Annotated in this window: 127 protein-coding genes, 1 tRNA gene and 1 riboswitch (2 of these 129 only partly in view); of the genes, 78 read left to right on the top strand and 50 right to left on the bottom strand. The window is 61.0% G+C overall.

Going from position 1 to position 108,231, the window contains the following annotated elements; genetic code table 11:
- From HALTADL_RS16620 to secY, 26 genes are all read left to right on the top strand, one after another.
- Positions 1-9, top strand: partial view of a PGF-CTERM sorting domain-containing protein gene (locus tag HALTADL_RS16620; protein ID WP_162551746.1) — the 3' end only. Its footprint begins 1,161 nt before the window's first position; the window shows 9 of its 1,170 coding nt (coding positions 1,162-1,170); the start codon falls outside the window, past its left edge; its stop codon occupies positions 7-9.
- 319 nt (positions 10-328) lie between these two features.
- The gene (locus HALTADL_RS16615) at positions 329-1,180 is read left to right on the top strand and encodes a putative RNA uridine N3 methyltransferase (protein ID WP_089673483.1); all 852 of its coding nucleotides are present in this window, start codon (positions 329-331) and stop codon (positions 1,178-1,180) included.
- A gap of 4 nt (positions 1,181-1,184) precedes the next feature.
- Positions 1,185-2,201, top strand: a complete 1,017-nt coding sequence (locus tag HALTADL_RS16610; RefSeq protein ID WP_089673484.1) for a 50S ribosomal protein L3 — start codon at positions 1,185-1,187, stop codon at positions 2,199-2,201.
- A gap of 2 nt (positions 2,202-2,203) precedes the next feature.
- A complete protein-coding gene (gene rpl4p / locus HALTADL_RS16605; RefSeq protein WP_089673485.1) occupies positions 2,204-2,950 on the top strand; it encodes a 50S ribosomal protein L4 in 747 nt (248 codons plus the stop codon).
- Positions 2,947-3,201, top strand: coding sequence for a 50S ribosomal protein L23 (locus HALTADL_RS16600; RefSeq protein ID WP_089673486.1), 255 nt, complete (start codon positions 2,947-2,949; stop codon positions 3,199-3,201). Before rpl4p ends, HALTADL_RS16600 begins: the two co-directional genes overlap by 4 nt.
- A 1-nt stretch (position 3,202) precedes the next feature.
- Entirely contained in the window at positions 3,203-3,934 is a 732-nt protein-coding gene (locus tag HALTADL_RS16595; protein ID WP_089673487.1) for a 50S ribosomal protein L2, read from the top strand.
- A complete protein-coding gene (locus tag HALTADL_RS16590; protein ID WP_089673488.1) occupies positions 3,934-4,359 on the top strand; it encodes a 30S ribosomal protein S19 in 426 nt (141 codons plus the stop codon). Before HALTADL_RS16595 ends, HALTADL_RS16590 begins: the two co-directional genes overlap by 1 nt.
- 4 nt (positions 4,360-4,363) lie before the next feature.
- Entirely contained in the window at positions 4,364-4,831 is a 468-nt protein-coding gene (locus tag HALTADL_RS16585; RefSeq protein ID WP_089673489.1) for a 50S ribosomal protein L22, read from the top strand.
- Positions 4,831-5,772, top strand: a complete 942-nt coding sequence (locus HALTADL_RS16580; RefSeq protein WP_089673490.1) for a 30S ribosomal protein S3 — start codon at positions 4,831-4,833, stop codon at positions 5,770-5,772. Before HALTADL_RS16585 ends, HALTADL_RS16580 begins: the two co-directional genes overlap by 1 nt.
- A complete protein-coding gene (gene rpmC, locus HALTADL_RS16575; protein ID WP_089673491.1) occupies positions 5,773-6,009 on the top strand; it encodes a 50S ribosomal protein L29 in 237 nt (78 codons plus the stop codon).
- A 6-nt stretch (positions 6,010-6,015) separates the two neighbouring features.
- On the top strand, positions 6,016-6,513 hold the full coding sequence (locus HALTADL_RS16570; RefSeq protein ID WP_089673492.1) for a ribonuclease P protein component 1: 498 nt from the start codon (positions 6,016-6,018) through the stop codon (positions 6,511-6,513).
- A complete protein-coding gene (locus HALTADL_RS16565; RefSeq protein WP_089673493.1) occupies positions 6,504-6,848 on the top strand; it encodes a 30S ribosomal protein S17 in 345 nt (114 codons plus the stop codon). Before HALTADL_RS16570 ends, HALTADL_RS16565 begins: the two co-directional genes overlap by 10 nt.
- On the top strand, positions 6,848-7,246 hold the full coding sequence (locus HALTADL_RS16560) for a 50S ribosomal protein L14 (RefSeq protein ID WP_089673494.1): 399 nt from the start codon (positions 6,848-6,850) through the stop codon (positions 7,244-7,246). Before HALTADL_RS16565 ends, HALTADL_RS16560 begins: the two co-directional genes overlap by 1 nt.
- A 1-nt stretch (position 7,247) precedes the next feature.
- On the top strand, positions 7,248-7,610 hold the full coding sequence (gene rplX, locus HALTADL_RS16555; RefSeq protein WP_089673495.1) for a 50S ribosomal protein L24: 363 nt from the start codon (positions 7,248-7,250) through the stop codon (positions 7,608-7,610).
- The gene (locus HALTADL_RS16550; RefSeq protein WP_089673496.1) at positions 7,607-8,305 is read left to right on the top strand and encodes a 30S ribosomal protein S4e; all 699 of its coding nucleotides are present in this window, start codon (positions 7,607-7,609) and stop codon (positions 8,303-8,305) included. Before rplX ends, HALTADL_RS16550 begins: the two co-directional genes overlap by 4 nt.
- Positions 8,302-8,832: a 50S ribosomal protein L5 gene (locus tag HALTADL_RS16545; RefSeq protein WP_089673497.1), complete on the top strand. Its 531-nt coding sequence runs from the start codon at positions 8,302-8,304 to the stop codon at positions 8,830-8,832. The genes HALTADL_RS16550 and HALTADL_RS16545 overlap by 4 nt, the downstream gene beginning before the upstream one ends.
- Complete coding sequence (locus HALTADL_RS16540) at positions 8,825-9,001, top strand: 30S ribosomal protein S14 (protein ID WP_089673498.1); 177 nt, start codon at positions 8,825-8,827, stop codon at positions 8,999-9,001. The genes HALTADL_RS16545 and HALTADL_RS16540 overlap by 8 nt, the downstream gene beginning before the upstream one ends.
- Positions 9,002-9,003: 2 nt before the next feature.
- The gene (locus HALTADL_RS16535) at positions 9,004-9,396 is read left to right on the top strand and encodes a 30S ribosomal protein S8 (RefSeq protein WP_089673499.1); all 393 of its coding nucleotides are present in this window, start codon (positions 9,004-9,006) and stop codon (positions 9,394-9,396) included.
- Between the two features lie 2 nt (positions 9,397-9,398).
- Positions 9,399-9,935 (top strand): 50S ribosomal protein L6, encoded by a 537-nt coding sequence (locus tag HALTADL_RS16530; protein WP_089673500.1) that lies wholly within the window; start codon positions 9,399-9,401, stop codon positions 9,933-9,935.
- 1 nt (position 9,936) lies between these two features.
- A complete protein-coding gene (locus tag HALTADL_RS16525) occupies positions 9,937-10,647 on the top strand; it encodes a 50S ribosomal protein L32e (protein ID WP_089673501.1) in 711 nt (236 codons plus the stop codon).
- The gene (locus HALTADL_RS16520) at positions 10,640-11,098 is read left to right on the top strand and encodes a 50S ribosomal protein L19e (RefSeq protein WP_089673502.1); all 459 of its coding nucleotides are present in this window, start codon (positions 10,640-10,642) and stop codon (positions 11,096-11,098) included. The genes HALTADL_RS16525 and HALTADL_RS16520 overlap by 8 nt, the downstream gene beginning before the upstream one ends.
- Entirely contained in the window at positions 11,098-11,652 is a 555-nt protein-coding gene (locus HALTADL_RS16515; RefSeq protein ID WP_089673503.1) for a 50S ribosomal protein L18, read from the top strand. The genes HALTADL_RS16520 and HALTADL_RS16515 overlap by 1 nt, the downstream gene beginning before the upstream one ends.
- On the top strand, positions 11,649-12,293 hold the full coding sequence (locus HALTADL_RS16510; RefSeq protein WP_089673504.1) for a 30S ribosomal protein S5: 645 nt from the start codon (positions 11,649-11,651) through the stop codon (positions 12,291-12,293). Before HALTADL_RS16515 ends, HALTADL_RS16510 begins: the two co-directional genes overlap by 4 nt.
- Positions 12,293-12,757: a 50S ribosomal protein L30 gene (rpmD, locus tag HALTADL_RS16505; RefSeq protein WP_089673505.1), complete on the top strand. Its 465-nt coding sequence runs from the start codon at positions 12,293-12,295 to the stop codon at positions 12,755-12,757. Before HALTADL_RS16510 ends, rpmD begins: the two co-directional genes overlap by 1 nt.
- On the top strand, positions 12,757-13,248 hold the full coding sequence (locus HALTADL_RS16500) for an uL15m family ribosomal protein (RefSeq protein ID WP_089673506.1): 492 nt from the start codon (positions 12,757-12,759) through the stop codon (positions 13,246-13,248). Before rpmD ends, HALTADL_RS16500 begins: the two co-directional genes overlap by 1 nt.
- A gap of 1 nt (position 13,249) precedes the next feature.
- Positions 13,250-14,725, top strand: a complete 1,476-nt coding sequence (gene secY / locus HALTADL_RS16495; protein ID WP_089673507.1) for a preprotein translocase subunit SecY — start codon at positions 13,250-13,252, stop codon at positions 14,723-14,725.
- Positions 14,726-14,768: 43 nt separating this feature from the next.
- Here secY and HALTADL_RS16490 read toward each other — a convergent pair whose 3' ends face one another.
- Positions 14,769-15,962, bottom strand: a complete 1,194-nt coding sequence (locus tag HALTADL_RS16490; protein WP_089673508.1) for a carboxylate--amine ligase — start codon at positions 15,960-15,962, stop codon at positions 14,769-14,771.
- A gap of 209 nt (positions 15,963-16,171) precedes the next feature.
- Here HALTADL_RS16490 and pdxS point away from each other — a divergent pair, with 209 nt between their 5' ends.
- The gene (gene pdxS / locus HALTADL_RS16485; protein WP_089673509.1) at positions 16,172-17,080 is read left to right on the top strand and encodes a pyridoxal 5'-phosphate synthase lyase subunit PdxS; all 909 of its coding nucleotides are present in this window, start codon (positions 16,172-16,174) and stop codon (positions 17,078-17,080) included.
- A gap of 9 nt (positions 17,081-17,089) precedes the next feature.
- Here pdxS and HALTADL_RS16480 read toward each other — a convergent pair whose 3' ends face one another.
- From HALTADL_RS16480 to HALTADL_RS16460, 5 genes are all read right to left on the bottom strand, one after another.
- Positions 17,090-18,769, bottom strand: coding sequence for a hypothetical protein (locus HALTADL_RS16480; RefSeq protein WP_177171950.1), 1,680 nt, complete (start codon positions 18,767-18,769; stop codon positions 17,090-17,092).
- A gap of 64 nt (positions 18,770-18,833) precedes the next feature.
- On the bottom strand, positions 18,834-19,709 hold the full coding sequence (locus tag HALTADL_RS16475; protein WP_089673510.1) for a homoserine kinase: 876 nt from the start codon (positions 19,707-19,709) through the stop codon (positions 18,834-18,836).
- A 63-nt stretch (positions 19,710-19,772) separates the two neighbouring features.
- Entirely contained in the window at positions 19,773-20,024 is a 252-nt protein-coding gene (locus tag HALTADL_RS16470) for a hypothetical protein (protein ID WP_089673511.1), read from the bottom strand.
- Positions 20,025-20,091: 67 nt separating this feature from the next.
- Positions 20,092-20,313, bottom strand: coding sequence for a hypothetical protein (locus tag HALTADL_RS16465; protein WP_089673512.1), 222 nt, complete (start codon positions 20,311-20,313; stop codon positions 20,092-20,094).
- 48 nt (positions 20,314-20,361) lie between these two features.
- Positions 20,362-20,850 (bottom strand): cation:proton antiporter regulatory subunit, encoded by a 489-nt coding sequence (locus HALTADL_RS16460; protein ID WP_089673513.1) that lies wholly within the window; start codon positions 20,848-20,850, stop codon positions 20,362-20,364.
- 250 nt (positions 20,851-21,100) lie between these two features.
- Here HALTADL_RS16460 and HALTADL_RS16455 point away from each other — a divergent pair, with 250 nt between their 5' ends.
- The 3 genes from HALTADL_RS16455 to HALTADL_RS16445 are packed head-to-tail and all read left to right on the top strand — an operon-like array spanning position 21,101 to position 24,531.
- Positions 21,101-22,039, top strand: coding sequence for a transposase (locus HALTADL_RS16455; protein WP_015911568.1), 939 nt, complete (start codon positions 21,101-21,103; stop codon positions 22,037-22,039).
- A 10-nt stretch (positions 22,040-22,049) separates the two neighbouring features.
- Positions 22,050-23,270, top strand: a complete 1,221-nt coding sequence (locus tag HALTADL_RS16450) for a cation:proton antiporter (protein ID WP_245708508.1) — start codon at positions 22,050-22,052, stop codon at positions 23,268-23,270.
- A 4-nt stretch (positions 23,271-23,274) separates the two neighbouring features.
- Positions 23,275-24,531, top strand: coding sequence for a TIGR00341 family protein (locus tag HALTADL_RS16445; RefSeq protein WP_089673603.1), 1,257 nt, complete (start codon positions 23,275-23,277; stop codon positions 24,529-24,531).
- Between the two features lie 97 nt (positions 24,532-24,628).
- On the opposite strand, the gene HALTADL_RS16440 is transcribed toward HALTADL_RS16445, so the two are convergent.
- A complete protein-coding gene (locus HALTADL_RS16440) occupies positions 24,629-25,591 on the bottom strand; it encodes a sugar phosphate nucleotidyltransferase (protein ID WP_089673604.1) in 963 nt (320 codons plus the stop codon).
- A gap of 232 nt (positions 25,592-25,823) precedes the next feature.
- Here HALTADL_RS16440 and glmM point away from each other — a divergent pair, with 232 nt between their 5' ends.
- Positions 25,824-27,158: a phosphoglucosamine mutase gene (glmM, locus tag HALTADL_RS16435; RefSeq protein ID WP_089673605.1), complete on the top strand. Its 1,335-nt coding sequence runs from the start codon at positions 25,824-25,826 to the stop codon at positions 27,156-27,158.
- A gap of 74 nt (positions 27,159-27,232) precedes the next feature.
- Here the strand turns inward: glmM and HALTADL_RS16430 are convergent, their stop codons facing one another.
- Complete coding sequence (locus HALTADL_RS16430; protein WP_109561568.1) at positions 27,233-27,526, bottom strand: hypothetical protein; 294 nt, start codon at positions 27,524-27,526, stop codon at positions 27,233-27,235.
- A gap of 221 nt (positions 27,527-27,747) precedes the next feature.
- On the opposite strand from HALTADL_RS16430, the gene HALTADL_RS16425 reads away from it, so the two are divergent.
- Entirely contained in the window at positions 27,748-28,041 is a 294-nt protein-coding gene (locus HALTADL_RS16425; RefSeq protein ID WP_089673606.1) for a winged helix-turn-helix domain-containing protein, read from the top strand.
- Here the strand turns inward: HALTADL_RS16425 and glmU are convergent.
- On the bottom strand, positions 28,031-29,242 hold the full coding sequence (gene glmU / locus HALTADL_RS16420) for a bifunctional sugar-1-phosphate nucleotidylyltransferase/acetyltransferase (protein WP_089673607.1): 1,212 nt from the start codon (positions 29,240-29,242) through the stop codon (positions 28,031-28,033). The two genes, HALTADL_RS16425 and glmU, sit on opposite strands and share 11 nt — an antisense overlap.
- A 323-nt stretch (positions 29,243-29,565) precedes the next feature.
- Between glmU and HALTADL_RS16415 the strand changes: the two genes are divergently transcribed.
- Entirely contained in the window at positions 29,566-29,991 is a 426-nt protein-coding gene (locus tag HALTADL_RS16415) for a VOC family protein (protein WP_089673608.1), read from the top strand.
- A 5-nt stretch (positions 29,992-29,996) separates the two neighbouring features.
- Here the strand turns inward: HALTADL_RS16415 and HALTADL_RS16410 are convergent, their stop codons facing one another.
- Both HALTADL_RS16410 and HALTADL_RS16405 read right to left on the bottom strand, forming a co-directional pair.
- Positions 29,997-30,869: an MBL fold metallo-hydrolase gene (locus HALTADL_RS16410; RefSeq protein WP_089673627.1), complete on the bottom strand. Its 873-nt coding sequence runs from the start codon at positions 30,867-30,869 to the stop codon at positions 29,997-29,999.
- A gap of 17 nt (positions 30,870-30,886) precedes the next feature.
- Positions 30,887-32,347 carry an ATP-binding protein gene (locus tag HALTADL_RS16405; RefSeq protein ID WP_089673609.1) on the bottom strand — a complete coding sequence of 487 codons (1,461 nt, stop codon included), beginning with the start codon at positions 32,345-32,347 and terminating at the stop codon, positions 30,887-30,889.
- A 421-nt stretch (positions 32,348-32,768) separates the two neighbouring features.
- Here HALTADL_RS16405 and nasA point away from each other — a divergent pair, with 421 nt between their 5' ends.
- From nasA to HALTADL_RS16385, 4 genes are all read left to right on the top strand, one after another.
- The gene (nasA, locus tag HALTADL_RS16400) at positions 32,769-34,880 is read left to right on the top strand and encodes an assimilatory nitrate reductase NasA (RefSeq protein ID WP_265472935.1); all 2,112 of its coding nucleotides are present in this window, start codon (positions 32,769-32,771) and stop codon (positions 34,878-34,880) included.
- Positions 34,881-34,973: 93 nt separating this feature from the next.
- A complete protein-coding gene (mobA, locus tag HALTADL_RS16395) occupies positions 34,974-35,612 on the top strand; it encodes a molybdenum cofactor guanylyltransferase (protein ID WP_089673611.1) in 639 nt (212 codons plus the stop codon).
- A gap of 73 nt (positions 35,613-35,685) precedes the next feature.
- Positions 35,686-36,135 carry a DUF2240 family protein gene (locus HALTADL_RS16390; RefSeq protein WP_089673612.1) on the top strand — a complete coding sequence of 150 codons (450 nt, stop codon included), beginning with the start codon at positions 35,686-35,688 and terminating at the stop codon, positions 36,133-36,135.
- A 24-nt stretch (positions 36,136-36,159) separates the two neighbouring features.
- On the top strand, positions 36,160-36,624 hold the full coding sequence (locus HALTADL_RS16385) for a hypothetical protein (protein WP_089673613.1): 465 nt from the start codon (positions 36,160-36,162) through the stop codon (positions 36,622-36,624).
- Here HALTADL_RS16385 and HALTADL_RS16380 read toward each other — a convergent pair.
- The gene (locus HALTADL_RS16380) at positions 36,621-37,283 is read right to left on the bottom strand and encodes an HAD family hydrolase (RefSeq protein WP_089673614.1); all 663 of its coding nucleotides are present in this window, start codon (positions 37,281-37,283) and stop codon (positions 36,621-36,623) included. The two genes, HALTADL_RS16385 and HALTADL_RS16380, sit on opposite strands and share 4 nt — an antisense overlap.
- Positions 37,284-37,390: 107 nt before the next feature.
- Positions 37,391-37,861 carry a hypothetical protein gene (locus HALTADL_RS16375; RefSeq protein ID WP_089673615.1) on the bottom strand — a complete coding sequence of 157 codons (471 nt, stop codon included), beginning with the start codon at positions 37,859-37,861 and terminating at the stop codon, positions 37,391-37,393.
- Positions 37,862-37,978: 117 nt separating this feature from the next.
- Here HALTADL_RS16375 and HALTADL_RS16370 point away from each other — a divergent pair, with 117 nt between their 5' ends.
- A complete protein-coding gene (locus HALTADL_RS16370) occupies positions 37,979-39,253 on the top strand; it encodes a DNA double-strand break repair nuclease NurA (protein WP_089673616.1) in 1,275 nt (424 codons plus the stop codon).
- A gap of 8 nt (positions 39,254-39,261) precedes the next feature.
- On the opposite strand, the gene HALTADL_RS16365 is transcribed toward HALTADL_RS16370, so the two are convergent.
- Positions 39,262-39,996, bottom strand: coding sequence for a DICT sensory domain-containing protein (locus HALTADL_RS16365; RefSeq protein ID WP_089673617.1), 735 nt, complete (start codon positions 39,994-39,996; stop codon positions 39,262-39,264).
- 129 nt (positions 39,997-40,125) lie between these two features.
- Between HALTADL_RS16365 and HALTADL_RS16360 the strand changes: the two genes are divergently transcribed.
- Complete coding sequence (locus HALTADL_RS16360; protein WP_089673618.1) at positions 40,126-40,686, top strand: PAS domain-containing protein; 561 nt, start codon at positions 40,126-40,128, stop codon at positions 40,684-40,686.
- Positions 40,687-40,694: 8 nt separating this feature from the next.
- Here HALTADL_RS16360 and HALTADL_RS16355 read toward each other — a convergent pair whose 3' ends face one another.
- The 3 genes from HALTADL_RS16355 to HALTADL_RS16345 are packed head-to-tail and all read right to left on the bottom strand — an operon-like array spanning position 40,695 to position 42,512.
- The gene (locus HALTADL_RS16355; protein ID WP_089673619.1) at positions 40,695-41,030 is read right to left on the bottom strand and encodes a DUF7113 family protein; all 336 of its coding nucleotides are present in this window, start codon (positions 41,028-41,030) and stop codon (positions 40,695-40,697) included.
- 39 nt (positions 41,031-41,069) lie between these two features.
- Positions 41,070-41,984 (bottom strand): alpha/beta fold hydrolase, encoded by a 915-nt coding sequence (locus tag HALTADL_RS16350; RefSeq protein WP_089673620.1) that lies wholly within the window; start codon positions 41,982-41,984, stop codon positions 41,070-41,072.
- Between the two features lie 48 nt (positions 41,985-42,032).
- Positions 42,033-42,512, bottom strand: coding sequence for a hypothetical protein (locus tag HALTADL_RS16345; protein ID WP_089673621.1), 480 nt, complete (start codon positions 42,510-42,512; stop codon positions 42,033-42,035).
- 113 nt (positions 42,513-42,625) lie between these two features.
- On the opposite strand from HALTADL_RS16345, the gene HALTADL_RS16340 reads away from it, so the two are divergent.
- The 4 genes from HALTADL_RS16340 to HALTADL_RS16325 are packed head-to-tail and all read left to right on the top strand — an operon-like array spanning position 42,626 to position 46,941.
- Positions 42,626-43,198, top strand: a complete 573-nt coding sequence (locus HALTADL_RS16340; protein ID WP_089673622.1) for a cysteine hydrolase family protein — start codon at positions 42,626-42,628, stop codon at positions 43,196-43,198.
- A gap of 42 nt (positions 43,199-43,240) precedes the next feature.
- Positions 43,241-44,137 (top strand): MBL fold metallo-hydrolase, encoded by an 897-nt coding sequence (locus tag HALTADL_RS16335; RefSeq protein WP_089673623.1) that lies wholly within the window; start codon positions 43,241-43,243, stop codon positions 44,135-44,137.
- 38 nt (positions 44,138-44,175) lie between these two features.
- On the top strand, positions 44,176-46,230 hold the full coding sequence (locus HALTADL_RS16330) for an AMP-dependent synthetase/ligase (protein WP_089673624.1): 2,055 nt from the start codon (positions 44,176-44,178) through the stop codon (positions 46,228-46,230).
- A 36-nt stretch (positions 46,231-46,266) separates the two neighbouring features.
- The gene (locus HALTADL_RS16325) at positions 46,267-46,941 is read left to right on the top strand and encodes a cyclase family protein (protein WP_089673625.1); all 675 of its coding nucleotides are present in this window, start codon (positions 46,267-46,269) and stop codon (positions 46,939-46,941) included.
- 248 nt (positions 46,942-47,189) lie between these two features.
- Here HALTADL_RS16325 and HALTADL_RS16320 read toward each other — a convergent pair whose 3' ends face one another.
- From HALTADL_RS16320 to HALTADL_RS16315, 3 genes are all read right to left on the bottom strand, one after another.
- Positions 47,190-48,323, bottom strand: coding sequence for a thiolase family protein (locus tag HALTADL_RS16320; protein WP_089673626.1), 1,134 nt, complete (start codon positions 48,321-48,323; stop codon positions 47,190-47,192).
- Positions 48,324-48,411: 88 nt separating this feature from the next.
- Complete coding sequence (locus HALTADL_RS17495; RefSeq protein WP_162551745.1) at positions 48,412-48,633, bottom strand: hypothetical protein; 222 nt, start codon at positions 48,631-48,633, stop codon at positions 48,412-48,414.
- Positions 48,634-48,999: 366 nt separating this feature from the next.
- On the bottom strand, positions 49,000-50,763 hold the full coding sequence (locus HALTADL_RS16315) for a nitrite/sulfite reductase (RefSeq protein ID WP_089673307.1): 1,764 nt from the start codon (positions 50,761-50,763) through the stop codon (positions 49,000-49,002).
- A 376-nt stretch (positions 50,764-51,139) separates the two neighbouring features.
- Here HALTADL_RS16315 and HALTADL_RS16310 point away from each other — a divergent pair, with 376 nt between their 5' ends.
- The 4 genes from HALTADL_RS16310 (at position 51,140) to HALTADL_RS16295 (ending at position 54,847) form a co-directional block, all read left to right on the top strand.
- Positions 51,140-51,511, top strand: coding sequence for a 30S ribosomal protein S8e (locus HALTADL_RS16310; protein ID WP_089673306.1), 372 nt, complete (start codon positions 51,140-51,142; stop codon positions 51,509-51,511).
- 70 nt (positions 51,512-51,581) lie between these two features.
- On the top strand, positions 51,582-52,346 hold the full coding sequence (locus HALTADL_RS16305) for a Nif3-like dinuclear metal center hexameric protein (protein ID WP_089673305.1): 765 nt from the start codon (positions 51,582-51,584) through the stop codon (positions 52,344-52,346).
- A gap of 81 nt (positions 52,347-52,427) precedes the next feature.
- Positions 52,428-54,110 carry a methyl-accepting chemotaxis protein gene (locus tag HALTADL_RS16300; RefSeq protein WP_089673304.1) on the top strand — a complete coding sequence of 561 codons (1,683 nt, stop codon included), beginning with the start codon at positions 52,428-52,430 and terminating at the stop codon, positions 54,108-54,110.
- On the top strand, positions 54,107-54,847 hold the full coding sequence (locus HALTADL_RS16295) for a bacteriorhodopsin (protein ID WP_089673303.1): 741 nt from the start codon (positions 54,107-54,109) through the stop codon (positions 54,845-54,847). The genes HALTADL_RS16300 and HALTADL_RS16295 overlap by 4 nt, the downstream gene beginning before the upstream one ends.
- 14 nt (positions 54,848-54,861) lie before the next feature.
- On the opposite strand, the gene HALTADL_RS16290 is transcribed toward HALTADL_RS16295, so the two are convergent.
- The 6 genes from HALTADL_RS16290 to ahbB form a co-directional block, all read right to left on the bottom strand.
- The gene (locus HALTADL_RS16290; RefSeq protein WP_089673302.1) at positions 54,862-55,539 is read right to left on the bottom strand and encodes an HAD family hydrolase; all 678 of its coding nucleotides are present in this window, start codon (positions 55,537-55,539) and stop codon (positions 54,862-54,864) included.
- A gap of 75 nt (positions 55,540-55,614) precedes the next feature.
- Complete coding sequence (lwrS, locus tag HALTADL_RS16285; protein WP_089673301.1) at positions 55,615-55,977, bottom strand: LWR-salt protein; 363 nt, start codon at positions 55,975-55,977, stop codon at positions 55,615-55,617.
- Positions 55,978-55,982: 5 nt separating this feature from the next.
- On the bottom strand, positions 55,983-56,252 hold the full coding sequence (locus tag HALTADL_RS16280; protein WP_089673300.1) for a 4a-hydroxytetrahydrobiopterin dehydratase: 270 nt from the start codon (positions 56,250-56,252) through the stop codon (positions 55,983-55,985).
- 67 nt (positions 56,253-56,319) lie between these two features.
- Positions 56,320-57,702, bottom strand: a complete 1,383-nt coding sequence (gene hemA, locus HALTADL_RS16275; protein WP_089673299.1) for a glutamyl-tRNA reductase — start codon at positions 57,700-57,702, stop codon at positions 56,320-56,322.
- On the bottom strand, positions 57,699-58,373 hold the full coding sequence (locus HALTADL_RS16270) for a precorrin-2 dehydrogenase/sirohydrochlorin ferrochelatase family protein (protein ID WP_089673298.1): 675 nt from the start codon (positions 58,371-58,373) through the stop codon (positions 57,699-57,701). Before HALTADL_RS16270 ends, hemA begins: the two co-directional genes overlap by 4 nt.
- A complete protein-coding gene (gene ahbB, locus HALTADL_RS16265; RefSeq protein WP_089673297.1) occupies positions 58,370-59,431 on the bottom strand; it encodes a siroheme decarboxylase subunit beta in 1,062 nt (353 codons plus the stop codon). Before ahbB ends, HALTADL_RS16270 begins: the two co-directional genes overlap by 4 nt.
- 192 nt (positions 59,432-59,623) lie before the next feature.
- A riboswitch (Fluoride riboswitch) is annotated at positions 59,624-59,688 on the top strand.
- A 5-nt stretch (positions 59,689-59,693) separates the two neighbouring features.
- Between ahbB and HALTADL_RS16260 the strand changes: the two genes are divergently transcribed.
- Together HALTADL_RS16260 and crcB are read left to right on the top strand one after the other, a co-directional pair.
- Positions 59,694-60,074 (top strand): fluoride efflux transporter FluC, encoded by a 381-nt coding sequence (locus tag HALTADL_RS16260; protein WP_089673296.1) that lies wholly within the window; start codon positions 59,694-59,696, stop codon positions 60,072-60,074.
- Positions 60,074-60,439 (top strand): fluoride efflux transporter CrcB, encoded by a 366-nt coding sequence (gene crcB, locus HALTADL_RS16255; RefSeq protein WP_089673295.1) that lies wholly within the window; start codon positions 60,074-60,076, stop codon positions 60,437-60,439. The genes HALTADL_RS16260 and crcB overlap by 1 nt, the downstream gene beginning before the upstream one ends.
- A 14-nt stretch (positions 60,440-60,453) precedes the next feature.
- On the opposite strand, the gene HALTADL_RS16250 is transcribed toward crcB, so the two are convergent.
- From HALTADL_RS16250 to HALTADL_RS16240, 3 genes are all read right to left on the bottom strand, one after another.
- Positions 60,454-61,188, bottom strand: a complete 735-nt coding sequence (locus HALTADL_RS16250) for a hypothetical protein (RefSeq protein WP_089673294.1) — start codon at positions 61,186-61,188, stop codon at positions 60,454-60,456.
- Between the two features lie 294 nt (positions 61,189-61,482).
- Positions 61,483-61,555: transfer RNA gene (locus HALTADL_RS16245), tRNA-Arg, on the bottom strand.
- Between the two features lie 53 nt (positions 61,556-61,608).
- A complete protein-coding gene (locus HALTADL_RS16240; protein ID WP_089673309.1) occupies positions 61,609-61,890 on the bottom strand; it encodes a Sec-independent protein translocase subunit TatA/TatB in 282 nt (93 codons plus the stop codon).
- Positions 61,891-62,033: 143 nt separating this feature from the next.
- On the opposite strand from HALTADL_RS16240, the gene HALTADL_RS16235 reads away from it, so the two are divergent.
- Positions 62,034-62,318: a DNA-directed RNA polymerase subunit L gene (locus HALTADL_RS16235; RefSeq protein ID WP_089673293.1), complete on the top strand. Its 285-nt coding sequence runs from the start codon at positions 62,034-62,036 to the stop codon at positions 62,316-62,318.
- A gap of 74 nt (positions 62,319-62,392) precedes the next feature.
- Here HALTADL_RS16235 and HALTADL_RS16230 read toward each other — a convergent pair whose 3' ends face one another.
- Entirely contained in the window at positions 62,393-62,668 is a 276-nt protein-coding gene (locus HALTADL_RS16230) for a DUF7511 domain-containing protein (protein WP_089673292.1), read from the bottom strand.
- Between the two features lie 91 nt (positions 62,669-62,759).
- Positions 62,760-63,572, bottom strand: a complete 813-nt coding sequence (hisF, locus tag HALTADL_RS16225) for an imidazole glycerol phosphate synthase subunit HisF (RefSeq protein WP_089673291.1) — start codon at positions 63,570-63,572, stop codon at positions 62,760-62,762.
- A 162-nt stretch (positions 63,573-63,734) separates the two neighbouring features.
- Here hisF and HALTADL_RS16220 point away from each other — a divergent pair, with 162 nt between their 5' ends.
- The gene (locus HALTADL_RS16220) at positions 63,735-64,277 is read left to right on the top strand and encodes a CDP-2,3-bis-(O-geranylgeranyl)-sn-glycerol synthase (RefSeq protein WP_089673290.1); all 543 of its coding nucleotides are present in this window, start codon (positions 63,735-63,737) and stop codon (positions 64,275-64,277) included.
- A gap of 93 nt (positions 64,278-64,370) precedes the next feature.
- On the opposite strand, the gene HALTADL_RS16215 is transcribed toward HALTADL_RS16220, so the two are convergent.
- Positions 64,371-64,973, bottom strand: a complete 603-nt coding sequence (locus HALTADL_RS16215; RefSeq protein ID WP_089673289.1) for a protein sorting system archaetidylserine decarboxylase — start codon at positions 64,971-64,973, stop codon at positions 64,371-64,373.
- 12 nt (positions 64,974-64,985) lie between these two features.
- Positions 64,986-66,017, bottom strand: coding sequence for an AAA family ATPase (locus tag HALTADL_RS16210; RefSeq protein WP_089673288.1), 1,032 nt, complete (start codon positions 66,015-66,017; stop codon positions 64,986-64,988).
- Positions 66,018-66,118: 101 nt separating this feature from the next.
- Here HALTADL_RS16210 and HALTADL_RS16205 point away from each other — a divergent pair, with 101 nt between their 5' ends.
- Positions 66,119-66,820, top strand: coding sequence for an SDR family NAD(P)-dependent oxidoreductase (locus HALTADL_RS16205; protein ID WP_089673287.1), 702 nt, complete (start codon positions 66,119-66,121; stop codon positions 66,818-66,820).
- 27 nt (positions 66,821-66,847) lie between these two features.
- On the opposite strand, the gene HALTADL_RS16200 is transcribed toward HALTADL_RS16205, so the two are convergent.
- Positions 66,848-67,108 carry a glutathione S-transferase N-terminal domain-containing protein gene (locus HALTADL_RS16200; protein WP_089673286.1) on the bottom strand — a complete coding sequence of 87 codons (261 nt, stop codon included), beginning with the start codon at positions 67,106-67,108 and terminating at the stop codon, positions 66,848-66,850.
- A gap of 78 nt (positions 67,109-67,186) precedes the next feature.
- Between HALTADL_RS16200 and HALTADL_RS16195 the strand changes: the two genes are divergently transcribed.
- Positions 67,187-67,984: a ZIP family metal transporter gene (locus tag HALTADL_RS16195; protein ID WP_089673285.1), complete on the top strand. Its 798-nt coding sequence runs from the start codon at positions 67,187-67,189 to the stop codon at positions 67,982-67,984.
- A gap of 97 nt (positions 67,985-68,081) precedes the next feature.
- On the opposite strand, the gene HALTADL_RS16190 is transcribed toward HALTADL_RS16195, so the two are convergent.
- Positions 68,082-70,187 carry a DUF7282 domain-containing protein gene (locus HALTADL_RS16190; protein ID WP_089673284.1) on the bottom strand — a complete coding sequence of 702 codons (2,106 nt, stop codon included), beginning with the start codon at positions 70,185-70,187 and terminating at the stop codon, positions 68,082-68,084.
- 319 nt (positions 70,188-70,506) lie between these two features.
- Between HALTADL_RS16190 and rnz the strand changes: the two genes are divergently transcribed.
- The 3 genes from rnz to HALTADL_RS16175 all read left to right on the top strand — a co-directional run bounded on the left by rnz (position 70,507) and on the right by HALTADL_RS16175 (position 73,986).
- Positions 70,507-71,436 (top strand): ribonuclease Z, encoded by a 930-nt coding sequence (gene rnz, locus HALTADL_RS16185; RefSeq protein WP_089673283.1) that lies wholly within the window; start codon positions 70,507-70,509, stop codon positions 71,434-71,436.
- Positions 71,437-71,526: 90 nt separating this feature from the next.
- Positions 71,527-71,943, top strand: a complete 417-nt coding sequence (locus tag HALTADL_RS16180; protein WP_089673282.1) for a hypothetical protein — start codon at positions 71,527-71,529, stop codon at positions 71,941-71,943.
- A 69-nt stretch (positions 71,944-72,012) separates the two neighbouring features.
- Positions 72,013-73,986 carry a DUF460 domain-containing protein gene (locus HALTADL_RS16175; RefSeq protein WP_089673281.1) on the top strand — a complete coding sequence of 658 codons (1,974 nt, stop codon included), beginning with the start codon at positions 72,013-72,015 and terminating at the stop codon, positions 73,984-73,986.
- Between the two features lie 88 nt (positions 73,987-74,074).
- Here HALTADL_RS16175 and HALTADL_RS16170 read toward each other — a convergent pair whose 3' ends face one another.
- Positions 74,075-74,821 carry a ferritin-like domain-containing protein gene (locus tag HALTADL_RS16170; RefSeq protein WP_089673280.1) on the bottom strand — a complete coding sequence of 249 codons (747 nt, stop codon included), beginning with the start codon at positions 74,819-74,821 and terminating at the stop codon, positions 74,075-74,077.
- Between the two features lie 184 nt (positions 74,822-75,005).
- On the opposite strand from HALTADL_RS16170, the gene HALTADL_RS16165 reads away from it, so the two are divergent.
- The 6 genes from HALTADL_RS16165 to HALTADL_RS16140 all read left to right on the top strand — a co-directional run bounded on the left by HALTADL_RS16165 (position 75,006) and on the right by HALTADL_RS16140 (position 81,540).
- The gene (locus HALTADL_RS16165) at positions 75,006-75,992 is read left to right on the top strand and encodes a tyrosine--tRNA ligase (RefSeq protein WP_089673279.1); all 987 of its coding nucleotides are present in this window, start codon (positions 75,006-75,008) and stop codon (positions 75,990-75,992) included.
- A gap of 180 nt (positions 75,993-76,172) precedes the next feature.
- Entirely contained in the window at positions 76,173-76,508 is a 336-nt protein-coding gene (locus HALTADL_RS16160; protein WP_089673278.1) for a hypothetical protein, read from the top strand.
- The gene (locus HALTADL_RS16155; protein WP_143054177.1) at positions 76,505-79,519 is read left to right on the top strand and encodes a type IV pilin N-terminal domain-containing protein; all 3,015 of its coding nucleotides are present in this window, start codon (positions 76,505-76,507) and stop codon (positions 79,517-79,519) included. The genes HALTADL_RS16160 and HALTADL_RS16155 overlap by 4 nt, the downstream gene beginning before the upstream one ends.
- A 190-nt stretch (positions 79,520-79,709) precedes the next feature.
- Positions 79,710-79,994, top strand: coding sequence for a translation initiation factor eIF-1A (eif1A, locus tag HALTADL_RS16150; RefSeq protein ID WP_089673276.1), 285 nt, complete (start codon positions 79,710-79,712; stop codon positions 79,992-79,994).
- Between the two features lie 86 nt (positions 79,995-80,080).
- Complete coding sequence (gene rio1 / locus HALTADL_RS16145; RefSeq protein WP_089673275.1) at positions 80,081-80,944, top strand: serine/threonine-protein kinase Rio1; 864 nt, start codon at positions 80,081-80,083, stop codon at positions 80,942-80,944.
- 62 nt (positions 80,945-81,006) lie between these two features.
- Positions 81,007-81,540, top strand: a complete 534-nt coding sequence (locus tag HALTADL_RS16140) for a KH domain-containing protein (RefSeq protein WP_089673274.1) — start codon at positions 81,007-81,009, stop codon at positions 81,538-81,540.
- A gap of 122 nt (positions 81,541-81,662) precedes the next feature.
- On the opposite strand, the gene HALTADL_RS16135 is transcribed toward HALTADL_RS16140, so the two are convergent.
- The 7 genes from HALTADL_RS16135 to HALTADL_RS16105 all read right to left on the bottom strand — a co-directional run bounded on the left by HALTADL_RS16135 (position 81,663) and on the right by HALTADL_RS16105 (position 87,723).
- Positions 81,663-82,451, bottom strand: a complete 789-nt coding sequence (locus HALTADL_RS16135; protein WP_089673273.1) for a class I fructose-bisphosphate aldolase — start codon at positions 82,449-82,451, stop codon at positions 81,663-81,665.
- 212 nt (positions 82,452-82,663) lie between these two features.
- Positions 82,664-83,155: a PTS fructose transporter subunit IIB gene (locus HALTADL_RS16130; RefSeq protein ID WP_089673272.1), complete on the bottom strand. Its 492-nt coding sequence runs from the start codon at positions 83,153-83,155 to the stop codon at positions 82,664-82,666.
- Complete coding sequence (gene ptsP / locus HALTADL_RS16125; protein WP_089673271.1) at positions 83,152-84,852, bottom strand: phosphoenolpyruvate--protein phosphotransferase; 1,701 nt, start codon at positions 84,850-84,852, stop codon at positions 83,152-83,154. The genes HALTADL_RS16130 and ptsP overlap by 4 nt, the downstream gene beginning before the upstream one ends.
- The gene (locus HALTADL_RS16120; protein WP_089673270.1) at positions 84,852-85,115 is read right to left on the bottom strand and encodes an HPr family phosphocarrier protein; all 264 of its coding nucleotides are present in this window, start codon (positions 85,113-85,115) and stop codon (positions 84,852-84,854) included. Before HALTADL_RS16120 ends, ptsP begins: the two co-directional genes overlap by 1 nt.
- A complete protein-coding gene (locus HALTADL_RS16115; protein WP_089673269.1) occupies positions 85,112-85,576 on the bottom strand; it encodes a PTS sugar transporter subunit IIA in 465 nt (154 codons plus the stop codon). The genes HALTADL_RS16120 and HALTADL_RS16115 overlap by 4 nt, the downstream gene beginning before the upstream one ends.
- A 58-nt stretch (positions 85,577-85,634) precedes the next feature.
- Positions 85,635-86,762: a PTS fructose transporter subunit IIC gene (locus HALTADL_RS16110; RefSeq protein WP_218143693.1), complete on the bottom strand. Its 1,128-nt coding sequence runs from the start codon at positions 86,760-86,762 to the stop codon at positions 85,635-85,637.
- Positions 86,763-86,784: 22 nt separating this feature from the next.
- Positions 86,785-87,723 carry a transposase gene (locus tag HALTADL_RS16105; RefSeq protein ID WP_015911568.1) on the bottom strand — a complete coding sequence of 313 codons (939 nt, stop codon included), beginning with the start codon at positions 87,721-87,723 and terminating at the stop codon, positions 86,785-86,787.
- Between the two features lie 481 nt (positions 87,724-88,204).
- On the opposite strand from HALTADL_RS16105, the gene glpR reads away from it, so the two are divergent.
- The gene (glpR, locus tag HALTADL_RS16100; protein ID WP_089671304.1) at positions 88,205-88,972 is read left to right on the top strand and encodes an HTH-type transcriptional regulator GlpR; all 768 of its coding nucleotides are present in this window, start codon (positions 88,205-88,207) and stop codon (positions 88,970-88,972) included.
- Positions 88,969-89,895, top strand: a complete 927-nt coding sequence (gene pfkB, locus HALTADL_RS16095) for a 1-phosphofructokinase (RefSeq protein WP_089671305.1) — start codon at positions 88,969-88,971, stop codon at positions 89,893-89,895. The genes glpR and pfkB overlap by 4 nt, the downstream gene beginning before the upstream one ends.
- 101 nt (positions 89,896-89,996) lie before the next feature.
- Here pfkB and HALTADL_RS16090 read toward each other — a convergent pair whose 3' ends face one another.
- From HALTADL_RS16090 to HALTADL_RS16070, 5 genes are all read right to left on the bottom strand, one after another.
- Positions 89,997-90,881 (bottom strand): class 1 fructose-bisphosphatase, encoded by an 885-nt coding sequence (locus HALTADL_RS16090; RefSeq protein WP_089671306.1) that lies wholly within the window; start codon positions 90,879-90,881, stop codon positions 89,997-89,999.
- A gap of 241 nt (positions 90,882-91,122) precedes the next feature.
- Positions 91,123-91,767, bottom strand: coding sequence for a hypothetical protein (locus tag HALTADL_RS16085; RefSeq protein WP_089671307.1), 645 nt, complete (start codon positions 91,765-91,767; stop codon positions 91,123-91,125).
- On the bottom strand, positions 91,764-92,411 hold the full coding sequence (locus HALTADL_RS16080) for a hypothetical protein (protein ID WP_089671308.1): 648 nt from the start codon (positions 92,409-92,411) through the stop codon (positions 91,764-91,766). Before HALTADL_RS16080 ends, HALTADL_RS16085 begins: the two co-directional genes overlap by 4 nt.
- 82 nt (positions 92,412-92,493) lie before the next feature.
- Entirely contained in the window at positions 92,494-93,096 is a 603-nt protein-coding gene (locus tag HALTADL_RS16075) for a hypothetical protein (RefSeq protein ID WP_089671309.1), read from the bottom strand.
- Positions 93,097-93,201: 105 nt separating this feature from the next.
- Positions 93,202-94,749, bottom strand: a complete 1,548-nt coding sequence (locus HALTADL_RS16070; protein WP_089671310.1) for an HVO_2922 family protein — start codon at positions 94,747-94,749, stop codon at positions 93,202-93,204.
- Between the two features lie 262 nt (positions 94,750-95,011).
- Here HALTADL_RS16070 and thsA point away from each other — a divergent pair, with 262 nt between their 5' ends.
- Complete coding sequence (gene thsA, locus HALTADL_RS16065) at positions 95,012-96,670, top strand: thermosome subunit alpha (protein WP_089671452.1); 1,659 nt, start codon at positions 95,012-95,014, stop codon at positions 96,668-96,670.
- A 256-nt stretch (positions 96,671-96,926) separates the two neighbouring features.
- Entirely contained in the window at positions 96,927-97,877 is a 951-nt protein-coding gene (locus HALTADL_RS16060) for a hypothetical protein (RefSeq protein WP_162551744.1), read from the top strand.
- Here the strand turns inward: HALTADL_RS16060 and HALTADL_RS16055 are convergent.
- On the bottom strand, positions 97,874-98,713 hold the full coding sequence (locus tag HALTADL_RS16055) for a bacteriorhodopsin (protein ID WP_089671312.1): 840 nt from the start codon (positions 98,711-98,713) through the stop codon (positions 97,874-97,876). The two genes, HALTADL_RS16060 and HALTADL_RS16055, sit on opposite strands and share 4 nt — an antisense overlap.
- 152 nt (positions 98,714-98,865) lie before the next feature.
- On the opposite strand from HALTADL_RS16055, the gene HALTADL_RS16050 reads away from it, so the two are divergent.
- The 4 genes from HALTADL_RS16050 (at position 98,866) to HALTADL_RS16035 (ending at position 102,437) form a co-directional block, all read left to right on the top strand.
- A complete protein-coding gene (locus tag HALTADL_RS16050; protein WP_089671313.1) occupies positions 98,866-100,944 on the top strand; it encodes a bacterio-opsin activator domain-containing protein in 2,079 nt (692 codons plus the stop codon).
- A gap of 79 nt (positions 100,945-101,023) precedes the next feature.
- Complete coding sequence (gene rimI, locus HALTADL_RS16045; RefSeq protein ID WP_245708372.1) at positions 101,024-101,497, top strand: ribosomal protein S18-alanine N-acetyltransferase; 474 nt, start codon at positions 101,024-101,026, stop codon at positions 101,495-101,497.
- A 53-nt stretch (positions 101,498-101,550) separates the two neighbouring features.
- Positions 101,551-102,000 carry a DUF5810 domain-containing protein gene (locus HALTADL_RS16040; RefSeq protein WP_089671314.1) on the top strand — a complete coding sequence of 150 codons (450 nt, stop codon included), beginning with the start codon at positions 101,551-101,553 and terminating at the stop codon, positions 101,998-102,000.
- Between the two features lie 23 nt (positions 102,001-102,023).
- The gene (locus HALTADL_RS16035; protein ID WP_089671315.1) at positions 102,024-102,437 is read left to right on the top strand and encodes a DUF5809 family protein; all 414 of its coding nucleotides are present in this window, start codon (positions 102,024-102,026) and stop codon (positions 102,435-102,437) included.
- 11 nt (positions 102,438-102,448) lie between these two features.
- Here the strand turns inward: HALTADL_RS16035 and HALTADL_RS16030 are convergent, their stop codons facing one another.
- A complete protein-coding gene (locus HALTADL_RS16030; protein WP_089671316.1) occupies positions 102,449-102,676 on the bottom strand; it encodes a hypothetical protein in 228 nt (75 codons plus the stop codon).
- A gap of 219 nt (positions 102,677-102,895) precedes the next feature.
- Here HALTADL_RS16030 and HALTADL_RS16025 point away from each other — a divergent pair, with 219 nt between their 5' ends.
- The 8 genes from HALTADL_RS16025 to HALTADL_RS15990 form a co-directional block, all read left to right on the top strand.
- A complete protein-coding gene (locus tag HALTADL_RS16025; RefSeq protein ID WP_089671317.1) occupies positions 102,896-104,125 on the top strand; it encodes a translation initiation factor IF-2 subunit gamma in 1,230 nt (409 codons plus the stop codon).
- Positions 104,126-104,141: 16 nt separating this feature from the next.
- The gene (locus HALTADL_RS16020) at positions 104,142-104,504 is read left to right on the top strand and encodes a DUF188 domain-containing protein (protein ID WP_089671454.1); all 363 of its coding nucleotides are present in this window, start codon (positions 104,142-104,144) and stop codon (positions 104,502-104,504) included.
- Between the two features lies 1 nt (position 104,505).
- Entirely contained in the window at positions 104,506-105,084 is a 579-nt protein-coding gene (locus HALTADL_RS16015; protein WP_089671318.1) for a DNA-directed RNA polymerase, read from the top strand.
- Positions 105,085-105,282 (top strand): transcription elongation factor subunit Spt4, encoded by a 198-nt coding sequence (gene spt4 / locus HALTADL_RS16010; protein WP_089671319.1) that lies wholly within the window; start codon positions 105,085-105,087, stop codon positions 105,280-105,282.
- A 3-nt stretch (positions 105,283-105,285) separates the two neighbouring features.
- The gene (locus HALTADL_RS16005; protein ID WP_089671320.1) at positions 105,286-105,855 is read left to right on the top strand and encodes a GTP-dependent dephospho-CoA kinase family protein; all 570 of its coding nucleotides are present in this window, start codon (positions 105,286-105,288) and stop codon (positions 105,853-105,855) included.
- 101 nt (positions 105,856-105,956) lie between these two features.
- Positions 105,957-106,262, top strand: a complete 306-nt coding sequence (locus tag HALTADL_RS16000; protein WP_089671321.1) for a 30S ribosomal protein S24e — start codon at positions 105,957-105,959, stop codon at positions 106,260-106,262.
- A 9-nt stretch (positions 106,263-106,271) separates the two neighbouring features.
- Positions 106,272-107,963, top strand: a complete 1,692-nt coding sequence (locus tag HALTADL_RS15995; protein ID WP_089671322.1) for a bifunctional N(6)-L-threonylcarbamoyladenine synthase/serine/threonine protein kinase — start codon at positions 106,272-106,274, stop codon at positions 107,961-107,963.
- Positions 107,964-108,041: 78 nt separating this feature from the next.
- Positions 108,042-108,231: the 5' end (the start) of a hypothetical protein gene (locus tag HALTADL_RS15990; protein ID WP_089671323.1), read on the top strand. It continues 221 nt past the right edge of the window; only the first 190 of its 411 coding nucleotides appear in the window; the start codon lies at positions 108,042-108,044; its stop codon lies off the right edge, out of view.

Here is a 108,231-nt window from a genome sequence, read left to right as displayed (position 1 = left end):
AACACATAATCGCCTTCCAGTCGTCGTTAGACGTCTGGCGGTACCGTCTGTATATTTTCTTGTTCACGCGTGCGCGCTTGCTGTGATCCAAGCGTGAGTGGCCGGTAGTCGAGTATCTGTGAGTGGCCGGTAGCGACCGGTTGGTCGACTCGCTGTTCCCAACCACGGTACAGTTTGTCGCGTGGTATGGCACACCAACCAACGGCGTACTTTCCGGATAGACGTGCTCTACGGGTCGTGTGAAGGCGACACAGGGGGCACTCATTCCGCTACCCTTTTAGGTCCCCATTGGGAATCCAAAATACAGTCTAGTGACGAGGCACACCCGATGGACGGACTAACACTACTGGTTCCGTCGTCGATCATCCGAGAAGCCGAGGACAAACGCGAGGCAACTCGCAAGCTCGGCTACGTCGCCCGCGCGGCGACGGTGTTTCGGGCTGATCGACTTCTCATCTTCCCAGATCGGGAGGGCGAACGTCGGTGGGGCGAAGAGTTCGTCCGCGTTGTGCTGCAGTACGCTGCGACGCCGCCATACCTCAAACGCGAGGTGTGGGGGCAACGCGACGAACTGCAGTTCGCGGGCATACTCCCTCCGCTCCGGGTTTCGTCACAGACCGTAGCCGATCCAGCCGGATCGGTTACACATCAAGGAATCGTGACCAAGGTCGGATCTGAAGGCCGCGTTCGGGTCAATTGCGGACTGCAACACCCGATCTCGCTCATGGTGCCGCCGAATATGGCGACACCCGCTGAGGGGGAGCGCGTCACCGTCAGGATCTCTTCGAGAGAACCGGTCCGTGCACGGCTCGTCGACGAGGCCCCACCGGGCTTCGACGTCGAAAGCACGGACCTCTCGGCAGCCCTCGACGACGAATCGGGGCTACGGATCGCCACGTCAGCCTATGGGGAAGAACTGTCCCATGGTCGACTCGGTGATCTCCTTCCGCAGATCGCGGATGGAGCAACCGTCGCCTTCGGCTCGCCCGGCAGAGGGCTTCCGGAAATACTCGGGATTGAACCCGAGGCAGTCTCGGCCGCAGTCGCGGCTGGAGACCATGTCGACTCCGATCCGGGGTTCGACCGCTGGCTCAATACGATTCCGCGACAGGGCAGCGAGACGGTGCGAACGGAGGAAGCAATGTTCGCGTCGCTCAGCTGTCTCACGCTCACGGAGTAACTACATGCCACAACCAAGCAGACCACGCAAAGGCTCGCTGGGCTACGGCCCGCGGACGCGTGCAACCGACGAGGTTCCACGCATTCGCTCGTGGCCAGACGACGACGGAGCAGCGGCTCCACAGGGATTCGCCGGCTACAAAGCTGGCATGACCCACGTTGTCATGGTCAACGACGAGGCAGACTCGCCGCGTGAAGGAATGGAAGAGTCCGTTCCTGTCACCGTCGTCGAGGTTCCGCCAATGCGGGCGGTTGCCGTCCGAGCCTACAAAGACACGCCGTATGGACAGAAGCCGATCACCGAGGTCTGGGCCACCGAGTTCGACGAGAATCTCGACCGCGCTCTGGACCTCCCGGCAGAAGACACCTTCGAGCAGGATTCGGAGGCCCTTCGGGAACTCATCGACGACGGTGAGGTAGACGACCTGCGTCTCATCACTCACACCGTCCCCGGTGACAACAAGAACGTCCCGAAGAAGAAACCCGACATCATGGAGACACGCGTCGGCGGCGGCTCGCTTACGGACCGCGCCGACCACGCACTCGACCTCCTCGAAGACGGCGGCGAACACAGCTTCGACGACGTGTTCCGAGCCGGCGAGTATCTCGATGTCTCGGGTATCACGAAGGGGAAAGGAACACAGGGTCCCGTCAAACGATGGGGCGTCCAGAAACGGAAGGGCAAACACGCCCGTCAGGGATGGCGTCGACGGATCGGCAACCTCGGTCCGTGGAACCCATCCCGGGTCCGTTCGACCGTTCCCCAGCAGGGACAGACCGGCTACCAGCAGCGAACCGAACTCAACAAACGTATCATCTCCATCGGCGAGGGCGACGACGCCTCCGTCGACGGCGGCTTCGTCGATTACGGCGAGGTCGATGGTGACTACGTGCTGATCAAGGGTTCAGTTCCGGGGCCGAACAAACGGCTGCTGCGGTTCCGCCCGGCCATCCGGCCGAACGACCAGCCACGCCTCGATCCCGAGGTTCGGCACGTCTCAACCGCATCTAACCAGGGCTAACTATGCAGGCAACAGTACGCGACCTGAACGGTGACGACGCGGGGACCGTCGACCTCCCAGAGGTCTTCGAGACCCATTACCGCCCGGATCTCATCAAACGGGCAGTCGTCGCCGCCCAGGCAAACCGGAAACAGGCCTACGGTGCAGACAAACTCGCAGGACTCCGAACCCCCGCCGAGTCGATGGGTAGTGGACGCGGTATGTCCCACGACCCACGACAGAACGGCGTTGTTCGTCGTGTCCCACACGCAGTCAGTGGTCGACGTGCACACCCACCGAAGGCCGAAAAGGACCAGGGCAAGACGATCAACCGAAAGGAGCGACAGCTGGCCACTCGGTCGGCCATCGCCGCAACCGCCGACGCCGAACGCGTCGCCGAACGTGGCCACGAGTTCGACGCTGATCTCGAACTCCCACTCGTCGTCTCCGACGAGTTCGAAGACCTCGTGAAGACCCAGGAGGTCCTCGGACTGCTCGAGGAACTCGGCATCGCCGACGACATCGAGCGCGCCGAAGACGGCAAATCGGTACGCGCCGGACGGGGAACGACCCGTGGCCGGAAGTACCAAGAGCCAACCTCGATCCTCTTCGTGACCAGCGACGAGCCATCGAAGGCAGCCCGCAACCTCGCGGGTGTCGACGTGGCAACCGCCGGCGAAGTCAACGTCGAGGATCTCGCGCCCGGCACACACGCCGGACGCCTGACGCTCTTTACCGAGAGCGCACTCGATGAGGTGGCAGACCGATGAGCTCGATTCTTCACCATCCGCTGGTGACCGAGAAGGCGATGAACGAGATGGACTTCGACAACAAGTTGCTCTTCATCACTGACATCGACGCCACCAAACCTGAGATCAAGAAGGAAGTCCAGGACCGCTACGACGTGACTGTCGAGGGTATCAACACCCAGATCACGCCGAAAGCACAAAAGAAGGCGACACTCGCGCTCAGCGACGACGACGACGCGACTGAGGTTGCCTCACGAATCGGAGTGTTCTAAAATGGGACGTAGAATTCAGGGACAACGACGCGGTCGTGGTGGCCCAACGTTCCGGGCCCCCTCCCACCGCTACAAAGCAGAGCTCTCGCACAAGAAGTCCGAAGAACACGACACCATCACCGGCGAGGTCGTCGGCATCGAGCACGACCCAGCCCGGAGTGCTCCGCTCGCGGACGTGGAGTTCGAAGACGACGACCGTCGACTCATCCTCGCACCTGAGGGTATCACGGTCGGCGAGACGATCCAGGTCGGCGTTTCCGCGGAGATCAAACCCGGCAACACGCTGCCGCTGGGCGAGATCCCCGAGGGGATCCCGGTCTGTAACGTCGAAAGCTCACCCGGCGACGGCGGCAAGTTCGCCCGGTCGACGGGTGTCTCCGCACAGCTGATGACCCACGACCGGAAGGTCGCGGTCGTTCAGCTGCCCAGCGGCGAAGTCAAACGGCTTAACCCTGAGTGCCGAGCCACCATCGGCGTTGTTGCCGGTGGCGGTCGAACGGAAAAACCGTTCGTCAAAGCAGGGAACAAACACCACAAAATGAAAGCACGCGGTACGAAGTACCCGCGTGTCCGTGGGGTTGCCATGAACGCCGTCGACCACCCATTCGGTGGTGGCGGTCGACAGCACCCCGGCAAGCCGAAGTCCGTCTCGCGGGACGCACCACCGGGACGCAAGGTCGGTGACATCGCCTCGAAGCGAACCGGACGCGGCGGCAAAGGAGGACGTGACTAATGAGTAGCACAGAATATCGAACTGGCCGAGAGGGCGAGTTCACATACCGCGGTTACGACCTCGACGAGCTCCAGGATATGGACCTCGACGAGGTGGCAGAACTGCTCCCCGCTCGACAGCGGCGAACCATTCTCCGTGGTCTCTCCGAGGAACACCAGAAGCTCCTCGACAAAGCCGACGGTAAAGGCGACGAGGAGACGGCCAACAACCCGATCCGAACCCACCTGCGGGACATGCCGGTCCTGCCGGAGTTCGTCGGACTCACGTTCGCCGTCTACACCGGACAGAGCTTCGAGCGCGTCGAGATCGAACCCGAGATGATCGGGCACTATCTCGGCGAGTTCCAGCTTACCCGTAACTCGGTCGAACACGGACAGGCCGGAATTGGCGCGACCCGTTCATCGAAGTTCGTGCCCCTCAAGTGAAATCATGGGAATCAACTACAGCGTCGAGGCCGACCCCGACACCACCGCGAAAGCGATGCTTCGGGAGCGGCCCATCAGCCTGAAGCACAGCAAGGCCATCTCGAAGGCGATCAAAGGCAAGACCGTCGCCGAGGCCGAGGAGTACCTCGACGGCGTCATCGCTGGCGATCAGTCAGTGCCGTTCAAACAACACAACACGGGCGTCGGTCACCGCTCGGATATCGACGGCTGGGATGCCGGTCGCTACCCGAACAAGGCCTCGAAGGACTTCAAGAAGCTCCTCGAAAACGCTCGAAACAACGCCAACAACCAGGGCTTCGACGGCCCCGAGATGGTGATCAAACACCTCGCTCCCCACAAGGTGGGCGAGCGTGCCGGTCGAAAGCCTCGTGCGTTCGGCCGTGCCAGCGCGTGGAACACCACGCTCTGTGACGTCGAAGTTATCCTCGAAGTACCGGAGGCAGAGCAATAATGGCAGACGAACACCAGTTCATCGAAAACGGCCTGCAGCGCGCCCAGATCGACGAGTTCTTCGGTGACGAGCTCGGCCGCGCAGGCTACGGCGGCATGGATATCGCCAAAACCCCGATGGGGACCCAGATCGTCCTCAAAGCCGAAAAGCCAGGAATGGTTATCGGGAAAGGCGGCAAGAACATTCGGAAGATCACCACCGAACTCACCGAACGGTTCGGGATGGAAGATCCCCAGATCGACGTCCAGGAAGTCGACGAGCCGGACCTCAACGCCCGGATCGTCGCCGACCGACTGGCCAACGCACTCGAGCGTGGCTGGTACTTCCGGAAAGCCGGTCACACCACCATCGACCGCATCATGGACGCCGGCGCACTCGGCGCCGAGATCGTCCTCAGCGGTAAGGTGACCGGTGCCCGATCGCGCGTCGAGAAGTTCAACCGCGGCTACATCAAACACAACGGTGAGCCAGCCCAGACCGTCGTCGACGAGGGTCAGGGCGTCGCCGTGATGAAGCTCGGTACCATCGGCGTCACTGTCAAAATCATCCCACCGGGAGCCGTGCTCCCCGACGACTTCGAGATCCACGACGATGTGGATGTCGACGACGTCGAACAGGCAGACGACGGCGAAAGCGTCGAATCGCTTCTCGCAGAAGAGCCTGAGGACGTGCCGGATGTCACCGAAGACGAGCCTGAGGCCGAGGAGGTCGAGGTTCCTGACGAAGATCCCGCCGAAGTCATCGACGAGGAGATCGTCGAGGAAGTCATTGATGAGGAGACCGCAGACGCGGACGACTCGGACGATGACGCCGACGAAGCCGACGCCGACGAGGCAGCGGCAGACGATGACGAAGAGGATCTCGACGAGGACGTTGCCGAAGAGGCAGCCGACCTCGTCGCCGAGATGGAAGACGAAGACGACAACGAGGAGGACCAATAGATGGCCATTCTTCACGTCGAAGAGATGCGCGATATGACGACCGCCGAGCGAGAGGTCGAACTCGAAGAGCTCGAAACCGAGCTGCTGAACCTCAAGGCCCTACAGGCCGCCGGTGGCGTTCCGGAGAACCCGAGCGAACTCAAAGAGCTTCGCCGGACGATTGCGCGACTCAAGACGGTCCAGAACGAAGAAGGCGACTTCGAGAGCGAGGCCGCTGCCTCGGACGACGACGAATAACGACTCATGCCACGCACACCCGAAACACTCACACGACACGAACTCATCGGCCTCCCGATTCGGGTGGTCGACGCCGCCAGTGCCGACTCCGTCGGTATCTCAGGCCGCGTTGTCAGCGAGACGATGAAGACGCTTGTCGTGTCGACTGATTCGGGTGCAAAACGCGTGCCGAAGTCGCAGTCGACGTTCGAAGTCGCAGTCAGCGAGGAATCGATTGACGACCAAGGTGCAGGCGTGCACACAAATGAAGCCGCCGAGGTCACAGCGGGAGATCATCCCGCAGTGGACCCGTCAGACCGACGGGGCCGCAAGGACTCGGGGTCTTCGTCCAAACTCGGGAAGGAAACTGCGGGGGTCCGCCCTCGTCAGTCTTTGCCGTCGGAATGTTCCGTAAACCAACAGGGTGGATGCCAGGGCGGAGTCTACGTTACGGTGGATGGCAGCCGTCTACTCTCGCGGCCTGCAGAACGAACTGAACGCACAGGAGATTCGAAATGGCGATAGGACTTGACGTTCCTCTTCCTTCGGAACCACAGAACCCGGAGGAGTACGACTATGAGAAGTGTCCGTTTTACGGACAGCTTCCGGTTCGAGGCCAGACCCGCAGTGGGACTGTCGTCTCGACCGATATGGCAAAGACCGTCATCGTCGAGCAAGAGTACGACGTGTTCGTGCCGAAATACGACCGGTATATGAAACGCCGATCCCGTATTCCAGCGCACGTACCCGGTGTACTCGACTCGCTCGAAGTTGGTGACGAAGTAAAGATTGCGGAGACCCGACCGATCTCGAAGACGAAATCCCACGTGGTCGTCGAACTGCTTGGAGGCGATGCCTGATGGAGGCACTCAAAGCAGACGTCACGCAGGGACTCGAGAAGGGCTCGCTCATTACGTGTGCCGACAACACCGGCGCTCGTGAACTGCGAGTCATCAGCGTTGCGGGCTACTCCGGTACGAAGAACCGACACCCGAAAGCAGGGATCGCCGACAAAGTGACCGTCTCGGTCACCAAAGGCACCCCCGAAATGCGTCGACAGGTGCTGGAGGCCGTCGTGGTCCGCCAGCGCAAACCGATTCGTCGACCGGACGGTATTCGCGTGAAGTTCGAGGACAACGCCGCAGTTCTCATCGACGAGAACGGCGAGCCTCGAGGGACCGACATCAAGGGCCCAATCGCACGCGAAGTCGCCGAACGCTTCGGGAGCATTGCATCCACAGCGACGATGATTGTATAGCATGACTACACAACCACACAAACAGCGAAAATCCGCTGCAAACGCGTCGCTCCACGAGCGACACGAGCAGGTCAAGGCGCCGCTTTCGCCCGAACTCCGCGAGGAGTACGACCAGCGCAGCGTCCGCGTCAACGCGGGCGACACCGTCGAAGTGCAGCGTGGCGACCACGCTGGCAGCGAGGGTGAGGTCATCAAGGTCGACCTCAAAGCGGCCGTCATTCACGTCGAAGAGGTTACTGTCGAGAAGTCCGATGGGGAGGAGGTTCCCCGACCGCTCGAAGCCAGTAACGTTCAGGTCATCGAGCTCGATCTCGAGGACCCACGCCGTGAGGCCCGGCTCGAAAGCGAGGAGGATAACGAATGAGCAACCACCAGAAACGACTCTCGGTACCGAACTCGTGGCCGGTCGAACGGAAGACCGAAACCTACACCGTGAAAGCGGGCGCAGGCCCCCACGGTGAAGACGGCGTTCCCCTGCTCGTCCTGCTACGGGACGTGCTGGGCTACGTCGACTCGAAAAAGGAAGCGCGCTACGCGCTGAATCAGGGCTCGATTCTCGTCAACGGGGATGCAATCTCCGACGAGCGACGCCCAATCGGCATGTTCGACATTCTCGCGTTCACCGAACGCGACGAGTTCTACCGCGTGTTCCCCGACGAGGGCGGTCGGCTTGCGCTGACCCCCATCGACGAGGACTCAGCAGGTAGTCGACTCGGGAAGATCGTCAACAAGGAGCAGGTCTCCGGCGGCGACTTCCAGCTCACACTCCACGACGGAACGAACGTCCGAACCGAGGACGTCAGCTACGAGACGAACGATTCGCTCGTTGTCGACAACGAGACCAAGGAGATCGTCGCCCACTTCGACTACGAAGAGGGCGCCCTCGTCACCGCCGTCGACGGCCAGCACGCTGGCCAGATCGGCACGGTCGAGGAGATCCAGGTCACACTCGGCAGCGGTTCGAACACGGTTGTCGTCGAGGCCGACGACGCAAGCTACGAGACGATCGAGAGCTACGTCGTTGTCATTGACGAGAACTTTACGGGTGATGACGAATGAGCGAGGCAGAAGCCGAGTTCCACGATATGCGAGAGCCGCGTATCGAGAAAGTCGTCGTCCACATGGCCGTCGGCGAAGGCGGACGCGAGCTCCAGAACGCCCAAGAGATCCTCGAAGAGATCGCGGGCCAAGAGAGCATCCAGACGCTCGCCAAACGAACGGTCCAGGAGTTCGAAATCCGCGAGGGAGACCCAATCGGTGCGAAAACGACACTCCGCGGCGACGACGCCCACGAGTTCCTCGAAACCGCACTCCCGATTACGGAGCTGTCGACGTCGCAGTTCGACAACGTCGGCAACTTCAGCTTCGGTGTCGCCGAACACACCGAGTTCCCGAGCCAAGAGTACGACCCACAGATCGGAATTTACGGGCTTGACATCACCGTCACGCTCGTCCGACCGGGCTACCGTGTCGCCCAGCGCGACAAGGGTACGCGGTCGATTCCGAGCGGTCATCAGATGACCGTCGACGATGCGGCCAGCTACATCGAGTCGAACTTCGATGTGGAGGTTGAGGCCAATGAGTGAAAGCGAAACAGACCAGACGTCCGGAGACAACGCGGAACGGACGGGACAGCAGCTGTCCTGTCGGCGCTGTGACCGAAAACAGGGGCTTGTCGGCAAGTACGACATCAACCTCTGTCGACAGTGCTTCCGCGAGGTCGCCCGAGACATGGGATTCAAGAAGTATAGCTAACCATGGCAGGCAATGACCCACTGTCCAGCGCTCTCTCCGGCATCGATAATGCCGAGAGCGTTGGCCATCTCGGCATTACGGTACAGCCCGCCTCGAACATCATCGGCTCGATCCTCGAAGTCTTCTACGACCGAGGATACATCGACGGCTTCGAGTTCGTCGACAACGGCAAGGCCGGTCAGTTCGAGGTTGAACTATCAGGCGCAATCAACGAATGTGGCATCGTCAAGCCCCGCTACTCGGTTGGGGCAGACGGCTACGAGAAATGGGAGAAGCGATTCCTCCCGGCCCGTGACTACGGGTCGCTCATCGTCACGACAAGCCACGGCGTCATGAGCCACTACGAGGCCCGCGAACAGGGTATCGGTGGCCAGGTTATCGCCTACGTCTACTAACAATGACACGAACTGAAATCTCACTTCCAGAGGACGTGTCCGCTACGGTAGACCATCTCGAACTGACAGTCGAGGGCCCCGACGGCAGCGTTACGCGCCGTCTGTGGTTCCCCGATGTCACCGTCAGTGTCGAAGACGACGCAGTCGTCATCGCGACCGACGTCGAGGACGCCAAGACCACTGCGACGGTCGGCACGTTCGAAAGCCACGTTCGCAACATGATCCACGGCGTCAGCGAGGGATGGGAGTACAAAATGGAGATCCACTACGCTCACTTCCCGATGCAAGTGACTGTCGAGGGCGACGACGTCGTCATCGAGAACTTCCTCGGGGAGAAGGCAGACCGCCGGACTCCGATCCGTGGCGACACAGATGTACAGGTCGACGGCGAAGAGGTCACGCTTTCGGGCTCCGACAAGGAGGCCGTGGGCCAGACCGCCGCCGATATCGAACAGCTAACCCGAGTCAACGACAAGGATACGCGCGTCTTCCAGGACGGCGTCTACATTGTCGAGAAACCAACTGCAGGAGGTGCCTGAGATGGCAGACGAACCCCAAGAACTAGAGGACATCAGCGGTGTCGGCCCCTCGAAGGCTGACGCGCTCCGTGAGGCGGGCTACGAGTCGATCCAAGACATCAAGGCCGCCAGTCAGAGCGAACTCGCTGACGTCAACGGTATCGGCAATGCGCTCGCAGCGCGTATCAAAGCCGGTGTCGGTGACCTCGAAGTCGCCGACGACACCGAGGCCGAGGTCGAAGACGAGACCCCTGAGGCCGAAGTCGACGACGAGACCGAAGACGTCGAAACGGAGCTTGTTGCCCGCGGTCACGCGGACAAAAAGCCGACCCTCGACGACGAGACAGAGGGCGCACTCACACAGAAGCAGCGAGAGGGCAAACCCGCCTTCAAACGCCAGGACTACCACATGAAGAAACGGACGCCCGAATCGTGGCGTCGACCTCGTGGTGGCCTCTCGAAACAGCGACGTGGCTTCAAAAGTCGTGGGCCGAAAGTCGCCCCCGGATTCATGTCGCCGAAGGCCGCCCGTGGCCTTCACCCGAGCGGCTTCGAGGAAGTCCGTGTGCACAACACCGACGACCTCGACGACGTCGACGGCGACACCGAAGCAGTGCGGATCGCCAGCAAAGTCGGCGGCCGCAAACGCGAACGGATCGAGGAGATCTGTGAAGACGAGGAGATTCGCGTGCTGAACCCAACCTACATTGAAGTGGAGGTAGACGATGAGTGATCTCGGCTCCCAGAAACGACTCGCTGCTGACATCCTCGATGTCGGCGAGCGTCGTGTCTGGCTCGACCCCGAAGAATCCGAAGAGATCGCCGAGGCGATCACCCGAGAGGATATTCGGGATCTCGTCGACCAAGGCATCATCAAAGCGAAAAACTCCGACAACAACTCCCGTGGTCGTGCCCGCGAGCGCAACGAAAAGCGCGCCTACGGCCACCGGAAGGGCCAGGGTACCCGCAAGGGTAAATCCGGCGCCCGCGAGTCGCGCAAAGACAGCTGGGTCTCACGGATTCGAGCCCAGCGGAAGCGACTCAAGGAGCTTCGCGACGACGGAACGCTCGACCGCACGCAGTACCGCGAGCTGTACAACAAAGCCAGCGGTGGCGAGTTCGACAGCGTCGACCGGCTCGAAGCGTACGCTCGAACCAACTACGGCATTGAGGTGAACGCATAATGGCAACTGGACCACGATACAGAGTGCCGATGCGCCGCCGCCGTGAGGTCCGAACAGACTACCACCAAAGGTTGCGCCTGTTGAAATCTGGCAAACCTCGTCTGGTCGCCCGGACGAGCAACAAGCACGTCAGGGCGCAGCTGGTCACCCCCGGACCCGACGGCGATATTACCCACGTTGCCGCCTCCAGCGAGGACCTATCGGAGTACGGCTGGGAAGCCCCAACAGGGAACCTTCCGAGCGCGTATCTGACAGGCTACCTCCTTGGCAGCCGCGCAGTCGAAGCTGGCCTCGAAGAGGCCGTCCTCGACATCGGGCTGAACACGGCAACACCCGGTAATAAGGTGTTCTCGGTACAGGAAGGAGCAATCGACGCGGGGCTCGACATCCCCCACAGTGACAGCGTGCTGGCCGACTGGGAGCGGAATCGCGGCGAGCATATCGCCGACTACGCCGCCCAGCTCGACGAGCCGCTGTACAGTGGAGATTTCGACGCCTCTGAACTACCTGAGCACTTCGACGATGTGCTCGCTGCGATTCAGGAGGACGAATGAGCAACCACAACAACGGCTGGGAACCGCGAACGCGGCTCGGCCGAAAGGTACAGAACGGCGACATCACGACGATGGACCAAGCACTCAACTCCGGGCTCCCGATGAAGGAGGCCGAGCTCGTCGACCAGCTCCTTCCCGGACTGGAAGACGAGGTGCTTGACATCAACATGGTCCAGCGGATGACTGACTCGGGTCGCCGAGTCAAATTCCGCTGTGTCTGTGTGGTCGGCAACCGCGATGGCTATCTCGGCTATGCGCAGGCCCGCGACGAGCAGGTCGGCGGCGCTATCGAGAAAGCCATCGACGTTGCAAAACTCAACATCATCAAAGTCGACCGTGGCTCGGGATCGTGGGAGGACTCCGCCGGTGGCGTCAACTCCCTGGTCCGAACCGCAGAAGGCAAGGCCGGCTCGGTGACCGTCCGCATCATGCCCGCCCCACAGGGGCTTGGGCTTGCGGCAGCCGAGACCGTCCGGAACATCCTCGAACTCGCCGGCGTGCAGGACGCCTGGACGAAGTCCGACGGCAACACCCGAACGACGGTCAATCTCGCAAAGGCGACCTACAACGCACTGGAGAACGCAGCCCAGTCGCGAACGCCACAGCGCGCCAAGGCCGTCCGGAAGGAGGCCAACGAATAATGCAGGCACTCGTTCAGCTCCGCGGTGAGGTCAACATCTCACACGACATCCGTGACACGCTGAAGATGCTGAATCTTCACAGCGTCAACCACGTGACGTTCGTCCCCGAGACAGACACCTACCGCGGCATGATTACGAAGGTCAACGACTACGTTGCCTTCGGTGAACCGAGCGCCGAGGTCGTTGCAACCCTCATCCGTCGACGCGGCGAAGCCGACGAAGGCGACGCCGAGATCGACGACGCGTGGGTTGCCGACAACACCGACTACGACGACGTCGACGCACTCGCCGAAGCGCTCGTCGCCGAAGAGACGACGCTGCGAGAGCAGGGTCTCTCGCCGGTCGTTCGACTCCACCCACCACGCGGTGGCCACGACGGCATCAAACACCCAGTCAAGGAGGGTGGCCAGCTCGGCCACCACGAGACCGAGGAAATCGATAGCCTCTTGGAGGCGATGCGATAATGGGATCCAAGAAACGACGACAGCGCGGCTCCCGCACCCACAGTGGCGGCAGCCACAAAAACCGGCGCGGTGCCGGACACCGTGGTGGCCGTGGCCGTGCTGGCCGCGACAAACACGAGTTCCACAACTACGAACCGCTCGGCAAACACGGCTTTTCGCGCCCCGACTCGATCACGGATACGGTCGAAGAGATCCGCATCCAGAAGATCGACGAGGACGTCGCACTGTACGCCGCTGATGGCGACGCAGAGACCGACGGTGACGCCTACGTCATCGACGCCCGCGACGTTGTCGACACCGGTCACGACGTCGACGTCGTGAAGGTGCTCGGCGGCGGCCAGGTTCGCAACGAACTGGTCGTCACCGCCGATGCGTTCACGGCCGGTGCCGTGGCGGGAATCGAAGAGGCTGGCGGCGACGCCGTTCTCTCCGACCGCGCCGAGGAAGCTGAAGCGGAAGACGTAAACGAAGACAGTTCAGACGAATCATAATATGAGTTGGAAGGATGCCGCCGAACCGGTGTTGACCAGGATGCCCGTAGTCGCTCGTCCGGAGGGGCACGTTCCGTTTAAGCGGAAACTGCTGTGGACCGCCGGCGTGCTTGGCATCTACTTCTTCCTGACCAACATCGCGCTGTTCGGTCTGGATGCTGGTGGCAGTGATATCTTCGGCCAGTTCCGGTCGATCCTCGCGGGCGGTCAGGGATCGGTGCTGCAGGTCGGGATCGGTCCGATCGTCACCGCATCGATTGTCCTACAGCTGCTCGGTGGCGCGAACTTGCTGGGGTTAGATACGGATAACGATCCGCGCGATCAGGTGCTGTACCAAGGACTCCAGAAGCTGCTTGTACTCATCGTGACTGCGGCGACCGCAGCCCCGATGGTGTTCACGGGCAACTTCCTGCCAGCCAGTCAAACGGTTGGGAACGCACTCGGTATCGGCGTCACTGGCGTGCAACTCCTGATCTTCGCACAGGTGTTCGTCGGCGGCATCCTGATCCTGTTCATGGACGAAATCGTGAGCAAGTGGGGTGTCGGCTCCGGTGTCGGGCTGTTCATTATCGCCGGTGTCAGCCAACAGCTCATTGGTGGGCTGTTCAGCTGGTCGGGGCTGGGTGCAACCGGCCTGTTCGCCAGCTGGTATGGAATCCTGTTCGGTGATATCGGACTCGGTCCGACGTTTACCGCCCAGTGGTTCCAGTCGCTACTGTTCGATCCCGGGAACATACTGGCGCTGGTGACGACGCTGCTGATCTTCGGCATCGTCGTCTACGCCGAATCGGTCCGGGTCGAGATCCCACTGAGTCACGCCCGTGTTCGGGGTGCCCGTGGGCGCTTCCCGGTGAAGCTCATCTATGCCAGTGTCCTGCCGATGATCCTCGTCCGTGCGCTGCAGGCGAACGTTCAGTTCGTCGGCCAGATCATCTACAGCCAGATGGGCGACAGTATGCCAGCCCTACTCGGTGTGTACGCCGATAGTCAACCCGTCGACGGGTTCTTCTACTACGTCGCACCGATTCAGGCTCGCGCCGACTGGATGTGGTTCCTCGGGCTGACGCCCGCAGGCATCGATCCGTGGCAGATCGGCCTCCGTGTCGCCATCGACCTGACGTTCATGGTGGTCGGCGGGGCGATCTTCGCCATCTTCTGGGTTGAAACCACCGGCATGGGGCCGGAGGCAACCGCCAAACAGATCCAGAACTCCGGGATGCAGATCCCCGGCTTCCGCCGGAACCCACAGGTCGTCGAAAAGGTCATGGAGCGCTACATCCCACAGGTGACCGTCATCGGTGGTGCGCTCGTCGGCCTGCTCGCCGTGATGGCGAACATGCTCGGCACCATCGGCAACGTCTCCGGAACCGGACTGCTGCTGACGGTCTCCATTACGTACAAACTGTACGAGGAGATCGCCGAAGAGCAGATGATGGAGATGCATCCGATGATGCGGCAGATGTTCGGCGACGAGTAGCTGTTTCCCGCGGTTTTTTATCGGTCTCATCGCTGAGCCGTGGCTATCGCTTGGTTTTGATGATGTGTTTGATCCCGCGTAGCAACGGCACTGGGTCGTCGACAGTGAAGTTGTCGAAGCGGGGCATCTCGTAGCACGACTGGAGTATCGACCGACACTCGCCGAAAAAGGAGGGTTTGTCGACCAACGGAGAGTCCTCCCGAAGGATACTCAACAGATAGCCCAACTCGCCGTACAGCAGGTGGCTGCCGACGCCGACCTCGTAGCTGTGGTTGATCTCGTCGGCTCGGCCCTGCGACAGCAGCCAGTAGTAGTACGGGAAATCGGCTCCGGCCTGCACCGCACAGGGCAGGGACTGCCAGAGCCGCGGGTTGATTTCGGTGAGGACGAACTCGCCGGTGTCGACGGCTTCCATGAACTCGATGCAGGCCAGTCCGTGGTAGTCGAGGCTATCCAGTAGAGTTCGGCCCGCGGTTTCGAGTTCGGGGATCGACACCGTCTCGCGGTAGACGCCACCGCCGCCGGTGTAGGAGTCACCACGGATCTGGCGGTGTTGGAAGGTTGCCAGTGGCTCACCGTGGTCGTAGAGCGCGCCGAAGACGTACTCACTGTCGCTGCGGATGTACTCCTGAGCGATGGGGACGTGGTTCATCTCGCCGATGAGCGCCTCCGTGTCGGGCTGTTCGCCGGGATCGAGATGGGTGACTGTTTTGACCGTCTCGGATTCGGCGCTGGTGTAGCCGCTCTGTGTGGTGTTCGTCAGCAGGTTGTAGCGGGATTTGATGATGCGTTCGGGGCTCCAGTCGTCGACCTCGGTCAACAGTTGGGTCTCGGGGACGGCGACGCCAGCGGCCTCGGCGGCCGCAGCGAGCTGTAGCCGGTCGTGGACGACCCCGAGGAGTTCGGAATCCGGAGAGGGGAGGTCGACATAGCGATTGAACTCGTCGGCATATGTGGCAAACAGATAGGGGTCATGTGCCCGCAGCGGCATGATCGTCTTCACATCGGAACGGGCTGCAATACCGATCAAGGCGTCCTTGTAGGCCAAGAGATCGTCGTATGGAGAGGGGATGAGCAGGTGCTCGTCACAGAACCGCGAGCCAGCCGCGGGCACGTTTTCGTGTTCCGAAGCCACAATGGTGTGGATGTCCCGCCGGGCAAACGACCGGACACACGAGTAACTTCCCGGCTCAAATCCCGTCGGGATCAGCACCGACGGCCCCTGCGGACATTTCATGAACAGAGTATCGTCCCGAACCTGTATTAGTAATGAGTAGTTACGCAACCGGGAGTTCCGTATGAAGATCTCTACTCACCATACGCGTAAAATATGCTGTCCTTTGAGACTGTATATCTGTTGTATACTCATCTGATTGTCCTCCTAGTAGGCAGTGATTAAACGCCGAAAGAACACGGCTTAAGTGTGTTCGTACCCAACCACATCTCATGTCGGACCCAACTGATCTCGGGACGCTACGGCGCGGCACTGAGTTGGTGAAACGCGGTTTTGCACAGATGCAGAAAGGTGGCGTCATCATGGATGTCGTCACTCGAAAACAGGCACGGATTGCCGAGGATTGCGGTGCTGTCGCGGTGATGGCCCTCGAAGCCGTCCCCGCGGACATCCGCAAACGCGGCGGTGTCGCTCGGATGCCCGATCCAAACAACGTCACCGAGATCATCGACGAGGTCTCGATTCCGGTAATGGGTAAATCTCGGATCGGCCACCACACCGAGGCCCAGATCCTCGAAGCGCTGGGCGTAGATATGATCGACGAGTCGGAGGTCTTGACCCCGGCCGACGACGAGTACCATATCGACAAGCGCGACTTTACGTCTCCCTTCGTCTGTGGCGCACGGAACCTCCCCGAAGCCCTCCGACGCATCCACGAGGGCGCGGCGATGATCCGCACAAAGGGCGAAGCCGGAACGGGCGACGTCAACCAGGCTGTCCAACACCAGCGGACAATGATGAACCAGATCCGTACGCTCGAAGGACTCGACTTCCAAGAGCGCGAAAAATGGGCCCGCGAACACGGCGCACCCCGAGAATTAGTTCACGAGACCGCCGAGATGGGTCGACTTCCCGTCGTCAACTTCGCCGCAGGCGGGATCGCTACGCCGGCCGATGCCGCGCTGATGATGCACCACGACTGTGACGGCATCTTCGTCGGTTCGGGGATCTTCGGCGCCGAGGAGCCAGAACAGATGGGCAACGCCATCGTCGAGGCGGTCTCCAACTGGGACGATCCCGAGACGCTCGCCGAAATCGCCACCACCGCCGGTAGTGGGATGAAAGGCCAGTCGACCGAGTCGATTCCGGACGAAGAACGTCTTCAGGATCGCGGCGTCTAAACTGCCTTTTTACGACGTACTGTTGTTTTGATCGGGCTCGCTGTTGCCCTCACCGGCCGGAACGTACTCGATAGTCGGGTTCTGACCCGGTTCCACGGGAATCCGTTCGAGTTCCTCGCCATCGCTGCCCCGAATGACGATGTAGTAGTCGACGCCCTCGGTGTTGGGCGCTGGCTCGGTGTCGACGTCATCGATATTTTCGATATCTTCGCCGACGAGAAACTCACGGACAGCCGCCGTATCCCGGAGTTCGACCGCATCCCCACTTTCGGCGCTGACGAAGACGTTCCGACTCACGTCGGTGTTGTCGGTCGGAACGACCTTACTGTGCCACCACAGCTCGTCGTTTATAAACACAGGTACGGGCTCAACGACTTGGAAGTTGTCGCCCCAGCCGGTCTGGGAGTCGGCCGACCGAACGATTCCCATCGCCCGCTCGGGACCGGTGAGCGTCTGGTCTTCAGCTCCGAAATACCGGATCTCGCCGGTTGAGGCGTCGACGAAGAAGATCTCGTCGAGCCCTCTGGAATCCTCGCCGTAGGGCTCCATCGCGGTCACGTAGCTCATCTGCTCACCCGCGAGGTCGATGACGAACGGCTGGCTGTTGCCGGCTCCGGAGGGCATCTCGGCGACTTCGACCTGTTCGGCGTGTTCACCGACAACTGGGAGCTGGTTGATGATCCCGTTGCGGAAGCCGAGTGAGGCCATCTCTCGCTCCGTGTTGTAGAGGGGGTAGAGTCGCTGTCCGTCGAGAATCTCGCTTGCTTGGGCCTCCTCGGGCGAGAGGTGGGTGATCGTCCCATCCGGTGCGATCAGTGCGCCGCCGTCCCAGACCGGCACCGTGTGCGGAAGCGGGGTCAGTTGCCACTCGTGGCCCGTTTTGGGGTAGTACATGTAGGCCGTTCCGTCGTGGGTGAACTCGACGGCGTCGTCGCGGTACTGCGTCAGGTAGTCGGTTCGTTTGAGGTTCCAGTCGGCGCTTCGGTGGAGATACATCCCCTCACCGATAGCGAACTGCTGGTCGTCGTAGGCGGTTATCTGGCGGTTTTCCATCCGGGTCATATCCGACAGCAGGACGCCGCGCTGGTTGCTCAGGAGTTTGTTCCGGAACCCGTCGGGTTCGATGGCGTACGACCAGGCTAACGTCCCGTCTTCGGCCCGGGCGATATCGCTCGGCCCGAGGCGCTGTGTCCGGTAGGACGTCGACCCACGCGTCTGGATATCAGCGACCGCGCGTGGGACGATCCGTGGGTTGTCAGGGTTGATCGATGGGAGCTCGTCGATCTGCTGGCTCTCGGCCATCGTCCGATCCGCGAGCGTCCGCTCGGTGACCATCCCGGCAGGCACGGAGTAGAGCATGCCGACGACGAACAGGACGGCAAACAGCGTCCCCAACAACCCAAGCTTGGTAACGGCCGAATCGCTCAAAAATAGGCTCAGTGACCCGCCGTCGACCTGTCTACCCTCGGTGGTCAGCGGCGGCGCAAGCCAGAGGCCGACCGCAGCGATGAGGGTCGACCCACCGACGAGCAGCCACGTTGGCTCGTAGATGAGTGGATAGACGACGCCGTGAACCAGTGGTCGTGCGATGTAGACGAGGCCACAGATCGCAGTTAGGAGGGCGATTCGCTTGGCGAGATGGCTCCCGGTCGAAACCGACTCGAACCGGTCGCTAAAATCCCGTTTCATACAGGGAGTTATCCGAATCGTCTGATAGTTGTTTCTAAACTATCAACACGATGTGAACTGTGGCTTAGAACAGTGTCGCGCCCTGACTGACTCGCGTCTGGTAGGCGCGGGCTTCGACCCCCACATCGGCAAACGCATCCAACATTGCGGTCGCTACGTCCCGTCGACGGTCATCGTGGCAGACTGCGAGCATCGAGGGACCGGAGCCACTGACGGTGACGCCAATCGCTCCGGCCTGTTGGGCCGCCGTCGACACTGCGTCGTACCCCGTAATCAATTTCGCGCGGGCCGGCGTGACGAGTGGGTCAGCCATTCCTTGGCCGACGAGTTCGGGGTTCGATTGGCACATCCCGACTGCGAGCGTGGCGGCGTTACCAACGGTTTTGACCAGTTGTTCCATGCTGGCTGTCTCGGGGACGACCTCGCGGGCATCCCGCGTCGACACGGCGATTTCGGGGAGACAGGCCACGAGTGGGATATCGGCGTCGACCGACTCGACGCCCTGTTCGGTGGCGATGGTAAAGCCGCCGAGAATCGAGGGTGCAACGTTGTCGGCGTGGGCCGCCCCGGAGACGACGGCCTCGCCTTCGGCCGCGATTGGGACGAGTTCTTTGCGCGAGAGTCCCCGATCATACAGTTCGTTGAGTGCGACCGCTGCGCCCGCGGCGCTGGCGGCCGACGAGCCGAGTCCGGAGGCGGGCCGAACTCCTTTGTCGATCTCGATGCGTGCCGGGGCGTTGAGGGCGTCGACGACTGCCCCGACGGTGTTTTTCTCAGGATCCGTTGGAATGTACTGGCTACCGACGCCCGTAATCTCGATGGTGGTCCGGTCGGCGCGTTCGACACGGATCACGTCTGCGGGCCGGTCGAGGGCAACCCCGAAGACGTCGAACCCGCTCCCGAGATTGGCGCTCGTCGCCGGCGCGCGAACCGTAATCATGCGGCTGGGTTATCACAGTCGGGACAAAAAGATAGCGAACCGAATCGATGTGTCGCCACCGCGTTAGCTGTCTGCGGTGACATACACGATTGGTCCGATGACGATGAGCGTGAGTCCCAAAAACAGGTAGAAACTCGGCATCAGCGATTTCGGCGTCAGCACGAAGATCACGCCGAAGAGGATCGTGTTGAGACCGATCACCTGCTGGGATTTCAGTGGCAGTGCTCCAACCGTTGTCAGGATGAACCCCAACAACATGATCTGCCCGATGTTGTAGTTCAGCAGTATCGAGTCGACGAGCTGTAGCGGCAGCATTCTTATCGATAGGTGGCGGTGAAACGCGCATTAAACTTCCGTTCTTCCGGTGGCCGTGTCGACTGGGTTACTGTGGGCCAGTGATGTTCAGCGGTCGAATCCAGCCATACCAGAGCACGAATACCATTCCACCGTACCCCATAACAAAGACGATCTGCCCAAGCGTGTTCAGTCCGAGCTGTCCGAGCCCCCAGCGAGCAACGCCGGAGCCGGCGATACCAACGAACAGAATCAGTGCGAGCAGGAGGGTGTCTGAACTCAGAAACTCCCGAAGGTTCGTCTCGGCCATACACCGGTTTGGAGGGCCAGCCGTGTCAATCGCTCGGTTCGTTCGCAGTTAGTCGGCTTTTCCGAGCCGCGATTCGAGCTCCGCCTGTTCGTCGCTTCGGCCAATCGTCACGAGGGTGTCTCCGACTTCGAACTCGAAGGACGGTCTCGGGCTGGGGTAGGCATCGGGACCGCGTTCGACTGCGATCACGGTAACTCCGGTTTTGTTTCGAATGTTGCTCTCTTTGAGTGTGCTGCCGGCCAGCGGCGAGTCCTCGTTGAGGGTGTACCACTCGATGACGGTGTCGCCGCCGATCATCGTCGAACTCATATCCATCTCAGCTGGCTGGAAATGGACGTCTTCGAGGATCGCACCGAACGCCTCGGCTTCGTCCTCGCTGAGTTCGATGATACGGTCTGCGTCCGCATCGGCGTGTTCTTTTTTAAATATCTCGTGTTTACCGGTGTTGTGAATGATGACGACCAGCGACGAGCCGTCATGCACCGGTAGCTCGAACCGCTTGCCGACACCGGGTAAATCCGTCTCGGAGATGTCCATATCTAACAGTATATGGATAGTTGGATAAGTATTCACCCGATTGACGATGCCGCGTCGGTCGGATCGATGCCGAGCCAGTCGACCGGATTCGCATACCCTTATCAAGGCGGACTACACAGTACGGATAACATACTCCTCTATGAGGGTGTCATAGAAAGCGTCACACACGAAGACGCAGGATGTTGGAACTGTGTCTACGAGCGCCAGCATCCTGCAAGAGGAGACTTCTATCGACGAGTTCTTCAATGTAATGGCGACCGAGACGCTCGCGTTGTTCGAGCATCTTGAGTTCGACTTTCTCGAAGAATTCGATGTGTTCGCCCCCGCTCGCCGGGGGCGAACACGAGATCATCACCCACCAGCACTCTTCCGAGCGTTCCTGCACTGCTACTACAAGAACGTCTACGGCATCCGTCCAGTCACGCGAGAACTCCAGAACACGGTCGTCTGGCTCAGCTGTGGCTTCGATCGACCGCCGTCGAGAGACGCGGTCGATCGCTTCCTCACCGACCTCGAACACGTCGTCGACGAGGTCTTCGACCGCCTCGTCGAGCAGGCCGCCTGCCGCGGCCTGCTCGACTTGACCTACTCCATCGATTCCACCGACGTGAGGACGATGCCCGCCGACCAAGACGCGTCGAAAGGCTACGATCCAACCGCCGAAGAGTACTACCACGGCTACGGCTGTACGATCGTCTCGACCGGGCAAAAGATCCCGATTGCCGCGGAGTTCACCGAGAGCAAGCAAGCGCCAGAGGAGACGGCGATGCGCGTCACGTGTGACGCGCTCGCCGTCGAGAAACCGATCTGGATGCTTGGAGACAGCGCCTACGACACGCTCGGCTGGCACGACCACCTGCTGGCCGCAGGGGTCGTGCCAGTCGCTCCGTACAACGCACGAAACACCGACGATCCGAAAGACATCGAGTACAGGGTCGAAGCCCGCATCGACGAACACAGCGAGGACGTTCAGCTGAAGCAATCGACGCTAGACGAGACGTACAACCGCCGGAGTGGAGTCGAACGAACCAACGACGCCGTCAAGGACTGCGGCCTCGGGCACGTTCGCGCCCGAGGCCGCGTCCACGCACGAGCACAAGTGTTCCTCGCGCTGTGCCTTCGTCTCGTTATTGCGATCACCAACGACGAACGCGGAGACAATCCAGGAAGCACCGTCATCACGCTATGAGAACTATTCTATGACACCCTCCTCTATGGCTACCCTCCTGTTGGAAGTCGGCGTGATGTTCGCGGTGGTTGCCCTCTGCGGAGCCCTCGCCAAGCGAATCGGCCTCTCTGTCATTCCATTCTATATTATTGCCGGGATTCTGTTCAGTCGGTTCGTCATCGGTCGACTCGGGCTGCCGCACATTCAAGAAACCGAGTTCATTTCGATTGGTGCCGAAATCGGCATCGTCTTTCTGCTCTTCTTTCTGGGACTTGAGTTCAATCTCGACCGACTGCTCGAAAGCCGCGAGTTGATCGGCAAAGCCGGACTCATCGATCTTGGAATCAACTTTCCGGTTGGGTTCGCCCTCGGTTATCTGTTTTTCGGTGATCTCATTGCCGCAACGCTGATGGCCGGAATCATCTACATCTCGTCGAGTGCGATCATCACCAAATCACTGATCGATCTCGGCTGGATCGCCAACGACGAGGCCAATCCAATGCTCGGCACGCTCGTTTTTGAGGATCTGTTTATCGCCGTCTATCTCGCCGTTATTTCGGCACTCGTTATTGGCGGCGGTGACGTGAGCGAGGCCGTCCAATCGGTCGGCATCGCGGTCGGCTTTATTGTTATCCTTCTGCTACTCGTCCAGTTCGGCAACGCGCTCTTCGAGCGCCTGCTCACCACCGAGTCCCACGAGTACTTCGTCCTCCGGGCAGTCGGCGTCACTGTCCTCGTGGCGGGAGCGGCACTGGCTCTCGGTGTCAGCGAGGCCGTGGCGGCGTTTTTCATCGGGATGGCATTCAGTTCAACGACCCACGTCCACGAACTGGAGACGCTTTTGGAGCCGGTCCGCGATACCTTCGCAGCAGTGTTTTTCTTCTGGATCGGACTCATCACGGACCCGCTGCTGGTCGTCGGCGTCGCCGGGCTACTGGCGGTCGCAATTATCGTGTCGACGCCGACCAAACTCCTCAGTGGCTACTGGGGCGGCCAGGTCTACGGGCTGAGCCACACCCGGTCGGTTCGGGTCGGCACGGGAATGGTCACTCGCGGTGAGTTCTCGCTAATCATCGCAACGGTCGCGGCCGCCGGAACCGGACCCGTGCTCACCGAGACGATCCCGGCGTTCGCCGTCGGCTACGTCCTGCTGATGAGCATTCTTGGAACCGTTTGTATGCAGTACTCCAGCGTCCTCGACAGTATCATCCCCGACCGCACAACCACCACCCGAGCCGACCCAGCCGACTAATCCCATGCGACTGATCCAAACACTTGTCCCTGACGGGAAACACGACACGGTCGTCGACATTCTCGAAGCCGAGGACATCGAATTCGCAATGACCAAAGAGAGCTCCGAATCGGGCTTTAGCGACATCGTCTACATTCCAGCCGAGTCCGACGATGTCGAGGCAATCGTCGACAAACTCCGGGATGTCGGCGTCGAACGGGAAGGGTATATGGTCATTACCGATGTCGAGACCATCGTCTCCGAGCAGTTCGAGGAGAAACAGGACGAAGACGAAGACGGGGGCGAAAACGACCGCATCTCGCGGGACGAACTCCGGACCAAAGCCCGAAACCTCTCTCGAAGCACGACGAACTACCTCGTGTTGACGATCATTAGCGCCATCGTCGCCACTGCGGGCCTGCTCCAAGACAGCGCAGCGGTTGTCGTCGGCTCAATGGTAATTGCCCCGCTGATCGGGCCAGCGATGGCCTCCTGTGTCGGCACCGTGATCAACGACGACAACAACGCTTTGTTCTGGGAGGGAGTTCGCTCGCAAGCGATTGGGCTTGCGGTTGCCGTCCTAAGTGCGACACTGTTTGCGGTCGCCTACCGGTTCCTGTTGGCCCCTAACCTCGAACTCCTGTTGATCCAACAGGTTGCCGAACGCGCCCATCCCGGACTGCTGGCGCTCGCAATTGCGTTGGGGGCTGGAACCGCCGGTGCACTCTCGCTGACCTCCGGAGCCGACGAGGCACTGGTCGGCGTGATGATCGCCGTCGCCCTGATGCCGCCAGCCGCGTCGGTCGGTCTCGGCATCGCCTACAGCGACCATCGCCTCGCTATCGGCGCAGGTGTGTTGGTGTTGGTCAACCTGTTGTCGATTAACATCGCCGGCATCGTGACGATCTGGGTCAAACGCTACAAGCCGACCCAGTGGTACGACGCCCAGCAGGCCCGGCGAGCCACTATCGGTCGACTGGCCATTTTCGGACTCGCGGTCTTGCTTTTGACCTCGTTTTTGGCCGTTAGCTCGCTTGATGCCCGCGACAACGCGGCGTTCGAAAGTCAGGTCAAGGCGATTGCCCAAGACACCACCGACCAACTGTTGGCTGTCGACATCCAGTATCGCGCGGATCTAGTCACCCAGCAGCCGACCGCGGTGACGATCTCCGTCTACGGCGAGAATCCGCCAGCCGCTGCTGCGATACGGGAACGAATTCGTCAACAGACGGGTGTCGACGTCCCAGTCACCGTCATTACTGAACAAGTAGATACTGCCTAACTGGTCTAAACATTCCATCTCGGTCGGTAGGGCCAGATTACCACTGTCTCGCGACCCGTTAGCAAGGAAATAAAAGCGTACTGAGACGGTGTATCGACTACTCGCTGAGCTGGCTGTAGGAGCCAACGAGGCTTTCGGAGAGATCGAGTCCCTCGATGGTCGCCTTCTCGTCGAAGACGGTGTCGGTGAGCACGGCGTCTTCGACGTGGGCGTCGGGGAAGATCAGTGAGTCGGTGACCGTGGAGTCTTTGACAGTTGCACCGGACATGACGTGAGTCGAGCCGTTTAGCTCGCTGTTTTCGACGGTTGCGTCGTCGGCGATCAGCGGTTCGCCACCGAGCTTCCAGTCGACGGCGTCGAGGTAGGCCGCGGCCTCGCCGATGTCGAACCAGACGTCCTCGAAGGTGAAGGCGTGGACAGACTGGCGGTTCTGGAGCCACTGGAGGAACCAGCCAGGCTCGTCGGGGTTCTGGTCGTCGGCGAGATAGGTATCGAACTTCGGCAGGACGTCCGCCGGGAAGGCGTAGCAGGCAATCGAGGCGAGGGTGGTGTTGGGTTCGTCAGGTTTCTCCTGGAAATTGACGACCTCGTCGCCGTCGAGTTCGACCAACCCGTAGGATTTGGCGCGTTCGAGATCGCCGACATCGTAGGCCGCCAGCACTGGCGACTGTTTGTCCTCGAAGAAGTCGACGAAGTCCGCGATATCGAAGCCGACCATGTTGTCACCGGCGATGATGAGCAGGTCGTCTTCGAGCTCCTCGCGGTCGATCAGTTGGGCGAGCGCGCCGACGACGCCGAACTTCTCGTCTTCGTCGCTGGTGTCTTCGACCGACAGCTCGGGCTTCTGGTAGCCCTGCTCCTCTACGTAGTTGTCGAAGTCCGTGGCGAACCGCTCGTTGGTACTGATATAGATATCCTCGATCTCGTCGTCGTCTTCGAGTTGAGCGAGCGTTTTGTCGATTACTGTCGTGTCGCCAACCGGGAGGAGCATCTTCGGTCGGTTCCGCGTGATCGGCCACATCCGGGTGGCATAGCCACCGGCAAGAACAATTGCATCCATACCATGCTAACCTGTCTCTGTTAACTTATAGTCTTTCCTTGCGGTGATTACAAACAGTCGTTACAGACTGTATATTGCCTTGTTACTACTCATAACTGATTGAATAGAATGGCAATATATTCCGCATAGATTCTTTGTTTGAGTACTGTTCTCGGTGTTGATTTCTCCTGTTGATCGTTCAGTTGAGATAATTCTCGGACTACTAATATGGCTGGTCGACGATTGCTCCCGTATGTTCGGAACAAGTGGTGTGCGTGGTCCAGTCGGTGATACGGTGACTGCGGATCTCGCGCTGTCGATTGGACGCGCAGTTGCTACCGACGGTGCCCAGCGAGTCGTGATCGGTCGTGACGCCCGCGACAGCGGCCGGTTTCTGGCCGATGCGGTCGCGGCGGGACTTAGCGAGTGCGGTGCCGACGTGATCGATCTCGGTCGCGTGGCCACCCCAACGCTCGCCCGGAGTATCAGTCGACTCGATGCGGATGCAGGCGTCGTCATCACGGCCTCCCATAACCCGGCTCCCGATAACGGAATCAAACTGTGGACGCCGTCGGGCCAAGCTTTTGATACCGACCGCCGCCAGCGAATCACCGAGATCGTCGACCGGGAGGCCTCCGAGTTCGCCGCGTGGGACGAATCGGGCGGTCGACAGCGCGACGAGACAGCCACAGCCGCTCACAAGAACGCCCTCCTCGAAGCAGTCGACCACGAGTCCGTCGAGAATCTGGAGATTGTCGTCGACGTGGGCAACGGTGTCGGCGGGGTGACGGCAGCGGCACTCAGCGAGGCAGGCGCAGACGTGACGACGCTCAACGCCCAGCCGGATGGTTCGTTCCCCGGACGGCCAAGCGAACCGACTGCGGAGACGCTGACCGCCCTCTGTGCCCAAGTCGGCAACACCGACGCCGACCTCGGCGTGGCCCACGACGGCGACGCCGACCGCATGATGGCTGTCGACGAAACGGGCACATTCGTCCCGAAGGACGTGCTGTTGGCGCTGTTCGCCCAGCGAGCAGTCCAGGCGGCCGGTGGTGGCCGCGTCGCCGTCCCGGTCGACACGAGCCTCTGTGTCGACGATGCGATTACCGCCGCCGGTGGGGAGATCCAGCGAACCAAAGTCGGCGACGTCTTCGTCGCCGAGGCGGCCGCCGATCCCGAAGCTGTCTTCGGTGGCGAACCCTCCGGGGCGTGGATCTGGCCCGACGAAACGCTGTGTCCGGACGGGCCGCTGGCGGCCTGCAAGCTCGCGGCGCTGGTCGGCACACAGGGATCGCTTGCCGAGCAGGTCGGGCACATTGAGAACTACCCGCTGTTCCGAGAGAGCATCGCAGTCGACGACAAACAAGGCGTCATGGACCGCGTGGCCGAGGCTGTGCAGGCGGAGTTCGAACATGTCGACACGACCGATGGCGTCCGGATCGAGACCGACGACGGGTGGGTGCTCATTCGAGCCAGTGGGACCCAACCACTCGTTCGTGTGACCGCCGAAGCCAGAACCGAGTCGGCTGCCGAACGGCTCCGGACCGAGGCAGTCGACCGTGTGACTGCGGCGACGAGATCATCGTAACCCGAAACAACGAGCAGTGTGGCTGGAAGGCAGTTCTATAGAGAGAACGAACCGGCTACTCTGTCCCGTCTTGCTTACAATATTCCGTCCTCGGATTCGTTGCCAGTTTCGTTCTCGGTTTCATTCCCGGTTTCGTTTCCGGTTTCATTCCCGGTTTCGTTACCAGTCTCCATCCCGCCTTCGGTCTCGTTGTCGGTTTCGTTGTCAGTTTCAGTTTCGGTTTCGTTACCGGTCTCCATCCCGCCTCCAGTTTCGTTCTCAGCTTCTGTATCCTCTCCGCCGCCATCTTCTGCACACCCTGCGAGGAATCCAACAGTTGCGATACCACCGACGGCTTTCACGAGCGTTCGACGCTTCTGGTTAGGCATTGTGCGTCGGACCATTCATCGCCGAGCCCCTTGTTCGATTTCCGGATTCTCTCCGGTCTCGTTCCGTACTCGTTCCCTATTTGGTATCCAAAACGCTGCTATCCGTTTCGTATCTCTCCCGGTCGACTGAGGTCACGCCTCGTGTTGGTAGCTATTCGATTCTTGTGACCTGTCAACCCATGGCCATCAGCCTTAGCAACTCCCGTTGAGTGGTATGGATAATGGACGGTGTACTGTGGTACGTTCTGACCGGGACAAGTGGCGGGCAGAACCGACTCCGACTGCTCCGGGCGCTCAGGGATCGCCCCCGGAACGCCAACCGGCTCGCCAGCGACCTCGACCTCGACTACACGACGGTCCGCCACCACCTCTCGGTACTGGCCGAACACGATCTCATCACGAACACGGGCGACACCTACGGTGTTATTTATCAGATCACACCAGCGGTGGTCGACAACTGGGACGTAATCGAACGGATCGAACAGGAGTACACCGACACCCCAATTAGCTCTTAAAATCCTCCCAGCGGTCGCGATCCAGCACTTCGCCTGGTTCGGTCGTCATCCCCGCCCCGAGAACGACACCCGCATTCAGACTGGTGTTGATTCCCGTTTTGGCGTCGTCGCCTACGATCACACCAAGTTTTCGCCGACCGGTCGACACGCGGTCGCCTTTGACAGTAAGTTTGACCGGTTGGCCATCGTGTCGCAAATTCGCCACTTTCGTTCCCGCCCCGAAGTTGACCCGCTGGCCCAGCACGCTGTCGCCGACATACGAAAGATGGCCAACCGTCGCCCCTGCCATGAGAATACTGTTTTTCACTTCGACGCTGTGGCCGACTTTGCTGTCGGGGGCAAGATAGGTCGACCCCCGGATGTAGGCGTTGGGTCCTACCGTTGCCCCGCTGTCGACGTACACCGGTCCATCAATGCTCACGCCGGACCTGATCGTGGCCCCCTCCTCGACGACGACCGGCCCATTGAGGTCGGCGTTCTCGTGGATCTCGCCGTCGAGGCGGGTCGAAAGCGACTCTAAGAGCCATTCATTGGCCGCCAGCAGCTCCCACGGGCGGCCGACATCCAGCCAGCGGTCGAACGGCACGGCGGTCACCGACTCCCGGTTACAGACCGCCTCAAGCACGTCGGTCAGCTCTAACTCGCCGCGTTCGGACGTCTCGACGCTAAGCAGTTCCTCGGCGTCGGCCGGAAACACGTAGGCTCCGGTGTTGATCAGGTTCGACTCGGGGTTGGCTGGTTTCTCGACGACGCCAGTCACCCGACTGTCGTCGCCTTCGGCCAGCTGGAGCACGCCGTAGGCACTCGGGTTGTCGACGCGGTAGGAGCCGACCGCCGGGCCGTTGCTGTAGAGGGTATTCAGCGACGCCTGATCGTAGAGGGCATCGCCGTTGAGTACGACAAAGGGGTCGTTGGTAAGCAGCTCTGCGGCCGCGTTGACGGCGTCAGCAGTGCCGCGCTGTTGTTCTTGGACCGCGTATTCGAGGTCGACGCCACCGTGCTGACTCCCGAAATGGTCCCGGACGCGGTCGGATTCGTAGCCAACCACGACGATCAGTCGGTTAGCTCCGGCCTCGACTGCGCGGTCGAGGGTGTGTTCGAGCAGGGGTTTACCCGCCACCGGCAACATCGGTTTGGGTTGGGCGGCGGTCAGCGGACGCATGCGTGTCCCCTCACCGGCCGCAAGGACGACAGTTTGCATAGTATATGGTGTTGAAGGATCGTGAAATGGATTTGGTTGTGAGATTGTGTCACCGCCCGGTCGACGGGCTCTCCACCCGCTGGGGACGTCTACAGGATGATCCGTCACTGCACAAAGCCCGTCTCGAAGACATACCTGCTCAACGAGCGATTGGATGCTTTGTTAGGCGGCCAGTAGCTACGCGTAATGACTGCCGGTCGCCGCTCCCGGCCCTTGTTTCATCCTCGCAGACAGCCCGCTGGCGGCGCTCGAACGCAGTAGTCGACGGCTACCACCCGACTGAAGGACGAAGCGTTTTGGGTGCCCGCCGGGAGCAACAACGTATGCCCGAACTACAGAGCCACCACGTTGGACTCACCGTCAGCGATCTCGACCGCGCAGTCGACTTCTACCGTGACATCCTCGACTGCTCCGTTATCGCCGAATTCGAGGTCTCGGGCGAGGCGTTCGCAACCGGCGTCGACATCGAAGAGGCAAGCGCGCGGTTCGCCCATCTCGACGGCGGCTCGGTTCGAATCGAGTTGGTCGAATACGAGCCACCTGCCGAAGGGAGATCAGTTCCGCAACTCAACGACACCGGGGCGACACATCTCGGTCTCGAAGTCGAGAATCTGGATGTCTTTTATGAGCAGCTCCCGTCGACCGTCAAGACGCTGAGTTCGCCACAGACAACCGAGACCGGGACGCGAATCCTGTTTCTTCGAGACCCGGAGGACAACCTGATCGAGATTCTCGAACTCGACGCCTGAGGTAGTTACTGGCTACCGGTGGTGTCGGCGTCGAGACGCGTGACACCGGTGCCATCGAGCCGGTACTGCTCGCCGTCGACTGCGAGCGGCTCCTCGAATGCCTCGTCGACCGGATAGTAGTGGGCCGTATGGACCAGCCGCGTTGTCTCCGCATCGAGTTCGGCGGCCAGCGAGAGCGCACCCTCACGTGTCATGTGTTTGGTGCCGAACGTCCGCGGGACGCCGTCGTCATCGTGGTCTTTGCCTCCCAGCGGATGATGCTCACAGAGCGAGGCAGGGACGATCCCATCGGCCAGAAACAGATCGGGATTCCGGAGCCGGTCGCGGGACCGCTCTGGGATGTCGTAGCTCGTATCACCGGACAGCGAGAGTTTTGCATCCGTTTCGGGATCTTCGATCACCAGTCCATAACAGACGAGTGGCGGATGGTCGACCGGAACGAGTGTGAGATCGAGGCCACAGACCTCGACCGACTCGAAGGGTGTGACATCCTCGACGGTCACGGCATCGAGATAGTCGTACTTGTCCCTCACTGTGTCGGCGACCGACTCGCCGGTTGCGGGGTCAGTTTCGTTTGCGGCGTACACCGGAAGCGAGTCGAAAACCCGGTAGGCATTGCCTAACCCGTCGATATGATCGAAATGGATGTGGGTGATGATCGCTACATCCGGGAGGTCGACGTCCTCACGGAGAAACTGGTGGCGGAAATCCGGACTCAGGTCGATCAGTAACGACTCGCCGGTGCGTTCGTTTTCGACGTGTACTGAAAACCGGCTGCGCTCGATGCCACGTTCTGTGGCGGCCCGACAAGTGTCGCAGTCACAGCCGACTGTCGGTGTGCCCGTGGTGTCGCCCGTCCCCAACAGTGTGACCCGGATCGTCATCTCGGGGTGAGCTAATCCTGTGTCTTGGCGTCGACGGTCTGCTCGCCGCCGGAGTGCCCCGTGTTCGACTCGTCGTGGCTGTGGTCGTGATCGTCATGATCATGATCGTGGTCGTGACCACTGCCGCTGCCGGTAAGGTCCGCGCCATCGCCGTCGATCATGTCCATGTTTTTGAGGTTGTCCCGCTCCTCGAAGTCGGCGACTGCATTCATCAGATCTTCCTGTGTGATCTTCATCCGCTCTTCGGTGAGCGCTTCGAGAACGGCCTCCCGAAGCACCATCCGGAGGTCGCTGCCGGTCAGCCCCTCGGTTTTGCCGGCGACTTCGTAGGGATCGAAGTCGGCAATATCCATCTGCTTGGTGACGACTTCGAGGATATCGGCCCGCATTCCACGGTCGGGTTTGGGGAAGTTGACGATCTCGTCGAACCGCCGCCATGCGGCCGCATCCAGCTGGTCGGGGTGGTTGGTTGCGCCGATCAACAGCACCTCGTCGCGGATCAGTGAGATGTCGTCGATGGATTTTAGCAGGGTGTTGACCGCGCGCTTGAGCGCAGCGTGTTCGTCCGACCGCCGGGTTTTGGCGACCGAGTCGAACTCGTCGATAAAGAGAATACACGGCGAGAGCCGTTTGGCGACCTCGAACGTTTTTTCGACGTTTTTGGCCGTCTCGCCGAGATACTGGCTGGTGATCATCGAGAGTTTGACCTCGACGAACGGCAAGCCGAGTTCGTGGGCCAATGCCCGTGAAATCGTGGTTTTACCGGTTCCCGGCGGGCCGACGAACAGCAGTTTCCCAATCTCACGGAGGCCAATCGAGGCCAAATAATCCCGGTGTTCGATTGCCTTGACGATCTTCTGAATCTCGCCTTCTTGATCGGCGGTCAACACGAGGTCGTCCAACTGCATCTCGATCTCTTCGGGAGCCCGCACCTGCACGAGATCCAGCATCTCGGCGTCGTCCTCGGAGTCGAAGTATTGGGAGAGCAGCGCATCGATCCAGACCCGGTCGGCCTGAATCGGGCGGTTGTTCTCCCGGGCTTCCTCGTGGGTCACGTCGACCGAGGGCTCGTCTTCGACGGTCGACACAATAGTTGGGTTCGTCCGGAGCCGCTCGTCGTCGGCTCGCTCCAAATACCAGTCGACTGCCATCTCGGGCTGTGTCTGCGAGATTTCGTTGGAAAACTCCTCGCGTTGGGTAAACAGCAGATCCGAGACTGCCTCCCACGGTCGGTCGACGCCCGTCGCGGTGCGAGTCACCGACTCGGTTGCTCGTAGCGGCCGCTCGATGCGGCCGGGCGGCTGTGGCTCGGTTGATTTATCCCCCGCTTCGCTCTCGTCGGACGAACTGTTCTCGGTCCAAAACACTTGCCTGAACCGAGGTGGCAGATCGTTTTCGTCCAACGACCGGTCGTCGTTGTACAGATGGGTCGTCAGGACGAATTCGACCACGTCCAAGGCCGGGTCACTCATCCCACACAGATTGGAACTACGGTCGCTTAAGACCGTCGAAGCATACATCCCTGCTGTGACCAGTTACCACTCCACAATAGCCGAATTCGGTCCCTTTTCGACAGCCGTCGACCGTTCTCGTGCGCGGAGTGTCACTGACAGTATTGGATACGGAGTTCCGTAACGAGTGAAAAAGAAGTACGTTTAGTCAGTTTTTCTGTCCAAAACACGGTGGATGATGTATATAAGGCCATTATATTCCATAGTATATACGACAGCTGCCCACTAAGGGCACCAAAAATATTGTTAGCTAAACGATTAGCGTTTTACCGATGCAAACACACAGATGAACACGAGCAAAAGTGAAATCCACTATGTTTTCAGTGCCGATGTCACACATGCGGTCAAAACTACATCATGATCTTTCACGGGAGGTAGGTCGGTGAGCGATCCGGTACCGACCACCTGTATGCGGTGTGCGGTCGGCTGCGGGCACGTCACCCATGGCGTCGACCAGGGCTATGGGCTCGACACCGTTCGGGGCGATGCGGCCCATCCAGTCAGTCGCGGGCTCGCCTGTGGCCGGGGAATTAGCGAAACCGCCGATCCGGAGGGTGAGTGGCTGACTCGTCCGTTAGTCAGAAAAGACGGCGAACTCGTCCGGTCGACATGGGAGGATGCGCTCGACCGGGCGACAGATGCCATTGAGGAAGCCCGTGCCGTCGACTCTGACAATGTGGGGATCATGGGTAGCGGCCAACAGACAATCGAAGCCGCCTACGCGCTGGGCAAACTCGCCCGCGGCGGTCTCGGCACCCGCAACTACGACGCCAATACGACCCTCTGTATGGCGAGTGCAGTCACCGCCTACTACGATGCCTTTGGCAGTGACGCCCCGCCGCCGACCTACGACGACATCCCCGAGGCCGAAACCCACCTCGTCTGGGGAGCCAACCCCGCAGTCGCCCACCCCGTGATGTACCGGTGGATCAGGGAGTCTGCCGACGATGAGGACTCCGAACTGCTGGTCGTCGATCCCGTAATGAGTGAAACCGCCGAGAACGCCGATGGTCATATCGACACCGCGCCGGGCGGCGACCTCGCACTGGCCAACGCGATCCTCGCGCGAATGATCGAGACCGACCGCGTCGACGACGAGTTTGTTGAGGCCCACACCGAGGGGTTCGACGGCGTTAGGGACTCCCTACCACCGGCCGAGGAGTCAGCCGAGCGGGCAGGCGTCTCGATGGAGCAGGTCGACAAGCTGGCCGCAGCCTTCGAAAAGGATACCCTCATCTACTGGGGAATGGGGATCAATCAGAGCGTTCGCGGCACCGCGAGCGCGGGCGCGCTAATCGACCTCTGTCTGGCCTCCGGCAACATGGGGCCGGGCTGTGGGCCGTTCTCGCTGACGGGGCAGGCCAACTCGATGGGCACGCGGGTCTGTTCTTCCAAAGGCTCGTGGCCCGGTCACCGGGAGTACACCGATCCCGACGAACGACAGACGACCGCCGATGTGTGGAACGTCCTCGTTTCGCGGCTGCCCGATGACACAGGTCCCGGTCCAGTCGCAATGATCGACGACTGTCCCGACGTGTTGTGGACCGTGGCAACGAACCCAATCGTTGGCATGCCGGATACGAATCCCGTCCGTGAGCAACTGGAGGAGGCGTTCGTTATCGTTCAGGACTCATTTAAAAGCGAGACGATGGAGTACGCCGATGTCGTGTTGCCCGCGGCGACGTGGGGCGAGTCCGAGGGGACGACGATGAACATGGAGCGCACCGTTTCCCGCGTTCGGCGGGCCACGGAGATACCACCCGGCGTCAGGACGGATCTCAACATCATCTGTACGGTCGGCAACCGCGTGGCTCCGGACGTGATCACCGATCAGAATCCCGACCCGAGCGACGTGTTCGACGAATTCGCCGCCCTTACCGAGGGAACCAAGGCCGACTGCTCGGGGATCTCCTACGAGCGTCTGGAGGCCGAACACGCGGTTCGGTGGCCAGCGCCGGCACTCGACGAATCCGGTGGCTACCGCTACTTCGATCCTGACGCCGAGAGCCGCGACGAGGCGTGGTCCTTCAAGACCGAATCGGGTCGCGCGCGCTTCTCGACAGCCCCCGATCCCGGCCTCCCGGAGCCGCCGAGTGAGTCGTACCCACTCACCCTAACCACTGGCCGCGAGAAGGACGGTTACAACACGGGGATTCGCTCCCGAGAGGCGGTTGGCGACGACGTCGACCCAATCGTTGCGCGAATCAATCCGGAGACGCTCCCGTCTGCCACCGTCGACCCCATCAGGATCGAGACACCCCGTGGCTCGACTGTTGCCACCGTCGACCCCGACGAGGCGGTGCCCGAGGGGATGGTCTGGATCCCGATCCACCATCCGGCGGCCAACCGGCTTACGCATCCGGCGGTCGATCCAAAATCCGCGGAGCCGAACTTCAAACAGTGTGCCGCGCGGCTGGTCGCGGTCGACGAGGAGGTCAGTTCGACGAGTGGAACACGGGATGCGGAGACACCGCCGACCGCAGGGGCCGACTAATGAGAGTTATGTCATCCTTACTTGAACGACTGGGGGTGCCGGATACCGCTATACGGGACCGACCAAGCAAGATGGCTCCGCCGTGGCCTACAAATGAGTGAAGACTCACCCACACAACAACCAGCCGCCGACACCGGTCGTGCGGGAATCATCCTCGCAGGCGGTCGGTCGACCCGATTTCCGACCGTCGATAAGGCGTTGGCCCCGCTGAACGGACAATCGCTGCTTCATCATGTGGTTGGCGCTGTCGACCCCGCGGTCGACGAACTGATCGTCAACTGTCGGCGGGATCAACGCGAGGTGTTCGCCGAGGAGTTGTCGGCGTTCAGGGTCCGGTTTGTGGTTGACCAGATCCCCGACCGGGGGCCGCTTGTCGGCCTGCGAACCGCCCTCGCCGAAACCTCGTCGACCTACGCGGCGGTACTCCCCTGTGATATGCCGTCGGTTCCCGCGGCGTTCCTCGATTTCCTCTTTGCGCGGGCCCGAAACCGAACCGGCGCAGTCGCCCGTTTCGAGGGCCGCATCCAGCCGTTTCCGGCGGTGGTCCACGTTCGGGCTGCGGCCGCGGCCTGTCGAGAGGCCGAAGCCGCCGGCTCCGACCGAATCGAGGAGTTCGTCTCGGTACTCGATCCCCACACCGTCCCCGAACGAGTCGTCCGCGCCCACGTCGACCCCGAGGCGTTCCGCAACATCAACACTCACGACGACCTCGCCGCCGTTCGGGACGCGTAATTCGCCCGCGGCGTGAGGCGGTGGCCGACCACACGTCGGAAGCTTTAGTTCGCTGGTAACACCCCAACTCAGTATGAGCCTCCAGATTGCGGTCGCCGTTCCGTTCCGCCAGCAGGGAGCCCGGTCGCTGGGGGAAGGCGAGTTCGTCGTCGCGCTCTCCTTAGATCGGGAGTGGTTCTCGCCGGATCAGGCCAAACGGTTGGTCGACGTCGCTGTCGGTCGCGGACTCCTTTCGAACGAGGACGGCGACCTCACACCGGCGTTCGACGTCGACGCCGTCGAAATTCCGGAGGGATTTACGCCGGATACGGATATTTTGCGGGAACAGTCGACGTTCGAGCAACTGCTGGATCTGATGGTCACTAACGGACTCAGCAAACAGGCGGCGGTGGCCGAAACGAACGAAACCCAGCGACGCCTCGGGATTACCCTAGAGTCGGCGGCGGTCGTGGTGGCGCGGCGAAATGGGGTCGACTGCTCGGGCGTCGCCGAGACGGTGCGGGCGGAACTCGAAGGGACTTAAGTTGGCGGCAGTGTCAGTTTCGGCATGGTTGAGGACCGACTCCGAGATGGAACGCGCATCGCCCAACTGATCGCCTCCGAACTCACGGGCGACCACGGGCGACTCGCACAGGTCGTGGTCGTCGACGCCAATCCGGATGTCGAACCAACTGAAGACGGTGCTGTTGCCTATCGAGTCGCCCGTGTCTCGAACTCCGAGGCCGTTGAGATCGGCGAACAGGGGCAGACGACCGTCGACGAGAGCGTCGACGCCGACCGAACGATGCTGGCGACCGTGTTCGTCCACCCCGAGCGTGCCCGTATCGAGTTCTCCGCTGCGCCCGAGACTGCCGCCGAGGCGGCCAGCGATGCCGGGCTCGCGGTTCGACCGAAGGCCGTCGACCCGCCGCGAACGCTCGTCTTCGTCGAAGATGGTGCGGAGGCCAAACGTGTGATCTCGGTTTTTGAATCAGTTGTTGGCGACGCAGTCGAGAAGTCGACCGAAAGTTAGCAAAGAGTGGTCAGCAGTTCCGGCAGGTCGGTCGTGAGTCGGTCCCGTTCGATGTGGGCATCGGCCCGTGGATCACGGTCCGGCCCGCCGTCGAACAACACCTGAATCGCGTAGAGTCCGGAATCCGTTGCGCCCTCGATATCATCGAGGGGTGTGTCGCCGATGTAGACGGTTTCGCCGGGGGTCGTGCCGAGGCCCTCAAGCAGTGCGTCGAAGGCCACGGCGTCGGGTTTGCCAGCCGTGAGTTCGCCGGTGACAAGCGTCGTATCGAATAGCTCCTCCCAGCCGAGCTGTTCGATCTTCGACCGCTGGGCGAGTACTGGCCCGTTCGTGAGCAGGCCGACGCGGTAGCTCGACCGGAGGTTGGCGATGAACGGTTCGATCTCCGGGATCGGTTCGATGGCGTCGCTGATCGCCTCACGGTAGGCGGCTGCCATCGCCTCGGGCTCGACCGTGCTCCCACGTTCGACGAGTAGTTCAGCGAAGATCGGTGCGCGGCTCTCGGTGGTCAGATGGTTACGGTGGGCCGTGAGATACTCCTCACGGCTGATCTGTGGGCCGTCGACCGCCGCAATCGCCTCTGCGAGGATCGTTGCCCGGTCTTTCGTCGTCACCGCAAGGGTGTAATCGAGGTCGAATGCGACCCCCCGTATCGACATGGACGACCGTTTGGAGTCCAATGGTTTGAGACTGTCTGTTGGAGACGGTACCGTCCGACAACAAACCCAAGAGTAGCGACATCCTCCCTCTCGGTCAGTGCTTACAGCTACGGAAGCGAGCCGTCTTCGGCGTAGCAATTGAATCGCATCGTCGCAGTCGCCACCGACTCCCCGGACTCATTGATAAGTGAGGCCGTGTACGCGCCGTGAACCGGCGGTCGACCGAGCGGAAGCGCGTAGACCTCGCCGTCGTCCGCCCCGTAGATCGAGAACTGGTCGGTATTGAGGCTACTCATCTCCCGGTTGTCGTCGAGCGGGATCGAGCCGACCAACCGGTCGTCGCGGTCCCGAATCTCGACGAATCGGTAGTTGTCGCTCTCGGTTGCCTCCGGTGAGACGGCGATCCCGAGGGCGACCTGCGTGTCACCTCGTATCGGAACCAGCTGTCTGAGGTGTTGGGAACCGCTTCCTCTCCCCCGACTCGAACAGCGGGCGATGAGATCGTCGCTCCCGAGACAGCCCGCAAGGCCCACCGAACCAGCTGCGAGTCCGCCGAGAAACCGCCGTCTAGAGCGCATAGTATCTGATGGCTGACTGTCAACTCATATCTGTTGTGTGGGACGACAGTCGACTATTGGCTGATTTCTATCAGTCCGACCAATCAGTTTTTGACAGTGGCCCACGCGCCCCTACGTGTGACGCTCGATCCGATCCACGTCGAGGCCATCGCCCGACTCGCGGGGTCGGTCGCCGAGACGGCCGACGACAGCGAGCATGGAGCGTTCGCCACCACGGTCTGGGAGCAGTGGCTCGATCCACTCACCGACGGTCGTGGCCAGCAGGTGATCGAACCCATCGGCGACCAACGGCTCCAACACGTCGACATCGACACTGTTGCGCTCTCTGACCGCCCGTTTCCAACCGTTCATGGCATCGACTCGGGGACGATCAACCCGACGGCATTTAAAAATGGGCTCGTGTTGGATCTCGCCCACGCCGCGATGGGTGTCGAACCTTCGGATGTCGATGCCCACCGCACTCGGACCATCGTCGCGACTGCCCACACCAACGACACGACGCAGGTCACCGACGGCCAGTGGGTCGACTACGACGAGGGCCACAGCGAGTACCGACTGATCAGGGCCCCACAGGTCAACAAGTACGCCGAGGCGGTCGTCCACGCGCTGTCGCTGTATTTCGCCGAGGGCCACCACGCGCTTGAACACGCCGACAAAGTAGAGGACCTCCTGATTTTGGATGGGCCACTGTATCCCAAGGAAATCCTGACGTGGCGTGATCGGACCCCCGAACTCGAAGAGTTGACCTACGAAGCCCGGCCCAAACGTGTCTTGGAGCACTATATCCGACTGGTCGAGACGTTCGTCGACCGTGGTGTGCCGATTGCGGGATTCGTCAAAAACCCCTCGGCCCGCGTGATTACAAGCACGATTGCCAACAAGCAGACCGGGTTTGAGGCCCCGTGGCCGGACGACACCGCCTTCTTTACGCGGCTGCTCGAACGCCACCACCGAGACGCGGATGGCTCCGGGCCAACCGAGAGCCGCCGGACCGACGACCTCACCTTCTCCTCGTGGTTCGTCTCCCGTGGCGGTCCCGACGGAACGATGGCCGCCGCGGGTGACGCGCTGGGCGTCGACCGTCGACTCGATCCCGAACTGTACGAAGTCACCTTCTGTATCATCTACGACCCGCGGCACGACATCTGCTACAAACTCGAAGCGCCGTACGCGGTGACCCGAGATGACGAGGTGCGTCGACAGCTTACCACACAAATTTTGTCGGAAGTAGCCGCTGAGCGTGGGCCGCCGCGGGCGGTCGCCAAGGCCGACGAACTCGCCCGGATCAGTACTGCCGAAAAGACATCGCTCCGCCGGAAGTTTGAGGCCCAGTTCGACAGCGAGTCACTGCGAACCTACGATTCGGTTCGGTGGGCCGGTGAGGATCTGTAAGCCCGCAATCAGGGCGAGAGTTTGACGTAGGTCGAATCGAGATAGTCGCCGATTCGGTCGACGATGCCCGGATCATCCGTCCAAAAGCCGTAAAACTGGTTGGGTGACTGTTCGGTTGCCAGTAGCGCTGTTTTGTAGCGATCATCGCCGTTGCCGTCGAAAATGACGAACCATGACTGTTCGATTTCGGCGGCAGCGATGGCATGATGCGTCAGGCCAGCGATGTCGACTGCTGGCCCGTCGGGCACCGCAAAGGTGTGGATATCGATTGCCCGCTCGGCGAGTCGACCGTAGCGCTTGCCCTGATTGTTGAGCTTCGTCGGCAGTTGAAAGCCCGCATACAGTCGCCCGCCGTCGACTCGGAGTGCTCGGTCTTCGATCTCGTGAGAGATCGCGATCATCCGGGATTTGTCGTAGGAGGTAAATGTCGTCTCCTTGAGATGCTGAAGGATCTCGTGGTAGTCGGTGTCGTCGATGCCGACTCCTGTCTCGCGGAGCGCACCCCCTGCCAGTAGCTCTTGGAGCTGTTCGACCGGCACCGCCGACAACACCTCCTCGCCCAGTTTGAGAACGACGACACCCTCCGGCTCGCCCGAATCGGTTCGCTGGCTGGTCACCCTGACGTTCTGTGTGGTAAAATAGTCCCCGAGATCGGAAACGAGCGTGCTCGTGGCTGGCGGATTGAACACGACGAGCGTCTTCTCGTTTCCTTTGACATACTTGATAATCTCTGACAGGGACATGTATGGTAACTCTACTTCACCCAGCTAAATAAAAATTTCTCGGACCTCATAATATCCTTAAATAGTTTGGTGGACCTTAATGAATTCTTACACCTAATATTTATTGCCTCTCAGCGGGATCTAGCACGTATGAAGCGTTTTCTCAACCGACTGCTGGTCACAGAGCCCGAGCCGGAGACGACTGAACGCATCGACGAGGAACGCGTCTCCGATTCGGTTGAGTGGCGGGACATATCCATCGAGACCAACGGGCCGACTGGCTGGGCATCGGATCCCGATCCCGAGGAGCGAGAACCCTCCCAAACCGAGACCCCCTTCGGGACGTTGGATGTCGACTACCTGATGAAGACCGTTCTCGACGGGGTTGCGGTGCCGACGCTGGTAGTCGACTGCTCGGGCGAGATCGTCTCCATCAACAGCGCTGCCTGTGAGCGCTTCGGGACGACCGAAGCCGACGCCATCGGGACCACACCCGCGGCAGTCCACGGCGGTCAGCGACTGCTCGGGCAGGTACTTCTGACGGGCGAGGAGATCACCGACCGCCGAGACACTGTCATCGTCGACGGGACCGGACGGACCATCCGCCGGACGATCAACCTCTTGAAAAATGAACGTGGCGAGATCGTTGGGGCAGTCGAGACGATTCAAGCGTGGCCAACCGCTACCGATACCGAACAGACAGTCTCGTAGTCGACCGCTCAGGCCGGATCGGTTGGGACGACTTCGATCTCGACGGCCGACCGGTCGACGCCGATCCGGGCGAACTGTGTTTTGACGTGGTCTTCGGCAGCCGTCAGTGCCTGCTGTTTGGTTTCGAAGCCGCGAGGCATCGGTGACTCGAAGGCGACACGGATCTCTTCGCCATCGATCTCCAACGGAGAACCGCCGCTTTCGACCTCGTAAAACGAGTCACAGACCCAGACGTAGGGGGCGTCCTCCTCCGGTGCACCCTTATAAGATGGCGACTGTTCGCCACGCTCGAAGACAGTCCCCGTGAGCGCCGTTCCGCCGCCGTGGCCCCGGACGAGTAGCATACGTCGATGTAGGGTTCCGAGACACAAAAGGTAGTACGGTCAGGGACGGTCGGGCTGCCGAACGGGATCCGGCAGGTGGTCGAGCAGCGCCTCGACGACCAGCGCTGGCTCCTCGTGGAGAATCCAGTGGGTCGCCTCGTCGACCAACTGCAGCTGGCCGTCCTCGCAGTAGTCGAGGCTGTCGTGGGCCATCGAGGTCTCCAAGAACTCGTCGTCGGTCCCCCAGAGAATCAGGGTTGGCGTCGACACCGCCTCGCTGCTGGGCTGGGGACGGTAGCGAGCAATCGCCCGATACCAGTTGACCATTGCGGTGTATGCCCCCGGTTCGGCCCACGCCGTTCGGTAGCGATCCAGATCGGTCGACGTGAACGTCCCGGCGCGGCTGGTCGACTCCAGCGAGCGTCTCGGGAGCCACCAATTACCAAGTTCCGAGACCACCTCCGGAACAAGGGGAAGCTGAAACAGGAGGATATACCAGCTTTTCAGTCGCTGCGACCAGCTTTCACGGAGTTTCTGCTCGAAAACGGTCGGATGAGGAACGTTGACTATACAGAGGCGGTCGAGTCGGTCGGGGTACGCCATGCCGAGCCACCAGGCGACCGCGGCTCCCCAGTCGTGGCCCGCGACGCTGGCCGTCTCACGGTCGCAGGCGTCGATGAGACCGACGATGTCGGCGGCCAGTTCGTCGAGATGGTAGCTGTCGACGCCCGCGGGCTTGTCGCTCAGATTGTAGCCGCGCTGGTCGGGGACGACCACCCGGTAGCCGGCGTTCGCCAGCGGGCCGAGCTGTCTGTGCCAGCCGTACCAACACTCGGGAAAGCCGTGCAGCAAGATGACAAGCGGGCCGTCTTCGGGACCCGCCTGCACTGTATGTAGCTGGACTCCATTTGTTTCGAGCCAAACCGACTCGGCGTCGACCGACGAGCACACTGACCCATTAAGCGAGGTAGTCATTGTCGACACGTATTGGGACAAAAGCCTAAGAGCTGTGGCAGGGAGAACTCAGAGCGAAAACAGCGATTCGGCGTCGAGTTTCTGCTTCTCGTAGAACCCGCGGCCTTTGAGCCGGGGGACGGGATGTCTGTGGAGCGTTTCGTTCTCCAGATCGTAGAGCAGCGGAAAGACGCTCGTCCGCCGGTCGGCCACGGTATACTCCTCTGTCGCAAACTGAATAAGCTCCTCGCTGGGTTCCGAGACGGCAAAGACGACATAGCCGAAGAGGTTCTCCATCGTGCTGGGTTCCGACGGCGTCATCTCGGACAACTGTCTCCGGAACGCCTCTGAGGTCTCCGTGAGAATCTCCTCATCGGTCCCCTCGCTATCGATGACAGTCACGAAAACCTCCGTGACGCCGATTGTCGGATCTTCGGTTTGTTTGTGCCACACTGGTTCGAACTCGCCGGTCGACTCGTCGCTGATCGGCTCGTAGTCCGCATCGAGGACCGCTGTCTCAATGCGATTTCGGTATGTCTGAGCGTCCATGTACCGAACACAGACGTATATTGTATATGTTATTCGGTGTTCATCCTGTGGCCACAGTATCACAACACCCTCCGATCCCAAGCACATTTTTCCATGGTGACCTTAGAACCGGCATGGAACACGATCCAGCTACCACCGCAGTTGTCGTTGTCGACATGCAGAAGGGTTTTTGTCACCCCGATGGCTCGCTGTACGCCCCCGGCAGCGAGGCGGCCATTGAGCCCGTCGTCGATCTGGTCGACTGGGCCCACGACGCTAAGATGGACGTGATCTACACGCGGGACGTCCACCCGCCCGACCAGTTCGACGGGGCTCACTACTACGACGAGTTTGACCGCTGGGGCGAACACGTCCTCGAAGGTAGTTGGGAGGCCGAACTCGTCGACGAACTCCCGGCCGACGAGGCCGACCATATCGTCGTCAAACACACCTACGACGCCTTTTATCAAACCGAACTCGAAGGTTGGCTCCGCGCCCACAACATCGACACTCTCCTGCTGTGTGGGACGCTCGCAAACGTCTGTGTGTTCCACACCGCCGGGAGTGCGGGACTCCGTGACTTCAAACCCGTACTCGTCGAGGATGCGCTCGGCTTCATCGAGGAAGACCATCGCGAGTACGCGGTCGACCACTCGGAGTTCCTCTACGGCGAAGCGACCACGCGCGAGGAACTCGGTATCGCGTAGTTCGACCGAACGATTAACCGCCTGCCGTGCGGTCTCCCCTGTATGGCTCCCGGCGATCTCAAACCAGTCGACGACCACCCCGATCTCTACTACCTCGACACCGGCATGTACGACGTCGAGGGCTACGGCTCGGTCTACATTTTCGACACCGACCAGCCCGCCCTCGTCGACACCGGTATCGGAACCAACCGAGAGTACATTTTCGCCGCGCTCGACCAACTCGACATCGATAGCCTCGCATACATCCTCCCGACCCACGCCCACCTCGACCACGCTGGCGGCGCGGGTTTTCTCGCTGAACGATACCCTGAAGCCGAGGTGCTGATCCACGAGCGAGCTGTTCGACACCTCGTCGACCCCGACCGACTTATAAGTGGAACCAAATCAGCAGTCGGCGAGATGTGGACCTACTACACCGAACCGAAGCCAGTCCCCGAAGATCGGATTCGGGGTTTAACAGACGGCGAGACGGTCGACCTCGGTAGCCTCACCCTAACGGCCCACGAGGCCCCTGGCCACGCCCCCCATCAGCACGTGTTTGAGACCGACACGGGTGTCGTTTTTACTGCAGATGCGGCTGGACTGTACGTCCCCGACCACGACGAGATTCGCGTCACCTCACCACCGTCACAGTTCGACGTCCACCAGTGTCTCGACGACGTGTCGATGATTCAGTCGCTCGATCCCGAACTCCTGTGTTTCGGCCACTTCGGTCCCAGAGCCTATAATGAGCAACTGTTGGACGGCTACAAGCGGTCACTGGTCGAGTGGGTCGAGGCGATTCGCCAGCGCCGAGAGAGCCTCAGCGACGATGATGCCGTCATCCGGCATTTCGTCGACCACACCGAACTCACCGAGATCTGGGGCACTGAAAAGGGTCGTGAGGAGACCAAACTCAACGTTCGGGGCGTGCTGAGCTTCCTCGACCGTCAGGACTGATCGAGAGTTCTTATACAGCCCGCCGCAGTTTTTCACGTATGAACCGTCGACAGGCCGAAGCTGCCTTCGACCACCCGTCGCTGGGATCTGCGACGATCCCGGAGCTGTTCGTCTCGACCGCAGCTCGTCATCCCTCGGCAGCCGCCCACGCTTATAAAGGCGGAGTCTACGACCGGTCGCTGGTCGACGTCGGTGCGATTCCTGAAGCACCGAATGACGCCTACGCCGATCTCACCTACAGTGAACTCGAAACGGTCGTCAAGCATCTCGCCGCCGGGTTCCACGATCTGGGTCTCGAACCAGACGACCGGCTGTCGATTGTCTCCCACACGCGCATGGAATGGACGCAGGTCGACCTCGCCACGCTGGCCGCAGGCGGCGTCGTCACGACCGCCTACCCCTCGGCCACCGACGACCGACTCGAATATCTCCTCACCGATCCGGAGCCGACCGGAATCGTCGTCGAAAACAGCGAGCTACTGGGCCGGGTGCTCGCACTCGAACCCGCGGTCGACGCCGAGTTCATTGTCGTTATGGACTCCCTACCCGACGGTAGCGGGATGGCGGGGGCGGTTCGGGACCGTGGCGATATTTTGACGTTAGGTACTGTCTACGAGCGCGGAGCGACTGTTTTCGAGAGCGACTCGTGGGAGTCGTGGCTTTCGGCTCGCACATCAGCGAATCTGGCAAGCATCATCTACACCTCGGGGACGACCGGCCAGCCGAAGGGCGTCCGGCTTACTCATGGGAACTTCTGTGCCAACGTCGACGGCGTCTTCCGCCGCTTCGGCCCTCGTTCGGACCGCTCCGGCGCGGTGCCTCATCTCGATCACACCAGTCGACACCTCTCGGTGCTGCCGTTGGCCCACGTCTTCGAGCGACTCGTCGGGGGGTATCTGATGATCGCCGCCGGAGCCACAGTTGCCTACGCCGAGTCCCCCGAGACGCTCGGAGACGATTTTCGAGCCGTTGCGCCGACCTGTAGTACTGCCGTCCCACGACTCTACGAACGACTGTTCGAGAAGTTCGAAGCCGAGGCCAGCGGTTCGGTGGTTAGCGAGCGACTATTTAACTGGGCCGTCGACGTTGCGAAGCGATTCCATCTTGCCGACGATCCGGGTCGACGCCTACGCGTGGCCCACGCGGTTGCGGATCGGCTCGTCTATTCGGGGATTCGAGAGGCCCTTGGCGACGAATTGGAGCTGTTCATCAGTGGCGGCGACAGCCTCTCGGCGGATCTCTGTGCAACGTTTCACGGGATGGGGATCCCAATTTTCGAGGGGTACGGACTGACTGAAACCGCCCCAGTCGTCAGTGTGAATCCACCGGAGGCTCCGGAAGTGGGTACCATTGGCCCGCCACTATTGGATGTCGAAACACGGATCGATACGACAGTCGACATCGACGGAACCGCCGGTGGGTCCCGTTCAGGGTCGGTCGACGAAGGGGCGACAGTCGGTGAACTGCTGGTTCGGGGTCCAAATGTGACCGATGGCTACTGGAACCGGCCCGACGGGACCGCCAAGGCGTTCGTCTCGCCGGACAGTTCCGAATCGGCGTCGGTCGACGAGACAGTTGAGTCGACCGAGACAGCCACCGACCGTTGGTTCCGCACTGGCGATCTGGTCGAGCAACTGCCGAGCGAGTATCTGGTGTTTCGTGGTCGACGGAAACAACTACTCGTGCTGTCGACTGGCAAAAACGTCGTCCCCGGGCCTATCGAGGACACGATCTCCGAAAGTCCGCTGATCGAGCAGTGTCTACTTATCGGTGATGGTCGACCAGTCGTTGGCGCACTCATCGTTCCGAACGTCGAGGCCATCCGCTGGTGGGCCAACCGCGAGGGTGTCGATCTCCCGACTGAATCAGCCCAACTCGTTGCGGACAAGACGGTACACGCCCATATTGAGACCGAAATCGAGGCGGCGACACGAGGGTTTCAGCCGCACGAACGGGTCGACTCGTTCGATCTCGTTGTCGACCCCTTCACCGTCGACAACGGATTGCTCACGCCGACACTTAAAAAGAAACGCCGGACGATCACCGACCGATACGCCGACCGGATCGACCAACTGTATCTGGATCGGGAGTAGCCGAACCGACTTCCGGGCGGCGCGCAGAGTCGACGTATGCCCAGCTATGATCTGTCTCATCCCATCGAGTCCGATATGTGCGTGTATCCGGACACCCCACCGGTTCGGGTCGAACCCACCGCGACCGTCGAATCGGATGGCTACCGAACCACGTCGATTGTAATGGATTCGCATGCTGGGACACACGTTGACGCACCGGCCCACATGCTCGAAGACGGTACGACAATCGACCAACTTCCAGTCGAAACGTTCCAATTTGAGACTCGGCTGGTTGACTGTCGACCACTCGATCCGCGGGCTGCAATCGACGGTGCGACGATCACAGCGGCACTGGGTGATGGAGGAATTGAGGAAGCAGTCGACCTGCTTGTCATCCAGACTGGCTGGGACGACCACTGGGGAACCGATCAGTATTTCGACCATCCGTATCTCACCGCCGAAGCCGCCGAATGGCTCGCAAAGCGTGGTCTCCATCTGGGGATCGACGCCCTCAATGTCGACCCGACACCGACCGACAACGCGACGCCGGACGAACCGGTGGGGTATCCGGTCCACCACGCTCTTTTCAGTAGTGACCGGCTACTGGTCGAAAATCTCCGGGGACTCGGTCGACTCCCCTCGCGGTTCGAACTCCACGCCTACCCGGTGCCGATCCGTGACGGTGATGCCGCACCGGTTCGGGCGGTGGCGGTGGTGACCGATACGGACTGACCAACGGTGGCAGTAACCACACAAGATATGCTCTCAGCGGTTGTCCGCACCGCGGTCGACGACGATTGCCACGCCGCCCTCGCTTCCCGGTATGGCCCGGAGACGGTCGTCGGTATAACTGCCCTCGCCAGTGGCTATCTTTTGATTGTGCGGTTGCTTGCAGCACTCGATGTCGACACCGAGACACCGTTTGTCGGCTGGCGGCTCGAAACGAAGAGTAACGCAGACCGTGATCTGTTAGCCGTCGACTACCGAGAGAACTCGATTGCCGCACCTTGGCCGAAGCCGACACAGAGTGTCGCCAGTCCGCGGTCGACATCCCGTCTGTTCATCTCGTGTATGAGTGTCACTGGGAGCCGTGCGCCGGAGGCCCCCAGTGGGTGGCCCAACGCAATTGCGCCGCCGTTGACGTTGAACCGGTCGTCTGGAATGCCGAGTTCGCGCTGGCAGTAGCAGGTTTGGCTCGCAAACGCCTCGTTGAGTTCCACGAGGTCGTAGTCGTCTATTGAGCGCCCGGCCCGCTCCAGCAACTGTCGGGTGGCCGGAACCGGGCCGATACCCATGACTGTGGGGTCGACACCCGCGACGCTGTTGGTCCCGATTTTCGCAAGAATATCGAGCCCATGGTTCTCGGCGAACGCCTGGCTCGTCACGAGCACTCCGGCTGCGCCGTCGGCGATCTGGGAGGCGTTACCAGCCGTGACTGAGCCCTCGCCGGTGAACGCCGGATCGAGGTCGGACAGTGCCTCACGGCTGGTATCGCGGCGAATCCCCTCGTCTTCGGTGACGGTTTCGGCTCCCGTGTCGACCGGCACAATCTCGTCGTCGAACCGCCCCGAATCGGTCGCCTCGGCGGCCCGCCGTTGGCTACGGAGTGCGTACTTGTCCTGTGTTTCGCGGGAGATGTCGTACTCACTGGCGACGGTTTCGGCTGTCATCCCCATCTGAAGCTGAAAAACGTTGTACTGCTCAGCGAGATCTGGGTGGAGATGCTGGTAGGCTTCGGTGTCCATCGGCACCCGCGACATGTTTTCGACACCGCCGGCGATAATGCAGTCGCGGTTGCCTGCGGCGATTGCGTCGCCCGCAGAGATGATCGCCTGCATCGAGGAGGCACACCAGCGGTTGATCGTCGCTGCCGGAACCCCCTCGCCGAGTTCTGAGAGGAGTGCAATCACGCGGGCGATGTTGTTGTCCTGTTCGGTTCGCTGCTGGGCACAGCCCCACAGCAGGTCGTCGACCGATTCGCTGTCTATCCCCGTTTCGGCGAGAATGTGATCAATGACGGCTGTCGACAGATCCTCACTCCGAACGTCGGCAAACGCGCCGTCGGCGGTTCCTTGGGGGGTTCGGTAGGCCGCCGCGATGACTGGCGTTGGCATACGCTCACAGAGCGTATCTATTCATATAAAAGACCGCGAGCCAGTGTGAGCGAGTCAGCAGCGGGCCTCGACCGTCTCGGAGTCAGCCTCAACGGGCTCGGCGAGTGACATCCTCCTCGCCGTAAACGGCGAGGCTTCCCCCGCACGAGGAAACCCGGCCCGTTACCGAGCAGGTTTCAGGACCTTCTCTCCCGAGGTCGGTGGGACGGGTTTCGTCCCTCGCTCGGGAGCGTCCTGTGGCGCTGTCACGGGCGCTCCCACCCGCGAGCGAGTCATCGACGCCCGGTTTCTCGGGGCGTCTCTCTCTCAAGCGGTCATGCCTCACGGCACGGTCGGTTCGGTCACACTTCCCCGACCCGTAGGCCGGGTTCCCGTGCTGACGAACGACGCGAACCCCGCAGTCGGTTGCAGAACCGACCCGTGGGAACCGACGCCCGGAAATACTCGGGACGCTAGTTTCAGCGCGTCTCGTACTCCCGCGCAAGTGCCGAGAGCCGACGCAACCCTTGCTAACGTGTACGAGACGGCGTGTACTAAGCATTTGGGTTTCGGTGAGCAATCGTCGGCGGTTGCTCAGCACCGTGTCGGATTCACGCCCGCCGTGAACGGCGGGATTCTCTCCTTGAATCAAGATAGCTCCGGAGCCACGTCAGCCGATGTGTGCTGGGTGCCGGTCTCAGTCATCGGCGTGGGCGATCCCATCGGGGGTGAGCTCCGTGTCCTCCTCGGCGAAGGGGTACCACGACTGTTTGGCGTCGGTGAGTGCCGGATCTTCGTAGCTCGTTTCCTCCGGTTCGCTGAGTTCGATCAGCGGCTCGTCACCCGTGGCGTCGACCCACTCGCGGAAGGTCTGGCCCTCGAAGCGGTGGGCGGCAAAGGCCTCGACGAGGTTCTTGATCGCACCGGGAACCTCGTCAGCAGGGATTCGCTGACGAATCCATTCCACGAAGGCGGGTTCCTCACCGATTCCGCCGCCGACGCCGAGATCGAGGGCTTCGACCATCTCGCCGTCCTTGCGGCCACGCATGCCGATCAGGCCGATATCGGCGGTGTTGGCCTGTCCACAGTCGGCCGTACAGCCCGAGAAGTGGATCTTGAGTTGGTCGACATCGTCCGGCAGGTCGACGTTGTCCCGCAGCCAGCGCAGCATCGCGGCCATCCGCGTCTTGGTCTCGGCGAGCGCGAGCGAACAGAACTCGGTGCCGGTACAGGCCATTGCCCCACGAACGAACGGGTTGGGTTCGGGTTTGTGTTTGTGGAGCAGCGGTTTGCGGAGCAGTTCGTCGACGCGGTCGGCGTCGACATCCACGATGATCGGGTTCTGGCGTCGACTAAGCCGGATTTCGCCGGAGCCGTACTCGTCGGCCAGATCGGCCAGCCGTATTACCTCCGCAGCTTCCATCCGCCCGACGGCAACGTTGATGCCGACATAGAAGTTGCCATCTTTCTGTTCATGGACGCCGAGGTAGTCGAACTTGCCGTCCTCGCTGTCGCGGCCGGCGTTGAACGTGTAGTTTTCCCGCATGTCTTTGCCGCCCGTTTTCAGTTCAAAGTCGACGAAGTCCTCCTGAAGCGTCTCTCGGATCCACTCTGTGCCTTTGTCGTCGACGAAAAAGCGCGAGCGGTTTTTCGATCTGACTTCGCGGTCGCCGTGTTCGTGGTAGAGTTCGACGAAGCCACGGACGACGTCGACGGCGTTGTCCGGCTCGACGAATACGTTGATCGAGCGTGCGACGCGTGGTTCGTGACCACCGAGGCCGCCGCCGACGCGAACGTTGAAACCAAGCGTCTCCTCGCCGTCGATCTCCTTTTTCGCTGGTTCGAGACCGATGTCGTTGATCGAGTCCTGTGCGCCGCCCTCGGGCGTTCCGGTGATCGAGATGTTGAACTTCCGGGGCATGTTGCACAGCGCGTTGTCGCCGCGGATTTGATCTTGGAACCGTTCGAGGATCGGCAGCGTGTCGACGATTTCGTCTTTGGCCTTGCCGGCGACCGCACACCCCGAGATGTTTCGCATCGTGTCGCCGCCCGCAGATCGGGTGGTGACGCCCGTGCCTTCGAGTTTCTCCCAGATTTTCGGGACGTCTTCGAGTTTGATCCAGTGGAGTTGGACCGACTGTCGCGTGGTGAAGTCGATCCACCCGTTGCCGTACTCGGGGTTGCCAATCGGTCCCTGGGCGTAGTCGCGGGCGACCTCACCGATGGCCCGGAGTTGCCCCGGCTCCAAGATGCCATTACAGTTGGTCAGCCGCATCATGAAGTAGCCCTCCTGGCCAGACCGGTGGGCGAAGACGCCCCAGAACTTGAACCGCGAGAGCCACGCGTCCTTTTCGTCTTCGGGGATTGAATCGTACCCCTTCTCGGCGAACTCTATCAGTTTTTCGCGTACCTCGTCTCCGTACAGCCCGTCTTTGTACTCCTCTTTCTTTTTCTGGCTCATGGTTTGGTCAGTGTGGACAGACGTGCGATTTTAGTTCGGTATGTGGCACATCCATCCGTGTAGTCACGGTAAAACGGTCTTGTCCGGACACATATAACCCTAATCGTTTACATTGTCAGAAATATACCTGCCTAAGTCGACAGCTGGACAGTTTAATAGCTAATAATATGTGTATAAGGTGATTAGATCTGTGTTTTTACCCTACTCAAACCAACGAATATCCAGCGAAAGTACAAATTTCAGAATCGCGTACTCAAATAGTGACAACACTTTGTGAAGAACGGCGAGCCCACTGGCCTTCTCGCCCCTCTGGCGGCGGTGGTCGAGCCGCGTCGTTTCGAGCGATTCAAGTAGCTGCTGGTGTTCAGTTCGGAGTATGAAAGATCAGGGACACTCTACGCGGAAGCGGACCGGCGGACGGCTCAAACATTTCAGCAAAAAGAAACGGCACCAGCTCGGCCGCGAGCCAGCCGAGACCACTGTCGCCGAACCACGCCTCCAGATCATCGACGCCCGTGGCAACGATGACAAACTCCGCGCGCTGTCGACGAACGTCGCACAGCTGTCGGACGGCGGCGAGACGACCGAAGTCACAATCGAGGACGTCGTCGAGAACCCCTCGAACGTCAACTACGTCCGACGGAACATCATCACGAAGGGCGCAGTCATCGAAACCAGCGAGGGCAAGGCCCGCGTCACCTCCCGACCCGGCCAGGACGGGCAGGTCAACGCCGTCTCCATCGAGTAACTGCTCTCTTTTGGTCTCGCTGCGGTAGCGAGTCCGTGGCTTACAAGCCGCTCGCCGCGTAGCGGTCGGTATGGAACTCTCGACGTTTACCGCGCGATTAGATGAGGAACTGCAGACCGACGCGTATGCGGATGTCGACGCCAGCGCCAATGGCCTGCAGATTGGCCCCCCCGAGCAAGACGTAGATCACGCCGCGTTCGCGGTCGACGCCGCCGAGGCAACGATTGAGGCCGCGGTCGACGCAGACGCTGACGTGCTCGTGACCCACCACGGACTCTCGTGGGGCGGGATCGAACGCGTCACCGACCGGCAGTACCGGCGGATTGCACCGCTTATCAAAAACGACATCGCGCTCTACGTCTCGCATCTCCCGCTTGATGGCCACCAGTCGGTCGGCAACGCGGCGGGAATCGCAGATCTGCTGGGATTGGCCGACACCGCTCCTTTTGGATCGATGGGTCCTGTGACGATTGGCCAGCAGGGTCGACTGGGTGAGGCCCGTTCGGTCGACGAGATCACGACCCAACTCGAAACCGAACTGGAGGGCACCGACAGCGTCCAGACATTCGACTTCGGCCCCGACGAGGTAGCGACCGTCGCCATCGTCACCGGTAGCGGCAGCGACTGGCTCGACGAGGCCATCGCGGCGGACGTCGACCTCCTGATAACTGGCGAGGGCAAACAGAAGCTCTACCATCAGGCTCGCGAGGCCAATATCAACGCCATTCTGGCAGGCCACTACGCGACCGAAACATTCGGCGTTCGGAGCCTACAGACACTGGTCGACGACTGGGGACTGTCGACGAGCTACCACGCTCACCCGACTGATCTCTGAACTACCTGTAGACGACTCTCAGCACTGATAACTGCGTGTTGTGGTTTTATGATACACGATATCTTACTAGTTGGTATCACTATGAGTACGGAGCAGTCACTGAACTTCATCCGCGGAAGCTACGCGGCAAAGCTGACGTTGTCGCTGCTCGGGGTCGTCGGAATCGTCGTCGGCGCCGGGCTGTTCGTGCATATCGAGGCAGTCGAGGCGCTCGGAGCCGGCAGCGGGGAGTTGGGGTCGAGCATCCTCGGCCTCATCCTGCTGACGGTAATCAGTCTCGCGCTGATCGGCGTCACCATCGGTAGCCAGACGATTATTTCGTTGCGCCATCTGGCCGGCAAGGCCGACCGGATGGCCGACGGTGATCTTGATGTCGAACTCGAAACCGAGCGCAGCGACGAAATCGGCCAGCTCTACCGCTCGTTCGAATCGATGCGTCGCTCCCTGCGACAGGAGATTTCGGCCGCCGACGAGGCCCGCCACGAGGCCGAAGACGCCACCCAAGAGGCCCAAGCGGCCCGCGACGAAATGGAGCGCCGAGCCTCCAGAATCGAACAGCAGGCCGAGAGCTACGAGCGAACGATGCGGCAGGTCGCCAACGGCGATCTGACCCAGCGCGTCGACCCCAACGGCGAAAGTGAGGCCATGCAGCAGGTCGGTCTCGCGTTCAACGAGATGCTCGACGAACTGGAAGGGACGATTGGCGAGGTCACAACGTTCGCCGACACCGTGGGCGACGCCGCAAGTGGCGTCGATACTCGTGCCGAAGAACTCCAGCGAACCAGTGGTGGCGTCTCGGATGCTGTCGAAGACATCTCCGAAGGAGCCCACAAACAGACCGAAAACCTCCGAGAGGTAGCCAACGAGATGGACGGGCTCTCCTCGGGTGCCGAAGAGGTCGCCGCAACCGTCGAAACGGTCGCCCAAACCACCGAGAACGCGACCGAGGCCGGAACCGAAGGCGAGTCCGCCGCCGCCGACGCGCTCGAACAGATGGCCGCCGTCGAGGAAACAACCGACGAAACGATGGAGGACATCGAGGCGCTCGACGAGGAGATGACCGAAATCGGCGAAATCGCGGATATGATCAGCGAGATCGCCGAGCAGACGAACCTCTTGGCCCTGAATGCCTCCATCGAGGCCGCCCGCGCGGGCGAAGAGGGCGCAGGGTTCGCGGTCGTTGCCGAAGAGGTCAAATCGCTTGCCGAGGAGACCAAAGAGGCCGCCAGCGAGATCGACGGCAAAATCCAGAGCGTCCAAGAGCGAACCGGCGATGCGGTCGCCGGAATGGACGAAACCACCATTCGAATCAGCCAAGGCGTCGAAACTGTCGAGGGTGCAATCGATCAACTCAACAACGTCATCGAGTACGTCGACGAGATCGACAGCAGTATGAGCGAGATCAACAAGACGACCGAAGACCAGGCCCGCGCCGCCGGCGCGGTCGTCGACATGATCGACGAAGTCGCGTCGATCAGCGAGCAGACGTCCAATGCGGCCGACAACGTGACCGATACCACCGAACAGCAGCTCAAGAGCCTCGAAACAGTCGAACACGAGGCCGGCGAGCTCGGTTCGCAAGCCGAGAAACTGTTGGCTGTCCTCGATCAGTTCGATATCTCGACGGATGGGCCGGGGCGATCCGGTGGGTCGACCAACCAGATCACAGTCGACAACTCGCCGACAGGGGGGAGCTCGAAAGCAGCCACCGACGGCGGCAAACACACTGACGACGGTGGCTTCCAGTTCGGTGATGACCGATGATACTGCCCGTCGAACTCTGGGCGGCTATCGGTGCCATTGCGCTGGCGGCCGGCACGCTCCCCTCGGTCTACTTCGCGCTTACTGAGCCGGAGAACCGACGCTACTATGCGATTCTCGCGGCGATTACCGCTATTGCCGCCGTCTCGTATACGCTGACCTCACAGGGAATCGGCACGCTCTCGGTCGATGGGGCGAGCTTCTACACCCCGCGGTACGTCGACTGGCTGTTGACGACGCCGCTTTTGATTCTCTATATGACGCTGCTCTGTAAGCCGGGCAAGCAGATCTACGGCCTCCTGATCGGCCTCGATGTGGCGCTGATCCTCCTCGGGATCGCTGCGATCTTCACCACCGGGACGCTCTCGTTGGCGCTGTTCGGGGCTGGCACCCTTGCCTATCTCGCCCTTGCCTACCTGCTTGTGGTCGAACTTCCGGCACGAGCAACGTTCGAAACCGACCGCGTGGCGATGGTGTTCACCAAACTCCGCAACGTGACGGTCGTTCTCTGGACGATGTACCCCATCGTCTGGCTGCTGGCACCCGTCGGATACGGCTACCTGCTGCCGAACACGGAGATGATGGTGGTCGTCTATCTCGACATCATCACGAAGGTCGGCTTCGCCGTCTTCGCGCTGCTCGGTCGGGATGCGCTCAACCCACTGGCCGACGACGCGCTGGCGATGGACGCTGGCGGTGACGACGGCGAGTCGACTGCCTCACCGAATCTCGCCGACTAACTGCAGAAGCGTTTTTACACCCGTTTCGTTCCGCCATCGGTTGCCACATCCGACAACAGCGGCTCGAAGGAGTCGACGCGATAATCGCCCAACACACAGCGTCCCCGCTGGTCGACGCCGTGGCGTTCGACGTGAATCCCATCGAGTCCGGCGTTCCACGCCGCGCCGATGTCGCTTTCGCCATCACCCGCCAACACGCCGCGCTGGCTGGCGTCGACACCCAACTGGCTCATCGCATGGCTCACCGGCGCAGGGTCGGGTTTCCACCCCAACTCCTCGGTACAACAGACGACGGTGTCGAACCAGTCACCGATATCGAGATGCTGTAACACGGGTTCGGTCAAAAACTCTTGGCAGTGGGTCACGAGGCCGACCGGCACCGATTGGCGTTCGATCTCAGCCATGAAGTCGACCGCGTCGGGGTGGAGATACGTTGATTCCGCCCGAACCAGCGGCTCTTCTTCGTCGTGGAACACGGGCCAAAACTCCGCGGGGTCGATCCCCCACTGTCGGAGCATGGGGTCGCGTGCGCCACCCAGCCCGTGCCAGATGATTTCGGCCTCGCGGTCGCTAAACGGTCGACCTAACCGATCACCGACGCGGTCGAACACCTCGCGGGTGTACCCCCACTCGGTGTCGATCAGCGTCCCGTCGAGATCGAACAGCCAGAAATCGTACTCCTCGGTGACCATTGGACAAATATCTACGTGGCTATGGTATATGTGTGTTACGGTGTAACAAACTGGCCGGTAGATCGATCTGTCTGGTTATCGGACGTGGATCGAACTGCCGAGATATTTGTGGAGGACTTCGTCGACCGAGTCGGCGTTGAATCTCGCCACCCCAACCGCAATCTCGTCTTTCAGCGCGTCGAGATACGGCTCGTCGGTTTCGAGTTCGCTGAAGCTCGCTGCACTGACCGACACGCCAAGATGATCTTCGGCAATCTCCCGGAGGTGTTTCTCGTCGCCAACCTTGCCCCGCCAGAGGTGCTGCTGGAAGAACAGCCAGCCCTCTTTTCCGGGCTCTGCGGCCGGAATCCGGAGGACGGTCTCGAACTCGTTGGGGTCGACTCGCACGTCGTCGGGATCGAGGCGAAAGCGGACGCGAAACACGTAGGCGGCGTCCATCGGTCTCAGTACTCGTCGTCGAACTGCTTTGCAAGCCGGATGTCGTCATCGGTGATTCCACCAGCCTCGTGGCTCGTCAGCCGCACCTCCACAGTCCGGAAGCCGATGATCAGTTCGGGGTGATGGAACTCCTCGTTGGCTATTTCGGCGCACTCGGTTGCGAAGTCGACGCCAGTGAGGTAGTCGTCGAACTCGTAGGTCCGGACGATTTCGTCGCCCTCGCGGCCCCAGTCGTCGGGCAGCCGGTCGGCTATCTCGTCGTTATCGAGTGTCATGGTTGGAAGTCGACGTCCGGCTCAATAACAGTTGGTGGCGGTCGACTGACACGGTGTCACTGACCCGTTAATCGTCGGATAACTGTTCGAGAACGTGGGGTGGAATATCCTCCGGCGAGACGCCCTCCGGGATCTCGTCGGGCCTCTCCGATGGGCGGTCCTCGGTCGACGCTTCGTCCATTTCACCGTCGCTCGGTGGGAACTCGCCGTCGAACTCCGGATTAAATAGCTGCATCGCGGTCTGGATCGTCGTCCAGTCGTCCTCGGCGGCCGCATCCCGCAGGCTCTTGGTCGGAGCCGACAGCAACTGGCCGACGAGTGAATCCGCCAGCGAGTCGATCACGTCGCGCTGTTTGTCGTTCAACTCGCCGTGGGCCTCCAGTTTGTCGACCGCAGTGGTGACCTCCCGATTTTTGACGCGCTCGGCGCTTTCGTACATCGCGCTGATCGCCTCGTCGGCACGCTTGCGTTTAAACAGCGCCAACAGTCGGTCGAACTCCTCGTCGATCATGGCCTTGACCTCCTCGGCGGCGACCTTCCGCCGACGATGGGTTGACTCGGTGACCGATTCGAGATCGTCGATATCGTAGACCGCGATCCCGTCGACAGCGGCCGCCGCGGGCTCGATATCCCGTGGTTGAGCGAGATCGATACAGATCGTCTCTCCGGCCGCCGCGAGCCCCTCGCTGTCGAGGACGTGATCCGGGCTCCCGGTTGCTGTGATGACGACCGTGGCCTGCTCGGCGGCCGCGGCCGCCGCGTCGAGCCCAATGGCGCTGGCCTCGGTCTCGACCGTCTCGGCAATGTGTGTCGCGTGTGGGATCGTCCGGTTGGCGATCACGATCCGGTCGACGCCCGCCGATTCGAGCGCCGTGGCCGCCAGCGATCCCATCTCACCGGCGCCGACGACGAGTGCGGTCGACCCGGCGAGCGCCGTCTCTCGGCTGGCGAGTTCCACCGCCGCCGAGCCAAGCGAGACGACGCCCTCGTTGATTTCGGTTTCCGTGCGTGCGCGTTCGCCGACGTGGATCGCCTTCGTGATCGCATCGTCGAGGAGCGGACCGATCCCATCGGCCGACCGCGAGGCCTCGAAGGCGGTTTTGAGTTGGCCAATAATCTGGTCTTCGCCGAGGACCAGCGAGTCCAGCCCGGCGGCGACACGCATGAGATGCCGCAGGCTCTCCTCGTGGTCCATGTGGTCGACGGCGCCCTCTCGAACATCAGCAACGACCTCAGCCAGCGCCTCACGACCCTGCCGGGCGTGATCAGTGACGACGTAGGCTTCCGACCGGTTGCATGTCTGGAGTGCGAACGCCTCTGAAACGCCCGGCTTTGCTCGAAGCGCAGCCACCCGACCGACGACATCGGCACAGCTAGCGGCTTCGATCTCATCAACGCTCGCGTTCATATGCGAAACGCTAACGCCTGTGATGACACCGGTCCGAATCATCGGCTTCCACCGTCCGTGTCGTCGTGTTCGGCTGCCATTACGCGCTCTGCCTCTTTTGTCGCTTTGGCAGTACCCGTATGTAAAGCCTTCCAAACGGACGACGAACGGACAACCGACCGGACAGCCGCCCGGCGATCTGCCACCGAGAGGTCGGATTCTTTCAGCTCCGCTCGAAGCTCCCCCGTAAGCTCGGCCATCGCACCCGCATCCTCGATTTCGGCTTCGATCTGCTGGCGCAAATATCGCGAGAGTGCGGGACTCTTCCCGCCGGTCGAAATCGCAACCGATACCGGCCCATCGCGCACGGTGGCCGGAACGACGACGCTGTCGACATCCCGTCCGCCGGACTGGTCGGTACGGTTTATAAGTAGTCCACGTTCGCTGGCTGCCTCGTCGACTGCCCTATTTAAATCAGGGTCGTCGGTTGCAGCAACGACCAAGACAGGCTCGAATCGGTCGACCCACTCCGGGACCTCGGCTGGCTCCGGAGCCGCACGGATTCGGTCGACAGCTGCCAGCTCTTCGTCGGTCTCAAATCGCTCGTCGAACGCCGGGCTGATGACGACCACCTGCGCCTCGCGGGCAAACCGGCGAGCCTTGCGGGCTCCGACGCTGCCGCCGCCGAAGACGAGAACCGTTTCCTCGCTGAAATCGTGGTAGAGCGGTATCACTCCGTGTTCGCCTCCGCTCGTTCGGCCAGTCGAATCCCGGTCTTTTTGAGAATCTGGGTCGAAAACAGCGAGTCCCAGTCCTCGTCCTCAACGTCCCAGAAGTCATCCATCCGTGCTTTGACCTGCTGGATGCGCTGTTGACTCTCGGCTTCGGTCCGACCGTGGGTCATCGCAAAGAAGTTGTAGGGCCAGACGCCCTCGTGGCGGGGTCGCTGGTAGCAGTGGGTAACGAAACCCAGACTGGCGATTTCTGGGCCGACCTCCGAAACGAGGTCGTCGGGGACGTTCCAGACGGTCATTCCGTTTTCGGTGTAGCCCAGCGCGTAGTGGTTCGGAATAACGCCGACACGGCGGACTTTCCCCTCCTCGTTGAACCGTTTGATCGTCTCGATTACCCAGTCGACATCCGCATCGAGTGCATCGGCAACGTCGGCATACGGTGTCGCAGTAATCGGGAGTCCGCCCTGAATTTCGATGACGAGATCCCGTTCTGCGGGCGTCAAGGTGGTCTTGTCGGTTGGGTCGACTGCTGGACCAAGGTCGGCAAGGTCGACGTCGCCCTCGTCGATTGGGCCATCGAGCATGAACTTGGCCTCGACGCGGAACTCCTGCTGTTTGGGGAGGTTGTAGGTCTGCTGGCCGGTTTCGGCCTCGATCTCTGCGAGGACCTCTTCGATTCGATCCTCGTCAGCTACACTGACGACGAACCACATGTTGAGATGTGGATGTTCGCGTTCGTAGTTGTGGGCGACTTCGCGGAACTCGTTTACTTGGTCGGCGATCTCATCGAAGCGCTCGGGTGGGGCGTGCATGGCGACCAGCGAGGCATTGCCACCGATTTCTTGGGCGTTGACCAGCGCGCCGAACCGAGTCAAGATTCCCTCCTCGTCGAGGTGTTGGACGCGCGCGAGCAGTTCGTCGGCCGTCACGTCGACTCCCTGATCACGGAGTGCTGCCGCCGCGGGCTCGAAGGGGCGCTCAACCGTCGGAAACCCGCCCTGAAACGCGTTGACGATTGCGCGGTCGAGCCTCGATAGCTCCGCGTCGACCTGTTGCATACACATACTCGGAGTCGGGGGTGAATAAGCGTCTCGGAGCAACGCCGTCGAACGACTGGCTCGGTGTGCCAGTAGTGGGTATTTGTCATTGTCGACCGGGTGTGATTCCAGCGAAAATAGGAATGCTTAGGCCTACGGCCCAATCTCAACCAGACAGACTGTCGTGGCGATATGCGACGATTGGGAGACAGCTTCTCCCCGGGCGATGGGGCTCGCCCGACCAAACCGCCGACCGGGCTGATGGCTCCTGACTCTGCCAGCCATGATACGTAGACAGCTCCTCACACAGCTCGAACCGACTTTGCTAATCGCTGTCGGCGGCTTCGCCGGGGCCAACCTCCGGCAGTTCGTCGACCTTCTCGTTCCGGGTACCCTTCCGGGAACTCTCGCAGTAAACATCCTCGGCAGCTTCGCCCTCGGTGTTCTGATCTACGACTCGCTGGACCAACAGGCGATTGGAGACAACTCCCGACTCGTGTTCGGGACTGGCTTTCTCTCGTCGTTTACAACCTACAGCACATTCGTCATCGATACGCTCCTCGCTGAGCCACTGACAGCTGTCGGCTATGTCGGCGTGAGCTATCTCTGTGGCTTCCTTGCGGTGCTCGTCGGTCGCTGGTTCGTCGGCGGAGGTGATCGCTAATGGTCCCGATGGAGCCAGCCTATCTCCTCGGTACCGGTGGAGCCATCGGCGCGGTGCTTCGGTATCTGGTCTCGGATCTCGTCGTCCGGCAACAGGGCGACATGCAGTTTCCCTTGTCGACACTCGTCGTCAACGTCATCGGGAGCTTCGTACTCGGCGTGGTCGTTTTCGGCAACTTCAGCGAGGCCGTGACGCTATTTTTCGGCGTTGGGCTCTGTGGCGCATTCACGACCTATTCCTCGTTCAGTGTCCAGACGGTGCGGCTCTGGGAGCGGGGAATGGGCGGCGCTGCGGTTCTCAACGCTGTCGGTAACTTCGTCCTCAGCGTTGCCGCCGCTGGGCTGGCGTGGCTCATCATTGGGTAGAATCCAGCTGTAGCTCAGCTGTCAGGCGAAAACGACACTTCCTGAAGGTCGACTTCCAGTTCGTCGACGGAGTCGTTGAACGCCGCGACGAACCGCCCGACATCGCCCGCGAGTGCTCGGACATCGGGGGCCGAGGGCGGGCTGTATTGGGAGAGCAGATAGACGCCACCCTCACCGCCGACCCGGAGATACGACACCTGTCCCTCCTCCCATTTGAGTTCCCAGCGCGTTCCGTCGACAGTTGTCGCAAACATCCCGTAATCTGTTCCCTCGTAGCGGTAACACTGTTGGGCGATATCGGTCGCCACCTCCCGAATCGCCGCGACGATCTGATCTCGTTCGTCGACGATGGTCGCTGTCGAGGTGACCTCCGGGAACCCCGTGTCGACCGCGTCGAGAATTCCTTCGCGGGAGTCGACGAACTCGTTGTAGGCCTCAACGAAAGCGTCGTAGGATTTCATGGCATCTAAGAGCGCTTTCGGCTCCGGCGGCTGCTTTGTCGAGACGACGTAGGTCTCGGCTCCGGATTTCGATTCGAACAGCAGGAATTCGAGTCGACCGGCCTCGTATTTGATCGTCCACTCGCCGCGATCAGTGCGGAACGTTCGGCGGCCGTAGTCACCACCTTCTAATAAGGCCAGTTCGCGCGCGATCTCGCCAGCATGGGCTGTCACTGCGTCGAGAATCTCTGCTCGCTGTTCTCTGAGTTCCTCTGTGGTTGCCGTCTCGGTGTTCAGCCCGTCGACCATTCACTGTAGGTAGGTCTGTCGGGATCATAAGTCGTGTTACTGCGGATCGTCGACGGAATAGAAATTCCAGAACGGGTACGGTGGGAGTCTCGTGAGTCAAACGAACGAGACTCAGGAGTAGTACAGAGGGAACGAAGTGATCGAAGCACTACGACGGGATTCGAACCACGGTCGTAGCGAAGCTACTCCCTGATTCGAATCCCTGCGCCGTTACTGCTCGCTTCGTCTGCTCACGGATGCGAAGCATCCGTTCGCATGGTCCGAGGGACTTCGTCCCTCGCTACTCGCAAATAACGGGCGCGATGGGATTCGAACCCACGATCGAGCAGTTAGGAACCGCTCGCCCTGTCCACTAGGCCACGCGCCCTACCAGTCGCTACTAGTAGATGGCTATTAAAAGAATGCCCGGCCCGGACGTGGTTAGTTTGCTTTCTCGGTTTCCGTCTCGGTGTCGGACTCCTCAGTCTCCTCGACAACCGGCTCGCTGTCGGTCGTGGTCGAGGTAGCGTCTGCGGTCGGATCGCTCATCTCTTGGAGCTCGTCTTCGATATCCTCGCGGCCTTTCTTGAACTCACCCATCGCCTGACCGGTCGACCGGGCGAGTTTCGGAATCTTGTTCGCGCCGAACAAGAGCACTAACACGAGCAGGATGATCAGCATCTCGGGGCCGACTGGGCCGAACAGCGGAAGTACAGTGACCATGTCTACCATCCGATAACCCTGTCGCAACTATAGGCTTTTTGCTCGGTCGCGTTCGAATTCCGCATTCGACCCGTCTATATACGGGTCGAACGCCAGCGGCGGACAACGAAACACTGAAACGACACACAGGCAAACGAAGGCGTATGGAACTGCGGGTTATCGAAAAGACTGACGAGGAACTCCGCATCGAAATCGCTGGCGAGGATCATACGTTTATGAACGTCCTCAAAGGCGAGCTGCTGGAGACCGACAACGTCGCAGCAGCGACCTACGATGTGAATCCGGAACAGTCCGGCGGCCAGACCGATCCCGTCCTCTCGATTACGACCGAGGGCGGACTCGACCCACTCGACGCACTGGCGACCGCCGCCGAGTCCGTTCGAGCCGCGACCGACGAGTTCGCCGACGCGTTCGAAGCCGCAGCCTAAGCGGCGCTGACTCTCGTTTTTGCTGTCGACTCCTCTCAAAATAGCAGCGGGTGGGAGCTGCTGTCCGGCCCGCGTTACCGCCTGTTTGCGAGCGAGACGACGTGTGCCGCGTCGACCGTAATCCAGTGTGTCATCTGCTCTGTCGGCGACAACCCGGCCGGTGAAACGGTGTACTCTTCGTCTCCGTCGGCTGTCGTTGTGGTTCGCCCCTCGAAGATGACCTCGTCGGTCAGATCCGGCGGAGCGTCTCCCAGCGACCACAACAGCGGTTCGATAACGGAGTTCTGGAGGGGGTAGTTAGTGGGGGGCACGGCGAAACCATTGGGCCACTGGATAAAATCTGTTGTCATTCGATGCTGATAAATGGCCGACAAAAAAGTACTCTTTTCTTACTAAAATCAGCAGCGCCTAACAGGGAGTCGACTGCGTAATGACTCTTTATCAGAGCCGAACTGGGATGTTCTGTGACCGAAGGCGCTCTTTAACCTCCTGAATCGAGTACTCGTCGAAGTGGAAAATCGAGGCCGCAAGCCCGGCGTCGGCTCCGGCTTCGGTAAACACCTCGGCCATGTGGTCGGGCGAGCCACACCCCGATGAGGCGATCACCGGCGTTGAGACGTTATCACAGACGGCTTTCGTGAGTGGAATATCATAGCCGTCCTTCGTTCCGTCGCTGTCGATGGAGTTGACGAACAGTTCGCCAGCCCCGCGCTCTTCGGCTTCGATGGCCCACGAGACCACATCCCGGCCAGTCCCCTCACGACCACCCTTGACCGTGCACTCGAACCAGCATTCCTCGCCGTCGACGGTGGCGTAATAGTCGCCTTCGTCGTCGAATCGGCGGCGGGCGTCGACCGAGATGACGATACACTGACTGCCGAAGGCGGTCGCGCCCTCGGTGATGAGTTCGGGCCGTTTGAGCGCGCCCGTGTTGATCGAAACCTTGTCTGCGCCCGCCCGTAGGGTCTCTTTAATATCTTCTTTCGTCCGGATTCCCCCGCCGACAGTCAGGGGAATAAAGCATTCGTCGGCGACCTGCGAGACCGTTTCGAGCATCGTCTCTCGGCCCTCGGCGGAGGCGGTAATATCGAGGAACACGAACTCGTCGGCACCGGCCTTGTTGTAGGCTTTGGCCATCTCGACGGGGTCGCCGGTGTATTTGAGGTCCTCGAAGTTGACACCGGTGTACACCGCCGCGTTGCCATCGTCGTCGAGGTCGACGTCGATACAGGGGATGATCCGTTTGGTTAGCATTGAATACCTGACTGTAGGTATGTGAGTGGTTTCACCGTTTCGACCGGTGACTGTTTGCTGTCATCTGTTGCGGACCGCTCGGAGCCAACAGCAAGCGTTTGGTTGACCCACCCTCCCGACTGGAATCGCCGGGAATTAAGTATCGGCTCTCCTCGCTCCGGTATGATCGGTTCACTCGTTGCGACGGCGTTTTGGGCCATGTTGCCCGCCTATGTCCCGAACAATGCGGCGGTGCTCGCCGGTGGGGGTCGACCCATCGACGGTGGTCGTACGTGGGGCGGACGGCGCGTGTTGGGCGACGGCAAAACGTGGCGCGGCACCGCCGTCGGCACGCTCATCGGCGTTCTGCTCGCGCTGGGACTCAACGCGATCAACGGTCCCGTTTCGGCCACACTCGGCGTCTCGCTGCCGACGTTCCCGATTCAGGCTGCGGTCGGCCTCGCTCTCGGAGCCATGCTCGGCGATATCGGAGCCTCGTTTATCAAGCGCCGGAGTGGCCGCGAGCGTGGAGCCGCGTTTCCGGGACTCGATCAGCTCGATTTCGTCGTCGGCGCACTGCTGGTTGCGTTTCTGGTCGACGCCGACTGGTTCCTGTCGACGTTTACCCTCGGCATAATCGTCGTTATCCTCGTCATAACGCCACTCCTCCACGTGAGCACCAATATCATTGCGTTCAAAATCGGTGCCAAAGAGGAGCCGTGGTAGGCGTCGACTACGTTTTGGACGCGACGTGTTACTCACCACTAATTAAATATAATTACACGTTGGACCGGTATCTGACTGGGATCGTCGAAGCCGCTACTTCGTTTCGACGAGCCGCGTCTCGCCAGCCCTGACCGCCTCGCCATCAGTCACCAAGAGATCCTCACGGGAGTAGGCGGCGGGTAACAGCACGTCTGCCCGACTTCCGAAAGAGACGTGGCCGATTCGCTGGCCGCGCGTGAGTTCGTCACCCGGTTCGATGTAGGGATGAATCCGGCGGGCAAACCAGCCGGCGATCAGCGCGACTTCGTACTCGCCGCAGTCGACGACCACCCGTTCGTTGCGGTCGGAATCCTTCGAGAAGGCGGGTTTGTAGGCTCCCGGCCGGTGGTCGACCTCGGTGACCGTGCCGGCCATCGGCGCGCGGTTGACGTGGACATCGGTGACGTTCATAAACGTGCCAACACGGAGCCGGTCGCCCTCCTCGCGGATGACTGAAATGTGACCGTCGGCGGGTGCGAGGATACCCGACTCGGGTGGTGTACGCTTCGGATCGCGGTGAAACCACAGCACGCCGACGCCGAGTGCCAGCGCGACGGCTGCGAGGGGTGGAGCGAGGATTGCTGTGGGGAGTGCGACAGCAAAGCAGGCTATCGCGTACCGCCAGCAGCCCGGCGCGACGGCGTATGGTGGTGTCATGATAGAGTGGAGTTAGGCCGTCGACCGGAGTTGGGTGCGACCCTCGGCCCACGACGCAAGCAGGTGGGTCAGGTGGAGTCGGTCGTCCAGTCCTTCGGTGAGTTCGAGGTCGGCCTCGCCAGCCAGCGCGTGGAGTCGGGTGATGTCGCTCGTCTCGAACTCCGAGCGGGAGCGGGCGACACGCAGGAGTTCGCCGAGGAGTTCGTTGCCATCGTACCCCTCGTCAGACAGCAGGTCGTCGACCGTGCTGCGGGCGGATTTAAGTTCGCCACGCTTGGCATCGGTGAGCGCGCTGAGGATCTGGTCGTCGTCGCCGATATCGCCCAGCGTCTCGTAGGCCGTCTGCATCGTGAGTTCGTCTTTTTGCGTAGCAGTCGTCTGGGCGGTGAGAATCGCTTGCCGGAGATTTCCCCCTGCCGCGCTGGCGACGAATTCGAGGCCCGCCTCGTCGCAGTCGACCTCCTCGGCGGTACAGATTCCGTCGAGGACGGCGATGATTTCGTCGGTCGTCGGCGAGCGCATCGGAACCGGGAAACACCGCGAGTGGATCGGGGCGATGAGTTTGGCGGGCTGTCGCGTGGTGAAGACGAATTGGGTGGTCCGGTGGTGTTGTTCCATCACCCGGCGGAGTGACTGCTGGAAGTCCTCGCGGATCGCCTCGGCGTTGTCGAGGAGAATCGTTTTGAAGTTCCCCGACACCGGGGCGTAGCTGGCCGATTCCTTGAGCACGCGGCTAATCATGTCGCGTTTCGACATCCGGCTCCGGCCAGTCAGAAACTGCTCGAATCGGGGATCGGATTTGATCTCCTTTTTCGTGCGGTCGAAGAAGTCCGCCACGTTAAGTTCGATTAGATCGGCGTCGGTGTCGTCGTGGACCTCGCTGGCGAGGGCGCGGGCGGCAGCGGTTTTGCCGACTCCGGGCGGCCCTTGGACCACGAGGTTCATCGGCTCGCCGACGGTGCGTTCGAGGCGCTCGACGACTTCCGGTTGGGGGAGTTCCGAAAGGGCGGGCGCGTAGGCATCGGTCCACAGCGGCGCGTCCATTGACGGTGGTCGTCGCTCGGCGGGTAAGAATCGGTCGATTCCGTGAATGGGGAGCCCAGTCGACACCCACGATTTTGTGGCCTGCTCTCATATGGCTCGCTATGGCACGAACCGCAGTCATCGCTGGCGTTGGGCCGGGACTCGGTGAATCGATTGCACGTAAATTCGTCGACGAGGGCTGTCAAGTCGGGCTGTTTGCCCGCTCCGAGCGGTATCTCGACGAGCTGTCGACGGACCTCGGTGAGAACGTGCTGGCGGTGCCGACCGATATTACGGACCCTGAGCAGGTCGACGAGGGGTTCGAGGCAGTGCGTGAGGCGTTCGGTCCGGTCGACATCCTCGTCAATCATGCCAGCGGCGGCTCGTGGAAGGGACTCCGGGAGATTTCACCAGAGGAGTTCGAGGACGCATGGCGCGTCTCGTCGTTCGGAGCCCTCTGCTGTTCGCAGGCGGCCGTCGACGATATGCTCGCCGAGAACGGTGGGACGATCATCTTCACGGGGGCGACATCGGCAGTGCGGGGTCGTGACGGCGCACTGGGGTTCAGCGCGGCGAAGTTCAGCAATCGCGGGATGGCCGAGTCGATGGCGCGCGAACTCGGGCCGGAGGGAATCCACGTCGCCCACGTCGTGATCGATGGCCAGATTGAGACCCCGCGAGTCGAACAGCAGTATCCGGACCGCGACGAAGAGACGTTTCTCGACCCCGATTCGGTTGCCGACTCCTACTGGCATCTCATCGAACAGGATCGGTCGTCCTGGACGCTTGAACTCGACGTTCGTCCGCACGTCGAGGAGTTCTAATGACCGAACACGCGGGGTAATACTCGATTAGCTGTACTGTTCATCGAGATAGTCGACGATATCGTCGGTCTCGTACATCGTTACGCCGCGGTCGGTGTCGACCAGATACGGGATCTGATCTGCGCCGCCGGCAATGAGTTCGTCGTGCGTGATCTCGTTGGTCACGTCGCCACCGGCACCGCCGGGGAGCCGCGGATTGTGGATCACAGAGGAGACGCCGAGTGCCGAGAGTTTGTCGCGGACCTTTGCACAGTGTGGACAGCCTTCCGACTGGTAGAGTTCTAGCATAGGTCATCTGTCTGCTGGGGGTCACTAAACTGAACTGCCACAGACGATTTATGTTGTCTGGGTCGAAAGCGACCATAGATGGGGCTTCTGGCAAATCTCGGCTTTGTTTTTAGTGCTGGATTGCTTACCGCGCTGGCGACCGGACTCGGCGCGCTCCCGTTTTTCTTTTTCGAGACGATCAGCGACCGCCGGAATATCGTGCTTTGGGGTCTGGCCTCCGGCATCATGGTTTCGGCGTCGGTCTTCGGTCTCATCGAAGAAGGGCTGGCCGAGGGAAGCGGGTGGGAGATAGCCGCTGGGATGGCCGCCGGTGTCGTCCTCGTCATCATCGCCCACGAGGTGTTAGTCGACGCCGAAATCGACCCACAGGAGTACGAGGAAGCCGATTTCAAGAAACTCGTGCTCATACTCGGGATACTGACCGTTCATAGCTTCCCCGAGGGGATTGCGGTCGGCGTCTCGTTTGCGGATCTCGGACTAGAGGGAGGGGCACAAATCCTGGGCGTTACCGTGCCATTGCTGGCGATCTTCATGACGGTCGCCATTTCCATTCACAACATCCCCGAGGGAACGGCGATCTCGATCCCGCTCAAATCGATGGGGGTGTCGAACTGGAAGCTGGTCTGGTGGGCGGTGTTTTCGAGCCTCCCACAGCCAATCGGTGCCGTGATGGCCTTCGCGTTCGTTCGTACTGCTCGGGAGTTCCTCCCGTTCGGCTTCGGGTTTGCCGCGGGGGCGATGATTTATCTCGTTATTTCGGAGTTCATCCCCGAGGCACTCGATCTCGGTGAGAACGTTCCCAGCGGCGGCAAGCCGGAGCTGGTCGGTGGCATCGTCTTCGGCGTGCTCCTGATGTTGCCACTTCGGTACGTCTGAGTGGGAGTCGACTGTCAGTCCTCACGTCTCGCGGTGTGTCAAATAAAAGACTATAGCACAGAATCCAGAACTGTACCGTCTTCAATATCTGTTCTTGTTACTCGGATTCATCTTCGTCATCTGCTTCATCTTCGTCGTCTGCCTCGTCTTCGTCGTCTGCTTCGTCCTCGTCATCTGCTTCATCTTCGTCATCTGCCTCGTCTTCGTCGTCAGCTCCGTCTTCGTCGTCTGCTTCGTCCTCGTCATCTGCCTCGTCTTCGTCGTCTGCTTCGTCCTCGTCATCTGCCTCGTCTTCGTCGTCTGCTTCGTCCTCGTCATCTGCCTCGTCTTCGTCGTCGGATTCATCTTCGTCATCTGCTTCATCCTCGTCGTCAGCTTCGTCTTCGTCATCTACCTCGTCTTCGTCGTCTACCTCGTCTTCGTCGTCTACCTCGTCTTCGTCGTCTACGCCGTCACCGTCATCTTCTTCATCCGTCTCGTCGCTCTCGTTGTCGGATTCGTCTTCTTCAGCATCCGTCTCGTTGCTTTCGTCGACCGGTTCCCCCTCGGAGTCGTCTTCCATACTGTCTGATTCGGCATCGTTGTCGTCCGGTGAGTCGTCGCTGGACGCGTCACTGTCTTCCTCGTCAGAATCAACATTGTCGTCGGTGTCTGACTCCGCGTCTTCGATCAGTTCCGTGTCGTCGCTATCGTCATCATCATCGGACGCGGATTCCGTCTCACCGTTGTTTTCGATATCGTCCTCTTCGGAATCGCTCTCTTCGGAATCGCTCTCTTCAGCATCGCTCTGTTCGGACTCCGTTTCGAGTGCTGGAACCGTGATTTCGGCTGTGTCAGAAACGGGGGTGCCCTCGTCGTCGACAACTGGCCCGTCGCGAATGTCGTTTCTGACGTGATCGAACTTCTCGTTGCCGCTGGTTTCCTCGTGGAGGACTGCCGTTAGCGTGGTGTCTTCTGTCAGGCGCTCGCGGTCGAATGAAGCGCTGCGAACGTCGAACAGGTCGATCTGTATATCTCTGGCCTCCTCGCCCGCGTCGAGATAGTCGGAGACACCGATGATGTCCTCGCCCTCGTAGATGGCCACGTAGCCATCGACCGGAACAACGGCGGAGTCGACGACAACTGACTCGCTGTCGGTCTCCTGATCCCTAAAATCGACGACGGCTGTGATCGTTGCGGCTGCGTCGTCACTGTCTACATCGTTGTTCGCCTCATCCTCGTCGCCCGATTCGTCTTCGCCGTCTGCTTCGTCTTCGCCGTCTGTTCCGTCCTCACCGTCTGCTCCGTCCTCTCCATCAGCTTCGTCCTCATCGTCGGCTTCGTCATCTGCTTCGTCTTCGTCGTCTGCCTCATCCTCTTCGACTGGCACCGTCACGGTTGCGCTGTCGCTGATCGGTTCACCGTCGACGTCGACATACGGCTGGTCGAGGCTGTCGTCTTCAGCGAAGACGAACGCCTCGTCGTCATCGGAATCGAGATGCACAACGGCAGTCAGGTCGGAGTCGCCGTCGTCGAGCTCATCGCCGTCGAATTCGATGTCGCGGTCCTCGTCGAACAGTTCGACCTCGATATCTTCGTGGTCTCCCTCATCGAGATGCTCCGAGACGCCGACGAGGTCGCCATCATCGTCGTAGATCGCGACGAAGCCGCCCTCCGAGAGCGTCGCGCTGTCGACGACAAGTGACTCGCCGTCGGTCTCTTGATCATCGAAGTCGACCTCGGCAAATGGGATGATTTCGAGGGTCGCCAGCTCGCCGCGGTCGGTCGTCAGCAAGCCGTGAATGAAGTTTCCGACACCGATTTCCTCGGAGTCGACCCCAATCGAGATGGTTCGGTCGGCTTGGCCCTCGATTTCGAGGGTCTGTCGGTCGACCACATCGCCGTCGAGCCGGAACTCGACCGACTGGTTCGTCTCGAATGCGTTGGGATTAGTTACCGTCGCGGTTACTGTCACTGTCTCGCCGACTGCGACTGTCTCCGGCGCGTCGAGGTCAGTGATCTCGAAGGAGTCGCCGGGGTCGTCGGCTTCGGGTTCGTCGCTCTCGCTGTCGTCGGTCTCCTCGTCGACGGTGATTTCGCCACTGTCGGCCTGCAACACTGCGGGCGAGGGGGCGTCGGCCGCGACGGCGACGCCTGCCAGTCCCGTCGACAGCAGTACCAACGTTGCGAGTACGATCACGCCAACTGATCTGAGCTCATACATGGATTATCTCGCGTCTCCCACACTGGGAACGCGGTAGCAAGGGAGTTCAGCCCGCGATGAATAAACCGAGACGACTGTTCCAGTTCGTTGCCGCTCTCGACTGACATTCGGGGTAGCTTACTGCCTGTATATTGTATACACGCCAGCCTATCTGTCAGTATTCGTGTTGATTCGGTGGGTTCCGGCTGATAATCCAGTCGACAACTGGTAATTTCACGAATAATATGGGTAGAGATGCGGGATTTGAAGCCGACAGGAGCAGTCGACGGGCAGCGTGCGTTCCGAAGGGCGTTTAGTCGCCCGCGGTCGACTGGTTGCTATGTCGTTACGTGTGACCTTTCTCGGCACCAGCGGGGCCGTTCCGACGACCGACCGGGCTCCGAGTGCCATCTTTATCAACCGCGAGGGCGACGGACTCCTGTTCGACTGTGGCGAGGGCACACAGCGCCAGATGATGCGGTTCGGTACCGGGTTCGACGTCTCTCATCTCTTCGTTACGCATCTCCACGGTGACCACATTCTCGGGATTCCCGGACTCGTCCAGAGTTGGAGCTTCAACGGACGGGACGAGCCACTGACGATCTATACGCCACAAGGTTCGGGCCACGATATCGAGACCCTGCTCACGGTCGGCGACTACACACCGGCGTTTCCGGTCGAGATCGTTGAGGTCAGTGCCGGGGACCTCGCCCACGAGGCCGACGAGTACGAAGTCCGAGCCTTCCAGACGCACCACCAGACCAACGCGGTCGGCTACGCGCTGATCGAGGACGACCGCCCCGGCCGGTTCGACCGCCAGAAAGCCGAAGAAGAACTGGGAATTCCGCCGGGACCGGCCTACGGTCGACTCCACGCTGGCGAGTCGGTCGAACTCGACGACGGCCGCGTGGTCGACCCCGCGGAAGTCGTCGGCGAGCCACGTCCCGGCCGAAAAGTCGTCTATACGGGTGACACGCGACCGGTCGACGCAACCGTCGAGATCGCCGAGGACGCTGACCTGTTGATCCACGATGGAACGTTCGCGGCCGACAACACCGACCGCGCCCGCAAAACCGCTCACTCGACCGGCGGCGAAGCCGGGGAGATCGCCGCCCGCGCCGGGGTTCAGCGACTCGCGTTGACGCATATTTCCTCACGGTATGGGGCCGACTCCTCGCCGATCAAGCAGGATGCCGAGTCGACGTTCGACGGCGAAGTGTTCGTCGCCCGCGATGGCCAGACGCTCGATCTGCCGTTTCCCGACGAGTAGCATGACCTCACCGGAGTAATTGCGACGACTATAGAGCACACAATAGCCCTCTTAGCAGCGGTTTTGAGCCGCGGTCACGACGAACTATATATGACGGTCACACCCGCGGTCAGACTGCTCGTGGTCACTGCTGACTCGCTTTTCGGCGACTACACGACCGCCGCCGTCGACCGATACCCCGATATGACAGTCGACTGTGTGGCGACGCTGTCGAGAGCCCGCTCACAGATCACTGACAACGCGGTCGACTGTGTCGTGTTGGACACCGACCTCTCACACCACGGCACTCGCGGCCTCCACCGTGCGATCCGCGCCGAACGGCCTGCACTCCCAGTCGTGCTGGCATCTGATCGTCCCCGCTCTCAGCTTCCCGACTCGGTCTCGTACCACGCATTCGTCCACAAAGAGGGTCCGGCGATGGGTGCCTCACTGGCAGACGTGGTTCGGGTGCTGACGACGGCCAGTCCAATCGGTGGTCACGATACCGCGTCGGCGACCGCCGAGTAGAGCCGCGTATCGACCAAGGGGAACCCGCCACGGCGTGGAGTATTTACTGCGTGCCGTTCTATCAGTAGTGTGACCGTCCGGACGAACGCACTCGACGGGCCGGTGTTCGGCGTCGACATCCAGAGCGGCGACATCCGCGGCGATGCGCCATCTTATGCGCTCGCGGTGCTGGATGACGGCGAGATACAACGGGACGTGGTTTCGTTCCGCAAGCTCTGTCGACTCATCAACAACGAAGAGCCAGCGCTGCTGGCGACCGACAACGCCTACGAACTGGCCGAAGACAAAGACGCACTCGTCGGCTTTCTCCGCAGGCTTCCCTCCGCAACCACGCTCGTTCAAGTAACCGGCGACGAGCGGCCCGAACCGCTCTCGCGGGTCGCTGCCCGTCACGGCGTCCCCTACGGCAAAAAACCGATGAAGGAAGCCGAGGCCGCCGCCCGCCTCGCGGCCGCCAACGTCGGCTGTGAAGTCTCGGCGTTTACGAATACGACGACTGTCAAGGTCGCCCGTGGCCGGTCGACCGGCAAGGGTGGCTGGAGCCAAGACCGCTACACGCGCCGGATTCACGGCAGTGTCAAGAAGATGGCCCGGAAAGTCGAATCCAAGCTCACCAAGGCGAATCTGGAGTTCGAGGCCGACGTCACCGAGAAGTACGGCGGCTACTCGAATGCGATCTTTACCGTCGAAGCGACGCCCTCCGAGTTGCCGGTGTCGACCCATCGCTCCGGTGACACGCGGATCGAGATCGAACGCGAACGACGGGATGGGATCAGCTACGAACCGCTCGTGAAGCGCCGGGATCGGGTGATCGTCGGCATCGACCCCGGGACGACCACCGCGGCAGCGGTCGTCTCCCTCGATGGGCGGGTGTTGGATCGGTTTTCGAGCCGCACCGCCGACACAGCCGAACTCACCGAGTGGCTCATCGACCGCGGTCGACCGCTTATCGTCGCCGCCGACGTGACGCCGATGCCCCAGACGGTCGAAAAGTTCCGGCGGAGCTTCGATGCGACGGGGTGGGAACCACCGAGCGACATTCCGATAGACGAAAAGGTCCACCGGACGCGAGACCACGAGTACGAAAACGACCACGAGCGGGATGCGATGGCCGCCGCGCTGTACGCCTACGACGATCACGAAGACCAGTTCGACCGGATCGCCCAGAAGACGCCTCGGCAGTTCGACCGCGAAGAAGTGATCGCCCATGTAGTTGGTGGGGCCTCGGTTGAGGCCGCCCTGCGAGAGTTGTCGGACGAGCCCGAACCCGACGAGGAGGAGTCGACCCATGAGCCACGCGAACTCTCCGACGAGGAACAGCGGATCAAGGAGTTAGAGGCCCAAGTCGAGCGGCTCCAGTCGCACAACGACGAACTGGAGACGGAACTCGACAAGCGAGAAGAAACGATTGAACAGTACAAAGAGGAACTGTCGACCGCCAAACGCCAAGAACGGCAGGAGGCCCGCGAGCGCCGGGAGGTCTCGCGGCTCCAGCGGGAGACCGACCGGCTCGAACGCGAGCGTGACGAGGCCGAAGCGCGCGCCGAGGAGATGGCATCGAAGTTGGATCGCCTCAAGGAACTGTGGAAGCTCGATCACTCGAACGTCGACGACGTGGCGGGCGACCGGAACCTCGTCTCGGTCAAAATCGTCGATCAGTTCACGAAACGCGATATTGAGGCGGTCGACGAGGAAATCGGCCTCTCCAGCGGCGATATCGTCTACTTCCGCGACGCCTCGGGAGCCGGTCGAAGCACCGCCGAACGGCTCGCAGCGACCGATCCGCGGGTCGTGCTGCGAGATGGCGGGCTGTCGGATGCGGCCGACGAGGTGCTTTTTGAATCTGGGATTCCGGTTGGGCCAGCCGACGATGTCTCGATTCAGGAGATCGATGAACTGGCGGTCGTCGACGACGAGGAAATCGAGGCCGTCATCAAGGAGTGGGAGCGCCGGGCCGAGGAACGCAGACGCGAACAGAACGCGAGTATGGTCGACGAACTCATCAGCGAACACCGGGCGGATACGAAAAGCAGCGGGAGCTAGCCGAACCAGTCCGTTCGGGTTGCCTGTCAAAGACCCCAGTAGGGGTGCTAGATGCAGTCCCGTTTCAGCACTGTCGAACTGAGCGCCCTTAGTCGTCTTCGACGATGAACTGCCCAGCGAGTTCCTCGACATCTGCCCGGGAGAGTGGGTAATCGAAGGCGTTGGGGAAGCCACTCTGCCCGCCCAGCACGCGGACGAACGATGCGTGTCGACCTTCGACACTGTGGATACTCAGTGCGGGAGCGATGAGGTCCGCGTTCTCGATTTCGGTGGCCGCGCCTGCGTAGGCTGCGACACCCGTATCTTCGAGCGCTGCGGCGGTCTCGATGAACGCCATCGGCTCTTCGACCGCCTCGCCGAAGTCGAACTCCGGCTCGTCGACCGGGTCGCCACCGAGATCAGTGATGACCGACTCGAGGGTTTCGGCGTGGATCTCTTCGTGTTCCTGAATCGTCTCTATTTCTTCGTACACGTAGTCGAGAATCTCGTCGCCATAGGAGTCGACAGCATCGCCGCCGACGTGTTTGACGACCTTGTTATCGAGCAAGTCATCCTGGTCGATGTTGTCGAGAGCCTGCTCGTAGAACTCGGCTTCGAGGTATTCGAGTGTGAGGGCGTAGTTGAGGATGTCGACGTCGTCATCGAAATCGCTGTCGACGGCTGTTGGGGGTTCGTCATCGCCCGTGGTTGCTGGATCGTCGCCCGCAGCGACTGGCATCGTGAACGCGCCGCCAACGCCGACGACTCCGAGTGCGCCAGCAGCGCCGCCGAGAAACCGCCGTCTGTTGGTTGCTGCATTGGACTGTTGACTGCCGCTATTCGTATTGTCTACCATCCAGATAGATTGTAGCACCCGGTTGACAGTATCGTTTATTACCAGACTACAGTAGAATTACAACTATATCTAAGCCAGATACATACCAAAACTGGCAGGTTATATGACAGATCGTCTCATACATCCCAGCACAGCAGCGACGCCATTCAGAAGTCATTTTACATGGCTGTGCCGAGGGTGACGTATGGACGCCTACGAGCTGATCACCCGGAATGCCGATGAGGTGGTCACCGAAGACGAGGTTCGCACGCTAGCCAACGACCCCGAGGGCAAGCGAGCCTATGTCGGCTACGAACCCTCCGGCGTCCTCCACATCGGCCACATGCTGACGGCGACGAAACTGATCGATCTTCAGGAGGCGGGCTTCGAGGTGACGGTCCTGTTGGCTGATGTCCACGCCTATTTGAATGACAAAGGCTCCTTCGAGGAGATCCGCGAGACCGCCGACCGGATGCAAGCCCAGTTCATCGCCTACGGGCTGGACGAAGACAAAACCGAGTTCGTCCTTGGCTCGGAGTTCCAACTCGACGAGGAGTACACCCTCGACCTGCACGCGGCCGAACTGTCGACGACGCTGTCGCGGGCCAAGCGCTCGATGGCCGAGATCCAGCGCGGCGACCACGCCAAGGTCTCCCAGATGGTCTACCCACTGATGCAGGCACTCGACATCGAATATCTCGATGTCGACCTCGCTGTCGGCGGCCTTGACCAGCGGAAGGTCCACATGCTCGCCCGCGAGACGCTCCCAGACCTCGATTATGAGGTCCGACCCGCGCTCCACACGCCGATTATCGCTGACTTGTCGACCGGTGTCGGCAAGATGTCGTCCAGCGACGGGGTGACGATTTCGATGGACGACACCACCGAGGAAATCAGCGAGAAAGTCAACGACGCCTACTGCCCGCCGACAGCCGATCCGGAGCCAACCGACGACGGTGAGGACCGCGAAAATCCCGTCCTGCAGCTGTTCAAATACCACGTCTTCCCACGGGTGTCGACGGTCGTCGTCGAGCGACCCGACGAGTACGGCGGCGACCTCGAATACGATAGCTACGAGGCTCTTGAAGCCGAGATGGAGTCCGGCGAACTCCACCCGATGGACGCCAAAGGCGCGCTTGCCGACGCCCTCGACGACCTGATCGAGCCCGGTCGACGGAAACTCGACGCCTGAAATCGAATAGAACAATTCGACGCCGGAAGTCGATCAGAACAACTCGACGCCTGAACGGTGGGCGTCGACAGCCACTCTTAATCACCGTATCCTGTGTATCCGAGAGCCGCTTCTGTAGATGCTAAATCATGTAATGATTTTCAACATATTTTTAATCATGTAGGAATCACTCATGTCCTAATGATATTCGGCGCCGACCGACGAGGGCAGTCGCTGCAGGTCGGAGCCATGCTGTTGTTTGGATGCATTGTGCTCGCGTGTACTCGGTATCAGACACAGGGCGTCCCGGCGGAAAACGGACAGGCCGAGTTCGGACACAGCCAAGCGGTCGCCGCCGAGCTGGTGGAATGCCACACCGCTGTCTTCGATACGGTCGTCGACGGGGAGCCGCGGACGGCCACGAACACGTTAGGCACCGACGACACCGACCGACTGTTGTGCAGTTATCCGCCAGCCGAAGATGTCGGACGTACGGAACCGTCCGAACCCATCAACGTGACGAGGGGCTGGTCATGATGGACCGTGGACAAAGCGAGAGTGTCGGCGTTATCCTGCTGACCGCCGTTATCGCGCTCACGGTCACCAGCACGGGGGCCGTCGTACTGAGTGACTGGCAGGCCGATATCGAGCAGGGGCCGATAGCGGATCTCGACTCCGAATTCACGCCGATCAATATGTTGCTTGAACACCGTGGTGGTAATACGTTGAATCCGAACACCACGACGATCCGGCTGGTGGCTGCCGACGAGGCGACGATCCGGCCAGTGGATGCCGAGGCGGTGACGTTCGACGAGCCGTTCCAACCGGGAACTAGCCTCTCACAGGAGTTCGATTTGGTCGACGGCACCGTCGAGTTACTGGTGGTTCACGACCCGACTAACAGCGTCGTTTACAGCGAGACCCACCGAATCAACGCACGCGTCGAGCGACTGTTGTTCGAAATTGCCAATCGGACTGATCCTGCCTATGTCCTAGAGGGAACCCCCGCTACCTATACTGTCGACAAAGACTTCGAAGCCGGTGTTGACCTGAATGTTACCGATGAGGCGAACATAACTGTCGAAGACGAGTCGAAGCTCGATTTCGATGAGCCAGAGACGACGATCACTGGATTGGACCCCGATCCCACTGAAACAACGAACGTGACCGCGGAGGTCGACGGCTATACGGCGGCAACGGAGGTCATCGTTCTCGAATCAGATCCGCCGCTGGAGGTGGCCACGAAAAGTGTGAATATCACTGATGCGACATCGCTCAACGCCGACGGAAAGTTGGTCGATCTCGGTGGTCTTCCGGAGGTTGACCTCTTCTTTCGATATCTCCCGTCGCGTATTTTTAATGGGGATTCACTCAACAACAGTGATGGGCTAGTCGCTGACGGTGAGTTCCACACCGATCCTGACGGCTATGCCCACGATAACGACTGGGTTCACGACAACACCCCGCTGGAGCCGGGCGAAAATCGCAGCTATATCTACGACAAGCGGGAGTCGGGTGCTGACTTCCAATTCGTCTTCCGCGATGACAAGCAGACTATTCCCACGGCTGATGCTCCGGAGTACGTTCATCTGAGCGAGCGGTTCGATCCACCGGACGCCACGTTCCGGGTTGAAGTGAGCCGCAGCACCGATGGCTCGACTGCGGATGTCGTGGTGTACGATGAACCCGAGGGAGGCGATATCGTTGATGACGAACGCGACATCTCGGTCGGGAGTTATACTGATCTCTACTATTCAAGCTTTGAAGTGTCGGGAACATTCGGTGACGACAGTCTTCGACTCACCGCCGTCGAAAACCGTGATGAGTTGAGTCAAGTAAAGACTGCAGATAGTGCTACGGACACTAACACGACATATGAGCAATATATTACTGGAATCCAACCCAACCGGGAGTATGCACTGGAGATCTATGCAGAACAGTCTATTGGCGGTCAGCAGATCAGTTCGACCGGCAACCAAATCACATTCAACATTACTGGCCCAACTGTCGAGACCGTCGACAGCGTGACCCGTACTGGTGCCCGATCAGCGGAAGTCAAGAGTAATATCAAGATGGGTGACTTTCAACAAACGGACCTGTTTTTCGAGTACGTTCCATCGCGGATTTTCAATGGGTATCCAACCAACAACAATGATGGGCTGGTCGCTGACGGCGGATTCTACACCGATCCAGACGGGTACGCCCACGATAACAACTGGGTTCATGATAATACACTGCTGGAACCGGGCGAAAACCGTACGTATGTCTACGACAAACGGGATTCGGGTGCTGACTTCGAAGTTATTCTCCGCACTGACGAACAGCGCCCAACGGGTTCAAGTAGTATTTCAAATAATGTCCACACGAGCAAACGGTTCGATCCGCCGGAGGGTGAGTTCCGGGTCGAAGTGAACCGCAGCAACGATAGCTCGACTCTGGATCTCGTGGTGTACAATGAACCCGAAGGCGGCGAGATCATCGATGAGGAACGTGGTATCTCGGTCGAGAGTTATGATGAGATCTACTATTCGACCATCGAAGTGTTGGGATCGAACGGCGAAGACAGCCTTCGGCTCATCGGTGTCGAAAACCGTGATGGATACGGGCAAACAGCCGGAACTACTGTAACCGAGTCGGGGAGCTACACGGATGAAATCACCGGGCTCCAGTATCAAGAAGCGTACTCGGTCACGGCGTTGACCAAAAACGATGACACCGATCCAGCCGTCACTGCCACCGGCGATCCGATTACCTTTCGGACATCTCCCCCCGTCGTCGAAACCGTCGACACGACTCGTACTGGGAACACATCAGCGGACGTCGAAGCTGAACTCGTTGAGATGGGTGGGCTTCAACTGGTCGACCTCTACGTTCGATATCTCCCATCACGGATTTTCAATGGCAATGCAACCAACAACAGTGATGGGCTGGTTGCTGACGGCGGATTCTACAGCGATCCCGACGGCTACGCCCACGATAACTTCTGGGTCCACGACAACACCCCGCTGAAGGCTAACAAAACTCGCAGCTATGTGTACGATACACGGGAGTCGGGTGCTGACTTCGAAGTGGTTTTCCGCGATGATGAACAGTCGAGTCCGACGGATTCGAGTCGTCTTCCAAACAATGTCTACACGAGCAAGCGGTTCGATCCGCCAGCCGGTCAGTTCCGGGTTGAAGTAAGCCGCAGTACCAATAGCTCGACTGCGGATATCGTGGTGTACGACGAACCCAAAGGTGGCGATATCGTCGATACTGAACGCGAGATCCCTGTTGGGGGGTATCCTGAGCTCTACTATTCGACTATCGAAGTGTTGGGAGCCGACGGCGACGACAGCCTCCGGCTTATCGCCGTCGAAAATCGTGATGAGTTGGCTCAAGTGAGAGCCGACACCTCCAGTACTACCAACCCAACGATGTATACCGGGACACTCTCGGGGCTTGATCAGGGCCGCGACTACGGAGTCACGGCAGTTATCGAAAACGGTGATATCGATTCACCAATAAATGCCTCTGGTGAACAGATCGGCCTGAGGCTCCCGGACTAACAGGGCTGCAGTTCAGGTACGCTAACCGTTCCCCGATCAGTGTCGGTCGCTTGGTTGCCGGTCGCTTTTGTGTCGACGAGACGGTTGTTTGGTAGTGACGAGGTGAAACACAGCAGACCCATCAGAGACCTGCGACACCCGATGGCTGAAAACCCGCGTTTTTACATTGAATGATTCCTAACCGGCATTTATGGGAGAAAACGAGGGGCGAAATGACCTCCGAATGCCCAACGAGGATGAGGTCTTCGCCGAAGTAACGAACATGCTCGGCGCAAACCGGGTCACCGTTCGGTGTGCCGACGGGACGGAGCGAACGGCTCGGATTCCCGGCCGTATGCAGAAACGTGTCTGGATCCGTGAGAACGATATCGTCCTCGTCGAGCCGTGGGACTGGCAGGACGAGAAGGCCGACATCACGTGGCGCTACGAGAACGCCGAAGCCGAACAGCTCCGCGAAGAAGGCCATCTGCAGTAACACTGTCGACAGTTTCTGACGGCGGTCCCGATACCCGAGCCGACTGACTGACGAGACTTTTCCGCGTCGGTTACGTAACTGGGATAATGACCGACGAGTTCGGCCTAGTCGACACCGACGTGACCGCGCCGCCCGGCGACGAGTGGGAACAGATCGACGTCACTGACACTGACGCCGACCGTATCGCCCGTAAGCGCGACCGGGAGTTCGAGGAGTTCCAAGAACGCATCAAGGACGCCGACCAGTTCAAAGTCGAACAGTCGGTGTTTGACGATGCGACGTTCGGTGCCCTCTATAAGCTCGTCGGCGACGGCTACATCGACGCCTTCGGCGGCCCGATCTCGACCGGCAAGGAGGCCAACGTCTACGAAGCACTCGGCGGCGAGGGCGAAGAGGTCGCGGTCAAAGTCTACCGAATCAACGCCTCGGCGTTCAAGCAGATGCGGGATTATCTCGAAGGCGACCCCCGGTTCGAAGGGATCAGCAACGACAAGGGACAGGTCGTCCTCGCGTGGGTGCGCAAGGAGTATGCCAACCTCGAACGCGCTCAGCGTGCAGGTGTCCGGGTCCCCACCCCAATCGCCGTCGAGCGCAATGTACTGGTGATGGAACTCGTCGGCCTCGTCGAGGATCGGGCCCGTCGACTCTCCGAGGTCGAGGTCGAAAACCCCGAGACCGCCTACGAGGTCGTCCGGGAGTATATGCGTCGACTGTACAGTGCAGGCCTGATCCACGGCGATCTCTCGGAGTACAACATGATCATCCACGAGGGCGAACTCGTCATTATCGATCTGGGTCAAGCGGTCACGGTCCATCACCCGAACTCCGACGACTTTCTGGATCGGGACTGCAAAAACGTGGCCTCGTTTTTCCGTCGACAGGGTCTTGAGGTGACCGATGACGAACTCTACGAGTTCGTGACTGCTGTCGAAGCCGATCCGAGTCGGTAGCCCGTTCACTGCGTCGACAGGGAGAGGAACATATTTAAACGGATTCGCGGGGTAGCAGTGGTATGCAACACGTGAAGGTTCCACAGGATCGGATCGGGGTCCTGATCGGCGAGGGTGGCGAGACGATGCGGGCAATCGAGTCCCGCTCGGAGGTGCGGCTCGACATCGACTCCGAATCCGGCTCGGTCGCTATCGAGTCGGTCGGTGATCCGGTGACGGCACTCGTGGCACCTGACATCGTTCGAGCTATCGGTCGCGGCTTCAAACCCGAGGCCGCGCTGTCGCTGCTCGACGGCGAGATGCGGATGTTCGATCTGATCGACATCAGCGACAAAACCCGTAACGATAACGACCTCCGTCGACAGAAGGGTCGACTCATCGGCGAAAACGGGCGGACCCGCCAACTCATGGAGGAGCTTTCGGGTGCCGATGTCGTTATTTATGGGTCGACAATCGGGATGATCGGCGACCCCGAGGAGGTCGAAGCCGTTCGGCGAGCGACGGCAATGATCCTCGACGGTGCGCCACACGGCGCGGTGTACTCCTATCTCGAACGCAAACACCGCGAACTGACTCGCGGCCCGGATATCGCCTGATAGCAGCCCCGAACCGTTTTTCTCGGCGCAGTTGGTACTCTGCCTGTTTGTGTTCGCGGTAGAACTCTCGAAGGAGTGGGGTGGACGGAGTGTGGTGAGTCGGCGCGTGGCCGGTCGGTCGACTACCGACCGAGCGCGTCTTCGGCAGACTGTTCTTCGAAGACGACCTTTTCGAGCGCGTCGAGCAGATACGCAGGATCTTCGTGCTGCCAGACGTTGCGGCCGACTGCGAGGCCGCTCACGCCGGCGTCGACGGCGGTTTCGACCATCGAGAGGAAGGTCAGATCGTCGCTTTTCGAGCCGCCGCTCAGGAGGACATTACAGTTGCCCGCCGCGTCGACCGCGTGGGACATCGCCTCGCCGCTGCGGGGATATTTGACTTTCACGAAGTCAGCGCCGAGTTCGAGGCCGATCCGGGTCGCGTAGGCGATGGTGTCGGGGTTCCGGTGTTCCTTGATCGGCTGGCCGCGCGGGTAGGACCACATCGCCACCGGGAGGTCTCGGTCTTCGGCGGCCTCTTGGACCTGATAGAAGTCCTCGAACATCTTGTGTTCGGTGTTGGTGCCGGGGTAGACGGTGTAGCCAATGGCGTCAGCACCCAGTTCGGCGGCGTGGTCGACCGACCACGTCTGTGGCGAATACGGCTCGCCGGAGCGGAGGCTACTTGAGCCGTTACATTTGGCCAGCAGGTTCACGTCGTCCTCGTAGGAGGGGTAGTACTGTTTTGCCAGCCCTTTCTGGACGGCAAACGCCGTGACGGCGTCGTGGGTCGCCATTTCGAAGACAGTCTCGGGGTCGAGCCGGTCGGGAACCGCCGAAAACGCCGTCGGCCCGTGTTCGAGCCCGTGGTCGTGTGCCAACACAATCGATTTGCCGTCTCGCGTCAGTGGGGAGTCAGTCAGGTCACTCATCGGTAGCTAGATCAATCATATACAGTCACTAAATAATACTGAATAGGTTTGTTTTTGATTGATATTGGTTCTATAGATGTCTTTCCTGAACAATCTATTTGGAAGAACCGCCAGACTGCGGGAAGGTAGATGACGAAACGCAGTACTACTCTTGCTTGGAGCAGCAAACGATAAACAGGCCGTGTTGCTGATTCAACACGAGGAGTACCCGATCAGGAAAACAGTCGCTTGAGCCGGGCCATAATGCCGCCCTCGGACGCGGTCGACTCGGGATCGACCGATGGCGTCGACTCGGCTGCCGTGTCGTCGACAGTACCCGAATCGTCGGTGTCGGCCGTCTCCTCGGTATCTGCCTCAGTGTCTTCGATATTCGTCTCAGTGCCCTCAGCATCCGTCTCACCGCCAGCACGCTCGATGGCCTCGTCGATGAGGCCGTCGGCGTCGTTGACACCGTCTTTGACGCTGGCCTTGACGACGACGTGGTCGCCGAACCGATTCTGCTGGACCGAGGTGTCGGCGGCGATGATCACCGCATCGGCCGCCGCGAGGACGTCATCCGGAATCTCGTTTTCGGTGCCCATCGCGCCCTGGACTTCGACGTGGATCTCGTGGCCACGCTCTTCGGCAGTCGTCTGGAGGTTTTCGGCAGCCATCTGGCTGTGTGCGATCCCGGTCGGACAGGCAGTTACGGCGACGAGTTTCATTGGTTTCCCGTTTCGTTAACCATTGATTTAGTGTTTTTTGTGAGCGCACGGTCACGACGGTCGACAGCTGTCGACCGCTCGATTTCAGTAATGTTTGCTTTGACTGCTGGAATCGTGACCGCACTCATCGAGAGTTCGTCGAGGCCAAGCCCCACCAGCAGTTCGGTCAGTTCAGGATCGCCGGCCATCTCGCCGCACATCCCGATCCACGCGTCGTGAGCATGGGCGGCCTCGACAGCCCGGTTGATCGCCCGCAACACCGCGGGCTGCTGTGGGTCGTGGAGTTCCGCGACGGCCTCGTTTTCGCGGTCGGCGGCCATCACATACTGAGCCAGATCGTTTGTCCCAATCGAGAGGAAGTCGACCCGTTCGGCGAACTCCTCGGCCATCATCACGGCTGCGGGCGTTTCGATCATCACGCCGAGTTCCGGTTTGGCGTAGTCGATGCCCTCATTGTCGAGATCGCTCGCGACGCGGTCGACCGCCTCAAGCGCCGCAGTCAGTTCGTCGAGCGTCGAAACGAGCGGGAACATCACCGATAGCGTCCCCTCGCCTGCGGCGGCCGCACGCAGCAGCGCGCGCAACTGCGTCTCGAAGAGCTCGCTATCTGCGCCAAGCGAGCGACGAATCCCACGGCTCCCGAGGAAGGGGTTTTCCTCTTCAGGGAGATCGAGATACGGAATCGGCTTGTCGCCGCCGATATCGAGCGTCCGGACGACGACCCGGCCCTCCGGAAAGGCGTCGAGAGCGTCGACGTAGCTCTCGAACTGTTCGTCCTCGCTGGGTGGGGTCTCCCGATCCAAAAAGAGGAACTCGGTCCGAAAGAGGCCGACGCCGTCGGCCCCTTGGTCGACCGCGCCGTCGAGTTCGGCGGCCGTCCCGATGTTGGCAGCCACCTCGATCTCCGTTCCGTCTCGGGTTTCGACGCGTTCCTCCTGGACCGTCACGTCGCGTCCGACAGTGACCTGTTCGCGGACCGCGGCGTCAGGATTGGCGACGACGACCTCCCGGTCGGCGTCGATGGCGACGGTGGTCGCCTCGCGGACTTCCCTGAGCTCCTCGCCAGCGCCGACGATGGCCGGAATCCCCAGCGAGCGGGCGAAAATCGAGACGTGGGAGGTCCGCCCGCCGGTCATCGTCACGAAACCAGCGATGGTGTCGGGATCGAGTTGGGCGGTGTCGCTTGGAGTGAGTCGCTCGGCACGGAGGACCGTCCCCTCCGGAAGATCGGTGAGATCGGTTCGCTCGCCACCCGAGAGCAGTCGAAGCAGTCGGTCCCGGATGTCTCGTAGATCGTCGGCCCGTTCGGCCATCATCCCGTCCATCCCCTCGAACTGCGAGATTGCGTCGCCGAACGCCTCGTCGACGGCCAACTCGGCGGCTGCGCCGTCGGCAATCGCGGCCTCGATTGGATCGGTGAGCTGTGGGTCGGTCAGAAACTGGAGGTGGGCATCGAAGACGGCGGCCTCCTCGCTGCCGACGCGCTCGCGGGTCGACTCCCGTTCGGTTTCGAGTTCTTCGCGGGCGGCCGCTTGGGCGTCGTCGAACCGCTGCTGTTCGGTCTCGGGGTCGGCAGCCGATATCTCGGCTGGATCCGGCTGCTCGCCGGACCGATACCACCGAACTGTTCCGAGTCCCGACAGCGGCGTCGCGCTGATACCGGCAATCGTACGGGTCTTGTGTGGGTTACCGAGCATTATGATTCGGGCGTGGTCAGAATCGTTTCGAGTTCGTCGAGGGCTGCCTGTTCGTCCGGCCCGTCGGCAGTCAGGTCGACTGCGTCGCCGGAGCCGACACCCAAACTGGTGACGCCGAGCATGCTCGATGCGTCGACTGAGTCGCCGCCGGCAGGGCCGACGGTAACGCTGCTGTCGTAGCTGTTTGCGGCTTCGACGACCTGTGAGGCAGGCCGGGCGTGCAACCCGTCTTCGGGGACGACCGTCACGGTGCGTTCGATCATTGTTCGACTGCCTCCAGAATGATCGACTCGACGCGGTCGACCGAATCGGCTTCTAGGAGGGCGGTTCGGGTCTCCTCGTGCATCAGCGACCGCGACAGCGAGCTGAGCATCTGGAGGTGTTCGTCGCCGCTGGACTCCGGAACCAGCAGCATAAACAGGAGCGTTGCGGGCTCGTCGTCCATTGCATCGAAGTCGATCCCATCAGGCGCGCGCATGAAGGCGATTGTCGGCGAGATGACGGCCTCGCTTTTGGCGTGGGGAATACCGATTCCCATGCCGACGCCGGTCGTTGCTTCTTCTTCGCGGGCCTGAAGATCCGCCAACGCCTGCTCGCGGTCGTTGACGCGGCCTGCGTCGACGGCGAGATCAAGCAGCGCTTCGATAGCTTCCTGTTTGGTTTCGGGTTCGTTCGTCAGGTCGATCAGGTCGGGTATCAGTGGTCGTTGGGTTGGATTTGTCATGGGTATGAGTGTATCGAAAGGGAGTGTGGTGGGTCGAAACAGGATGGTGACGACCGGTTTACGCGGTCGACCCCGTTGTCGTCGTCGATTCGGTTTCTTCGGCGTGGTCGGATTTCAGCAGCGTGACCATCGCTGCGGTCACGAGCGAGCCGAGGACGATACAGCCGAGGAAGCCGAGGATGCTGCTCGACAGGATCATCACGAAGACGCCGCCGTGAGGTGCTGGCATCGTGACGCCGAGACCCATCGCGGCGGCTCCGGCGGTTGCACTACCGACGATAATGCTCGGGATGACGCGCAGTGGATCGGCGGCGGCGAACGGAATCGCGCCCTCAGTGATGAACGAGAACCCCATCGGGACGGCGGCGACGGCGCTTTCTCGCATCTCTTCGGGGTACTTCTGTGGCGCGATGAAGTACGAGAGTGCGAGTCCGAGTGGCGGTGTCATGCCGGCGATCATCACCGCGGCCATTGGCCCGTAGATTCCGTCAGCAACAAGCACCGTTCCGAACACGTAGGCGACTTTGTTGACGGGACCGCCCATGTCGAAGGCCATCATTCCGCCGAGGATGAGCCCGAGGACAACGGCGTTTGCCCCGCGCATGCCTTCGAGCGTCGACGTGAGTGCGCTGTCGACCAGTGCGATTGGGACACCGAGTGCGAAGACGACGACCGGGATGAGCAGCGCGGTCGTCAACACCGGGATGACGAGGATCGGCATCATCGGTTTGACGAACGAAGGCACACTCCAGCCTTTCATCCAGCGGGCGACGTAGCCAGCCAGCAGGCCAGCGACAATCGCACCGAGGAAGCCAGCGACCGCGCCGTCGGCAGCAATGCCGACCGTTGCGCCGGCTGCGTCGATGATTCCGGGCTGTTGGATCGTGTACGCGAGGATGAACCCCGGTGCGAGTCCGGGTTTATCCGCGATTGCGTAGGCGATGTACCCACCCAGAATCGGGATCATAATCGTCAGCCCGAGGCTGCCGATCTGGGCGAAGTACCAGCCGAGGGTCCCTGTTTGATCGAATACTTCTTGCGTGTCCCCGATCATGAACCCCAGTGCGAGGAAGATCCCGCCGATTGTCACGAACGGAATCATATACGAGACCCCTGTCATGAGGTCTTCTTTCACCGACGTGAGGTGTGTCTGTAGTCGTTGTTCTGTTTGATCTTTGGTTACCATCGAGGGTGTCATAGAATAGTTCTCATAGCGTGATGACGGTGCTTCCTGGATTGTCTCCGCGTTCGTCGTTGGTGATCGCAATAACGAGACGAAGGCACAGCGCGAGGAACACTTGTGCTCGTGCGTGGACGCGGCCTCGGGCGCGAACGTGCCCGAGGCCGCAGTCCTTGACGGCGTCGTTGGTTCGTTCGACTCCACTCCGGCGGTTGTACGTCTCGTCTAGCGTCGATTGCTTCAGCTGAACGTCCTCGCTGTGTTCGTCGATGCGGGCTTCGACCCTGTACTCGATGTCTTTCGGATCGTCGGTGTTTCGTGCGTTGTACGGAGCGACTGGCACGACCCCTGCGGCCAGCAGGTGGTCGTGCCAGCCGAGCGTGTCGTAGGCGCTGTCTCCAAGCATCCAGATCGGTTTCTCGACGGCGAGCGCGTCACACGTGACGCGCATCGCCGTCTCCTCTGGCGCTTGCTTGCTCTCGGTGAACTCCGCGGCAATCGGGATCTTTTGCCCGGTCGAGACGATCGTACAGCCGTAGCCGTGGTAGTACTCTTCGGCGGTTGGATCGTAGCCTTTCGACGCGTCTTGGTCGGCGGGCATCGTCCTCACGTCGGTGGAATCGATGGAGTAGGTCAAGTCGAGCAGGCCGCGGCAGGCGGCCTGCTCGACGAGGCGGTCGAAGACCTCGTCGACGACGTGTTCGAGGTCGGTGAGGAAGCGATCGACCGCGTCTCTCGACGGCGGTCGATCGAAGCCACAGCTGAGCCAGACGACCGTGTTCTGGAGTTCTCGCGTGACTGGACGGATGCCGTAGACGTTCTTGTAGTAGCAGTGCAGGAACGCTCGGAAGAGTGCTGGTGGGTGATGATCTCGTGTTCGCCCCCGGCGAGCGGGGGCGAACACATCGAATTCTTCGAGAAAGTCGAACTCAAGATGCTCGAACAACGCGAGCGTCTCGGTCGCCATTACATTGAAGAACTCGTCGATAGAAGTCTCCTCTTGCAGGATGCTGGCGCTCGTAGACACAGTTCCAACATCCTGCGTCTTCGTGTGTGACGCTTTCTATGACACCCTCTACCATCGTCTATCGTCTACTATCATGAGAGTATGGAAAAGTATCTTCGAATTTGATTATTTTTGTTCTTAGACTCAAAATTTAAACCTTTACGAATACTATATAAATAAAATGCCACAATGAATATGTGTGATCAGGATGAGTTTGCTCGAAATATCGGTGACTCAGTCGACTAACCTACGTTTCAGCGCGGATCGTTCATGTCGACGGAAGATGTAATCCGACTGTATCGCTATTATGCAGAGTTGAGTGCCTGTTCGTATTCATAATGTGGCCATTGTCGTGGTTTGAACTATATTTCATGCATATTCATTCGATATTTTTCACCACAACTATAATGACACCGCTGGAAGCAGAGACAACTATCAGACAATGTTACCAGAAGCCCGTCAGCGAGAGATCGTCGAACACGTCACCGAGAACAGTGGCTGTTCGGTCGATGAGCTCGCGGAGTTGATGGAGTGTTCGAAGGCGACGATCCGGCGGGATCTCAACGCGCTCGCCGAGAAACAGCTGATCGAGCGCTCTCACGGCGGTGCCGTGCCCGCGACCTCGGTCGGCCAAGAACAGAACTACCGCCAGCGGGAGGTCCAGAACCTCGAAGCCAAGATGGCGATTGCCGAGCGCGCCGTCGAGGAGATCCACGACAATCAGGTCGTCTGTTTCGATGCGGGGTCGACCACCATGCAGATCGCCAAAGGGCTGTCGGCCAACGGGAGCCTCATGGCGGTAACGAACTCGCCGCTGCAGGCGATGGAACTCGACGATACGGGGGTGGAGGTCAAACTCACCGGCGGCTCCCTGCGGAGTCCGACCTACTCGCTTGTCGGGCCGAGCGCCGAGCGATTCATGGAGCGGATGACGTTCGATCTGCTGTTTTTGGGCACGAACGCGATCCACCCGAGCGAGGGGCTGATGACACCGAACGAGGCCGAAGCCAACATCAAATCGCTCATGATCGAGAAATCGAACCGTGTCGTCCTCGTCAGCGATCACTCGAAGTTCAACGAACAGAGCTTCATTAGCTTCGCCGAGTTCAGCGAGATCGACCTGCTGATCACCGATAGCGAACTCCCGTCGGAACTCCAGGACAAATTCGAGGGCGGCAACGTCGAGATCGCCTCGGTGACCGTTGCATGATCGTCACCGTCACACTCAATCCTGCCGTCGACCACACCATTCAGGTCGAGGCGATGCCCGACCCCGAGACGGTGGCCCGTACCGACACCGCACGGTTTGACGCCGGTGGCAAGGGAATCAACGTCGCTCAGTATCTAGTCGGACTCGATGCAGAGACCGTCGCAACCGGGCTCTTGGGTGACTTTTTGCGCGACTACATCCGCCGGGAACTCGACGCCGACGGCCTCGCCACCGAGTTCGTCGAGATCGAGGGCCAGACCCGACTCAACACGACGATCCTTGATCCCGATTCGGAGTACAAGATCAATCACACCGGTCCCACTGTCGACCGGACGGCTGTCGACGCTGTTATCGACGTCATCCAAACATACGAGCCGTCGATGGTACTGGTCGGCGGCAGTCTGCCGCCGGGGCTCGATTATCACGCCATCGACCGGATCGCCGACGCCGGGGACTGGGCGACGAGCGTCGACGTCGGCGGCGAGATTCTCGCCCAACTTGAGGCGGAGTACGCTCTCTGCAAGCCAAACCGAACCGAACTGGCAGCCGCGACCGGAGCGAGCGTCGACTCCCTTGAGGACTGTCTCACGGCTGCCGAGCAGCTCCGAGAAAGCGGCTTCGAGCGCGTCGTCACCTCGCTGGGGAGCGATGGCGCACTCGTCGTCAGCGAAGCCGACTGCCTCCATGCGGCCGCACTCGATGTCGACGTAGCCGACACTGTCGGCGCTGGCGATGCGATGCTGTCGGGCTTTCTGCTCGAACTCTCGCGTGGCAACGACGCCTGGAGCTGCCTCCGCCGTGGGATCGCGGTCGCCTCTCGGATCGTGACAGTTCCCGGAACGCGCATGCCTCCCTTCGACGACCTCGACGAGGCCGCACAGCGCGTCGAGATTACCGAACAGACGGTCCCATCGAGCGACTAACGGCGACGCCGGCGGCTGTTCTGAGAGACTATTTAAAAAAGTCCGACTACGGATCGAACGGTGTTCGGACTGTGGGAAGGCCGAACGTCGCGGGGGCGGTGTTAGGCTTCGGCGCCGGCTTCGAGTCGTGTTTCGAGCTCATTGATGAGCGAGTTCGTCCCGAAGAAGGTGGGCACTCGTTGGTGGCGTCCCTCGGGTTCGACATCCAAGATGGGCTGGCTCCCGGTCGACGCTGCACCGCCGGCACATTCGACGGCGTAGGCAATCGGGTTCGACTCGTACTGGAGCCGGAGTACGCCGTCGGGTTTGGTCGACCGGGCTGGGTAGCCGACGAGACCACCGTGGGCAAGCAGTAGCCAGACGTCGGCGATCATCGCCCCAGTGTACCGATGGGCGTACTGTCGGCCCAACGTGTCGTCGTAGTCTCGAAGGGCCGGGGTCCACTCGGTCGGGCGGCCCGAAAAGCTCCAGATGCCACCGGCTTCGGGGAGCGCAATTGGTTCGCCGTCGACGATAGCTCCGTCCTGGATGGTGTACTCGATGAGTTCGTCGTTGGCGGCGACTGCCAGCGTCGTTACCGGGCCGAACACCAGACAGAGGCTGGCGACCAACTCACGGCCACGCGCCGGCAGTGGAGCGTCGTAGACGCCGATAATCGTGCCCACCGTCGTGTTCGTCTTGATGTTCGACGAGCCGTCGAGGGGGTCAGTTGCGACCGACAGCCCCGAGCCAAGATCGGTGATTCCCTCGCGTTCCTCGCTGAGGTACTGTCCGAACCCGTCGACCGAGCCCACGCAATCGAAGATGATCTCGTCGATCTTCTCGTCCGCAATGCGCTGGGTATCGCCGCTCGGATTCACCTTGCCACTGGCTCCTCGTTCGGATGCGAGTGCGGTCTTGATCTCCGGAATCACCTCGATGAGTGTCTCGATGAGGCGAGTGACTTCGGTTCTCGTGTCTTGTCTGAGTTTGGTGGTCGGACCCATACTCCAATCGTCGTTGATCAGTTACAAACAAGCATTGGATTGGATTGTTTTTGAATGATTTTGAATGAAAATAGAATATGTGGGCAGGCAAACTGGATTCAGCCCCCGTGTACTGTCTTTTTATTGCCATTATGCGCTGCTGTCGACACTCATTATATCGGTCACCACATCGACTTCCGGAACCAACTGTCCAACCGACGGCTGCACGGCGTCGACTCGCCGGTTCGCCGATTTTGCGGACCTACTCGGGAGGAGTGTTCGGTCCGGCTGCCAACCGTTCTTTGACAGTTTCAGCGACGCCCAGCAGATGGGCTTGGCCGAAGATAGCGACAGTGATCCCACCGAGCGTATTGAACATCATATCCCGAACCGTGTCATCAAGCCCGTGTTGGGCCAGCGGCATCGAGATGCCTGTCTCGTCGGCGATGATGTCGAGGCCGAACTCGAACAGTTCCCACGTGACGCCGAAGGCCATCACGACAATGAGGATAAAGACGAAGGCAAACCGGTTGGGAATTCGGATTTCGTCGCTATGGAGGTCGACTGCCCGCGCGAAGGTGTAGCCAATCGCGGCGACAAGCGACGCTGACATGGCGTGGGTGATGTGATCCCAGCCATCGATCTGCTGGTAGAGCCCGGCCGACCCCATCGTGTGGAGGAAGACGGCGAGCGTGATCCAGAGGCCGAGCCACGGGTCCAGCGGGAAGTCGTACTTTCGCTCCATCAGTGCCGGCACGAACGAGACGGAAAGCCCCATGCTGCCGTTGGTGATCGCTTTCGTCTGTCCCGCGATGATGCCGTAGAGAACGATCCCGACCAGCACCAACTGCATTCCACGGGTGAGTCGACGCTGATTTGTCACCGAGGGTCGGGGGAGAATCGTCATCGGCGAACCACCTGCCGGAGTCGACGCCGAAGACTCCGACCACGCCCTCTAAAGTAGGCATCGAACAGCACGCCACCAACAAGGCCAGCCAGCGTCACTACGATAAACTCGTTCATCAGCGCCGCGTTGGCGGCCTCCTGTGACATTCCCGGCTCGATCAAAAACTGGGTGCCGAACTGCTGGTCCATGTTCCAGCGGACAACCGACCACGCCGCCACCGAGGCCAGCGTCGTCAGCACGACCAACAGCACCGCAAACCAGTGTGTGAGCTGAATTTCGGTAAACATGTGGAGTTCGACAGTCACGAGAAGTGCGAGCCCGGCGACCGACAGATAGTAGCCAAAGGTGCCGACCTCGCCGCCGACGAGTGCCCGAACCAAAATCGGCAACAGCGCGATGGTGAGCAGCTCCCACGGCAGCATCATTCGCCAGTCGCGGTAGGCGACCGGCGGAATCAGTACGATTGCGGCCGTCGCACCAACGAACAACATCCAGAGCCAGTCGACGTCGACGACGCTCTCGACAAAGACGACCGTGAGAACCCCGACCAGCAGCCACGAAATGACGGCATTCGTCCGGCCACTTTTAAATAACCGAGCGAGCACGTCCGGCGGCCCAGCGCTGTGATCGTCTGCTGATTGCATGATTGGTGCGTGGTCACTGCTCCTGATAAGTCTTGTAGAGCGGTTCAGTTCGGTCGACTGTCAGATCAGAGCCACAGCCGGCTTAGTTCCGATATCGCTCAGGGACGTACTGGCTGAGTCGGTCGGGGACGAGTCCGAAGACGACCGGCGCAATCGCCGCCAGTCGTCGACGAAGGCCGACGTAGAGCACGCCGATGAGCAGCGCGAGGCCGACAACGAGTCGAAACGGGCTGTCGAGTACGACGAGCAGTGGGACCGCAACCGTCGACAGCAGTAGCAAATCGTGTGGCGAGCCGTCGTACGGTATCCAGCGCTTGGGTCGACGCCACTCGCCGCGGACGTGGTCGTACACCGCACGTTCGGAGCCACCCTCCCACGGTTTGAGTTCGAGGCCGCCGCCGAACCGATCCATCTGACAGTGGGCGGCCGCGCCACCGACGAAGAAGGCGAACCCAATCGCGGCGGGTTGTGGAATCAGCACCGCCACAGCAGTCGCAGGCAGGACCGCAAACAGGTAGCCAGTCGGGAAATGGAGCGTCTTCCGGTGGCCCGAATACAGATCGAGATCCGGAAAAATCCCACCAGCGAGGCCGCCAGCGAGTGCGGCTGGGGCGAGATCCGGCGCGAGCGCCACCATCGGCGTCGCTATCGCCAGCCCGATGATCGCGTGGGTAGGTAACATCATGAGTCGACTCCCTCTCTATGGACACCAGAGAGCCTCATCCCGTATAAACACTTCAAAAAGAACGTCGACGCAGGTGAAACGAACGCGTCGACGCAGTCTGTCGAGCTATTCGGTGGCGGCACCGGGCGCGTTGCGTTTCACGCTCTCGATCCCATCGCGGGCTTTGCTTCGGTTCGCGTATCCGTCGCCACAGTCGGCGAGGATGTTGCCGTTGCGGTGGCGGAGCCGCCAGCGGAATTTTCCTTCGTTGTCTTCGTATATTTCGAAGGCCGCGACACCGATTTCGAGTGTGTCAGCGTCGGAAGCGTGGTTTTTGACACGGTTGACGGCGTTTTGGGCTTCCCGCTGGGAGCTGTAGCCCTCGCCGCTGTCGCCGAGAATCTCGCCGCCGTCGTTCTGGAGCCGCCAGCGGAACTCGCCGGCGCTGTCCTCGGAGATTGAAAACGTGAGTTCGTCGACCCGCTCGCGAATCCGGTCGACGGCTCGGCTGGCGTCGTGTCGACGGCTGTAGCCCTCGCCACCGTCGGCGAGGATGTTGCCGTTGCGATGGACAAGCCGCCAGCGCCATTCGTTTGCGTTGTCGCGGTAGACCTCGAATCCGGCGGGATCGAACCAGAGGTAGTCGGCCGGACCGACGTACTCTTTGAGCCGGTCGATGGATTTTTTCGCTCCGGATTTCGAGCTGTAGCCCTCACCCGAGTCGGCGATGATATTGCCGTTGTCGTGGCGGAGCCGCCACCGACTCTCTCCGGCCTTGTCGGTGAACTGCTCGAAGGTCGCTTTGCTGTCGACCTCGTCGACGGCCGCCGGAACAGCGACAATCGGTTCGTCGGCGTCCTCGGGGACTGGGTCGTCCTCGCTCTCAGCGTCCGGCTCGGGTTCGATTCGGAGGGTGCCCGCACCGAGTGCGTTCCGTCGGACGCTCTGCATGCCCTTTTGGGCGTTGTGGAGCGCGGTGTACCCCTGACTGGAGTCGGCGATAATGTTGCCGTTGCGGTGGCGGAGCCGCCAGCGGAATTTGCCACCGTTGTCGGCAAACAGCTCGAATCGGGCGGCACTCTGCCGGCTTTCGTCGGCCGCCGTCTGGAGGTCGTCGACCTCGGCTTCAAGCTCCTCGGTTTCGGCTTCGAGGTCCTCGGTGCGCTCGTTGGCTGCCGCGATCTCCCCGGCCGAGTCGGCGGAAGCCTTGGCGTAGGTTGCCTTCTGTGATTCGGTCAACAGTGGTTCGGTGAGTAGCGGAATGATCGTGCCCGCGAGCCCGGTAGCGACGATGCCGACGGCGTAGAGAACGATAACACCCGTCTGCCCCGTCGTCACGGCCCAGCCGCCGGGGAAGATCGCGACGAACCAGACCACCGCAATGGAACTGAGGATCGCTCCACTATACCCAAGCGTGGTCGCGGCTCGTCGGAGCGGAAACCGAATAGTTGCCCCGAGCAGGACGAACGGCGGTGCCAGCGCCACGAGCCCATAGGCGAGGCCACGGCTCTCGGTTGCCGCCGTAGTGCCGAAAAACAGGGCGACCCCCGCCATCCCGAGGACGATCCCCGCAACGAACAGCCAGTAGCCTGTCACCTCGTCGCTCGTAGCGGGCTCGCCGATCCGTCGACTGTACCAGTCCAGCAAGACGTTATCCGATGTCGGTTGTGCCATAAGCGGTAATATTTTCCTAGACGCTTATATGTGTATCATAAATGAATATTGTTTTAGATATGTCTGACGCGAAATACTACCGTCGTCACTGACTGATCCGACTGCTGTACTCATATATAAAATACGTCATTGACACGCAATAACATGGATAAATCCGTCCGACGGGGGCGGTCTCACTGAACCACACGCAAAAGGCTTATATAGAATCACAAACAATCACGAGGTGATTATGTCTCAGCGACAACGCATGGGTAACCAGCCGATGATCGTACTTTCCGAGGACAGTCAGCGAACCTCCGGAAAGGACGCGCAGTCTATGAATATCACAGCCGGCAAGGCAGTCGCCGAGTCCGTGCGAACCACCCTCGGTCCAAAGGGTATGGACAAGATGCTCGTCGACAACGGCGGCTCCGTGGTCGTCACCAACGACGGTGTCACCATCCTCAAAGAGATGGACATCGACCACCCCGCCGCGAATATGATCGTCGAAGTCTCCGAAACACAGGAGACCGAAGTCGGCGACGGCACCACCTCCGCAGTCGTCATCGCCGGTGAGCTCCTCGATCAGGCCGAGGAACTCATCGATCAGGATATCCACGCGACCACCGTCGCGCAGGGATACCGACAGGCCGCCGAAAAAGCCAAAGAGATTCTTGAAGCCGAGGCCATCGAGGTCTCGCCGGACGACCGCGAAACGCTCATCAACATTGCCGAGACCGCAATGACCGGCAAGGGCGCAGAAGGGTCGAAAGACCTGCTCGCCGAACTCGTCGTCGACGCCGTCCTCGCAGTCCAGGACGACGACGGCATCGACCTCGACAACATCAACGTCGAAACCGTCGTCGGTGGCTCCATCGACAACGCAGAGCTCGTCGAGGGTGTCATCGTCGGCAAAGAGCGCGTCGACGAGAACATGCCGTACTTCGCCGAGGACGCCAACATTGCCGTCTTCGACGGCGCCTTCGAGATCGCCGAGACCGAGATCGACGCCGAGGTCAACGTCACTGATCCATCGCAGCTCCAAGAGTTCATAGACGAAGAGGAAAAACAGCTCAAGGAAATGGTCGACCAGCTCGTCGCAGCCGACGTCGACGTCGTCTTCGTTGGCGACGGCATCGACGACATGGCCAAACACTACCTCGCCCAAGAGGGCATCATCGCGGCCCGACGCGTCAAAAGCTCCGAGCTGACCGCCGTTGCTCGCGCAACCGGTGCTCGCGTCGTCGCAAACCTCGATGATCTCTCCGAAGACGATCTCGGCTTCGCTGGCAGTGTCGCCCAGAAGGACATCGGCGGCGACCAGCGAATCTTCGTCGAAGATGTCGAAGACGCCAAAAGCGTCAGCCTGATCGTCCGCGGTGGCACCGAACACGTCGTCGACGAGATCGAGCGCGCCATCGACGACTCGCTCGGTGTCGTCCGGTCGACGCTGCTGGAGGGCCACGTCCTCCCCGGTGGCGGCGCACCCGAAGCAGAGCTGGCACTCCAGCTTCGTGACTTCGCCGATTCGGTCGGAGGCCGCGAGCAGCTCGCAGTCGAAGCCTTCGCTGAGGCACTCGAAGTCATCCCACGCACGCTCGCCGAGAACGCTGGACTCGACACGATTGATTCCCTCGTCGAACTCCGTTCGCAGCACGATAGCGGCGAGTTCGGTGCCGGTCTCGACGCCTACACGGGCGACGTGATCGACATGGAAGCAGAGGGTGTCGTCGAACCGCTGCAGGTCAAAACGCAGGCCATCGAGTCCGCGACCGAGGCCGCAGTGATGATCCTCCGGATCGACGACGTGATCGCCGCTGGCGACCTCGCAGGCGGACAGGTCGGCGACGACGATGACGACGGACCGGACATGCCCGGCGGCGGAATGGGCGGCGGCATGGGCGGCATGGGCGGTATGGGTGGCATGGGCGGCGCAATGTAAACGTCGGCCATTAGCCTACTTACACTCTAATCGACCCACTGCTGATCCACCGCTGTACCGCTGTCGACCATCGATCCCAACGCCTGTTCATCGGCCCACGCCGGATCGATCTCTTCATTTTTCAGTGATCCGACACCGACTGGTACGTAGCTGATTCGCCGATGGTAAACAGTGATTTGAGCGAGTCGACCGTCGCTCTAGTACTATAATGTATTATGATGCAAGACTCTCGCGTCCGGACACCGGCGCGCTCTCGTTGACTACGACTCTCACGACCGAGTACTGGGTTGTCGACGAGGCCGGGCACCTCGCCGATCCGGATCTGATCGCGGGACTGCCGGGAGCCGCGGGGACAGCCTCGCCGTACAGCGTTGCTGTCGAAACCCCACCCTGTGAACGCTGTGTCGAACTGGAGGCGGCACTCGACGCCCGGCTTGCGGCGACCGTCGAGGCCGCCCACGACCGGAGCTGTCGACTGCTCGGACTCGGGCTCCGGCCGGATCTGTTAACTGAGTCGGCCTCCCCGGTGACCGACCAGCCGCCGGTGGCCACGGCCGGCACACGGGTCAGTTTCGAACCCGATCCTGCGGCGTCGACCGACCTGTATAACGTGTTGTTGGCGCTCGATCCAGCCTTCGTGTTGGTGAACACGACCAGTCGGGCCGCCGATGGTCAGCAGTATGCCTGTGGTCGACCCTCGCTGTATCACCGTGGTTCCATCGCTCAGTATCGTTTCGGTGACGTGGCAGTGGGGGGCCCGTCGTCGAACGACACTGCCACAGCAGCCACCGACTCATCGACCGACTGGCAGCCGGTCGCCCTCTTGGATGACGGGTCGCGGGTCGAGTGGCGGTCGCTGGACCCGACGACGCCGACGCTGCTGGTCGACCTGATCGCAGATATCAAAACGATCCTACAGCAGGCCCGTCACCACCGACTCAGTGTCGACTCGTTCGGCAACGGGTTCCATGGCGACCGGCTGGTGTTGCCGAACGAGGAGTGGCGGGCGATCTACGCGCAAGAAGCCGTCGAAAAGGGGCTGTCTTCGCTGCTGGTGCGGGCGTACCTCGAACGGCTCGGCGTCGACACGGGCTGGTATCTGGCTGCCACACCGCCGACAGTCAGTGCTGCGGCCGATATGTCGATGGTCTGTCGACAGCATGCTGCCCATCTCGAAGCCGATATCGGTGCCCGACAGACGAGCTAATCGTCAGCGGCCGCCGTCGACGATTCGATACCGGTTGTCGTCAGTGCACCGATGGTGCCCTCATGGGCGGCAACCCAGCGCAGCAGGAGGAACGCGAAGACGTACTTCGCTCCGATATCCAGCAGGCTGTAGGCCCACGACGTGATCGCCACATCGAGGACCGCAAAGCCCTCCGCGCCGAGGGCCCAGAAGAGCGGATAGCCGAACCACAGCACGACAGTCAGGCTTTTTAACGTGCCGAAGATGTCGGCTGTGCCAGCAATCTCAGCGTCTTTGGGCCACTCCACGAGCAGGACGTAGAGCACAGCCACGAAAAACGCACAGCTAATCAGATACCAGAACCACCGCAGGGCGTACGAGGAGGTGGTCAACGCCGCCGCAAGCCCGGTGATACACATTCCGATGTCCATCACAAGCGCGGTGAAGATTTTCGTCAGGTTCGATCCCGCAAGGAGCCCTAAGGCCAGCAGGATCATCGGCGTCGACAGTGCCCATGTGAGATATCGCCCCCACATAGTCAGGACCTCCTCGCCCGCAAGCGCGTGGCCTGCTGGCATCTCTAGGACGCTGATCGTGAGACCGGATACCAGCCCCAGATAGCTCGACAGCGAGACCAGTGGCACCATCAGCGTCGACACGAAGATCAACTGTGCCCGTGGCTCCTCGACGTTGCGTCCGAGATAGACGAAAAACAGGATCGACAGCCCCGCCAGCGCGATGTTGGCCCAAAACGAGAGGTTCAACAGCAGGTTGTCTTGAACCAGTTGATACACCTCCGGCTGTGTGAGTTCGCCCCCTGTCTGTGCGAGGAGGTCGACTCCTGCAGTTGCTATCATAGTCCGAACAAATAATCGACAGTTGCTGTCAAAAGCACACACCCTGACTAGTAAGCATCGTTGCCAGTAGTACTCCGCAGGCTGTCTAAACAGTACATATATAGTTTTATTTGGCGGAAATATTTTATACGCCTACGTGCAACCTAGTAGTCATGACAGCCCCGCGAGTTCTGCTGGTGTATCCAGCCGAGGGGGGCAGTCGGCTCAAGGATGCCTTCGAGACCGCCGGCTGTCGGGTACAGCAGGTAGCGACGGCGACGGAGGCTCTCGCAACGCTGTCGACCGAGAGGTGGGACTGCTTGGTCAGCGAGTTCGAGTTGCCGGGTGATGACGGCCTTGCGCTACGGTCGGCTGTCCGCCAACTCGACCCCGAACTCCCGTTCATCCTGTTTACTGCAAGCGACGCTATCGAGGAGTCGGTGGTCGACGCCGAGTACGACAGCTACGTCCGGAAAAACGGCGCGGCGTCGGTCGACCGACTCGTGAGCGAGGTGACGGCGACCCAGCCCACCGCGGCGTTGACAGCCTCCCAACAGGACGTCTCCAGCGCCGAACCTTCTCCCGATGAACTCGTCAGGACGATGGATACGGCCCCGATTGGAATCAGCCTCAGCAATCCATCACTGACCGATTACCCCCTCGTCTACGTCAACGACGCGTGGGAGGAGCTGACAGGGTACGAGGCCGCGGACCTGCTCGGCCGGAACCCGCGGCTGTTGCAGGGTCCGAACACCGACCCCGAGACCGTCGACCGACTCTCCGAGGCGATTGCCAACGAGGAGCCAGTGAGCGTCGAGATCCGCAACTATCGACGGGACGGGAAACCGTTTTGGAACGAACTCACCATTGCGCCGATCTACGACGACGGCGGCGACCTCCTCTACTACGTTGGCTTCCAGATCGATGTCACCGACCGCCGGGAGGCCGAACAGCTCGCGACAGAGCGGGCCGAAACGCTCGAATCGGAACGACGCACGCTCCGGCGGGTGCTCGACCGAGTCAACGGACTGCTCCGGGAGGTGTCGGGCGTGCTCGTCGAGTCGACCGAGCGTCGAGAGATCGAACACCGGGTCTGCGAAACGATTGCGGCCGAAGAGGGCTACCTGGGTGGCTGGATCGGCACGGTCAGCTCCGATGGGACCGATCTCCGGCTGTCGGCCACGAAGGGGCTGCCAACCGAGATTCCGGAGACGGTTCCCATCGCGGCGCTTCCAGCCGCAGTCGGCGACGCCGTCGACACTGACGCCTGCCACCTATGTTCGGTCGACGATGCGGAGGCTGAACCCGAGGGGCAATCCGAGACTGGTCTCGATCCGTCGACTGTCGGTGGGCGTCGACTGCTGGTCGTCCCGCTCTGCGACGATGAACGACGGTATGGCGTGCTCGGGGTGTACGGCATCGACGCTGCGGCCCTCGACACACGGGAACAGGAACTGTTTGACTCACTCGGGAAGATGATCGCAAACGGACTCCACGCGGTCGAAACCACCCGTATTCTGACGACCGACGACGTCACCGAACTCCGGATCGAGATCCGGGACCCGTCGTTTCGGCTCGCCCAGATCGCCGCAGTGATCGGCAGTCCGGTCGAACGCTGTGGGACAACCACCACGGCCAGCGGCGACTACGAGCTGTATCTGACAACCGACGCTGCCGACGCCGTAGACTCCACTGAGGCTGGTGACGCCGTCGACGCCGTGGATACCCCTGAGGCCGCGGCCACCGTGGACGTCGACCCCGAGGCACTCATATCGCTATCGTTTATTCAGGCTGCACGGGTAGTCTCCAAGACCGACAGTGAGCTGACGCTGTCGGTCACGATGGCACAGCTCCCGCCCGACGACGAGTTGGCCGCCTTCGGGGCTGTCGTCACCGACACGACCGCTACAGCCGACGGTGGGACACTAACAGTCGAAGCACCGCCCGAACAGGACGTGCGCCCACTGCTTGAGACGCTTCAGTCGCAGTATGACACCGTCGACCTCCGGGCCAAAACCGAGCGAGAACGGCGGGAGCAGCGACCCACTGAGTTCAGGGCTGTCGTCGACGAGCACCTCACCGAGCGACAGACGGCTGCCCTCGAAGCGGCCCACCTCAACGATTACTTCGAGTCGCCCCGCCCGGTCGACGGCGAAACGATTGCCGAGACGATGGATATTACGCGACAGACGTTCCACCAGCATCTCCGCGCGGCCGAGCGGAAACTGGTCGCGGCCTACGTTGACGCGTAATCCGATCACGCCGTGAACGAGTGGGGCTGTCGGAACGCGGGCGCGCAGTGCTTTTCATTACCCAGTGTGTACGGTCGCTGTGGATAGTCGTTCGGCGGTCGACACCGAGGACATCGGGGTCCGGCAAGCCACGCGTGCGGACCTCCTCGCAATCTCGCGGCTCGAAAAAACAGTGTTCGACGAGCCGTGGTCCTACTCGGCGTTCGAGGGATTTCTCGACGAACCGGCGTTTCTGCTCGCGGAGGTCGACGGCGAACTGTTGGGCTACATCGTCGCCGACTGGATGCCGAACTCCGGCCGGGAGCTGGGCCATGTCAAGGATCTCGCGGTCCATCCCGATGGTCGACGGAACGGCGTGGGTCGACTCCTGTTGCGCCATGCCGTCTCCCGCCTGCTAGTCAGGGGCGTCAGCCGAATCAAACTCGAAGTTCGGGCGGGCAACACCGCTGCCCAACGCCTGTACGCCGACGAAGGGTTCGAAACCGTCCGGCGGGTGCCGCGCTACTACAGCGACGGCGAGGCTGCGCTGATTCTCGTTTATACGCCGGAGTGAACACCACGTTTCGGACCACCGGCGTTTTACTCATCGCGCCCCTATCGCCGGCAATGGGGTATCTGTGTCCGGTCTGTGAGGAGCCGTTCGGTGATGAAGCCCAGTGTGCCAACCATCTCGCAGTGACGGCGATTCTCCACGGCGAGGCCCACGACCAGTGGCTCGCCGAGGCAGTCGACGAGCGAGACGATGGCACTGACGACTGGGAGTCGGTGCCACGCGCCGATCTCGCGGCAATCGTCGCAGAACGCGCCGCGGAGACCACCGACCACGACCATCCCGGCGACCATACCCATCCAGTCGACAATGGTGGTGACCAGCCAGTCGACAACGCTGGTGAGCAGCAGCAACCCGGCCAGCCAGCGATCACAGAATCACCCGGAGAGACCGAGGCCTTGGATGCCGACGCACAATCCATTCTCAACGAGGCCCGGGAGCTGACCCGAAAGATGCAACAGCGTGGTCCCGACGCCGACACCGAGGACGAAAGCAAAGAAACCTAACGGGTCGCCACAGTGTCGACGCCATGCACACCGAAGGCGTCTCCGAACCCGAGACGGTCGAAGCCGCACGGGAAGCCTACGAAACCGCCGGTCCAGCCGCCCAGATCGTCGTCAAGGAGGCCACGAAGGCCATGGAGTTCGACAACGCGGAGTACGACGAGCGCGTCACCGGCGCGGTGATCGAAACCGCCCGGGATGCGCTGTTTGCCTCTCTTTTAAAAGTCTACCACGGCTCTCAGGCCGAGTTCGAGGAGTGGTGCGAAAATCGGCAGGACAGCGTCGACCTTGTCGGGAGTGACGACGTAGAGTCGGTCGTCTGGCATCCAGTCGCGATAGACAAAACAGTTGTCGCCGCCAGCTATCAGGCCGAGCCGGAGGCGGCCGCCGCAACCGTCCGCCGCCGAGCGTTCGGTCGACACTACCGCGAGCAGTTCTGAGCGTCGGATCGCTACGCTTCGTAAAACGTTTTTCCGACTGTTTCCGATTCGATAGCCCAGCCGTCGGCCGGCTCGTCGGCCTCCGGCTTGTAGTAGCGCGTCGACTCGTGGCCGTCGGGAGCGGCATCACTCATATAGGCGAGTTCCGTGATCTCGATCCAGTTGCTCCCGTCGGCTGGCTCGGCGTCGACTATCTCCGTAATCTCCCCGTCGTCGGCTGTCTGAATCCATCGTGCCATCTTCGTCCACAGTATCGAAGTCATGACCTATTAGTGAATCGCGGTATTGCGCGAACGCCTCACAGTCGCTACAGAATATTGACCAGTCGACACGCCTATTGATTGTCAGCCCGCAGTCGACACCGATCACGTCACGGTGTGACGAGACGCCGGGAGAACAGCAACTTTATCAGTCGTTCGGGGCGAATTTTTCACAAGATTACTCTGAGGAGGTCAAAGGTGACACAAGAGACAACACAACCGGAGGTGAACATCGGACTCGTCGGCCACGTCGACCACGGAAAGACGACGCTCGTCCAAGCGTTGAGCGGTTCGTGGACCGATCAGCACTCTGAGGAGATGAAGCGCGGTATCTCCATCAGGCTGGGGTATGCGGACGCAACGTTCCGCCAATGCCCGGGCGTCGAGGAGCCCGACTGTTACACCGTCGAGGAGGAATGTGAAGATGGAACACCGAGCGAGCGACTTCGAACGGTCTCGTTCGTCGACGCGCCCGGCCACGAAACGCTGATGGCAACGATGCTGGCGGGGGCCTCGCTGATGGACGGCGCGGTGCTCGTGATCTCTGCGACCGAGGACGTCCCCCAGTCGCAGACCGAAGAGCATCTGATGGCGCTCGACATCATCGGCATCGAGAACATCGTCATCGCCCAGAACAAAGTCGACCTCGTGGATCGCGACCGCGCGGTCGACAACTACGAGCAGATCCAGGAGTTCGTCGAGGGCACCGTCGCCGAGGACGCCCCAATCGTCCCGATCAGCGCTCAGCAGGAGGTCAACATGGATCTCCTGATCGGCGCCATCGAGGAGACGATTCCGACGCCCGAACGAACCGAAGGCGAGGACGCCCGGATGTACGTCGCGCGGAGTTTCGACATCAACCGTCCCGGCACCACGTGGGAGAACCTCTCAGGTGGCGTCATTGGCGGCAGTCTCGTCGACGGCGAGTTCGAGAACGGCGACGACATCCAACTCCGACCCGGCCGCGAGGTCGACGAGGAGGGCCAAACCGAGTGGCGGTCGATTGAAACGTCGATCCGGTCGCTACAGGCCGGCAGCGAGAACGTCGACTCGGTGACGCCCGGCGGACTGATCGGTGTCGGTACCGGTCTTGACCCAAGCTTCGCAAAGGGCGATGCGCTCGGCGGACAGGTCGCCGGGACGCCCGGCAGTCTGCCACCGACGCGGGAAGCCTTCGAGATGGACGTTGAACTGCTGGACCGCGTCGTTGGCGAAAACGACGAAGTCGAAGAGATCTCGACCGGTGAGCCGCTGATGCTCACCGTCGGCACCGCGACGACAGTCGGTGCGGTGACGAGTGCGCGCTCCGGCGAGTGTGAGGTCAAACTCAAACGACCAGTGTGTGCGCCAGCCGGAGCCAAAATTGCCATCAACCGCCGAGTCGGCGCGCGATGGCGACTGATCGGCGTTGGCACGCTGACGGAGTAAGATGACACGCGTTGGCATGGATACGAACGCGCTGATGATGCCGGTCGAACTCGGGATTCGCGTCTTCGAGGAGGTCGACCGGCTGTTCGACGAGACCGAATGTCTCGTTCCAGAGGCTGTCGTCGACGAACTCGACGACCTTTCGTCGGGCCACGGTGAGGCCGCAACCGCCGCCAGCGTGGGAAAAGATCTTGCCAATCGATGTCGTGTAGTCGAAACGAATGCGTCGTACGCTGACGATGCGATTGTCGAACTCGCCACGGAGGGCGAGTTCGACGCCGTCGTCACGAATGACCGCCCCTTGCGCGACCGCCTGCTGTCCCGCGGTGTTCGCGTCGTCGGTGTCCGGGGAAACAGACTCGGGATAACAGAACCATAATATGTACAAACGGGTACGACTCAAAGATACGGTTGAAGTGCCGCCACGTCAGTTGGCGGATGTAAGTCCACAGCGGGTCAAACACCTGCTGCAGGACAAACTAGAAGGACGGATGGACGAGGATGTCGGCAGTGTCGTCAGTATCGCCGAGGTACACGACATCGGGGAGGGCACGGTGCTCCCCAATCGGCCCGGCGTCTACTACGAAGCGGAGTTCGACGCGATCACGTTCGACCCCGACATGCAGGAGGTCGTCGACGGCACGGTCGTCGAGGTCGTCGAATTCGGTGCCTTCGTCGGGATTGGTCCGGTCGACGGACTGCTCCACGTCTCCCAGATTTCGGACGAATACCTCGCCTTCGATGGCGAGAACCAGCAGCTCGCCTCGACGGAGTCCAACCAGACGCTCGGCGTCGACGATCCCGTCCGCGTGCGGGTCGTCACAAAGAGCATCGACGAACGGAATCCCCGAGATTCAAAAATCGGCCTGACGGCCAAACAGCCGGGGCTGGGCAAACACGAGTGGCTCGAATCTGACCGCAGTAAACGCACCCAAGAAGCCACTTCGGAGGGAACCTAGATGGCCAAATCGCGACTCGCCTGCCGGGAGTGTCACTACGTCAACGAGGCTGACCTCCAGAACTGTCAGAGCTGTGGATCCTCGAGCCTGACCGAAGACTGGGCGGGCTACGTTATCATTCCACATCCCGAACAGAGCGAGATCGCAACCGAAATGAACGTCACCGAACCCGGTAGCTACGCGCTGAAGGTCCGGTAGTTTGTGATTACCCTCCCCGACTCGCTCCGCAGTGCGTTCAAAGAGCCGTTCGGTCCCGTCTACACGGACACCGAGCAGCTACTGGCGGCAGTTCGGGAGGCCGGTGTTGAGGCTGATACGACAGACGATTCTGCGGCCCCACTCATTGCTGTCGGCGATGTCGTTACCTACCACCTACTGGAGGCTGGTCGACAGCCCGACGTGGCGGTGATCGACGGGAAAACCGAACGCGAGGCAGTCGACGCGGAGATCGAAGCCGCCCTTGCCGATCCCGACACCGAGACGTGCCGGGTGACAAACCCACCGGCCGAACTCTCCAAAGCGATGCTACTCGCGCTCCGGGAGGCGATCAGGAATCCCGAGCCGGTGACAATTATCGTCGACGGCGAGGAGGATCTGGCGACGCTCCCGGCGATTGTGCTCGCTCCGGTGGGCGCAAGCGTGATCTACGGCCAACCCGGTACAGGGATGGTCCACGTTACGGTCACCGAGTCCGAGATCGACAACGCGCGTCGACTGCTCGAACAGTTCGATGGCGACACCGACGGCGCGATGGAGTTACTGATCACGTGAGCCCCATACGACCCCATTGAGTCGCCGTGAGACCCCCTGCCGTCGACGCAGGGCTTCGAAATCCTTTTACAGCGTTCCCGAGGAGTTATGAGCAACTGACCATGGACGTCACTATCATCTCCGAGGAGGAGAACCCGATGCTGCACCGCACCGACATCCGATTCGAAACGGTCCACAACGAGACCACACCGTCACGCCTGTCGGTCCGCGACAGCCTCGCGGCCAAACTCGACAAGGGCTCCGACGAGGTCGTCGTCCACGAACTCGACACCGCCTTCGGCATGCGGAAAACCGTCGGCTACGCCAAGGTCTACGATTCGGCCGAGTTCGCCCGTGACGTCGAGCAGGACCACATGCTCGACCGCAACAAGATCGACGAGACCGAAGCCGAAGCAGAGGAAGCCTAACGCGACGCAATGCGCGTTCTCGGCATCGAGGGGACCGCGTGGGCCGCAAGCGCCGCCCTCTACGACGATGCCGAGGATACTGTTTTCATCGAGAGCGATCCCTACCAACCCGACAGCGGCGGCATTCACCCGCGTGAGGCCGCCGAACACATGGGCGAGGCGATCCCACAGGTCATCCAGCGAGTGCTGAACCACGCCGCCGAGACGGCCGACGGCGAGGGACGGGCGGTCGACGCCGCGCCCAATGAGTACGGAATCGACGCCGTCGCCTTTTCGCGTGGGCCGGGACTCGGTCCCTGCCTCCGGACGGTCGGCACTGCCGCCCGCGCGGCGGCCCAGAGCCTCGGCGTCCCGCTTGTCGGCGTCAACCATATGGTCGCCCATTTGGAGATCGGTCGACACCAATCGGGCTTCGACTCGCCGGTCTGCCTCAACGCCTCGGGCGCGAACGCCCACCTGCTGGGCTTCCACAACGGTCGGTACCGCGTGCTCGGCGAAACGATGGATACCGGCGTCGGCAACGCCTTAGACAAGTTCACGCGGCATATCGGCTGGAGCCATCCCGGCGGCCCAAAGGTCGAAGAAGCCGCCGATGACGGCGAGTTCATCGATCTCCCGTACGTCGTCAAGGGGATGGATTTCTCCTTTTCTGGAATTATGAGCGCGGCCAAACAGGCCGCCGATGACGGCGAAGCTATCGAGGACATCTGTTTCTCGCTTCAGGAACACGTCTTCGGAATGCTAACCGAAGTTGCCGAGCGCGCGCTGTCGCTGACAGCCACCGACGAACTCGTGCTCGGCGGTGGAGTTGGGCAAAACGAGCGGCTCCAAGAGATGCTCCGAACGATGTGCGCCGAGCGTGGTGCCGACTTTCACGTGCCTGAGCCGCGATTCCTCCGGGACAACGCCGGGATGATCGCCGTATTGGGGGCCAAACAGTTCGCCGTCGGTGATACCCTCGCCATCGAGGCGTCGACGGTCGACCCTAACTTCCGACCAGATCAAGTGCCAGTGACGTGGCGGGTCGACGAGCAGTCGGTGGCTCGTGGGCTTGGCGCGACAACCGCGAGTGACGGGACGACCACCACCGCGAGTGACGAGACCACGACCCAGCGCGGCGCGGAGGCAGTCGTCGACGTTCTCGACCCTGCCGAAGCGGGGCTGAGCCTGCCGGCTCGCTGTGTCCGCAAGCGCCGAGTGCCGAAAGCCTATCGCCATCCCCTGTTGGACGAGACGCTGCGGGCCGAGCGCACGACCGCCGAGGCGCGGCTCACTTCGCAGGCCCGGCGGGCAGGGGTACCGACACCGCTCGTCTGGGATGTCGACCCCGAGGAGTCGACGATCTGGTTCCAACACGTCGGCACGAGCGACCTTGCGGCCGATCTCACCATCGAGCCAGTGCGAGCGGTCGGCCAATCGCTGGCCACGATTCACGAGGCCGGATTCGTTCACGGCGATCCGACGACCCGGAACGTCAGAATCGGCGACCGGACGTGGCTCATCGATTTCGGTCTCGGCTTTTATACCGGCCACGTCGAGGACCACGCGATGGATCTCCACGTCTTCCGGCAGAGCCTCGAAGCCACTGCCGACGATCCAGCACCGCTCTGTGAGGCGGTGATGGCGGGCTACAGCGAGGTTGGCCGTAGCGAGGTCGTCGACCGACTCGCAACCATCGAAGACCGCGGCCGATACCAGTAGCTGTCTGTGGCTCGAAACCAGTATCAGATCCGATTCTTAGTAGCCGACGCTTAAGCCAGTCGACCACACTCGTCCCCTATGGTCCGCCATCCGATTTCCCGCCGGTCGCTGTTGGCCACAACCGCGGCCGGTGTCGCGGGGCTGGCTGGCTGCACCAGCGCCGGCGAGGGAGACTGTCGGACTGCGTTCGACGGGATCGCAACGGTCGACATCAGCAGTATGGAGATCTACGATATCGAGGCCGCGGCGGGCCAGCGACTGTATCTCA

The organism is Halohasta litchfieldiae (assembly GCF_002788215.1).
Taxonomy (GTDB): Archaea; Halobacteriota; Halobacteria; order Halobacteriales; family Haloferacaceae; genus Halohasta; species Halohasta litchfieldiae.
Note: the sequence above shows the minus strand (reverse complement) of the source record. Positions and strands in the feature narration are given on the sequence as shown.

Excerpts from the sequence above, each read along its gene's own strand:
- HALTADL_RS16520 (WP_089673502.1), top strand. The coding sequence starts at position 10,640 with ATGAGTGATCTCGGCTCCCAGAAACGACTCGCTGCTGACATCCTCGAT.
- HALTADL_RS16120 (WP_089673270.1), bottom strand. The coding sequence starts at position 85,115 with ATGATCGAACGCACCGTGACGGTCGTCCCCGAAGACGGGTTGCACGCC.
- rnz (WP_089673283.1), top strand. The coding sequence starts at position 70,507 with ATGTCGTTACGTGTGACCTTTCTCGGCACCAGCGGGGCCGTTCCGACG.
- HALTADL_RS16560 (WP_089673494.1), top strand. The coding sequence starts at position 6,848 with ATGGAGGCACTCAAAGCAGACGTCACGCAGGGACTCGAGAAGGGCTCG.
- rplX (WP_089673495.1), top strand. The coding sequence starts at position 7,248 with ATGACTACACAACCACACAAACAGCGAAAATCCGCTGCAAACGCGTCG.
- HALTADL_RS16470 (WP_089673511.1), bottom strand. The coding sequence starts at position 20,024 with ATGCTGCCGCTACAGCTCGTCGACTCGATACTGCTGAACTACAACATC.
- HALTADL_RS16015 (WP_089671318.1), top strand. The coding sequence starts at position 104,506 with ATGTACAAACGGGTACGACTCAAAGATACGGTTGAAGTGCCGCCACGT.
- HALTADL_RS15995 (WP_089671322.1), top strand. The coding sequence starts at position 106,272 with ATGCGCGTTCTCGGCATCGAGGGGACCGCGTGGGCCGCAAGCGCCGCC.
- HALTADL_RS16450 (WP_245708508.1), top strand. The coding sequence starts at position 22,050 with ATGACACCCTCCTCTATGGCTACCCTCCTGTTGGAAGTCGGCGTGATG.
- HALTADL_RS16440 (WP_089673604.1), bottom strand. The coding sequence starts at position 25,591 with ATGGATGCAATTGTTCTTGCCGGTGGCTATGCCACCCGGATGTGGCCG.
- HALTADL_RS16350 (WP_089673620.1), bottom strand. The coding sequence starts at position 41,984 with ATGACTACCTCGCTTAATGGGTCAGTGTGCTCGTCGGTCGACGCCGAG.
- hemA (WP_089673299.1), bottom strand. The coding sequence starts at position 57,702 with ATGATTCGGACCGGTGTCATCACAGGCGTTAGCGTTTCGCATATGAAC.
- HALTADL_RS16365 (WP_089673617.1), bottom strand. The coding sequence starts at position 39,996 with ATGTCCCTGTCAGAGATTATCAAGTATGTCAAAGGAAACGAGAAGACG.
- HALTADL_RS16075 (WP_089671309.1), bottom strand. The coding sequence starts at position 93,096 with ATGATGTTACCTACCCACGCGATCATCGGGCTGGCGATAGCGACGCCG.
- HALTADL_RS16525 (WP_089673501.1), top strand. The coding sequence starts at position 9,937 with ATGGCAGACGAACCCCAAGAACTAGAGGACATCAGCGGTGTCGGCCCC.
- HALTADL_RS16330 (WP_089673624.1), top strand. The coding sequence starts at position 44,176 with ATGAACCGTCGACAGGCCGAAGCTGCCTTCGACCACCCGTCGCTGGGA.
- HALTADL_RS16260 (WP_089673296.1), top strand. The coding sequence starts at position 59,694 with ATGATACGTAGACAGCTCCTCACACAGCTCGAACCGACTTTGCTAATC.
- spt4 (WP_089671319.1), top strand. The coding sequence starts at position 105,085 with ATGGCCAAATCGCGACTCGCCTGCCGGGAGTGTCACTACGTCAACGAG.
- HALTADL_RS16000 (WP_089671321.1), top strand. The coding sequence starts at position 105,957 with ATGGACGTCACTATCATCTCCGAGGAGGAGAACCCGATGCTGCACCGC.
- HALTADL_RS16250 (WP_089673294.1), bottom strand. The coding sequence starts at position 61,188 with ATGGTCGACGGGCTGAACACCGAGACGGCAACCACAGAGGAACTCAGA.
- HALTADL_RS16530 (WP_089673500.1), top strand. The coding sequence starts at position 9,399 with ATGACACGAACTGAAATCTCACTTCCAGAGGACGTGTCCGCTACGGTA.
- HALTADL_RS16295 (WP_089673303.1), top strand. The coding sequence starts at position 54,107 with ATGATACTGCCCGTCGAACTCTGGGCGGCTATCGGTGCCATTGCGCTG.
- HALTADL_RS16195 (WP_089673285.1), top strand. The coding sequence starts at position 67,187 with ATGGGGCTTCTGGCAAATCTCGGCTTTGTTTTTAGTGCTGGATTGCTT.
- HALTADL_RS16335 (WP_089673623.1), top strand. The coding sequence starts at position 43,241 with ATGGCTCCCGGCGATCTCAAACCAGTCGACGACCACCCCGATCTCTAC.
- mobA (WP_089673611.1), top strand. The coding sequence starts at position 34,974 with ATGAGTGAAGACTCACCCACACAACAACCAGCCGCCGACACCGGTCGT.
- HALTADL_RS16590 (WP_089673488.1), top strand. The coding sequence starts at position 3,934 with ATGAGTAGCACAGAATATCGAACTGGCCGAGAGGGCGAGTTCACATAC.
- HALTADL_RS16040 (WP_089671314.1), top strand. The coding sequence starts at position 101,551 with ATGGGGTATCTGTGTCCGGTCTGTGAGGAGCCGTTCGGTGATGAAGCC.
- HALTADL_RS16235 (WP_089673293.1), top strand. The coding sequence starts at position 62,034 with ATGGAACTGCGGGTTATCGAAAAGACTGACGAGGAACTCCGCATCGAA.
- HALTADL_RS16425 (WP_089673606.1), top strand. The coding sequence starts at position 27,748 with ATGGACGGTGTACTGTGGTACGTTCTGACCGGGACAAGTGGCGGGCAG.
- HALTADL_RS16515 (WP_089673503.1), top strand. The coding sequence starts at position 11,098 with ATGGCAACTGGACCACGATACAGAGTGCCGATGCGCCGCCGCCGTGAG.
- HALTADL_RS16380 (WP_089673614.1), bottom strand. The coding sequence starts at position 37,283 with ATGTCGATACGGGGGGTCGCATTCGACCTCGATTACACCCTTGCGGTG.
- ahbB (WP_089673297.1), bottom strand. The coding sequence starts at position 59,431 with ATGCAACAGGTCGACGCGGAGCTATCGAGGCTCGACCGCGCAATCGTC.
- HALTADL_RS16355 (WP_089673619.1), bottom strand. The coding sequence starts at position 41,030 with ATGCTACTCGTCCGGGGCCACGGCGGCGGAACGGCGCTCACGGGGACT.
- HALTADL_RS16565 (WP_089673493.1), top strand. The coding sequence starts at position 6,504 with ATGGCGATAGGACTTGACGTTCCTCTTCCTTCGGAACCACAGAACCCG.
- HALTADL_RS16055 (WP_089671312.1), bottom strand. The coding sequence starts at position 98,713 with ATGATAGCAACTGCAGGAGTCGACCTCCTCGCACAGACAGGGGGCGAA.
- hisF (WP_089673291.1), bottom strand. The coding sequence starts at position 63,572 with ATGCTAACCAAACGGATCATCCCCTGTATCGACGTCGACCTCGACGAC.
- HALTADL_RS16160 (WP_089673278.1), top strand. The coding sequence starts at position 76,173 with ATGATATTCGGCGCCGACCGACGAGGGCAGTCGCTGCAGGTCGGAGCC.
- glmM (WP_089673605.1), top strand. The coding sequence starts at position 25,824 with ATGTTCGGAACAAGTGGTGTGCGTGGTCCAGTCGGTGATACGGTGACT.
- HALTADL_RS16580 (WP_089673490.1), top strand. The coding sequence starts at position 4,831 with ATGGCAGACGAACACCAGTTCATCGAAAACGGCCTGCAGCGCGCCCAG.
- HALTADL_RS16140 (WP_089673274.1), top strand. The coding sequence starts at position 81,007 with ATGCAACACGTGAAGGTTCCACAGGATCGGATCGGGGTCCTGATCGGC.
- HALTADL_RS16385 (WP_089673613.1), top strand. The coding sequence starts at position 36,160 with ATGGTTGAGGACCGACTCCGAGATGGAACGCGCATCGCCCAACTGATC.
- HALTADL_RS16360 (WP_089673618.1), top strand. The coding sequence starts at position 40,126 with ATGAAGCGTTTTCTCAACCGACTGCTGGTCACAGAGCCCGAGCCGGAG.
- HALTADL_RS16230 (WP_089673292.1), bottom strand. The coding sequence starts at position 62,668 with ATGACAACAGATTTTATCCAGTGGCCCAATGGTTTCGCCGTGCCCCCC.
- HALTADL_RS16345 (WP_089673621.1), bottom strand. The coding sequence starts at position 42,512 with ATGGACGCTCAGACATACCGAAATCGCATTGAGACAGCGGTCCTCGAT.
- HALTADL_RS16080 (WP_089671308.1), bottom strand. The coding sequence starts at position 92,411 with ATGCAATCAGCAGACGATCACAGCGCTGGGCCGCCGGACGTGCTCGCT.
- HALTADL_RS16090 (WP_089671306.1), bottom strand. The coding sequence starts at position 90,881 with ATGGGTCCGACCACCAAACTCAGACAAGACACGAGAACCGAAGTCACT.
- glmU (WP_089673607.1), bottom strand. The coding sequence starts at position 29,242 with ATGCAAACTGTCGTCCTTGCGGCCGGTGAGGGGACACGCATGCGTCCG.
- HALTADL_RS16325 (WP_089673625.1), top strand. The coding sequence starts at position 46,267 with ATGCCCAGCTATGATCTGTCTCATCCCATCGAGTCCGATATGTGCGTG.
- rpmD (WP_089673505.1), top strand. The coding sequence starts at position 12,293 with ATGCAGGCACTCGTTCAGCTCCGCGGTGAGGTCAACATCTCACACGAC.
- HALTADL_RS16465 (WP_089673512.1), bottom strand. The coding sequence starts at position 20,313 with ATGGCCGAGACGAACCTTCGGGAGTTTCTGAGTTCAGACACCCTCCTG.
- rpl4p (WP_089673485.1), top strand. The coding sequence starts at position 2,204 with ATGCAGGCAACAGTACGCGACCTGAACGGTGACGACGCGGGGACCGTC.
- HALTADL_RS16190 (WP_089673284.1), bottom strand. The coding sequence starts at position 70,187 with ATGTATGAGCTCAGATCAGTTGGCGTGATCGTACTCGCAACGTTGGTA.
- secY (WP_089673507.1), top strand. The coding sequence starts at position 13,250 with ATGAGTTGGAAGGATGCCGCCGAACCGGTGTTGACCAGGATGCCCGTA.
- HALTADL_RS16315 (WP_089673307.1), bottom strand. The coding sequence starts at position 50,763 with ATGAGCCAGAAAAAGAAAGAGGAGTACAAAGACGGGCTGTACGGAGAC.
- HALTADL_RS16390 (WP_089673612.1), top strand. The coding sequence starts at position 35,686 with ATGAGCCTCCAGATTGCGGTCGCCGTTCCGTTCCGCCAGCAGGGAGCC.
- HALTADL_RS16405 (WP_089673609.1), bottom strand. The coding sequence starts at position 32,347 with ATGAGTGACCCGGCCTTGGACGTGGTCGAATTCGTCCTGACGACCCAT.
- HALTADL_RS16490 (WP_089673508.1), bottom strand. The coding sequence starts at position 15,962 with ATGAAATGTCCGCAGGGGCCGTCGGTGCTGATCCCGACGGGATTTGAG.
- HALTADL_RS16535 (WP_089673499.1), top strand. The coding sequence starts at position 9,004 with ATGGCAGGCAATGACCCACTGTCCAGCGCTCTCTCCGGCATCGATAAT.
- HALTADL_RS16030 (WP_089671316.1), bottom strand. The coding sequence starts at position 102,676 with ATGGCACGATGGATTCAGACAGCCGACGACGGGGAGATTACGGAGATA.
- HALTADL_RS16050 (WP_089671313.1), top strand. The coding sequence starts at position 98,866 with ATGACAGCCCCGCGAGTTCTGCTGGTGTATCCAGCCGAGGGGGGCAGT.
- HALTADL_RS16105 (WP_015911568.1), bottom strand. The coding sequence starts at position 87,723 with ATGGCGACCGAGACGCTCGCGTTGTTCGAGCATCTTGAGTTCGACTTT.
- HALTADL_RS16020 (WP_089671454.1), top strand. The coding sequence starts at position 104,142 with ATGGATACGAACGCGCTGATGATGCCGGTCGAACTCGGGATTCGCGTC.
- HALTADL_RS16475 (WP_089673510.1), bottom strand. The coding sequence starts at position 19,709 with ATGATTACGGTTCGCGCGCCGGCGACGAGCGCCAATCTCGGGAGCGGG.
- glpR (WP_089671304.1), top strand. The coding sequence starts at position 88,205 with ATGTTACCAGAAGCCCGTCAGCGAGAGATCGTCGAACACGTCACCGAG.
- HALTADL_RS16340 (WP_089673622.1), top strand. The coding sequence starts at position 42,626 with ATGGAACACGATCCAGCTACCACCGCAGTTGTCGTTGTCGACATGCAG.
- HALTADL_RS16455 (WP_015911568.1), top strand. The coding sequence starts at position 21,101 with ATGGCGACCGAGACGCTCGCGTTGTTCGAGCATCTTGAGTTCGACTTT.
- thsA (WP_089671452.1), top strand. The coding sequence starts at position 95,012 with ATGATCGTACTTTCCGAGGACAGTCAGCGAACCTCCGGAAAGGACGCG.
- eif1A (WP_089673276.1), top strand. The coding sequence starts at position 79,710 with ATGGGAGAAAACGAGGGGCGAAATGACCTCCGAATGCCCAACGAGGAT.
- HALTADL_RS16155 (WP_143054177.1), top strand. The coding sequence starts at position 76,505 with ATGATGGACCGTGGACAAAGCGAGAGTGTCGGCGTTATCCTGCTGACC.
- HALTADL_RS16585 (WP_089673489.1), top strand. The coding sequence starts at position 4,364 with ATGGGAATCAACTACAGCGTCGAGGCCGACCCCGACACCACCGCGAAA.
- HALTADL_RS16205 (WP_089673287.1), top strand. The coding sequence starts at position 66,119 with ATGGCACGAACCGCAGTCATCGCTGGCGTTGGGCCGGGACTCGGTGAA.
- rio1 (WP_089673275.1), top strand. The coding sequence starts at position 80,081 with ATGACCGACGAGTTCGGCCTAGTCGACACCGACGTGACCGCGCCGCCC.
- HALTADL_RS16165 (WP_089673279.1), top strand. The coding sequence starts at position 75,006 with ATGGACGCCTACGAGCTGATCACCCGGAATGCCGATGAGGTGGTCACC.
- HALTADL_RS16460 (WP_089673513.1), bottom strand. The coding sequence starts at position 20,850 with ATGGACATCTCCGAGACGGATTTACCCGGTGTCGGCAAGCGGTTCGAG.
- HALTADL_RS16600 (WP_089673486.1), top strand. The coding sequence starts at position 2,947 with ATGAGCTCGATTCTTCACCATCCGCTGGTGACCGAGAAGGCGATGAAC.
- HALTADL_RS16135 (WP_089673273.1), bottom strand. The coding sequence starts at position 82,451 with ATGAGTGACCTGACTGACTCCCCACTGACGCGAGACGGCAAATCGATT.
- HALTADL_RS16445 (WP_089673603.1), top strand. The coding sequence starts at position 23,275 with ATGCGACTGATCCAAACACTTGTCCCTGACGGGAAACACGACACGGTC.
- pfkB (WP_089671305.1), top strand. The coding sequence starts at position 88,969 with ATGATCGTCACCGTCACACTCAATCCTGCCGTCGACCACACCATTCAG.
- ptsP (WP_089673271.1), bottom strand. The coding sequence starts at position 84,852 with ATGCTCGGTAACCCACACAAGACCCGTACGATTGCCGGTATCAGCGCG.
- HALTADL_RS16320 (WP_089673626.1), bottom strand. The coding sequence starts at position 48,323 with ATGCCAACGCCAGTCATCGCGGCGGCCTACCGAACCCCCCAAGGAACC.
- HALTADL_RS16540 (WP_089673498.1), top strand. The coding sequence starts at position 8,825 with ATGAGTGAAAGCGAAACAGACCAGACGTCCGGAGACAACGCGGAACGG.
- HALTADL_RS16550 (WP_089673496.1), top strand. The coding sequence starts at position 7,607 with ATGAGCAACCACCAGAAACGACTCTCGGTACCGAACTCGTGGCCGGTC.
- HALTADL_RS16035 (WP_089671315.1), top strand. The coding sequence starts at position 102,024 with ATGCACACCGAAGGCGTCTCCGAACCCGAGACGGTCGAAGCCGCACGG.
- pdxS (WP_089673509.1), top strand. The coding sequence starts at position 16,172 with ATGTCGGACCCAACTGATCTCGGGACGCTACGGCGCGGCACTGAGTTG.
- HALTADL_RS16210 (WP_089673288.1), bottom strand. The coding sequence starts at position 66,017 with ATGGACGCGCCGCTGTGGACCGATGCCTACGCGCCCGCCCTTTCGGAA.
- HALTADL_RS16305 (WP_089673305.1), top strand. The coding sequence starts at position 51,582 with ATGGAACTCTCGACGTTTACCGCGCGATTAGATGAGGAACTGCAGACC.
- HALTADL_RS16500 (WP_089673506.1), top strand. The coding sequence starts at position 12,757 with ATGGGATCCAAGAAACGACGACAGCGCGGCTCCCGCACCCACAGTGGC.
- HALTADL_RS16430 (WP_109561568.1), bottom strand. The coding sequence starts at position 27,526 with ATGCCTAACCAGAAGCGTCGAACGCTCGTGAAAGCCGTCGGTGGTATC.
- HALTADL_RS16110 (WP_218143693.1), bottom strand. The coding sequence starts at position 86,762 with ATGGTAACCAAAGATCAAACAGAACAACGACTACAGACACACCTCACG.
- HALTADL_RS16240 (WP_089673309.1), bottom strand. The coding sequence starts at position 61,890 with ATGGTCACTGTACTTCCGCTGTTCGGCCCAGTCGGCCCCGAGATGCTG.
- HALTADL_RS16220 (WP_089673290.1), top strand. The coding sequence starts at position 63,735 with ATGATCGGTTCACTCGTTGCGACGGCGTTTTGGGCCATGTTGCCCGCC.
- HALTADL_RS16570 (WP_089673492.1), top strand. The coding sequence starts at position 6,016 with ATGCCACGCACACCCGAAACACTCACACGACACGAACTCATCGGCCTC.
- rpmC (WP_089673491.1), top strand. The coding sequence starts at position 5,773 with ATGGCCATTCTTCACGTCGAAGAGATGCGCGATATGACGACCGCCGAG.
- lwrS (WP_089673301.1), bottom strand. The coding sequence starts at position 55,977 with ATGGACGCCGCCTACGTGTTTCGCGTCCGCTTTCGCCTCGATCCCGAC.
- HALTADL_RS16200 (WP_089673286.1), bottom strand. The coding sequence starts at position 67,108 with ATGCTAGAACTCTACCAGTCGGAAGGCTGTCCACACTGTGCAAAGGTC.
- HALTADL_RS16130 (WP_089673272.1), bottom strand. The coding sequence starts at position 83,155 with ATGAAACTCGTCGCCGTAACTGCCTGTCCGACCGGGATCGCACACAGC.
- HALTADL_RS16115 (WP_089673269.1), bottom strand. The coding sequence starts at position 85,576 with ATGACAAATCCAACCCAACGACCACTGATACCCGACCTGATCGACCTG.
- HALTADL_RS16215 (WP_089673289.1), bottom strand. The coding sequence starts at position 64,973 with ATGACACCACCATACGCCGTCGCGCCGGGCTGCTGGCGGTACGCGATA.
- HALTADL_RS16180 (WP_089673282.1), top strand. The coding sequence starts at position 71,527 with ATGACGGTCACACCCGCGGTCAGACTGCTCGTGGTCACTGCTGACTCG.
- HALTADL_RS16615 (WP_089673483.1), top strand. The coding sequence starts at position 329 with ATGGACGGACTAACACTACTGGTTCCGTCGTCGATCATCCGAGAAGCC.
- HALTADL_RS16170 (WP_089673280.1), bottom strand. The coding sequence starts at position 74,821 with ATGGTAGACAATACGAATAGCGGCAGTCAACAGTCCAATGCAGCAACC.
- HALTADL_RS16545 (WP_089673497.1), top strand. The coding sequence starts at position 8,302 with ATGAGCGAGGCAGAAGCCGAGTTCCACGATATGCGAGAGCCGCGTATC.
- HALTADL_RS16595 (WP_089673487.1), top strand. The coding sequence starts at position 3,203 with ATGGGACGTAGAATTCAGGGACAACGACGCGGTCGTGGTGGCCCAACG.
- HALTADL_RS16070 (WP_089671310.1), bottom strand. The coding sequence starts at position 94,749 with ATGGCACAACCGACATCGGATAACGTCTTGCTGGACTGGTACAGTCGA.
- HALTADL_RS16480 (WP_177171950.1), bottom strand. The coding sequence starts at position 18,769 with ATGAAACGGGATTTTAGCGACCGGTTCGAGTCGGTTTCGACCGGGAGC.
- HALTADL_RS16415 (WP_089673608.1), top strand. The coding sequence starts at position 29,566 with ATGCCCGAACTACAGAGCCACCACGTTGGACTCACCGTCAGCGATCTC.
- HALTADL_RS16375 (WP_089673615.1), bottom strand. The coding sequence starts at position 37,861 with ATGCGCTCTAGACGGCGGTTTCTCGGCGGACTCGCAGCTGGTTCGGTG.
- HALTADL_RS16290 (WP_089673302.1), bottom strand. The coding sequence starts at position 55,539 with ATGGTCACCGAGGAGTACGATTTCTGGCTGTTCGATCTCGACGGGACG.
- HALTADL_RS16310 (WP_089673306.1), top strand. The coding sequence starts at position 51,140 with ATGAAAGATCAGGGACACTCTACGCGGAAGCGGACCGGCGGACGGCTC.
- HALTADL_RS16280 (WP_089673300.1), bottom strand. The coding sequence starts at position 56,252 with ATGACACTCGATAACGACGAGATAGCCGACCGGCTGCCCGACGACTGG.
- crcB (WP_089673295.1), top strand. The coding sequence starts at position 60,074 with ATGGTCCCGATGGAGCCAGCCTATCTCCTCGGTACCGGTGGAGCCATC.
- HALTADL_RS16300 (WP_089673304.1), top strand. The coding sequence starts at position 52,428 with ATGAGTACGGAGCAGTCACTGAACTTCATCCGCGGAAGCTACGCGGCA.
- HALTADL_RS16510 (WP_089673504.1), top strand. The coding sequence starts at position 11,649 with ATGAGCAACCACAACAACGGCTGGGAACCGCGAACGCGGCTCGGCCGA.
- HALTADL_RS16610 (WP_089673484.1), top strand. The coding sequence starts at position 1,185 with ATGCCACAACCAAGCAGACCACGCAAAGGCTCGCTGGGCTACGGCCCG.
- HALTADL_RS16085 (WP_089671307.1), bottom strand. The coding sequence starts at position 91,767 with ATGACGATTCTCCCCCGACCCTCGGTGACAAATCAGCGTCGACTCACC.